At 71.8% G+C, this 110,042-nt stretch carries 117 protein-coding genes and 3 tRNA genes; 53 read left to right on the top strand and 67 right to left on the bottom strand.

Features of this window, described 5'->3' with window-relative positions; translation table 11 throughout:
- Positions 1 to 41: 41 nt before the first annotated feature.
- Both AB0I89_RS12770 and AB0I89_RS12765 read left to right on the top strand, forming a co-directional pair.
- Positions 42 to 1,106 carry a LacI family DNA-binding transcriptional regulator gene (locus tag AB0I89_RS12770; RefSeq protein ID WP_357124613.1) on the top strand — a complete coding sequence of 355 codons (1,065 nt, stop codon included), beginning with the start codon at positions 42 to 44 and terminating at the stop codon, positions 1,104 to 1,106.
- 73 nt (positions 1,107 to 1,179) lie between these two features.
- The gene (locus AB0I89_RS12765) at positions 1,180 to 2,805 is read left to right on the top strand and encodes a glycoside hydrolase family 13 protein (protein WP_357124610.1); all 1,626 of its coding nucleotides are present in this window, start codon (positions 1,180 to 1,182) and stop codon (positions 2,803 to 2,805) included.
- A gap of 180 nt (positions 2,806 to 2,985) precedes the next feature.
- Here the strand turns inward: AB0I89_RS12765 and AB0I89_RS12760 are convergent, their stop codons facing one another.
- The 6 genes from AB0I89_RS12760 to AB0I89_RS12735 all read right to left on the bottom strand — a co-directional run bounded on the left by AB0I89_RS12760 (position 2,986) and on the right by AB0I89_RS12735 (position 7,684).
- Positions 2,986 to 3,423, bottom strand: a complete 438-nt coding sequence (locus tag AB0I89_RS12760; protein ID WP_089017805.1) for a hypothetical protein — start codon at positions 3,421 to 3,423, stop codon at positions 2,986 to 2,988.
- A gap of 86 nt (positions 3,424 to 3,509) precedes the next feature.
- Positions 3,510 to 3,887 (bottom strand): GntR family transcriptional regulator, encoded by a 378-nt coding sequence (locus tag AB0I89_RS12755; protein ID WP_357124606.1) that lies wholly within the window; start codon positions 3,885 to 3,887, stop codon positions 3,510 to 3,512.
- Between the two features lie 8 nt (positions 3,888 to 3,895).
- Positions 3,896 to 4,819 carry a YhjD/YihY/BrkB family envelope integrity protein gene (locus AB0I89_RS12750; RefSeq protein WP_357124603.1) on the bottom strand — a complete coding sequence of 308 codons (924 nt, stop codon included), beginning with the start codon at positions 4,817 to 4,819 and terminating at the stop codon, positions 3,896 to 3,898.
- 79 nt (positions 4,820 to 4,898) lie between these two features.
- Positions 4,899 to 5,426, bottom strand: coding sequence for a 2'-5' RNA ligase family protein (locus tag AB0I89_RS12745; RefSeq protein WP_357124707.1), 528 nt, complete (start codon positions 5,424 to 5,426; stop codon positions 4,899 to 4,901).
- A 68-nt stretch (positions 5,427 to 5,494) separates the two neighbouring features.
- The gene (trpS, locus tag AB0I89_RS12740; protein ID WP_357124600.1) at positions 5,495 to 6,520 is read right to left on the bottom strand and encodes a tryptophan--tRNA ligase; all 1,026 of its coding nucleotides are present in this window, start codon (positions 6,518 to 6,520) and stop codon (positions 5,495 to 5,497) included.
- A gap of 33 nt (positions 6,521 to 6,553) precedes the next feature.
- Entirely contained in the window at positions 6,554 to 7,684 is a 1,131-nt protein-coding gene (locus AB0I89_RS12735) for a hemolysin family protein (protein ID WP_357124597.1), read from the bottom strand.
- 170 nt (positions 7,685 to 7,854) lie between these two features.
- Here AB0I89_RS12735 and galE point away from each other — a divergent pair, with 170 nt between their 5' ends.
- Together galE and galK are read left to right on the top strand one after the other, a co-directional pair.
- Positions 7,855 to 8,838, top strand: a complete 984-nt coding sequence (gene galE, locus AB0I89_RS12730) for a UDP-glucose 4-epimerase GalE (RefSeq protein WP_357124594.1) — start codon at positions 7,855 to 7,857, stop codon at positions 8,836 to 8,838.
- Between the two features lie 54 nt (positions 8,839 to 8,892).
- A complete protein-coding gene (galK, locus tag AB0I89_RS12725; RefSeq protein WP_357124591.1) occupies positions 8,893 to 10,062 on the top strand; it encodes a galactokinase in 1,170 nt (389 codons plus the stop codon).
- A 134-nt stretch (positions 10,063 to 10,196) separates the two neighbouring features.
- Here galK and AB0I89_RS12720 read toward each other — a convergent pair whose 3' ends face one another.
- The 9 genes from AB0I89_RS12720 to AB0I89_RS12680 all read right to left on the bottom strand — a co-directional run bounded on the left by AB0I89_RS12720 (position 10,197) and on the right by AB0I89_RS12680 (position 18,224).
- Positions 10,197 to 11,510 carry a GTP-binding protein gene (locus tag AB0I89_RS12720; protein WP_357124588.1) on the bottom strand — a complete coding sequence of 438 codons (1,314 nt, stop codon included), beginning with the start codon at positions 11,508 to 11,510 and terminating at the stop codon, positions 10,197 to 10,199.
- The gene (gene cysD / locus AB0I89_RS12715) at positions 11,510 to 12,421 is read right to left on the bottom strand and encodes a sulfate adenylyltransferase subunit CysD (protein WP_357124584.1); all 912 of its coding nucleotides are present in this window, start codon (positions 12,419 to 12,421) and stop codon (positions 11,510 to 11,512) included. The genes AB0I89_RS12720 and cysD overlap by 1 nt, the downstream gene beginning before the upstream one ends.
- A 65-nt stretch (positions 12,422 to 12,486) precedes the next feature.
- Positions 12,487 to 13,317, bottom strand: coding sequence for an inositol monophosphatase family protein (locus AB0I89_RS12710; RefSeq protein WP_357124581.1), 831 nt, complete (start codon positions 13,315 to 13,317; stop codon positions 12,487 to 12,489).
- Between the two features lie 134 nt (positions 13,318 to 13,451).
- Positions 13,452 to 14,042, bottom strand: a complete 591-nt coding sequence (gene pth, locus AB0I89_RS12705) for an aminoacyl-tRNA hydrolase (RefSeq protein WP_357124578.1) — start codon at positions 14,040 to 14,042, stop codon at positions 13,452 to 13,454.
- Positions 14,043 to 14,133: 91 nt separating this feature from the next.
- Positions 14,134 to 14,832 carry a 50S ribosomal protein L25/general stress protein Ctc gene (locus AB0I89_RS12700; protein ID WP_357124575.1) on the bottom strand — a complete coding sequence of 233 codons (699 nt, stop codon included), beginning with the start codon at positions 14,830 to 14,832 and terminating at the stop codon, positions 14,134 to 14,136.
- Between the two features lie 311 nt (positions 14,833 to 15,143).
- A complete protein-coding gene (locus AB0I89_RS12695) occupies positions 15,144 to 16,124 on the bottom strand; it encodes a ribose-phosphate diphosphokinase (RefSeq protein WP_355048964.1) in 981 nt (326 codons plus the stop codon).
- A 57-nt stretch (positions 16,125 to 16,181) separates the two neighbouring features.
- Positions 16,182 to 17,768, bottom strand: coding sequence for a bifunctional UDP-N-acetylglucosamine diphosphorylase/glucosamine-1-phosphate N-acetyltransferase GlmU (gene glmU / locus AB0I89_RS12690; protein ID WP_357124571.1), 1,587 nt, complete (start codon positions 17,766 to 17,768; stop codon positions 16,182 to 16,184).
- A gap of 110 nt (positions 17,769 to 17,878) precedes the next feature.
- Positions 17,879 to 17,950 (bottom strand) — tRNA-Gln (locus AB0I89_RS12685).
- Between the two features lie 52 nt (positions 17,951 to 18,002).
- Entirely contained in the window at positions 18,003 to 18,224 is a 222-nt protein-coding gene (locus AB0I89_RS12680; protein WP_357124568.1) for a hypothetical protein, read from the bottom strand.
- A 126-nt stretch (positions 18,225 to 18,350) separates the two neighbouring features.
- Here AB0I89_RS12680 and AB0I89_RS12675 point away from each other — a divergent pair, with 126 nt between their 5' ends.
- Both AB0I89_RS12675 and AB0I89_RS12670 read left to right on the top strand, forming a co-directional pair.
- Positions 18,351 to 19,316 carry an acyl-CoA desaturase gene (locus AB0I89_RS12675; protein WP_357124565.1) on the top strand — a complete coding sequence of 322 codons (966 nt, stop codon included), beginning with the start codon at positions 18,351 to 18,353 and terminating at the stop codon, positions 19,314 to 19,316.
- Between the two features lie 223 nt (positions 19,317 to 19,539).
- A complete protein-coding gene (locus AB0I89_RS12670; protein WP_357124562.1) occupies positions 19,540 to 20,226 on the top strand; it encodes a TetR/AcrR family transcriptional regulator in 687 nt (228 codons plus the stop codon).
- 8 nt (positions 20,227 to 20,234) lie between these two features.
- Here AB0I89_RS12670 and AB0I89_RS12665 read toward each other — a convergent pair whose 3' ends face one another.
- The 6 genes from AB0I89_RS12665 to AB0I89_RS12640 form a co-directional block, all read right to left on the bottom strand.
- Positions 20,235 to 20,711, bottom strand: coding sequence for a DUF4383 domain-containing protein (locus tag AB0I89_RS12665; protein WP_357124559.1), 477 nt, complete (start codon positions 20,709 to 20,711; stop codon positions 20,235 to 20,237).
- Between the two features lie 256 nt (positions 20,712 to 20,967).
- Positions 20,968 to 21,423: a DUF4383 domain-containing protein gene (locus tag AB0I89_RS12660; protein WP_357124556.1), complete on the bottom strand. Its 456-nt coding sequence runs from the start codon at positions 21,421 to 21,423 to the stop codon at positions 20,968 to 20,970.
- A 102-nt stretch (positions 21,424 to 21,525) separates the two neighbouring features.
- Positions 21,526 to 23,331: an ABC-F family ATP-binding cassette domain-containing protein gene (locus tag AB0I89_RS12655; RefSeq protein WP_357124553.1), complete on the bottom strand. Its 1,806-nt coding sequence runs from the start codon at positions 23,329 to 23,331 to the stop codon at positions 21,526 to 21,528.
- Positions 23,332 to 23,438: 107 nt separating this feature from the next.
- Entirely contained in the window at positions 23,439 to 24,389 is a 951-nt protein-coding gene (locus AB0I89_RS12650) for a 4-(cytidine 5'-diphospho)-2-C-methyl-D-erythritol kinase (protein WP_357124550.1), read from the bottom strand.
- A gap of 86 nt (positions 24,390 to 24,475) precedes the next feature.
- Positions 24,476 to 25,345: a 16S rRNA (adenine(1518)-N(6)/adenine(1519)-N(6))-dimethyltransferase RsmA gene (gene rsmA, locus AB0I89_RS12645; RefSeq protein ID WP_357124546.1), complete on the bottom strand. Its 870-nt coding sequence runs from the start codon at positions 25,343 to 25,345 to the stop codon at positions 24,476 to 24,478.
- The gene (locus AB0I89_RS12640) at positions 25,339 to 26,238 is read right to left on the bottom strand and encodes a TatD family hydrolase (protein ID WP_357124543.1); all 900 of its coding nucleotides are present in this window, start codon (positions 26,236 to 26,238) and stop codon (positions 25,339 to 25,341) included. The genes rsmA and AB0I89_RS12640 overlap by 7 nt, the downstream gene beginning before the upstream one ends.
- A 76-nt stretch (positions 26,239 to 26,314) precedes the next feature.
- On the opposite strand from AB0I89_RS12640, the gene AB0I89_RS12635 reads away from it, so the two are divergent.
- The gene (locus AB0I89_RS12635) at positions 26,315 to 27,562 is read left to right on the top strand and encodes a hypothetical protein (RefSeq protein ID WP_357124540.1); all 1,248 of its coding nucleotides are present in this window, start codon (positions 26,315 to 26,317) and stop codon (positions 27,560 to 27,562) included.
- Positions 27,563 to 27,605: 43 nt separating this feature from the next.
- Here the strand turns inward: AB0I89_RS12635 and metG are convergent, their stop codons facing one another.
- Positions 27,606 to 29,408 carry a methionine--tRNA ligase gene (gene metG, locus AB0I89_RS12630; RefSeq protein WP_357124537.1) on the bottom strand — a complete coding sequence of 601 codons (1,803 nt, stop codon included), beginning with the start codon at positions 29,406 to 29,408 and terminating at the stop codon, positions 27,606 to 27,608.
- 158 nt (positions 29,409 to 29,566) lie between these two features.
- Here metG and AB0I89_RS12625 point away from each other — a divergent pair, with 158 nt between their 5' ends.
- On the top strand, positions 29,567 to 30,751 hold the full coding sequence (locus AB0I89_RS12625; protein WP_357124534.1) for a hypothetical protein: 1,185 nt from the start codon (positions 29,567 to 29,569) through the stop codon (positions 30,749 to 30,751).
- Between the two features lie 13 nt (positions 30,752 to 30,764).
- Here the strand turns inward: AB0I89_RS12625 and rsmI are convergent, their stop codons facing one another.
- Positions 30,765 to 31,613: a 16S rRNA (cytidine(1402)-2'-O)-methyltransferase gene (rsmI, locus tag AB0I89_RS12620; RefSeq protein WP_357124531.1), complete on the bottom strand. Its 849-nt coding sequence runs from the start codon at positions 31,611 to 31,613 to the stop codon at positions 30,765 to 30,767.
- Between the two features lie 246 nt (positions 31,614 to 31,859).
- Between rsmI and AB0I89_RS12615 the strand changes: the two genes are divergently transcribed.
- The 3 genes from AB0I89_RS12615 (at position 31,860) to AB0I89_RS12605 (ending at position 35,875) form a co-directional block, all read left to right on the top strand.
- Entirely contained in the window at positions 31,860 to 33,413 is a 1,554-nt protein-coding gene (locus AB0I89_RS12615) for a phospholipid carrier-dependent glycosyltransferase (protein ID WP_357124704.1), read from the top strand.
- A gap of 387 nt (positions 33,414 to 33,800) precedes the next feature.
- Positions 33,801 to 35,093, top strand: a complete 1,293-nt coding sequence (locus AB0I89_RS12610; RefSeq protein WP_357124528.1) for a VWA domain-containing protein — start codon at positions 33,801 to 33,803, stop codon at positions 35,091 to 35,093.
- Positions 35,093 to 35,875, top strand: coding sequence for a peptidase (locus AB0I89_RS12605; RefSeq protein ID WP_357124525.1), 783 nt, complete (start codon positions 35,093 to 35,095; stop codon positions 35,873 to 35,875). The genes AB0I89_RS12610 and AB0I89_RS12605 overlap by 1 nt, the downstream gene beginning before the upstream one ends.
- A 53-nt stretch (positions 35,876 to 35,928) precedes the next feature.
- Here the strand turns inward: AB0I89_RS12605 and AB0I89_RS12600 are convergent, their stop codons facing one another.
- Positions 35,929 to 36,198: a hypothetical protein gene (locus AB0I89_RS12600; RefSeq protein WP_357124522.1), complete on the bottom strand. Its 270-nt coding sequence runs from the start codon at positions 36,196 to 36,198 to the stop codon at positions 35,929 to 35,931.
- A 183-nt stretch (positions 36,199 to 36,381) separates the two neighbouring features.
- Between AB0I89_RS12600 and AB0I89_RS12595 the strand changes: the two genes are divergently transcribed.
- Both AB0I89_RS12595 and AB0I89_RS12590 read left to right on the top strand, forming a co-directional pair.
- Entirely contained in the window at positions 36,382 to 37,047 is a 666-nt protein-coding gene (locus AB0I89_RS12595) for a 4'-phosphopantetheinyl transferase superfamily protein (RefSeq protein WP_357124519.1), read from the top strand.
- Between the two features lie 138 nt (positions 37,048 to 37,185).
- Complete coding sequence (locus AB0I89_RS12590) at positions 37,186 to 38,034, top strand: DUF4352 domain-containing protein (protein WP_357124516.1); 849 nt, start codon at positions 37,186 to 37,188, stop codon at positions 38,032 to 38,034.
- A 52-nt stretch (positions 38,035 to 38,086) separates the two neighbouring features.
- Here the strand turns inward: AB0I89_RS12590 and AB0I89_RS12585 are convergent, their stop codons facing one another.
- A complete protein-coding gene (locus tag AB0I89_RS12585; protein WP_357124513.1) occupies positions 38,087 to 39,088 on the bottom strand; it encodes a hypothetical protein in 1,002 nt (333 codons plus the stop codon).
- 183 nt (positions 39,089 to 39,271) lie between these two features.
- Between AB0I89_RS12585 and AB0I89_RS12580 the strand changes: the two genes are divergently transcribed.
- The 3 genes from AB0I89_RS12580 to AB0I89_RS12570 all read left to right on the top strand — a co-directional run bounded on the left by AB0I89_RS12580 (position 39,272) and on the right by AB0I89_RS12570 (position 41,693).
- Positions 39,272 to 39,970 (top strand): hypothetical protein, encoded by a 699-nt coding sequence (locus tag AB0I89_RS12580; protein ID WP_357124510.1) that lies wholly within the window; start codon positions 39,272 to 39,274, stop codon positions 39,968 to 39,970.
- Positions 39,971 to 40,286: 316 nt separating this feature from the next.
- Positions 40,287 to 40,865, top strand: coding sequence for a hypothetical protein (locus AB0I89_RS12575; RefSeq protein ID WP_357124507.1), 579 nt, complete (start codon positions 40,287 to 40,289; stop codon positions 40,863 to 40,865).
- A gap of 144 nt (positions 40,866 to 41,009) precedes the next feature.
- On the top strand, positions 41,010 to 41,693 hold the full coding sequence (locus AB0I89_RS12570) for a lytic polysaccharide monooxygenase (RefSeq protein ID WP_357124504.1): 684 nt from the start codon (positions 41,010 to 41,012) through the stop codon (positions 41,691 to 41,693).
- 80 nt (positions 41,694 to 41,773) lie between these two features.
- On the opposite strand, the gene AB0I89_RS12565 is transcribed toward AB0I89_RS12570, so the two are convergent.
- The 6 genes from AB0I89_RS12565 to AB0I89_RS12540 all read right to left on the bottom strand — a co-directional run bounded on the left by AB0I89_RS12565 (position 41,774) and on the right by AB0I89_RS12540 (position 48,410).
- Positions 41,774 to 41,850 (bottom strand) — tRNA-Ala (locus AB0I89_RS12565).
- Between the two features lie 246 nt (positions 41,851 to 42,096).
- Complete coding sequence (locus tag AB0I89_RS12560; RefSeq protein ID WP_357124501.1) at positions 42,097 to 42,876, bottom strand: hypothetical protein; 780 nt, start codon at positions 42,874 to 42,876, stop codon at positions 42,097 to 42,099.
- A gap of 179 nt (positions 42,877 to 43,055) precedes the next feature.
- Positions 43,056 to 43,664, bottom strand: coding sequence for a GNAT family protein (locus AB0I89_RS12555; RefSeq protein ID WP_357124701.1), 609 nt, complete (start codon positions 43,662 to 43,664; stop codon positions 43,056 to 43,058).
- Between the two features lie 109 nt (positions 43,665 to 43,773).
- The gene (gene glp, locus AB0I89_RS12550) at positions 43,774 to 45,087 is read right to left on the bottom strand and encodes a gephyrin-like molybdotransferase Glp (protein WP_357124498.1); all 1,314 of its coding nucleotides are present in this window, start codon (positions 45,085 to 45,087) and stop codon (positions 43,774 to 43,776) included.
- Entirely contained in the window at positions 45,084 to 46,046 is a 963-nt protein-coding gene (locus AB0I89_RS12545; RefSeq protein WP_357124495.1) for a UTP--glucose-1-phosphate uridylyltransferase, read from the bottom strand. The genes glp and AB0I89_RS12545 overlap by 4 nt, the downstream gene beginning before the upstream one ends.
- Before the next feature lie 9 nt (positions 46,047 to 46,055).
- Positions 46,056 to 48,410 carry a diguanylate cyclase gene (locus tag AB0I89_RS12540; RefSeq protein ID WP_357124492.1) on the bottom strand — a complete coding sequence of 785 codons (2,355 nt, stop codon included), beginning with the start codon at positions 48,408 to 48,410 and terminating at the stop codon, positions 46,056 to 46,058.
- Between the two features lie 85 nt (positions 48,411 to 48,495).
- On the opposite strand from AB0I89_RS12540, the gene AB0I89_RS12535 reads away from it, so the two are divergent.
- Entirely contained in the window at positions 48,496 to 49,173 is a 678-nt protein-coding gene (locus tag AB0I89_RS12535; RefSeq protein WP_357124489.1) for a 5-formyltetrahydrofolate cyclo-ligase, read from the top strand.
- Positions 49,174 to 49,236: 63 nt separating this feature from the next.
- On the top strand, positions 49,237 to 49,605 hold the full coding sequence (locus tag AB0I89_RS12530; protein ID WP_357124486.1) for an FmdB family zinc ribbon protein: 369 nt from the start codon (positions 49,237 to 49,239) through the stop codon (positions 49,603 to 49,605).
- Positions 49,606 to 49,678: 73 nt separating this feature from the next.
- Here AB0I89_RS12530 and AB0I89_RS12525 read toward each other — a convergent pair whose 3' ends face one another.
- Positions 49,679 to 49,861: a hypothetical protein gene (locus AB0I89_RS12525; protein ID WP_357124483.1), complete on the bottom strand. Its 183-nt coding sequence runs from the start codon at positions 49,859 to 49,861 to the stop codon at positions 49,679 to 49,681.
- Between the two features lie 51 nt (positions 49,862 to 49,912).
- Here AB0I89_RS12525 and AB0I89_RS12520 point away from each other — a divergent pair, with 51 nt between their 5' ends.
- Positions 49,913 to 50,239, top strand: a complete 327-nt coding sequence (locus AB0I89_RS12520; RefSeq protein ID WP_357124480.1) for a hypothetical protein — start codon at positions 49,913 to 49,915, stop codon at positions 50,237 to 50,239.
- 38 nt (positions 50,240 to 50,277) lie between these two features.
- On the opposite strand, the gene AB0I89_RS12515 is transcribed toward AB0I89_RS12520, so the two are convergent.
- Positions 50,278 to 50,760, bottom strand: a complete 483-nt coding sequence (locus AB0I89_RS12515; protein WP_357124476.1) for a DUF2231 domain-containing protein — start codon at positions 50,758 to 50,760, stop codon at positions 50,278 to 50,280.
- 199 nt (positions 50,761 to 50,959) lie between these two features.
- Here AB0I89_RS12515 and AB0I89_RS12510 point away from each other — a divergent pair, with 199 nt between their 5' ends.
- A complete protein-coding gene (locus AB0I89_RS12510) occupies positions 50,960 to 51,388 on the top strand; it encodes a Fur family transcriptional regulator (RefSeq protein ID WP_357124474.1) in 429 nt (142 codons plus the stop codon).
- 74 nt (positions 51,389 to 51,462) lie between these two features.
- A complete protein-coding gene (locus AB0I89_RS12505; RefSeq protein WP_357124471.1) occupies positions 51,463 to 52,320 on the top strand; it encodes an oxygenase MpaB family protein in 858 nt (285 codons plus the stop codon).
- A 42-nt stretch (positions 52,321 to 52,362) separates the two neighbouring features.
- Here AB0I89_RS12505 and AB0I89_RS12500 read toward each other — a convergent pair whose 3' ends face one another.
- From AB0I89_RS12500 to AB0I89_RS12450, 11 genes are all read right to left on the bottom strand, one after another.
- Positions 52,363 to 53,190: a PD-(D/E)XK nuclease family protein gene (locus AB0I89_RS12500; protein WP_357124698.1), complete on the bottom strand. Its 828-nt coding sequence runs from the start codon at positions 53,188 to 53,190 to the stop codon at positions 52,363 to 52,365.
- A 137-nt stretch (positions 53,191 to 53,327) separates the two neighbouring features.
- Positions 53,328 to 53,942: a MarC family protein gene (locus AB0I89_RS12495; protein WP_355048999.1), complete on the bottom strand. Its 615-nt coding sequence runs from the start codon at positions 53,940 to 53,942 to the stop codon at positions 53,328 to 53,330.
- 41 nt (positions 53,943 to 53,983) lie between these two features.
- Positions 53,984 to 54,856 carry a PHP domain-containing protein gene (locus tag AB0I89_RS12490; RefSeq protein WP_357124468.1) on the bottom strand — a complete coding sequence of 291 codons (873 nt, stop codon included), beginning with the start codon at positions 54,854 to 54,856 and terminating at the stop codon, positions 53,984 to 53,986.
- 94 nt (positions 54,857 to 54,950) lie between these two features.
- Positions 54,951 to 56,213: a hypothetical protein gene (locus tag AB0I89_RS12485; protein ID WP_357124464.1), complete on the bottom strand. Its 1,263-nt coding sequence runs from the start codon at positions 56,211 to 56,213 to the stop codon at positions 54,951 to 54,953.
- Entirely contained in the window at positions 56,210 to 57,007 is a 798-nt protein-coding gene (locus tag AB0I89_RS12480; RefSeq protein ID WP_357124461.1) for a SigE family RNA polymerase sigma factor, read from the bottom strand. The genes AB0I89_RS12485 and AB0I89_RS12480 overlap by 4 nt, the downstream gene beginning before the upstream one ends.
- A 103-nt stretch (positions 57,008 to 57,110) precedes the next feature.
- The gene (locus AB0I89_RS12475; RefSeq protein WP_357124458.1) at positions 57,111 to 57,986 is read right to left on the bottom strand and encodes a PH domain-containing protein; all 876 of its coding nucleotides are present in this window, start codon (positions 57,984 to 57,986) and stop codon (positions 57,111 to 57,113) included.
- Between the two features lie 6 nt (positions 57,987 to 57,992).
- Positions 57,993 to 58,151, bottom strand: a complete 159-nt coding sequence (locus AB0I89_RS12470) for a hypothetical protein (protein ID WP_007455302.1) — start codon at positions 58,149 to 58,151, stop codon at positions 57,993 to 57,995.
- 116 nt (positions 58,152 to 58,267) lie between these two features.
- Positions 58,268 to 58,978 carry a DUF6758 family protein gene (locus AB0I89_RS12465; protein WP_357124694.1) on the bottom strand — a complete coding sequence of 237 codons (711 nt, stop codon included), beginning with the start codon at positions 58,976 to 58,978 and terminating at the stop codon, positions 58,268 to 58,270.
- A gap of 62 nt (positions 58,979 to 59,040) precedes the next feature.
- A complete protein-coding gene (locus AB0I89_RS12460) occupies positions 59,041 to 59,664 on the bottom strand; it encodes an RNA methyltransferase (RefSeq protein WP_357124691.1) in 624 nt (207 codons plus the stop codon).
- Positions 59,665 to 59,703: 39 nt separating this feature from the next.
- Positions 59,704 to 60,228, bottom strand: coding sequence for a hypothetical protein (locus tag AB0I89_RS12455; RefSeq protein ID WP_357124455.1), 525 nt, complete (start codon positions 60,226 to 60,228; stop codon positions 59,704 to 59,706).
- 75 nt (positions 60,229 to 60,303) lie between these two features.
- Positions 60,304 to 60,819: a MaoC family dehydratase gene (locus tag AB0I89_RS12450; protein ID WP_355049005.1), complete on the bottom strand. Its 516-nt coding sequence runs from the start codon at positions 60,817 to 60,819 to the stop codon at positions 60,304 to 60,306.
- Positions 60,820 to 61,368: 549 nt separating this feature from the next.
- Here AB0I89_RS12450 and trxA point away from each other — a divergent pair.
- The 3 genes from trxA (at position 61,369) to AB0I89_RS12435 (ending at position 63,254) form a co-directional block, all read left to right on the top strand.
- Positions 61,369 to 61,731: a thioredoxin gene (trxA, locus tag AB0I89_RS12445; protein WP_074316526.1), complete on the top strand. Its 363-nt coding sequence runs from the start codon at positions 61,369 to 61,371 to the stop codon at positions 61,729 to 61,731.
- A 153-nt stretch (positions 61,732 to 61,884) separates the two neighbouring features.
- Complete coding sequence (locus AB0I89_RS12440; RefSeq protein ID WP_357124450.1) at positions 61,885 to 62,325, top strand: hypothetical protein; 441 nt, start codon at positions 61,885 to 61,887, stop codon at positions 62,323 to 62,325.
- A complete protein-coding gene (locus tag AB0I89_RS12435; protein WP_357124447.1) occupies positions 62,322 to 63,254 on the top strand; it encodes an HTTM domain-containing protein in 933 nt (310 codons plus the stop codon). Before AB0I89_RS12440 ends, AB0I89_RS12435 begins: the two co-directional genes overlap by 4 nt.
- Here AB0I89_RS12435 and AB0I89_RS12430 read toward each other — a convergent pair.
- Positions 63,218 to 63,637, bottom strand: coding sequence for a DUF393 domain-containing protein (locus tag AB0I89_RS12430; RefSeq protein WP_357124444.1), 420 nt, complete (start codon positions 63,635 to 63,637; stop codon positions 63,218 to 63,220). The two genes, AB0I89_RS12435 and AB0I89_RS12430, sit on opposite strands and share 37 nt — an antisense overlap.
- On the opposite strand from AB0I89_RS12430, the gene AB0I89_RS12425 reads away from it, so the two are divergent.
- The 4 genes from AB0I89_RS12425 to AB0I89_RS12410 all read left to right on the top strand — a co-directional run bounded on the left by AB0I89_RS12425 (position 63,636) and on the right by AB0I89_RS12410 (position 68,128).
- Complete coding sequence (locus tag AB0I89_RS12425; protein ID WP_357124441.1) at positions 63,636 to 65,795, top strand: intein-containing Rv2578c family radical SAM protein; 2,160 nt, start codon at positions 63,636 to 63,638, stop codon at positions 65,793 to 65,795. The two genes, AB0I89_RS12430 and AB0I89_RS12425, sit on opposite strands and share 2 nt — an antisense overlap.
- A gap of 196 nt (positions 65,796 to 65,991) precedes the next feature.
- Positions 65,992 to 66,582, top strand: coding sequence for a sigma-70 family RNA polymerase sigma factor (locus AB0I89_RS12420; RefSeq protein WP_357124439.1), 591 nt, complete (start codon positions 65,992 to 65,994; stop codon positions 66,580 to 66,582).
- The gene (locus tag AB0I89_RS12415; RefSeq protein WP_357124436.1) at positions 66,579 to 67,541 is read left to right on the top strand and encodes a DUF2092 domain-containing protein; all 963 of its coding nucleotides are present in this window, start codon (positions 66,579 to 66,581) and stop codon (positions 67,539 to 67,541) included. The genes AB0I89_RS12420 and AB0I89_RS12415 overlap by 4 nt, the downstream gene beginning before the upstream one ends.
- 179 nt (positions 67,542 to 67,720) lie before the next feature.
- Entirely contained in the window at positions 67,721 to 68,128 is a 408-nt protein-coding gene (locus tag AB0I89_RS12410; RefSeq protein ID WP_357124433.1) for a CoA-binding protein, read from the top strand.
- Between the two features lie 103 nt (positions 68,129 to 68,231).
- On the opposite strand, the gene AB0I89_RS12405 is transcribed toward AB0I89_RS12410, so the two are convergent.
- Positions 68,232 to 69,428 (bottom strand): acyl-CoA dehydrogenase family protein, encoded by a 1,197-nt coding sequence (locus AB0I89_RS12405; RefSeq protein ID WP_357124430.1) that lies wholly within the window; start codon positions 69,426 to 69,428, stop codon positions 68,232 to 68,234.
- A gap of 176 nt (positions 69,429 to 69,604) precedes the next feature.
- On the opposite strand from AB0I89_RS12405, the gene AB0I89_RS12400 reads away from it, so the two are divergent.
- On the top strand, positions 69,605 to 70,141 hold the full coding sequence (locus AB0I89_RS12400; protein ID WP_357124427.1) for a DUF4190 domain-containing protein: 537 nt from the start codon (positions 69,605 to 69,607) through the stop codon (positions 70,139 to 70,141).
- Here AB0I89_RS12400 and AB0I89_RS12395 read toward each other — a convergent pair whose 3' ends face one another.
- A complete protein-coding gene (locus tag AB0I89_RS12395) occupies positions 70,142 to 71,047 on the bottom strand; it encodes an SDR family NAD(P)-dependent oxidoreductase (RefSeq protein ID WP_357124424.1) in 906 nt (301 codons plus the stop codon). It lies immediately after the preceding gene.
- A 117-nt stretch (positions 71,048 to 71,164) separates the two neighbouring features.
- Here AB0I89_RS12395 and AB0I89_RS12390 point away from each other — a divergent pair, with 117 nt between their 5' ends.
- Entirely contained in the window at positions 71,165 to 71,707 is a 543-nt protein-coding gene (locus tag AB0I89_RS12390) for a DUF4190 domain-containing protein (protein WP_357124422.1), read from the top strand.
- 77 nt (positions 71,708 to 71,784) lie between these two features.
- Here AB0I89_RS12390 and AB0I89_RS12385 read toward each other — a convergent pair whose 3' ends face one another.
- Positions 71,785 to 72,741, bottom strand: a complete 957-nt coding sequence (locus tag AB0I89_RS12385; RefSeq protein ID WP_357124419.1) for a CoA ester lyase — start codon at positions 72,739 to 72,741, stop codon at positions 71,785 to 71,787.
- A 125-nt stretch (positions 72,742 to 72,866) separates the two neighbouring features.
- Here AB0I89_RS12385 and AB0I89_RS12380 point away from each other — a divergent pair, with 125 nt between their 5' ends.
- Both AB0I89_RS12380 and AB0I89_RS12375 read left to right on the top strand, forming a co-directional pair.
- Positions 72,867 to 73,691, top strand: coding sequence for an SDR family NAD(P)-dependent oxidoreductase (locus tag AB0I89_RS12380; protein ID WP_357124688.1), 825 nt, complete (start codon positions 72,867 to 72,869; stop codon positions 73,689 to 73,691).
- A gap of 10 nt (positions 73,692 to 73,701) precedes the next feature.
- Positions 73,702 to 73,977, top strand: coding sequence for a hypothetical protein (locus tag AB0I89_RS12375; protein ID WP_357124416.1), 276 nt, complete (start codon positions 73,702 to 73,704; stop codon positions 73,975 to 73,977).
- An 8-nt stretch (positions 73,978 to 73,985) separates the two neighbouring features.
- On the opposite strand, the gene AB0I89_RS12370 is transcribed toward AB0I89_RS12375, so the two are convergent.
- Entirely contained in the window at positions 73,986 to 74,945 is a 960-nt protein-coding gene (locus AB0I89_RS12370) for a DMT family transporter (RefSeq protein ID WP_357124413.1), read from the bottom strand.
- 112 nt (positions 74,946 to 75,057) lie between these two features.
- Between AB0I89_RS12370 and AB0I89_RS12365 the strand changes: the two genes are divergently transcribed.
- Positions 75,058 to 75,753: an HAD family hydrolase gene (locus tag AB0I89_RS12365; RefSeq protein WP_357124410.1), complete on the top strand. Its 696-nt coding sequence runs from the start codon at positions 75,058 to 75,060 to the stop codon at positions 75,751 to 75,753.
- A 5-nt stretch (positions 75,754 to 75,758) separates the two neighbouring features.
- On the opposite strand, the gene AB0I89_RS12360 is transcribed toward AB0I89_RS12365, so the two are convergent.
- Both AB0I89_RS12360 and AB0I89_RS12355 read right to left on the bottom strand, forming a co-directional pair.
- The gene (locus AB0I89_RS12360) at positions 75,759 to 76,289 is read right to left on the bottom strand and encodes a hypothetical protein (RefSeq protein ID WP_357124408.1); all 531 of its coding nucleotides are present in this window, start codon (positions 76,287 to 76,289) and stop codon (positions 75,759 to 75,761) included.
- A 12-nt stretch (positions 76,290 to 76,301) separates the two neighbouring features.
- Entirely contained in the window at positions 76,302 to 77,177 is an 876-nt protein-coding gene (locus AB0I89_RS12355; protein WP_357124405.1) for a PhzF family phenazine biosynthesis protein, read from the bottom strand.
- Positions 77,178 to 77,210: 33 nt separating this feature from the next.
- On the opposite strand from AB0I89_RS12355, the gene AB0I89_RS12350 reads away from it, so the two are divergent.
- The 3 genes from AB0I89_RS12350 to AB0I89_RS12340 all read left to right on the top strand — a co-directional run bounded on the left by AB0I89_RS12350 (position 77,211) and on the right by AB0I89_RS12340 (position 80,323).
- Positions 77,211 to 78,497: a CBS domain-containing protein gene (locus AB0I89_RS12350; RefSeq protein ID WP_357124402.1), complete on the top strand. Its 1,287-nt coding sequence runs from the start codon at positions 77,211 to 77,213 to the stop codon at positions 78,495 to 78,497.
- Positions 78,490 to 79,098, top strand: coding sequence for a DUF1003 domain-containing protein (locus tag AB0I89_RS12345; protein ID WP_357124398.1), 609 nt, complete (start codon positions 78,490 to 78,492; stop codon positions 79,096 to 79,098). Before AB0I89_RS12350 ends, AB0I89_RS12345 begins: the two co-directional genes overlap by 8 nt.
- A gap of 76 nt (positions 79,099 to 79,174) precedes the next feature.
- Complete coding sequence (locus AB0I89_RS12340; RefSeq protein WP_357124395.1) at positions 79,175 to 80,323, top strand: P-loop NTPase; 1,149 nt, start codon at positions 79,175 to 79,177, stop codon at positions 80,321 to 80,323.
- Positions 80,324 to 80,521: 198 nt separating this feature from the next.
- Here the strand turns inward: AB0I89_RS12340 and AB0I89_RS12335 are convergent, their stop codons facing one another.
- Positions 80,522 to 80,944: a preprotein translocase subunit TatB gene (locus AB0I89_RS12335; protein ID WP_357124392.1), complete on the bottom strand. Its 423-nt coding sequence runs from the start codon at positions 80,942 to 80,944 to the stop codon at positions 80,522 to 80,524.
- Between the two features lie 76 nt (positions 80,945 to 81,020).
- Positions 81,021 to 82,256: a trypsin-like peptidase domain-containing protein gene (locus AB0I89_RS12330; protein WP_357124685.1), complete on the bottom strand. Its 1,236-nt coding sequence runs from the start codon at positions 82,254 to 82,256 to the stop codon at positions 81,021 to 81,023.
- A 455-nt stretch (positions 82,257 to 82,711) separates the two neighbouring features.
- Here AB0I89_RS12330 and AB0I89_RS12325 point away from each other — a divergent pair, with 455 nt between their 5' ends.
- On the top strand, positions 82,712 to 83,299 hold the full coding sequence (locus AB0I89_RS12325) for an O-methyltransferase (protein ID WP_357124389.1): 588 nt from the start codon (positions 82,712 to 82,714) through the stop codon (positions 83,297 to 83,299).
- 3 nt (positions 83,300 to 83,302) lie between these two features.
- On the opposite strand, the gene AB0I89_RS12320 is transcribed toward AB0I89_RS12325, so the two are convergent.
- Positions 83,303 to 84,778: a leucyl aminopeptidase family protein gene (locus AB0I89_RS12320; protein WP_357124386.1), complete on the bottom strand. Its 1,476-nt coding sequence runs from the start codon at positions 84,776 to 84,778 to the stop codon at positions 83,303 to 83,305.
- Between the two features lie 146 nt (positions 84,779 to 84,924).
- Positions 84,925 to 85,092 (bottom strand): DUF3117 domain-containing protein, encoded by a 168-nt coding sequence (locus tag AB0I89_RS12315; RefSeq protein ID WP_007455245.1) that lies wholly within the window; start codon positions 85,090 to 85,092, stop codon positions 84,925 to 84,927.
- 190 nt (positions 85,093 to 85,282) lie between these two features.
- Here AB0I89_RS12315 and AB0I89_RS12310 point away from each other — a divergent pair, with 190 nt between their 5' ends.
- From AB0I89_RS12310 to AB0I89_RS12295, 4 genes are read left to right on the top strand one after another with little or no spacing between them, the layout of a single operon-like run.
- The gene (locus AB0I89_RS12310; RefSeq protein ID WP_355049029.1) at positions 85,283 to 86,101 is read left to right on the top strand and encodes a PaaX family transcriptional regulator C-terminal domain-containing protein; all 819 of its coding nucleotides are present in this window, start codon (positions 85,283 to 85,285) and stop codon (positions 86,099 to 86,101) included.
- 4 nt (positions 86,102 to 86,105) lie between these two features.
- Complete coding sequence (locus AB0I89_RS12305; protein WP_357124383.1) at positions 86,106 to 86,897, top strand: enoyl-CoA hydratase-related protein; 792 nt, start codon at positions 86,106 to 86,108, stop codon at positions 86,895 to 86,897.
- Between the two features lie 59 nt (positions 86,898 to 86,956).
- Positions 86,957 to 88,255, top strand: a complete 1,299-nt coding sequence (locus tag AB0I89_RS12300; protein ID WP_357124380.1) for a DUF1800 domain-containing protein — start codon at positions 86,957 to 86,959, stop codon at positions 88,253 to 88,255.
- Positions 88,256 to 88,273: 18 nt separating this feature from the next.
- Positions 88,274 to 89,521, top strand: a complete 1,248-nt coding sequence (locus AB0I89_RS12295) for a DUF1501 domain-containing protein (RefSeq protein ID WP_357124377.1) — start codon at positions 88,274 to 88,276, stop codon at positions 89,519 to 89,521.
- Here AB0I89_RS12295 and AB0I89_RS12290 read toward each other — a convergent pair.
- From AB0I89_RS12290 to AB0I89_RS12275, 4 genes are read right to left on the bottom strand one after another with little or no spacing between them, the layout of a single operon-like run.
- Positions 89,518 to 90,141 (bottom strand): hypothetical protein, encoded by a 624-nt coding sequence (locus AB0I89_RS12290; RefSeq protein WP_357124374.1) that lies wholly within the window; start codon positions 90,139 to 90,141, stop codon positions 89,518 to 89,520. The two genes, AB0I89_RS12295 and AB0I89_RS12290, sit on opposite strands and share 4 nt — an antisense overlap.
- Positions 90,142 to 90,154: 13 nt before the next feature.
- Entirely contained in the window at positions 90,155 to 90,736 is a 582-nt protein-coding gene (locus AB0I89_RS12285; protein WP_357124371.1) for a DNA-3-methyladenine glycosylase I, read from the bottom strand.
- Between the two features lie 57 nt (positions 90,737 to 90,793).
- Entirely contained in the window at positions 90,794 to 91,291 is a 498-nt protein-coding gene (locus AB0I89_RS12280; RefSeq protein ID WP_357124368.1) for an SRPBCC family protein, read from the bottom strand.
- Positions 91,288 to 91,980 carry a DivIVA domain-containing protein gene (locus tag AB0I89_RS12275; protein ID WP_357124364.1) on the bottom strand — a complete coding sequence of 231 codons (693 nt, stop codon included), beginning with the start codon at positions 91,978 to 91,980 and terminating at the stop codon, positions 91,288 to 91,290. Before AB0I89_RS12275 ends, AB0I89_RS12280 begins: the two co-directional genes overlap by 4 nt.
- Before the next feature lie 153 nt (positions 91,981 to 92,133).
- Here AB0I89_RS12275 and folP point away from each other — a divergent pair, with 153 nt between their 5' ends.
- Positions 92,134 to 93,003, top strand: a complete 870-nt coding sequence (gene folP / locus AB0I89_RS12270; protein ID WP_357124361.1) for a dihydropteroate synthase — start codon at positions 92,134 to 92,136, stop codon at positions 93,001 to 93,003.
- A gap of 27 nt (positions 93,004 to 93,030) precedes the next feature.
- Here the strand turns inward: folP and ndhC are convergent, their stop codons facing one another.
- Positions 93,031 to 93,408, bottom strand: a complete 378-nt coding sequence (gene ndhC / locus AB0I89_RS12265) for an NADH-quinone oxidoreductase subunit A (RefSeq protein ID WP_357124358.1) — start codon at positions 93,406 to 93,408, stop codon at positions 93,031 to 93,033.
- Between the two features lie 128 nt (positions 93,409 to 93,536).
- On the opposite strand from ndhC, the gene AB0I89_RS12260 reads away from it, so the two are divergent.
- The 3 genes from AB0I89_RS12260 to AB0I89_RS12250 all read left to right on the top strand — a co-directional run bounded on the left by AB0I89_RS12260 (position 93,537) and on the right by AB0I89_RS12250 (position 98,075).
- Complete coding sequence (locus tag AB0I89_RS12260) at positions 93,537 to 94,976, top strand: hypothetical protein (protein ID WP_357124355.1); 1,440 nt, start codon at positions 93,537 to 93,539, stop codon at positions 94,974 to 94,976.
- Between the two features lie 224 nt (positions 94,977 to 95,200).
- Complete coding sequence (locus AB0I89_RS12255) at positions 95,201 to 97,048, top strand: 2-oxoacid:acceptor oxidoreductase subunit alpha (protein WP_357124352.1); 1,848 nt, start codon at positions 95,201 to 95,203, stop codon at positions 97,046 to 97,048.
- Positions 97,041 to 98,075, top strand: a complete 1,035-nt coding sequence (locus tag AB0I89_RS12250; RefSeq protein ID WP_357124349.1) for a 2-oxoacid:ferredoxin oxidoreductase subunit beta — start codon at positions 97,041 to 97,043, stop codon at positions 98,073 to 98,075. The genes AB0I89_RS12255 and AB0I89_RS12250 overlap by 8 nt, the downstream gene beginning before the upstream one ends.
- A gap of 69 nt (positions 98,076 to 98,144) precedes the next feature.
- On the opposite strand, the gene AB0I89_RS12245 is transcribed toward AB0I89_RS12250, so the two are convergent.
- Positions 98,145 to 98,789, bottom strand: a complete 645-nt coding sequence (locus AB0I89_RS12245; protein WP_357124345.1) for an NAD(P)H-dependent oxidoreductase — start codon at positions 98,787 to 98,789, stop codon at positions 98,145 to 98,147.
- An 82-nt stretch (positions 98,790 to 98,871) separates the two neighbouring features.
- On the opposite strand from AB0I89_RS12245, the gene AB0I89_RS12240 reads away from it, so the two are divergent.
- Positions 98,872 to 99,354: a MarR family winged helix-turn-helix transcriptional regulator gene (locus AB0I89_RS12240; protein ID WP_357124342.1), complete on the top strand. Its 483-nt coding sequence runs from the start codon at positions 98,872 to 98,874 to the stop codon at positions 99,352 to 99,354.
- A gap of 12 nt (positions 99,355 to 99,366) precedes the next feature.
- On the opposite strand, the gene AB0I89_RS12235 is transcribed toward AB0I89_RS12240, so the two are convergent.
- Positions 99,367 to 100,380, bottom strand: a complete 1,014-nt coding sequence (locus tag AB0I89_RS12235) for a potassium channel family protein (protein ID WP_357124339.1) — start codon at positions 100,378 to 100,380, stop codon at positions 99,367 to 99,369.
- Positions 100,381 to 100,557: 177 nt separating this feature from the next.
- Between AB0I89_RS12235 and AB0I89_RS12230 the strand changes: the two genes are divergently transcribed.
- The 4 genes from AB0I89_RS12230 to AB0I89_RS12215 all read left to right on the top strand — a co-directional run bounded on the left by AB0I89_RS12230 (position 100,558) and on the right by AB0I89_RS12215 (position 102,949).
- Positions 100,558 to 101,145 (top strand): helix-turn-helix transcriptional regulator, encoded by a 588-nt coding sequence (locus AB0I89_RS12230; protein WP_357124336.1) that lies wholly within the window; start codon positions 100,558 to 100,560, stop codon positions 101,143 to 101,145.
- 135 nt (positions 101,146 to 101,280) lie between these two features.
- Positions 101,281 to 101,880 (top strand): ATP-dependent Clp protease proteolytic subunit, encoded by a 600-nt coding sequence (locus AB0I89_RS12225; RefSeq protein ID WP_357124333.1) that lies wholly within the window; start codon positions 101,281 to 101,283, stop codon positions 101,878 to 101,880.
- Positions 101,881 to 101,935: 55 nt separating this feature from the next.
- Entirely contained in the window at positions 101,936 to 102,703 is a 768-nt protein-coding gene (locus tag AB0I89_RS12220) for a hypothetical protein (RefSeq protein ID WP_357124330.1), read from the top strand.
- 102 nt (positions 102,704 to 102,805) lie between these two features.
- A complete protein-coding gene (locus tag AB0I89_RS12215) occupies positions 102,806 to 102,949 on the top strand; it encodes a hypothetical protein (RefSeq protein WP_357124327.1) in 144 nt (47 codons plus the stop codon).
- Positions 102,950 to 103,057: 108 nt separating this feature from the next.
- Here AB0I89_RS12215 and AB0I89_RS12210 read toward each other — a convergent pair.
- The 3 genes from AB0I89_RS12210 to AB0I89_RS12200 all read right to left on the bottom strand — a co-directional run bounded on the left by AB0I89_RS12210 (position 103,058) and on the right by AB0I89_RS12200 (position 103,936).
- Positions 103,058 to 103,130 (bottom strand) — tRNA-Arg (locus AB0I89_RS12210).
- Between the two features lie 58 nt (positions 103,131 to 103,188).
- Positions 103,189 to 103,812 carry a transposase gene (locus AB0I89_RS12205; RefSeq protein ID WP_357124324.1) on the bottom strand — a complete coding sequence of 208 codons (624 nt, stop codon included), beginning with the start codon at positions 103,810 to 103,812 and terminating at the stop codon, positions 103,189 to 103,191.
- Complete coding sequence (locus tag AB0I89_RS12200) at positions 103,790 to 103,936, bottom strand: transposase (protein WP_357124321.1); 147 nt, start codon at positions 103,934 to 103,936, stop codon at positions 103,790 to 103,792. The genes AB0I89_RS12205 and AB0I89_RS12200 overlap by 23 nt, the downstream gene beginning before the upstream one ends.
- Before the next feature lie 527 nt (positions 103,937 to 104,463).
- On the opposite strand from AB0I89_RS12200, the gene AB0I89_RS12195 reads away from it, so the two are divergent.
- Both AB0I89_RS12195 and AB0I89_RS12190 read left to right on the top strand, forming a co-directional pair.
- Positions 104,464 to 105,963: a SulP family inorganic anion transporter gene (locus AB0I89_RS12195; protein ID WP_357124318.1), complete on the top strand. Its 1,500-nt coding sequence runs from the start codon at positions 104,464 to 104,466 to the stop codon at positions 105,961 to 105,963.
- Positions 105,964 to 106,031: 68 nt separating this feature from the next.
- Positions 106,032 to 106,418, top strand: coding sequence for a MerR family transcriptional regulator (locus tag AB0I89_RS12190; RefSeq protein WP_357124682.1), 387 nt, complete (start codon positions 106,032 to 106,034; stop codon positions 106,416 to 106,418).
- A gap of 48 nt (positions 106,419 to 106,466) precedes the next feature.
- Here the strand turns inward: AB0I89_RS12190 and AB0I89_RS12185 are convergent, their stop codons facing one another.
- A complete protein-coding gene (locus tag AB0I89_RS12185) occupies positions 106,467 to 106,892 on the bottom strand; it encodes a DUF6069 family protein (protein WP_357124315.1) in 426 nt (141 codons plus the stop codon).
- On the bottom strand, positions 106,889 to 107,509 hold the full coding sequence (locus AB0I89_RS12180; RefSeq protein WP_357124312.1) for a TetR/AcrR family transcriptional regulator: 621 nt from the start codon (positions 107,507 to 107,509) through the stop codon (positions 106,889 to 106,891). The genes AB0I89_RS12185 and AB0I89_RS12180 overlap by 4 nt, the downstream gene beginning before the upstream one ends.
- Positions 107,510 to 108,594: 1,085 nt before the next feature.
- Here AB0I89_RS12180 and AB0I89_RS12175 point away from each other — a divergent pair.
- Positions 108,595 to 109,575 (top strand): TauD/TfdA family dioxygenase, encoded by a 981-nt coding sequence (locus AB0I89_RS12175; RefSeq protein ID WP_357124309.1) that lies wholly within the window; start codon positions 108,595 to 108,597, stop codon positions 109,573 to 109,575.
- Positions 109,576 to 110,042 lie beyond the last annotated feature (467 nt).

The following is a 110,042-nucleotide window of genomic DNA, read 5'->3' as shown; positions in this document are numbered from 1 at the left end:
ACAATGGAAGGGTTTGCAGAGCACCCCGCAAGAACTTGCCGATGGACTACAGTGCCGCCATGCGCGCTCGACTGTCCGACATCGCCCAGCAGGCCGAAGTCAGCGAGGCCACGGTGTCGCGGGTGCTCAACGACCGCCCCGGCGTGGCACCGGAGACCCGGCAGGCCGTTCTCACCGCCCTCGACGTACTCGGCTACGAGCGCCCGGCGCGACTGCGCAAGCGCAGCGCCGGCCTGGTCGGCCTGGTGGTGCCGGAGCTGGACAATCCGATTTTCCCGGCGTTCGCGCAGGTCATCGAGTCGACACTGGCGCAGAGTGGGTTCACCCCGGTGCTCTGCACCCAGACCGCCGGCGGCGTGACCGAGGACGAGTACGTGGAGATGCTGCTGGACCGGCAGGTCTCCGGAATCGTCTTCGTCTCCGGCCTGCACGCCGACACCGCCGCCAACCACGACCGCTACCGGGCGCTGATCGCCCGGCCGCTGCCGGTCGTAATGATCAATGGGTACGTCCCCGACGTCGCGGCGCCCTTCGTCTCCTGCGACGACCGGGAGGCCGCCGACCTGGCGGTGGCCCACCTCGTCGCGCTGGGACACCGGCGGATCGGCCTGATCACCGGCCCGGACCGGTTCGTGCCGGTGCGGCGCAGGGTGGCCGGCTGGCGGGCGGCGATGACCCGGCTGGCCGGCGTCGCCGAGGCGGATCTCGGCCCGCTGGCCGAGCTGACGCTGTTCGGTGTGGAGGGTGGCGAGGCGGCGGCCGGCCGGCTGCTCGACCGTGGTGTGACCGGGCTGGTCTGCGGCTCCGACCTCATGGCGCTCGGCGCCGTGCGGGCGGCCCGGCAACGCGGCCTGTCCGTTCCGGGAGACCTCTCGGTGGTCGGCTACGACGACTCGCCGCTGATGGCCTTCACCGACCCGCCGCTGACCACCGTGCGGCAACCGGTCACCGCGATGGCGGTGGCGGCGGTCCGGGCCCTGGTGGACGAGATCAACGGGCACGGCGCCCCGCACTCCGAATACCTGTTCCGCCCCGAGCTGGTCGTCCGCGGCTCCACGGCGGTGGCCCCGGCCGCCGTGCGGTTTCCTTACGCAAGATCTGCTTGACTCTTGCAAGGGCGGCCGGCATATTGCTCGCACAGCCGCGCCCGAGCCTGAGACAGACGGGGAAACATCACCAATGACCGTCAGCACCACCATCACCCTGCCCCGCACGGACGACGACTGGTGGCGCTCCGCGGTCGTCTACCAGGTCTACGTGCGCAGCTTCGCCGACAGCAACGGGGACGGCGTCGGCGACCTGGCGGGCATCCGGGAGCGCCTGCCGTACCTCCGCGACCTCGGGGTGGACGCGCTCTGGCTGACCCCCTTCTACACTTCGCCGATGGTCGACGGCGGGTACGACGTCGCGGACTACCGGGACGTCGACCCGATGTTCGGCACACTCGCCGACTTCGACGCGATGATCACCGACGCGCACAGCCTCGGCCTGCGGATCATCGTCGACCTGGTGCCCAACCACACGTCCAGCGCGCACCGCTGGTTCGTCGACGCCCTCGCCGCCGGTCCCGGCTCGCCCGAGCGGGCCCGCTACCTCTTCGCCGACGGCAAGGGCGCGCACGGCGAACTGCCCCCCAACGACTGGGAGAGCATCTTCGGCGGCCCCGCCTGGACCCGGATCGCCGACGGCCAGTGGTACCTGCACCTGTTCGACCCGGCCCAGCCGGACCTGAACTGGCGGCACCCGGAGGTTCGCGCCGAGTTCGAGGACGTGCTGCGGTTCTGGCTGGACCGGGGCGTGGACGGCTTCCGCGTCGACGTGGCCCACGGCATGATCAAGGCCGAAGGGCTGCCGGACGTCGGCTTCAGCACGGCGACGACCGGGCAACGCCAGGTCGAACTACTCGGCAAGGGTCGCCTGCCCTACTTCGACCAGGACGAGGTCCACGAGATCTACCGCGCGTGGCGGCCCATCCTGGACAGCTACCCGGGCGGCCGGATGGCGGTCGCCGAGGCGTGGGCCGAGACGCCGGAGCGGCTGGCCCGCTACATCGGCCCGGACGAGCTGCACCAGGCGTTCAGCTTCGACTTTCTCGACGCCACCTGGTCGGCCGACTCGTTCCGCAAGGTGATCGACACCGCCCTCGCCGAAGCGACGGTGGTCGGCGCGCCCACCACCTGGGTGCTGTCCAACCACGACAAGCAGCGGCACGTCACCCGCTACGGCGACGGCCCCGACGGGCTGCGCCGGGCCCGTGCCGCCAGCCTGCTGATGCTCGCGCTCCCCGGCTCGGCCTACCTCTACCAGGGTGAGGAGTTGGGCCTGCCCGAGGTTCTCGACCTCCCCGACGAGCTACGGCAGGATCCGGCGTTCCTGCGTACGGGTGAGAGCCGCGACGGCTGCCGGGTGCCGATTCCGTGGAGTGGAGAGCTGGCGCCGTACGGCTTCGGGCCGGCCGGCAGCGAGCTGAGCTGGCTGCCCGCCCCGGCGACCTGGCGCGCCCTGTCGGTCGCCACGCAGGCCGGCGCCCCGGGCTCGACGCTGGAGCTGTACCGGACGGCCCTGCGCATCCGCCGCGAGCACCCGGCGCTGGCCGCCGACGCCGGCGAGGTCACCTGGTCGCAGACCGAGCCGGGCGTGTTGGCGTTCTCCCGCGGCGCGGGTGACACCGTGCTGACCTGCGTCGTCAACCTCGGCGCAGCGCCCGTGGCACTCGACGGGTACGGCACGCCGGTCGTGGCGAGCGCGCCGCTCACCGACCACCTGTTGCCCGTCGACGCGGCCGCCTGGTTCGAACGGCGCTGAGCGGGTAAGCCAATCTCGACCTGGTCGTCCGTCGTGCCCCGCGCCAACGGGCGACTGGGCTGCCGACCCCTTGTGGTGGGGGGTGAGGTGCACCGGCGCCACGCGGAACGGATTCCGCGCGGCGCCGGTGCTCGTGTGACGCCCGTGGTGCGCTCCGGCCCCGGGCCCTGACCCGCCGCGTCACTTCGCGGTGAGCAGCGCCGCGATCCGGGTGAAGCCGGCGCGCACCTCGGCCTCGTCCGGTGGCTCGGCGGGCTCGCCGTGACCCGCCTCGTCGGCCGCCGCGTCCAACTCCTCGTCGATCACGTCCTCGAAGTCTCCGTACAGGTCGGCCCCCTCGACCTGCCGGGCCTCGTCCTCGGCGGCCACCTGCGCGGCGGCGATCTCACTGCGGATCTCGTCGGCCGACAGCGCCGGCAGCAGCGGTTCCACCACGGCCATCAGCTGCTCCTCGGCCACCACCGCCTCGGCCAACGCCAACGCGTGTGGCCGTTCGTACGGCCCGCAGACCACCGGCTCCCACTCGTCCAGGTCACCGAGCGGCCCGAAGGTGATGATCCACGGCAGGCCGAGCATCGGCGAGTCGGCCGGCAGGTCCAGTGTCATGAGTGCGCCCACGGGCTCATCATGGTCCGCGAACGTGAGCGCCGGTGCCGTTCTGCTCAGTTACCGCCCGTCCGGCGGTCGATGAGAGACCGGTCGGCTCAGTCGTGTCGGGTGGCGTCCAGGGCGGCCCGCACGAGAGCGACAGCACGATCCGGGGTCACGCCGAGCCGCCGCGCCTCGGCGGCGTAGTCGACGGCGAACCGGTGCAGCCGGTCGACGGCGTCGTCCCGCCCGGGAGCGACGAAGGTGCCGTTGCGTCCCCGGGTCTGCAACAGGCCAGCCGCCTCCAGCTCCCGGTAGGCCCGCGCCACCGTGTTCGCGGCCAGTCGCAGGTCGGCCGCGAGCTGCCGGACGGTGGGCAGGCGGCTGCCCACCGGCAACCGGCCGTCGCCGATCAGCTCGGCGAGCTGCACACGCACCTGCTCGTACGGCGGCACCGGCGAGTCCTGGTCGACGGTGATCAGCACGTCGGACATCTCCACCCTCACCCCGCACCGCCCGGGGCGCCGGGGTCGGTGTCCTCGTCGACATCCACCACGGGGGCGCCCGCCGCCAGGTCTACCACGCGCCCACTCCGGCTGGTCGCGAGCAGCGCCGCGCCGAACAGCACCAGTTGGTTCAGCAGGTAGAGGTAGAGCAGCAGACCGACCGCACCGGCCACCACGGTGTACGCCGGGTTCCGCTCGGTGCGCACCACGTAGTACCGCCCGAGCGTGTTGAGCAGCGTGATGCCGACCGCGACCAGCAGCACCACCGGACGCAGCCGGGACCGGCTCATCCGCAGCCGGGGCACCGCGAGCAGCAGCGCGGTGGCGAGCACCGCGTTGACCAGCACGCTGAGGACGGCGCTGACGGTGGTCAGGCCGACCGACCCGGTGCTGCGCAGCAGAAAGCGCAGCAGGGATTCCAACGCGTCCACCGCCGCCACGGAGAGACCGAGCAGCACGAAGACGCCGATCATCACCCCGAGGTCGACCAGCCGCCGGACCACGAGGTTGCCGGGCTGCTGGTTGAGCGCGTACATGAGCCGCTGCGAGGAGCGGATCGCCTCCACCCAGCCGATGCCGGTGAACACGAGGATGACCAGGCCGACCACACCGACCGTGCCGCTGGAGTTCGCGATCTGCTGCGCGTCCAGGAACGGCAGGTTCTCCTTCAGGAACCCGGTCGCCGCCTCGCTGACCTCGTCGTTGTCCTCCAGGATCGCGCCGAAGACGGAGTACGCGACCAGGGCGAGAGCGAAGACGGCGAAGAAGCCGTAGTACGCGATCGCCGCGGCGAGCCTTCCTGCCAGCACGTCGGCGTAGAGCGTCCCGGCACGCCAGACGTGGTCGAACAGGCCCGACCGGGCACGCGCGGCACCCACCCAGCGGTCGATGCCCGCCTCGATCCGGCCGATCACGTTCACGCGATCATCCTCGCCGATCTCCCGCCGCCGTCCCGGCAACCAGTACAAGACCGCTCGCCAGCCGGCGCGCCGCCGAACGTCAGTCGCCGAGGCGGAAGTCCCGGCGGGGCTGCCACCGGGCCGGCCCACTGTGCGAGAACAGGGTGAACGCGTCGACCTCGAACATCGCGGAGAAGTCGGCCAGATCCTCGTACACCTTGTCCAACGCCTCCGGAGCGACGTCATGCGCGACGGTGACGTGCGGATGGTACGGGAAGCGGGTCTGGCGGTGCAGACCCGGCGCGGCCGCGATGGCCGCGGCCAGCAACTCGCATTCGCTGATGCCGGCGGCCACCGCGACGAACACCACCTGCGTCACCGGCCGGAACGTGCCGGTCCCCCGCAGGTGCAGCGTGAACGGCAGATGCGCGGCGGCCACGGCGGCGAGGTGCCGCTCGATGCCCGGCAGCACGTCGGTCGGGATCTCGGTCGGGCCGAGCAGCGTCACGTGCGCGGGCACCGCGAGGGGATCACCCGCCTCGACCCGTCGCCGGGTGAGCTGTGCCCCCCACGGCTCCGGGATGTCCACCGCGATGCCGATCTGCACGGTGTCGCCCGGCGGGGGCATCCCGCCGCTGCGATCCACGCTCCGTGCCGCCACGTCGGCCACCGATTCGCCCACCCGTCCCCGCAGCGCTATTCGCCGCGCACCGGCGGGAAGAAACCGACCCGCTCGTACGCGGACCGCAGCGTCGCGCCGGCCACGGACCGGGCCTTCTCCGCCCCGGCGGCGAGCAGCTTGTCCAGTTGGGCGGGGTCGTCGAGGTACGTGCGCGTGCGCTCCTGGATGGGACGGACGAACTCCGCCACCTGATCGGCCAACTCCTTCTTGAGGTCGCCGTAGCCGCGACCGGCGAACGCGGACACCAGGTCGTCGATGCCACGCCCGCTGAGCGCCGAGTAGATGGTCAACAGGTTGGACACGCCCGGCTTGGTCTCGGCGTCGAAGACGATCTCCCGACCGGTGTCGGTCACCGCGGAGCGGATCTTCTTCGCCGAGCGGGCCGGGTCTTCCAGCAGGTCGATGATGCCGGCCGGCGAGGACGACGACTTGGACATCTTGGCCGTCGGGTCCTGCAGGTCGGTGATCTTCGCGGTGTCCTTGACGATGTGCGGCGCGGGGATCGTGAACGTCGCGCCGAACAGCGAGTTGAACCGCTGGGCCAGGTCGCGGGAGAGTTCCAGGTGCTGACGCTGGTCCTCGCCGACCGGCACCGCGTTGGCCTGGTAGAGCAGAATGTCGGCGGCCTGCAGGACCGGGTAGGTGAACAGCCCGACGCTGGCCCGCTCGTTGCCCTGCTTCTGCGACTTGTCCTTGAACTGCGTCATCCGGCTGGCCTCGCCGAAACCGGTGATGCAGCCGAGCACCCACGCCAGCTGCGGGTGCTCGGGCACCTGCGACTGTACGAACAGGGTGCTGCGGTCCGGATCGATACCGACCGCGAAGAGCTGGGCGGCCGCCACCCTGGTCCGCTGGCGCAGCACCGCCGGATCGTGACCGGCGGTGATCGCGTGCAGGTCCACCACGCAGTAGAACGCGTCGTGGGTGTCCTGCAGGGCCACCCAGTGCCGCACGGCTCCCAGGTAGTTGCCGAGGTGGAACGAGTCGGCCGTCGGCTGGATGCCGGAGAAGACGCGGGGTCGCTCGGGAACGTCGGGCATGGCGATAATTCTGTCAGCAAGCATGCGGAGCCGTCATGACGGGCCGGCGCGTCGGCCCCGGCCAGCCGGTGTCGGGGCGCTGACCTCGCGTGGCCCGCTCGTCCCCGGCCGTGGACCCGGCCCGACCGCGGTGCCCCGCTGCTGTCCCGCCGCGCCCCGGTCCGCCTCGCGCTGATGGCTGACGGCGGGATCGCGCCGCTGCTCCGGCATCCGGGCCGCCGTCACCGCGAGCCGGGCGACCCGGCGTCCGTCCAGGGCCAGCACGCGCAGGAGCCAACCGTCGGCCGGTGCCGCCGGATCGGGCCCGCCGCCGTCGGGCGGCTCGCCGGGCACCGGCACCTCGTCGCCGGTCAGCGGCAGGCGGCCCAGGACTGCCATCACGTACCCGCCGACGGTCTCGTACGGACCGGCGGGGAGCGCCACACCGGTCCGCTCGGCGAAGTCGGCGAGGTTGAGCCGGCCGTCGACCACGGCCGGCAGGCCGACGTGGCTCGGGTCGGGCGGCCTGCCGTACCCGTCGTGGATCTCTCCGACGAGTTCCTCGATCAGGTCCTCCAGGGTGACGATGCCGGCGGTTCCGCCGTACTCGTCGACCACCACCGCCAGGTGGTGCCCTTCCCGGCGCATCTCGGTCAGCGCGGCCAGGACCCGCTTGCTCCCCGGCACCTGCTTGACCTCGCGGGTCAGCTCGCCCACCGTGGCGCAGGGGTCGGCGTCCGGACGGAGCAGCACGTCCCGCAGGTGCACGAACCCGACCACGTCGTCCTGGGTGCCGTCGGTGACCGGGTACCGCGAGTGCGTCTCGGCCCGTACCAGCCGGGCGGCCTCGGCGATGGTCAGCCGGGCCGGCAGGAAGACCACCTCGGTACGGGGCATCATCACCTCGCGGACGAGACTCGCCCCGGCCACCAGCACCTCGTCGATGATCCGCCGCTCGTCCGGGTCGAGCACCGTGTTGACCGCCACGAGGTCCCGCAGCTCGGCCTCGGAGATGCGTTCCCGGCCGGCCGCCGGGCCGGTACCGAGCAGATCGGTGACGAGGCGGGTCGCGCCGTCGGCGGTGCGCACCAGCACCCGGGCGACGGCCCGCGCGAGCGGCCCGGGGTCACGGCGGGACCGTTTCCGCACCCGCCGCCGGAGCCCGGAACGGGCTGCTTCCCGCATGAAAGAGATGGTAGACACCGGGTGCCCGCCGCACCGGAGATGTGCGGCTCTGTTTAAACGTGAGAGATTATGATGGAATGGCGTGCGGCGCGATCCACACCGCTCCCGAGCGCCGCCGTAGGGTGATCACCAAGGGCCACGTCCCGGCGGGCCAGGCAGGAGGCAACGACGTGAAACTGCTCGTCACCGGGGGTGCCGGCTTCATCGGCAGCGTGGTGACCCGGATGCTGCTCGACGCCGGCCACCAGGTCGTCGTCCTGGACGACCTGCGCACCGGTCACCGCGAGGCGCTCGCTCCGGACGCGACGCACGTCGAGGCGTCCATTCACGACGCCGCCCAGGTCCTCACCCCCGACGCCGGCTTCGACGGGGTGCTGCACTTCGCCGCCCTCATCGCCGCCGGCGAGTCGATGGTGAAACCCGAGCTGTACTGGGAGAACAACACGGTCGGCACGCTCGCCCTGATCAACGCGGTCCGGGCCGCCCGGGTGCCCCGGATGGTCTTCTCCTCCACCGCCGCCGTCTACGGCAACCCCACCGAGCTGCCGATTCCGGAGACCGCGGTCAAGGCGCCCACCAACACGTACGGCGCCACCAAGCTCGCGGTCGACATGGCGCTCACCTCCGAGGCCGACGCGCACGGGCTGGCCGCCGTGTCCCTGCGCTACTTCAACGTGGCCGGAGCGCACCTCGCCGGCGACGTCGCACTCGGCGAGCGGCACGACCCGGAGACGCACCTCATCCCGATCGCCCTGGAGGTCGCCGCCGGCCGGCGGGAGAAGCTCCAACTCTTCGGCGACGACTACCCGACCGTGGACGGCACCTGCGTACGCGACTACATCCACGTCGCCGACCTCGCCCGCGCGCACCTGCTCGCGCTGGACGCCGCCACCGCGGGTCAGCACCGCATCTACAACCTCGGCAACGGAAACGGCTTCACCAACCGCCAGGTGGTCGACGTGGTCCGCGAGGTCACCGGCCACCAGCTCCCGGTCGAGGTCGCGCCGCGCCGCGAGGGCGACCCGGCCGAACTGGTCGCCTCCTCCGCGCTGGCCCGTGACGAGCTGGGATGGGTGCCGCGCAAGCCCACCCTGCACGACATGGTCGGCGACGCCTGGGCCTTCTACCGCGCCCACGTCCTGGAGCAGTCGTGAGCCCGCCGAGTGAGCCGGGTGTGCGAGCCCCGCAGTGCCGAACAAGGAGGCACCATGACCAGCCCCACCGGTGACGTCGCCGAGCGGGCCGCCGCCGGCTTCACCGACCAGTACGACGCCTCGGCCGCCGGCCTCTGGGCCGCGCCCGGTCGGGTCAACCTGATCGGCGAGCACACCGACTACAACGACGGGTTCGTGCTGCCGTTCGCGCTTCCCATGCGTACCGTGGTCGCCGCCGACCGGCGGGACGACGAACGCTGGACGGTCTGGTCCGAGCTCTCCGACGAGACGATCACCTTCGAGGCGGACGACGTGGCCGAGCCCGGCCGGGTGACCGGCTGGGGCGCGTACGTGGCCGGGGTGGTCTGGGCGCTGCGCGACGCCGGCCACGCGGTGCCCGGCGCCCGGCTGGCCATCGCCTCCGACGTGCCGCTGGGTTCCGGGCTCTCCTCGTCGGCCGCGCTCGAGTCCGCCGTGCTCGCCGCCCTGCTCGACCTCGCGGGGCTGGAGCTGCCCGCCGAACGACAGCCCCGGCTGGCGCAGCGGGCGGAGAACGTCTACGTGGGCGCGCCGACCGGCATCATGGACCAGTCCGCGGCGATCCGCTGCCGCGCCGGGCACGCGCTCTTCCTCGACTGCCGCGACGAGTCCGTCGAGCACATCCCGTTCGACCTGGACGCCGCCGGGCTGACCGTGCTGGTCGTCGACAGCCGCGCGCCGCACCGGCACGCCGATGGTGAGTACGCCGCCCGCCGCCGCTCCTGCGAGGCCGCCGCCAAGGCGCTCGGGGTGCCCGCGCTGCGCGACGTGACCGTCGACGAGCTCGACGCCGCCCTGGCCCGGCTCGACGACGCCGAGACCCGGCGCCGGGTCCGGCACGTGGTCACCGAGGACCAGCGCGTGCTCGACACCGTCGCGCTGTTGCGCGCCGGCCGGGTCCGGGACATCGGCCCGCTGCTCACCGCCTCGCACGTCTCGATGCGCGACGACTTCGAGATCACCGTGCCGGAGATCGACACGGCGGTCGAGGCGGCGCTGTCGGCCGGCGCGTTGGGCGCGCGCATGACGGGCGGCGGATTCGGTGGCTGCGTCCTCGCCCTGGTCGAGACCGACCGAGTCGAAGCGGTAGCCGACGCAGTCAGGCTCGCCTACGCCGAGCGCAACTACCCGGCCCCCACCACGACCCCGGTCCTGCCCTCCCCCGGCGCAACCCGCCTCCCCTAACCCCACCCACCCCACCCCACCACCCCACCCCACCACCCGCGTCCAGCCCGGTGATCAAGAGGTTCGCGTCAGAATCTGCGCGATTTCTGACGCGAACCTCTTGATCAACACGACGTGGGGTGGAGGTTTGAGGGTTAGGCGGCTTCGACGATCATGGCGGCGCCTACCGTGCGGTTGGTGGTCTCGTCGATGATGACGAAGCCGCCCGTCGTACGGTTGCGGCGGTACTCGTCGGCCAGCAGCGGCACCGTCGTGCGCAGCCGGACCCGACCGATCTCGTTGAGCCGCAGCTCGTCCGCCGACTCGTCCCGGTGCAGCGAGTTGATGTCCAACCGGTAGTGCAGCCCGCGCACGATCGCCCGTGCCGAACGGGTGGTGTGCTTGATGGCGTACCGGCCACCGACCCGCAGCGGGGCCGTCTCGTCCATCCAGCAGACCATCGCCTCGATGTCCTGGGCGACGGCGGGCGCGTTGTTCGGCCGGCAGATCATGTCGCCCCGGGAGATGTCGATCTCGTCGGCCAGCCGTACCGTCACCGACATGGGCGGGAACGCCTCCGCGACCGGCCCGTCGGCGGTCTCGACGGCGGCGATCCGGCTGGTGAAGCCGGACGGCAGCACCATCACCTCGTCGCCCGGTTTGAGCACACCCGACGCGACCTGACCGGCGTAGCCGCGGTAGTCGGTGACCGTGGTCGACTGCGGACGGATCACGTACTGCACCGGGAACCGGACGTCGACCAGGTTACGGTCACTGGCGATGTGCACCCGCTCCAGGTGGTGCAGCAGCGACGGGCCCTCGTACCACGGCATGTTCTCCGACCGGGCCACGATGTTGTCGCCCCGCAGCGCGGAGATCGGCACCACCGTCAGGTCCGGTACGTCGAGCTTCGCGGCGAACGCGGTGAACTCGTCGGCGATCCGCTCGTAGACCTCCTGCGACCAGTCGACCAGGTCCATCTTGTTGACGCACAACACCAGGTGCGGCACCCGCAGCAGCGAGCAGAGGAACGCGTGCCGGCGGGACTGCTCGACCAGGCCCTTGCGCGCGTCGACCAGGATCAGCGCCAGGTCGGCCGTGGAGGCGCCGGTGACCATGTTCCGGGTGTACTGGATGTGCCCGGGAGTGTCCGCGATGATGAACTTGCGCCGGGGCGTGGCGAAGTAGCGGTACGCCACGTCGATGGTGATGCCCTGCTCCCGCTCGGCGCGCAGGCCGTCGGTGAGCAGCGCGAGGTTGGTGTACTCGTCGCCCCGGGCCGCGCTGACCGCCTCCACGGCCTCCAACTGGTCGGTGAAGAGCGACTTGGTGTCGTACAGCAGCCGGCCGATCAGGGTCGACTTGCCGTCGTCCACGCTGCCGGCGGTCGCGAACCGCAGCAGGTCCATCGCCCGTGCCTCGGGCGCGGTCTCGGTGCCGGCGGCCGGGGCCACGATCTCGGTGCTCATCAGAAGTAGCCCTCCCGCTTACGGTCCTCCATGGCGGCCTCGCTGACCCGGTCGTCACCACGGGTCGCGCCCCGCTCGGTGATCCGGGTGGCCGCCACCTCCTCGATGACCTTCTCCACGGTGTCCGCGTCCGAGCGGACCGCCGCGGTGCAGGAGGCGTCGCCGACGGTGCGGTACCGCACCTGGGCCTTGAACCGCTCCTCGCCGGCGCGCGGCCGGAAGAACTCGTTGACCGCGTAGAGCATGCCGTCGCGCTCGATCACCTCACGCTCGTGGGCGTAGTAGATCGACGGCAGCGGGATGCGCTCGCTGGCGATGTAGTGCCAGACGTCCAGCTCGGTCCAGTTGGACAGCGGAAAGACCCGGATCGACTCGCCCGGGTGGTGCCGGCCGTTGTAGAGCGACCACAGCTCCGGGCGCTGGTTCTTCGGGTCCCACTGGCCGAACTCGTCGCGGAAGCTGAACACCCGCTCCTTGGCCCGCGCCTTCTCCTCGTCCCGGCGGGCGCCGCCGAACAGCGCGTCGAAGCGGTGCTTCTCCACCGCGTCGAGCAGCACGGGCGTCTGGATCCGGTTGCGCATGCCGTCGCCGGACTCCCGGACCATGCCGCTGGCGAGGGCCTCCGGCACGCTCGCCACCACGAGCTGCAACCCCAGCTCGGTGACCCGCTGATCGCGGTACTCCAGCACCTCGGGGAAGTTGTGGCCGGTGTCGACGTGCATGACGGGGAAGGGGATGTTGGCCGGAGCGAACGCCTTCTGCGCCAACCGCAGCATGACGATCGAGTCCTTGCCGCCGGAGAAGAGCAGCACCGGACGTTCCATCTCGGCGACAACCTCACGCATCACGAAGATGCTCTCCGCCTCGAGAGCGTCCAGGTGGGAGACGCGGTAGGCCGCGGGGGAGGTCATGACACTCGCTCGCTCATCCGATTTCCAGACCTTTCCGGTCGGACATGTCAAGAAGTGCGCTCAGGCTACCCGGAATGCCTCTGCAGCGCTGCAAGCAACCGGCTGGCGAGATCCTTGCGACAGACCAGCAGGTCCGGCAGGCGCGGATCCGCCTCGTTGTATCGAAGCGCAGAACCGTCGATCCGGGAAGCGTGCAGTCCGGTGGCCGTCGCCACAGCGACCGGCGCCGCCGAGTCCCACTCGTACTGCCCGCCGGCATGGATGTACGCGTCCACCTCGCCGGTCACCACCGCGGCGATCTTCGCCCCGGCGGAACCCATCGGCACCAGGTGCGCGCCCACATCCTCGGCCAGGTCGGTGAGGAACACCGGCGGTCGACTCCGACTCGCCGCCAGCCGGATCTTGCGCTCGCCGGCGGTCGCCGCCTCGACCGTCATCGGCGGGTACGCCGGCGGATAGTCGGTGCCCAGCACCCGGTGCTGCGCCGGCAACCCCACCGCACCGGCGACCAGCCCGTGCGGGCTCGGCGCGCTCCGCGCCCAGAGCGCCACGTGCACCGCCCAGTCCGAGCGGCCCTCCTCGGCGAACTCCCGGGTGCCGTCCAGCGGATCGATGATCCAGACCCGGTCCGCGGTCAGCCGGGACACCGCTCCCGCGTTCACCTCTGCCGCCCAGGCCAACCGCGAGCCCTCGTCCTCCTCGGAGAGCACCGCGTCCCCCGGCCGCCACCGCGCCAACTCCGTGCGGATCAGGTCGTGCGACACCTTGTCCCCGGCCGACTTCAGCGCCCCGGTGTCCGAGAAGCCCAACTCCGTACGCAGGTCCAGCAGCGCCTGACCGGCCCGGGAGGCCAACCACCGGGCGAACGCCCCGTCGATCATCGGAGGACTGCCCATCTGCCCGCTCCCGTCGCCTCGCCGCGGCCGTGCCCGCACGCACCGATCGGCCGCGACCCGCGTCGCCGGTCACGGCACGCCGAAAGGCGCAGACTACCGGCCCGGCGTTTCCAATCCGGTACGCACCGCCCGACTCAACCCCCGTGATACAGGTTCTGGGTCGGCTCCACGCCCTTGACGATCACCGACTCCACCACGTCGGCAGCCCGGTCCACCAGGAAATCGAGCTCCTTGCGCTCCGCCGCGCCGAAATCCGACAGCACGTAGTCCGCCGGATCCTGCCGCCCCGGCGGGCGACCCACCCCGAACCGCACCCGGACGTAGTCCTTGGTGCCCAACGACTTGGACATCGACCGCAGGCCGTTGTGCCCGCCCTCGCCGCCACCGAACTTGATCCGCACCTGGCCGAACTCGATGTCCAGCTCGTCGTGCACCGCGACCACCTGCGCCGGGGGCACCTTGTAGAACTGCGACAGCGCCGCCACCGGCCCACCGGAGAGGTTCATGTACGTCAGTGGCTTCACCAGCACCAGCTTCGGACCACCGAACCCCAGCCGCCCCTCGGCGACCTCGGCCACCGCCCGCTTGTGCCGACCGAACCGCGCGCCGACACGCCCCGCCAGCAGCTCGGCCACCATGAACCCGACATTGTGCCGGTTCCCGGCGTACTCCCGCCCCGGGTTGCCCAGGCCGACCACCAGCCACGGTCCCGCCTCGTCCGTCACGATCCGCCCCTCAAAACGTCTGCGCCGACTCCCGATACACCGACAGGCGCCCCCGAAGCTCGGGGACGCCTGCCAGCAGAGTACGAACCGATCAGGCCTCGGTACGCGCCTCGGTGTTCTCGTCGCCCTCGGCGGCCGGGGCGGAGTCCGCGCCCTCGGAGCCCTCGGTGGTCTCGCCGACCTCGGCCTCGGCCTCGTCGGTGGCCGTCTCGACCTCGGGCAGCGTCGCCTCGAGCTGCTCCGCCGTCGGCGCGGCGGTCACCGAGGCGACCGGCAGCTCCGAGTCGGCGGCCAGCTCCACGCCGGAGGGCAGCTCGACGTCGGCGGCGGTGATCGTGGTGCCCGCCTCGGCGCCCTCGATCGACGCCTCCAGGTGGTCCGGCACCTTGGTGGCGTCGGCGGTCACCGAGAGGGTGTCGTGGTCGTGCACGATCAGGGTGTCCTTCGCGGCCTCACCGGTCAGCTGGACCGGGACCTCGACGGTGACCTTCTCGCCGCGGCGGACCAGCAGCAGGTCCACGTGCTCGAAGGTGTCCTTGATCGGGTCACGCTGGATCGCCTTCGGCAGCGCCAGCACCTGGGTGCCGTCGGTGATGTCGATCGCGAAGAGCTGGTTGGCACCACCCTTGCGGATCGCGGCGGCGAACTCCCGCGACGGCAGCGCGATGTGCTTGGGCTTCTCGCCGTGGCCGTACAGCACGGCGGGCACCTTGCCGGCCCGGCGGGTACGACGGGCACCACCCTTGCCGAACTCGGTGCGGGGCTCGGCGCTGATCTTTACCTCGGACACGGGGAAACTCCTGATGCTTCGCTGCGGCGGCTTGTCGTCTGGCGGTGCTGGGGCGAGGGGCTCGCTGGGGCTCATGCGTCATGAACGACTGCCCGGAGCACCGCGTCGATGACGGTGCCTCCGTGCGGCGCTCTTCAGCGGCCCGCCGGGCACCCTCGCCGTGGCAACCGCACCAGTCTACCCGAGCCAATTCCCAGGTTTCCGGCAGTCCCCGGTCACGGTGCCGGACTGATCCGCCGGCGGTGTTGCCCGCTGGCGGATCAGCCCGTTTCGACCAGTTTGTCAGCTTTGCCCGCCGGACCTGGCCCGGTTCAGCTCAGACCACCGAACAGGGTGGTCACCGAGCCGTCGTCGAACACCTCGCGGATCGCCCGCGCCAGCAGCGGCGCGATCGACAGGACGGTCAACTTGTCGAGCTGCTTCTCGGGCGGCAACGGCAGCGTGTTGGTCACCACGACCTCGCTGATCGGGCTGTTCTTCAACCGCTCCGTGGCGGGGTCGGACAGGAGCGCGTGGGTGGACGCCACCACGATCTCCGCCGCCCCCGACTCCTTGAGGATGTCCGCCGCCTTCGTGATCGTCCCACCCGTGTCGATCATGTCGTCGACGATCAGGCAGACCCGACCCTCCACCTCACCGACCACCCGGTTAGCCACCACCTGGTTCGGCTTCATCGGGTCACGGGTCTTGTGGATGAACGCCAACGGGCAGCCGCCCAGCCGGTCGGTCCACCGCTCGGCCACCCGCACCCGGCCCGAATCCGGCGCCACCACGGTCATCGGCCGACCCGCGTACCTGTGCTCCACGTACTCGGCGAGCACGTCCATCGCGAAGAGGTGATCCACCGGCCCGTCGAAGAAGCCCTGGATCTGCGCGGTGTGCAGGTCGACCGTGAGGATCCGGTTCGCACCGGCGGTCTTCAGCAGGTCCGCCACCAGGCGGGCCGAGATCGGCTCCCGACCACGGTGCTTCTTGTCCTGCCGCGCGTACGGGTAGAACGGCAGCACCACGGTGATCCGCTTCGCCGAACCGCGCTTCAACGCGTCGACCATGATCAGGGTCTCCATGACCCAGGTGTTCACTCCGTGCGTCACGGACTGCACCACGAAGGCGTCCGAACCACGCACCGAATCCTTGAACCGTACGAAGATCTCGCCGTTGGCGAACTCGTACGCGTCAGCCGGCGTCGGTGCCACGCCGAGCACCTCGCCGATCTCCTTGGCCAACTCCGGGAAACCCCGTCCGGAGAAGAGCATCAGGCTCTTGCGGTTTTCGGCGACGATGCTGCCCATGGGCCCGTCTGCTCCCGTTTGTCGGCGGTTCCCGGCCCGGTGGTGGTGGGTCGGGGACTATTCGGTTGCAGTATCTCCCGCGCCGGACGCACCGCCCACCGTCTCGGCCCGCCCGTGCATTGCCTCACTGTCACTTGCGGTCCCGGTCGCCTCCGACGCACCCTTCGCGTCGCCGGATCGCTGCGCACCCTTCGCGTCGCCGGATCGCTGCGCACCCTTCGCGTCGCGGGCACGCTGCGCGGCCTCGGCCGCCGCCGTACCGGCCCGCCGCATCACCACCCAGCCCTCGATGTTGCGCTGCCGCGCTCGGGCGACACCCATCGCGCCCGGCGGCACGTCGTCCACGATCACCGAACCGGCCGCCGTGTACGCGCCGTCGCCCACCTCGACCGGCGCCACGAACATGTTGTCCGCGCCGGTCCGGGCGTGGCTGCCGATCACCGTACGGTGCTTGTTGACCCCGTCGTAGTTCACGAAGACCGACGCGGCGCCGATGTTGCTCTGCTCGCCGATCGTCGCGTCACCCACGTAGGTCAGGTGCGGCACCTTCGAGCCCGCCCCGATCTCGGAGTTCTTCACCTCGACGAACGTGCCGACCTTCGCCTTGTCGGCGAGGCGCGCGGCAGGCCGCAGGTACGCGTAGGGCCCGACGCTCGCGCCCGCGCCCACCTCGGCGCCGACCGCGTGGCTGCGCACCACCGACGCGCCCTCGCCGACGATGGTGTCGACCAGCGTGACGTCCGGCCCGACCAGCGCGCCCGCGCCGACCACCGTGGCACCGCGCAGCTGGGTGTTCTGGTCGACCACCGCGTCGCGGTCCAGAGCCACCGTCACGTCGATCCAGGTGGTCACCGGGTCGAGCAGACTCACTCCGGTACGCATCCACGCCTCGTTGACCCGATCGCGCAGCAGCCGGCGCAGCGACGCCAACTCCACCCGGTCGTTGCAGCCCAGCGTCTCGACATGGTCGACGGCCACGTGCACCGCGACCGGCTCGCCGGCCGAGCGGAGCAGGCCGAACACGTCGGTCAGGTACTCCTCGCCCTGGTCGTTGTCCGTGGAGAGCTTGCCCAGGGCGTCACGCAGCCGGACCGCGTCGAAGGCGTAGATGCCGGCGTTGATCTCGCGGATCGCACGCTGCGCCGCGTCGGCGTCGCGCTCCTCGACGATCTGCTCCAGCCGGCCGTCGGCGTCCCGGACGATCCGCCCCAGCCCGGTCGGGTCGGGCACCTCGGCGGCCAGCACGGTGGCCGCCGCGGCGGCCTCCTCGTGCGCGGTCACCAACGCGCCCACCGTCTCCGGGCGCAGCAACGGCACATCTCCGTTGATCACCACGACCGTGCCGGCGCCCTCCGGCACGGCGTCCAACGCGATCCGCACGGCGTGCCCGGTGCCGAGCTGCTCGGCCTGCAGCACGGGCGTGGCGTCGGGGGCGATCTCGGTGAGATGCGCACGAACCTGGTCGGCGCCGTGACCCACCACGACGACGGTCCGGTCGGCGGCCAGCGGCGCTGCCGCGCTCAACACGTGGCCCAGCAGGGTACGACCGAGCAGGGGGTGCAGCACCTTGGGTAGCGTCGACTTCATCCGCTTGCCCTCACCGGCGGCAAGTACGACGACGGTACGAAGGTGGGGCTGGGGCACGACGTGGCTCCCGTCGGGACGGCGGACACTCTCGCGGCCATGCTAACCACGAGGCCCGGCACGGTTCCCTCTTACCCCCAGGAGAACCCAAAGCGGACTTTCAGGGATAGCTCGGCCGCCAGGGTTCGAACCTGAAATACGGGTACCAAAGACCCGGGTGTTGCCAATTACACCACGGCCGATCGCATCGTCAAGAAGGACGACGCGGCAGGATGCGCATCCCGCCGCTACACCTTAACGCCCGACCTCGTCGACGCCAGCACTCATATCCCTCATGATCCCCTCGATCATCCACGACGTTCGGGCACCGCGCCCCCGTCCGCGGCGATGGCGGCCCCCGCTCAGAAGACGTTGGAGACGGTTGCGCCCGATGCCGCGGCGGTTGAAAATCCGCGCGACGGAAAGCTGTTCAACGGGGCGTACGCGAGGCACCTCGGCGGCGAGCAGATCGGTCATGACCAGCAGTTTGGTACGGGCGTGCGACGGTTCTTCGAAAGTTCCTCGTGCGATCTACCGGGCCGTAAGTTACGGTGACGTAGGCGTAGGTTAGTGATCTTTTCCCCGTCCCCCCTGCGAGGTGTCATGTCCACCACCGTGCTCGAACCCAACACCACCGGCCCCGGCCCGAAACCGCTCACCGACGGCACCCAGTCCTCCGGGATCCTGGCTGCCCTGTGGGCGTTCGTCGTGATCCCCTTCGTCGCGCTGCTGGTCGCCGTGCCCGTCGCCTGGGGCGGCTGGCTGGGCTGGACGGACGTGATCATCGGCCTGGTCTGGTACGTGGTCTCCGGGCTCGGCATCACGGTGGGTTTCCACCGCTACTTCACGCACGGCTCGTTCAAGGCCAAGCGGTGGCTGCGGGTGACCCTGGCGGTCGCGGGTTCGCTGGCGGTGCAGGGCGAGATCATCCAGTGGGTGGCCGACCACCGGCGGCACCACGCGTTCTCCGATCTGGAGGGTGACCCGCACTCGCCGTGGCGTTTCGGCACGAGCGTCTGGGCGCTGACCCGGGGCCTGTTCCACGCCCACGTGGGCTGGCTGTTCCGCCGCGAGCTGTCCAACCGGGAGCGTTTCGCTCCGGACCTGATCGCCGACCGGGACATCAGCCGGGTGGACCGGCTCTTCCCCGCGCTGGTGGTCATCTCGCTGCTCGGCCCGGCGCTGATCGGGGGCCTGGTGACCTGGTCGTGGCAGGGCGCGCTCACCGCGTTCTTCTGGGCCGGGCTGGTCCGGGTAGGCCTTCTGCACCACGTCACCTGGGCGATCAACTCGGTCTGCCACGTGTACGGCGAGCGTCCGTTCGCGATGCGTCAGGGCGACCGCGCGTCGAACTTCTGGCCGCTGGCGATCCTGTCGTTCGGTGAGAGCTGGCACAACCTGCACCACGCCGACCCGACCAGCGCGCGGCACGGTGTGCTGCGGGGTCAGGTGGACATCTCGGCGCGGGTGATCTGGTTCTTCGAGAAGGTCGGCGCGGCGTCGCAGGTGCGCTGGCCGAAGCCCGAACGCCTCGCGGCCAAGCTCGTGAAGCCGGTCGCACCCCAGTAAACCGGGCGGTGCCACGGCGGGTCGCCTGGCAGGATGGCCGGATGACCGAGCGACGCGGGGGGACCGGACGGCTCGGCGGACGAGGGCCGCGCCCGATCCGGGTACGGTCGCACGGCACGGCAGGGCGGTCGGGGCCGCCCGCCAGTGAGGCGACGACGTGAACGGGCACAGCGGAGACACCATTCCACGGCAGGGCGTGACGGAGCGCCAGCGAGGCGGCGACATGCCCGAGGTGACTGACGAGCCGGCCGGCCGGCGGCCGGCGCCGGCCGCGGCGGCGAAACCCAAGTCCACCTCCCGGGTACGGATGTCGGCGGCGCAGCGTAGGGAGCAGTTGATCGCGATCGGCCGGCAGCTGTTCGCCGAGCGCGGTTTCGACGCCACCTCGATCGAGGAGGTGGCGGCCCGCGCCAAGGTCTCCAAGCCGGTGGTCTACGAGCACTTCGGCGGCAAGGAAGGGCTCTACGCGGTCGTGGTCGACCGGGAGGTCCGGGCCCTGCTGGACCGGATCACCACAGCGCTGACGGCGGGGCATCCGCGGGAGTTGTTGGAGCAGGCCGCGATGGCCCTGCTGGGCTACATCGAGGAGGAGACGAGCGGGTTCCGGGTGCTGGTCCGCGAGTCGCCGCTGATGTCCGGCACGGCCACCTTCAGCAGCGTGATGAACGACGTCGCCCACCAGGTCGAGCACATCCTCGGCGCCGAGTTCAAGAGCCGGGGGTACGACCCGAAGCTGGCCGAGCTCTACTCGCAGGCGCTGGTGGGCATGGTCGCGTTGACCGGCCGCTGGTGGCTGGAGGTGCGCAAGCCGCGCAAGGAGACGGTGGCGGCGCACCTGGTCAACATGGCGTGGAACGGGTTGTCGCACCTGGAGGCGAAACCCACGCTGATCACCGCCCGCCGGCACTGACCCCGGTCTCAGCTCCGGTGCGCGTCCGCCACCGGGTGTTTGCGGCGTTCCAACTCCGCCTCGGCGTGCTCCGACGGGCCGACCTTGTCGTAGAGGCCGGTGCCGAGCAGGATCAGACCGAACAGCATCGACACGATCACGGTCGACATCGAGAAGTTGAGGAAGTTCGCGTCGGTCTGCAGCACGGACATCATCAGGATGCTGGTCACCAGGAACACCACCCCGGCGGTGAGGTTCATGTAGTGGCCGAGGTTGGTGCGCCGGGACGCCCCGATGATCAAAACGACTCCGAAGACCACCGAGGCGAGCGAGAAGGCCAGGTTGGTCCGTAGCCCGAGGGCCCAGGTGCTGCTGCGGGCGAAGAGCGGGTCACCGATCGTCTCGGCCACCCCCCAGACGCCGAAGACCAGGATGTACACGCCGATCAGCCCGGAGAGCACCCGGTAGAGCGGCCGTGCCGGATGGTTGACCGGAAAGTGCGGCATACCCGAGACCCCATCCACCTGAGTTCGACCGTTTCAGGAGGATTGTCACCCAGGGCAGACCCGGCTGTCCGAAGAACCAGGAAGCCGGAACGGTCCGCCGAATGGCTGGACCAGGTCAGGTTTTCGCCGGAGCCCGAGCTGCGCAGGGATCAAGCCTGACCGCCCGGAGCAGCTCGGGCTCCGGCGAAAACCCACGGCCGCAACCAACGCTCCGGCGAAAACCCACGGCCGCAACCACGAAAGCGAGCAGAAAGCCTCAGAGAACGAGCCGAGCCTTCTGGAACGCCTCCGCCTCCTCGTCCGTGCCGACCTTGCCGTACATGCCGGCCATGAGCAGCACCAGGGAGGCCGACAGCAGCACCATCACCGTGACGACGCTGAAGTTGAAGAGGTTGGCGTCGGTACGGATGAACGCGAGACCGCCGAGGCCGATCACCATCAGGGCGTACGCGAGCCACTGGTTGACCGCCACGTCGATGTTGCGGCCGAGCGCGGCGCCGACCAGGACGACGAGCCCGAGCAGCACGCTGAGCAGCGAGAAGCCGAGGTTGGTGCCCTGACCGAGGACTCGGGTGTCATCCTGCGCGAGGACCTCGTTGCCGGCGCTCGCGATGATGCCGAGCACACCGAAGACCACCAGGTACAGACCGGTCAGCCCGCCGATCGCCCGGTAGATCGGCCGCGCGGGGTGGTTGATGGGGGTGTGCGCCATGTCTGGGTCTCCAACGCCGTGGGGTGAGGTGTCGCCGATGATTGTCCCGCATGTGCCGGTGTGACGCCGCACACGGCCCCCGCGCCGGCGTGCCCGGGCAGGTCAGCCCTCGGGCAACTCCTCGGCCAACGTCATCCAGCTCTCCTCGATCCGTTCCCGTTCGGCGCGCAGGTCCTTGAGCTGGGTGTCCAGCTCGGCGACCCGGGCGTAGTCGGTGGCGTCGGCGGCGAGTTGGCCGAGCAGGGTCACCTCGCGCTGGTCGAGCTTGCCCAGTTGCCGTTCGAGGCGGGTGAGCTCCTTGCGGCCCTGGCGTACCTCGGCGGCGGACATGCCGCTCGTGGCCGGGCCGGTGGGCGCGGCGGTCGGGGTGCCGCCCGCCCGGGTGGAGCCGGCCCGCTCGGCGGTCCGGGCGAGGTACTCGTCGACGCCACCGGGCAGGTGCACCAGCCGGCCGTCGCCGAACATCCCGTACGCGGTGTCGGTGACGCGTTCGATCAGGTAGCGGTCGTGGCTGGCCACGATGATCGTGCCCGGCCACGAGTCGAGCAGGTCTTCGAGCGCGGCCAGGGTGTCGGTGTCCAGGTCGTTCGTCGGCTCGTCGAAGAGCAGCACGTTGGGCTCGCCGGCGAGCAGCCGCAGCATCTGCAGACGGCGACGCTCACCGCCGGAGAGGTCGCTGACGGGCGTCCAGAGCCGGCGGTCGTCGAAGCCGAAGACCTCGGCGAGCTGTGCGGCGGAGACCTCACGGTCGCCGAGCTGCACGCGCCGGGCGACCTCCTCGACGGCTTCGAGCACCCGCAGGTGGCCGGGCAGCTCGACGAGTTCCTGGGACAGGAACGCCGGGCGGACAGTGGAGCCGGTGGTGAGGCGGCCGCCGTCGGGCCGGGTGATGCCGGCGAGCATTCGCAGCAGCGTGGTCTTACCGGCGCCGTTGGCGCCGAGGATGGCGATCCGGTCACCGGGGCCGATCAACCAGGTGGCGTCACGCAGAATCTCCTTCGGGCCGGCGTGCAGCTCGACGTCCGTGAGCTCGTACACCTGCTTTCCGAGGCGGGAGACGGCCATGCGCTGCAACGACATGGTGTCGCGGGCCGGCGGCACGTCGGCGATCAGCGCGTTGGCCGCGTCGATGCGGAACTGCGGCTTGGAGGTGCGGGCGGGTGGGCCACGCCGCAGCCAGGCGATCTCCTTACGGAGCAGGTTCTGCCGGCGGGCCTCCACGGCGGCGGCGACGCGTTCCCGCTCCACGCGGGCGAGGGTCCAGGCGGCGAAGCCACCCTCGTACGCGCGGACGGTCTGGTCGGCGACCTCCCAGGTGGTGGTGCAGACTGCGTCCAGGAACCACCGGTCGTGGGTGACCACGACGAGGGCGCCCTTGCGGCCGACCAGGTGCCGGGCCAGCCAGTCGACACCGCCGACGTCGAGGTGGTTGGTGGGCTCGTCGAGGATCAGCAGGTCCGAGTCGCGCACGAGCAGCGCGGCGAGCGCCACCCGCCGCCGTTCGCCACCGGACATCGGGCCGACCGGCTGGTCGAGGCCGAGGTGCGGCATGCCGAGGCCGTCCAGGATGTTGCGGACACCGGCGTCGCCGGCCCACTCGTGCTCGGCGCCCATGCCCTCGCCCAGCCAGGCGGTGCCGAGCACCACGTCCCGGACGGTGGCCTCGGGGGCGAGGGTGAGCTGCTGCGGCAGCCAGAGCACGCGCAGGTCGCGACGGTGGGTGACCCGACCGTCGTCGGGGTCCTCCTGCTTGGTGAGGAGCCGCAGCAGGGTGGACTTGCCGGCGCCGTTGAGGCCGACCACACCGATCCGGTCGGCGTCGTCCAGGCCGAGCGAGACGTCCGTGAGCAGCCGCCCGGCGGCGCCGTACCCCTTGGACACCCGGTCCAGATTGACGATGTTGGCCACGTTCCACCCTTCAAGATCAAGGCGTCCGGGTGCCGGCGGGCACCTCGGGACGCCTGACCCAAGGGTACGCGGACGTCCCGGCCGGCCGCGCCGGCCGGGGAGCACCGTCAGACGACGCGCGCGCCCGCCACCGGGCCGTGTGCGACCCGCGCCTCCCGGCACACGCCGGCGCTGGTCAGCTCGGCGGCGATCCGTTCGGCGTCGGCGGCGTCGGTGGCGAGGAAGACGCAGGTGGGGCCCGAGCCGGAGACGATGCCGGTGAGCGCGCCGGCAGCCTCGCCGGCCTTCAGGGTGTCGGTCAGCGCGGGGCGCATCGCGAGCGCCGCGTCCTGGAGGTCGTTGCCGAGCGTACGGGCGAGAACCCGGGGGTCGCGCTGGCGCAGCGCGCCGAGCAGGGCGTCGGTGCTGCCCAGCGGCGTGCTGGCGGTGCCGGAATCGCGCAGCCGGTCCAGCTCACGGTACGCGGCCGGCGTGGACAGACCGCCGTCGGCGATCGCCACCACCCAGTGCCAGGACATCGGCCGGACCAGTACCGGGCTGACCGCCTCGCCGCGTCCGGTGCCCAGCGCGGTGCCCCCGTAGACGAGAAACGGCACGTCCGAGCCGAGGTCGGCGGCGATCCCGGCCAGCTCGTCGCGGGACAACCCGGTGCCCCAGAGCGTGTCGCAGGCCACCAGCGCGGCGGCCGCGTCGGCGCTGCCACCGGCCAGCCCACCGGCGAGGGGGATCTGCTTGCGCAGGTGCAGACGGGCGTGCGGCAGGACACCGGCGTACCCGGCCAGGGCGTGTGCCGCCCGGATCACCAGGTTGGAGTCGTCCAGGGCAAGCTCACCGGTGCCCTCGCCCTCCATCGTGAGGGCGAGGGTGTCGCCCCGACGGGCGGTCAGCTCGTCGTAGATGGAGATCGCGTGGTAGACGGTGTTCAGCTCGTGGTAACCGTCGCGGCGCAGCGGCCCCACCCCGAGGTGCAGGTTGACCTTCGCGGGCACCCGCACCCGTACCGGGCCGATGGCCCCGCGCCGCTCGTCCTCGTCGTCCGGTCGCCAGGCCTCGGTCACGGGGCGAGGTCCCGCACGCGCAGGCGGATGTCGAACGGCTTGGCCACGATCAGCTCCTCGGCGTCCTGGGCGGGCACGGCGCCAGCCTACTTCGCGGCCGGCGTACCGGCCGGAGCCGACGCGGCGATGGCCGCGAACTGCTCCACGGTCAGCGACTCGCCGCGGGCGCCCGGGTCGACGCCGGCGGCGGTGAGGGCGGCCTCGGCCCGGTCCGGGCCGCCGGCCCAGCCGGCGAGCGCCGCGCGCAGGGTCTTGCGGCGTTGCGCGAACGCCGCGTCCACCACGGCGAAGACCCGCTTCCGGGGTACGTCGGGTCGGGGCGGCTCGTGACAGGTGAAGGCGACCAGACCGGAGTCGACGTTGGGGACCGGCCAGAACACGTTCGGCGGCACCCGCCCGGCGCCGCGGGCGTCGGCGTACCAGGCGAGCTTGACCGACGGGATGCCGTACACCTTGGAGCCGGGACCGGCGACGAGCCGGTCGGCGACCTCCTTCTGCACCATCACCAGACCGTGCCGCAGGCTGGGCAGCTCGGCGAGCAGGTGCAGCACCACGGGCACGGCGACGTTGTACGGCAGGTTCGCGACCAGCGCCGTCGGCGGCGGACCGCCCAGCTCGGCGGCGGTGACGCGCAGCGCGTCGGCGCGGTGCACGGTGAGTCGGTCGGCGTCCGCTCCGGCGTGCCGCGCGGCGGTCTCCGGTAGCGCGACCGCGAGCGTGGGATCGATCTCCACGGCGTGCACATGCCCGGCGACCGGCAGCAGTCCCAGGGTGAGCGAGCCGAGGCCGGGGCCGACCTCCAGCGCCACATCGCCGGGCGTCAGGCCGGCGGCGGTGACGATCCGCCGGACGGTGTTCGGGTCGTGCACGAAGTTCTGGCCCAGCTTCTTGGTGGGCGCGACGCCGAGCCGGCTGGCGAGTTCCCGGATCTCCGCCGGGCCGAGCAGGCTCACCACGGGCCGAAGGCCCGGTCGCCGTTGGCGGAGATGGCCGTGCACAGCTCGTCCAGGTCGCTGCCGGTGGTCGCGGCGAGGGCGCGGACGGTCAGCGGGATCAGGTACGACGCGTTCGGCCGGCCCCGGTGCGGCGTCGGGGTGAGGTAGGGGGCGTCGGTCTCCACCAGGATCTGGTCCAGCGGTGTGAGCGCGGCGGCCTCGCGCAGGGCGGTGGCGCTGCCGAAGGTGACGGTGCCGGCGAAGCTGAGCAGGTAGCCCCGGCGCACACACTCGCGGGCGAACTCGGCGTCGCCGGAGAAGCAGTGCAGCACCACCGTCTCCGGTGCGCCCGCGTCGTCGAGAATTCGCAGCACGTCCGCGTGGGCGTCCCGGTCGTGGATGACGAGCGTCTTGCCGTACCGCTTGGCGATGGCGATGTGCGCCCGGAAGCTCTCCTCCTGCGCGGCCCGCCCCTCGTCGCCGGTGCGGAAGAAGTCCATCCCGGTCTCGCCGATCCCCCGGACCCGGTCGCGGGCGGCCAACGACTCGATCTCCCGCAGCGCCTCGTCGAGGTCCCCCAGCCGGGGCGCCTCGTTGGGGTGCAGCGCCACGGTGGCCAGCACGGCCCGATGCCGGTCGGCGATGTCCGCGCCCCAGCGCGAGGACGCGACGTCCACGCCCACCTGGACCAGCCGGTCCACGCCCACCTTGGCGGCCACCGTGATCGCCGTGGCGACCGGGTCGTCGGACGGCCCGCCGCCCGGTACGCCGGCCTCGCTGACGGTGATGTCCAGGTGGGTGTGGCTGTCCAGCACCGGCCGGGGCAGCGGCTCGGGGGCGGGCGGGAACTCTCCGGCCCGCCGGGCGGCACGCTCGCGGCGGGTTTCAGTCGGCTCGCTCATCAGCGACAGCATCACACACCGGCGTCGTCCATCCGCCCGCCACCCGGCGTTCACCTCGACTACGCCGCGCGACTCTACCGTCGCGGCAATGACGGTCACACCTCACGCGAGCGACGCGGCCGGCGAGCGGATCGGCCTGCGGGTGGCGTTCGGCGGGGACGTGTACCCCGCCGAGGAGATCGCCCGGGGCGCCGCGTACGAGCTGTTCAGCGCCGAGGAGGTGGCCGGCTTCGAACGGGCGCCCCGACCGGGCAGCGCCCTGCCGTGGCATCGGTTCGTGCACGTCACCGAGGTGAACGCGGTGCACGGCGCAGTCGAGGCGGCCGAGGAGCCGGAGACGCCGCTGATGCTGCCGGCGCACCGGGAGCACGGTTGGTCGCACGTACACCAGCTCAGCCAGCAGCCGTCCGCGGCGGGTGACCCGGTGGTGGCCGCGGTGCGCGCCTCGGCGGTGGTGCGGCGCGGAACCCGGATGGTGAAGATGCTCTCCGCACGGCAGCTCGCCGGGTACGTGCGGGGCTGGCTGCCGCACGGCTTCTGCTATCGGGAGCACGACGTGGCGCACCTGCGCACGCCGGCGACGACCGCCGTGCTGCGCACCGACGGGGACGTCGGGCGGGACGGATCGGACGTGGCGTACGCGCTGCGCTGGCGGGCGGCCGACCCGGGCGACTACGACGTGCCGGTGGGCGAGGCGCACCGGGGCCTGACCGCGCTCAGCTCCCGGGACCGGGTGGGCCCCTCGGTGCTGGGCACCGGTTTCGCGCCGAGCAACGGTCAGCTCATCCCGGAGTTCGTGACCCGGGACTTCGCCGACCTGCCGATGCCGGCGAACGCGACGCTGCTGGCGTACACCGCCGAGGGGATGGAGGTGGTGCTCTACAGCTACCAGGCCGAGCAGCGCGCGTGGTTGCGGATGGTCGGCCCGCAGTGGCGGCACCTGCTGGCCGCGGTCCCGGGCCTCTCCCCCGACCAGGAGTTCGTGCCGACCGGCGACGCCCCGCGCTCCACCCAGCTCGTCGGCCGCTACGGCGACACGGAGTACGAGGCGGTGGCCGACCTGCCCGGAGGTTTCCGGGTGCTGGCGATGACCCGGGCGGCCCGCTACCCGGTGGAGGCGGTGGCCCGCCGGCTCCGGTTCGCCACCTGGCGGGGCGTGCCGTGCCTGGTGCTGCGCGAGGAGGCCGGCTGGCTGCGGTTACGGCTGCGCCACCCCGACCCGGAGGCAGTGGTCAACACCGGCGCGCAGTGCCACGACCGGGGCGTCTACGAGACCTGGGCGCCGGGCGTCGAGGTCACCGAGGACCAGGTCATGGACACCCGGTACGCGCTCTGACGACACGCGGCGGCCGGACGTGCCGCCGCGTGCCGCCAAACGCTCAGCCGACCAGGCGGGCCAGTTCCTCGTCGACGATCGACGGGTCGAGCTTGCGGAACACCGGCGTCGGCGCGGTCAGCGGCCGGCCGGTCTCGATCGGCACCGACTCCCAGCGCGCGCCCACCGTGTAGTCCCCGGTGAGCACCGGGTACGACGGACCCCCGTCCAGGTCGTCGACCTGCTCGATGACGGGCATCGGCGCGTGTACGTCGGTGCCGCCGAGCAGCTCGTACACCTTCTGCGCGGAGTGCGGCAGGAACGGGGTGAGCAGCGTGTTGGCGTCGCTGACCACCTGGAGGGCGACGTGCAGGATGGTGCCCTGGCGGGGCTTGTCGGCCTCGGCCTTGAGCTTCCACGGCGCCTGCTCGGAGAGGTACTTGTTCGCCTCGGCGACCACCCGCATGGCCTCACCGATGGCCTGCTTCTGCCGGTGCCGGCCAATCAGGTCACCGACCGTGTCGAAGCCGGTCCGGGCGACGGCGAGCAGCGCCTCGTCGGCCTCCGTGAGCCCGGCCGGGTCGACCGGCGGGATGGCCCCGAAGTTCTTCGCCGCCATCGAGACGCACCGGTTGACCAGGTTGCCCCAGCCGGCGACCAGCTCGTCGTTGTTGCGGCGCAGGAACTCCGCCCAGGTGAAGTCGGTGTCGTTACTCTCCGGGCCGGCGGCGGCGATGAAGTAGCGCAGCGCGTCGGCGTCGTAGCGCTCCAGGAAGTCCCGGACGTAGATGACCACCTTGCGGGACGAGGAGAACTTGCGCCCCTCCATGGTCAGGTACTCGCTGGAGACCACCTCGGTGGGCAGGTTCAGCCGGCCCAGCTCGCCCGGCTCACCGTCGCGGGAGCCCGCACCGGAGTAGCCGGAGAGCAGCGCCGGCCAGATCACCGAGTGGAAGACGATGTTGTCCTTGCCCATGAAGTAGTAGGACTGGGAGTCCTTCCCCTGGCCGTCGGCGGACCACCACTTCCGCCACGCCTCCGGGTCGCCGGAGCGGCGGGCCCACTCGATCGAGGCCGACAGGTAGCCGATCACCGCGTCGAACCAGACGTAGATCCGCTTGTCGGGGCGGTCGCGCCAGTCGTCGAGCGGGATCGGCACACCCCACTCCAGGTCGCGGGTGATCGCCCGGGGCTGGAGGTCGTCGAGCAGGTTGCGGGAGAACCGCAGCACGTTGGGCCGCCACCCCTGGCGGGTGTCCAGCCACTGCCGCAGCACGTCGGCCAGGGCGGGCAGGTCCAGGAAGAAGTGCTCGGTCTCGACGAACTTCGGGGTCTCGCCGTTGATCCGCGACTTCGGGTCGATCAGGTCGATCGGGTCAAGCTGGTTGCCGCAGTTGTCGCACTGGTCGCCGCGGGCGCTGTCGTAGCCGCAGATCGGGCAGGTGCCCTCGATGTACCGGTCGGGCAGGGTGCGCCCGGTGGACGGCGAGATCGCGCCCATGGTCGTCTTGGGCACGATGTAGCCGTTGCGGTACATCCCCTCGAACAACTCCTGCACCACGGCGTAGTGGTTGCGGGTGGTGGTGCGGGTGAACAGGTCGTAGGAGAGGCCGAGGCCGTGCAGGTCCTCCACGATCACCCTGTTGTACCGGTCGGCCAGTTCGCGCGGGGTGACTCCGTCGGCGTCGGCCTGCACCTGGATGGGGGTGCCGTGCTCGTCGGTGCCGGAGACCATGAGCACGTCGTGGCCGGCCATCCGCATGTACCGGGCGAAGACGTCGGAGGGAACGCCGAAACCGGAGACGTGGCCGATGTGGCGGGGGCCGTTGGCGTACGGCCAGGCCACTGCCGCGAGAACGTGACTCATGAGCAGCAAGCCTAGTGACCCGTCCGGCGGGCCCGCGAACCAATAGGGGGTGACGGGTCGACGGACCGGGCTGAGCCCCTCGGCCTTTGGTCCGATTTGTCGCCGACACGCGGTCCAGCTGCCCGTTCGGCCCCCACTGCCGGTGTGCAATGAACCTCGTGACTGGCAGACGAGCGGCTCGGGACCATGACGAGCGTCCCATCGGGCCGACGGCCGACGACGAGCCCGGCAGGGCGTCCGAGGCGTCCCGGGGCGGCGCGGTCGCGCCCCAACCCCGCCCGGTGCCCGCCGCCGACCCGGCCGCCGACCACCGTCAGGACCCCGCGCCGAGCCCGGTGCCACAGCCGGGCGCCGCGCCGAGTCCCGCGCCACGCGCCGGTGCCGGGTCACGGCCGAGCCCCACCCCCCGGCCGCCGACGCCGACCCCGGCGCGCCCCAGCCCGACGGCGCCCACGCCCAGCCCGGCCCGGCCGCACCCGCCGGGCCCGGCCGCCGAGCGGCCACCGGCCGGCTCATCCGCCGAGCGGCCACCGGCCGGCTCGTCCGCCGAGACGGCGGCGGCCGGGAGCGCGACACCCGCCGCTGTCGAACCGGGTCAGGCGGCGACGGCCGAGGTGGAGCCAACCACCGGGGCGCCGGTGGACGCGGTGCCGCGCCGGGTGCCGGTCCGTCAGCAGAGCCGCGGCCGGGACGCGTACCGCTCCGACGGGACGGAGCCGCCGGACGACGGCGGCGCCTTCTGGGCGCCGATCGAGGAGGTGCACTGGGACGGCACCCCGGTCCGCGAGGACCCCGCTCCCGGGCCCCGCACCCCGGCGACGGGTCGTCGCGCCACCGCACGGACGGCGGTACCGCCCGACCCACTGGTCGGATTGACCGTGCTGGTGCTGTTGAGCCTGGTCACCGCCTTCTTCGCCTGGGTCAGCGCGGGACCGTTCTGGCTCGCCGTCGGGCACGCGCGCGACGGCACCGTGGTGATCGACTCCTGTGCCGGCGGTGGGCTCACCCAGCGTTGCCGGGGGATCTTCACGGCGGACGGGGGACGGTTCCTGGCGCACGGCGTACGCGTCAGCGGCGTACCCGCCGGGGGTGGCGCTCCCGGGACCGCGCACCGGGCCCGGATGACCGGACCGGCCGGCAGCACCGCGTACGCCGACACCGGCGCGAGCCGGCACCTGCGCTGGCTGCCCGGGTTGGTGGTGGTGCTCGGCTGCGCCGCCGGCATCGTCCGGTGGACCGGGTCGGCCCGGCTGCCCGGCCGGCGACACCGCCGGTGGGCGGTGGCCGCTGCGCTCGCCGGCCCGACGCTGATCACCCTCGGCTTCCTGGCCGCCGCCTGGTGAGCGCGGCGGCGGGTCAGCTGTGCACGATCGTGTAGACCTCGCGGCGGCGTAGGGCGTACTCGGTGGCGACATCGGTGATGGCGTCCCGGCGGGACCGTCCGGCGGCCTCCCGCTCGGCGACCGCGGCGCGCAGGGTCTCGTCGTCGGGGCGTTCCGCGGCGGTCACCGGCGCGCCGGCCACCACCAGGGTGATCTCCCCGCGCGGCTCGGTCTCCGCGGCCCAGCGGGCCAGCTCACCGAGCGGACGACGGAGGACCTCCTCGTACGTCTTGGTCAGCTCCCGGCAGAGCGCGGCCGGCCGGTCCGCGCCGAACGTGTCGGCCAGGTCGGTGAGCGCCGCGCCGATCCGGTGCGGCGCCTCGAAGAAGACGAGGGTGCGCTCCTCGGCGGCGAGCGCGCGCAGGCGGGACCGGCGGGCGCCGCCGGCCCGGGGGAGGAACCCCTCGAAGCAGAACCGGTCGCAGGGCAGCCCGGAGACGGCGAGGGCGGTGGTCACCGCGCTGGGCCCGGGGGCGACGGTGACCGGCGCGCCAGCGTCCAGCGCGGCCCGGACCAGTCGATATCCCGGGTCGGAGACGCTCGGCATGCCGCCGTCGGTCACCAGCGCCACCGCGTACCCACCGAGGATGACCTCGACGAGTTCGGGTGTACGCCGTTCCTCGTTGCCCTCGAAGTAGGAGACGATGCGGCCTCCGACGGTGATGTCGAGGTCGCGGGCCAGCCGGGTGAGGCGGCGGGTGTCCTCGGCGGCCACCACGTCGGCGCTCGCCAGCACCTCGCGGAACCGGACCGAGGCGTCGGCGGGGTTGCCGAGCGGGGCGCCGAGCAGGATCAGGCGTCCAGCTTCGGACATTTCACCCACGACATCGTCTCCTTCATTGACAGCGGATACCGGTATCAGGGACGACGGGCGCCACAGGACACCCTGGCAGCCTACGATCGCCGGGTGACGAGTGCGTCGACAGCGCAGAGCCCGAGCGTCGAGCCGGCAGGAACGGTCGAGGTTTCCGGCGAGCCCAGCCCCCATCAGGAAGCGGCGACGCCGCCTGCCGACAGCGGAGGTGCGTCCGCCGCGGTCCGTCGCCGGTTCGCCACCGTCGACAGCCGGATGGACCCGTACTCGTGGCTGGCCACCGCCGTGGTGGTGGCCATCGCGGCGATCCTGCGCTTCGTCGGCCTGTCCAGCCCCAAGGGCAAGATCTTCGACGAAACGTACTACGCCAAGGACGCGTACGGGCTGATCAGCCGGGGCGTCGAATGGAACTATAAGGACAACGTCCCGTCGTACGTGGTGCATCCGCCACTGGGCAAGTGGCTGATCGGCATCGGCGAGTGGGCCTTCGGCTATCAGGACGCGGATTCGAAGGTGTCTGTCGGCGGGCACCTGTTCACCGCCGCGCCGGAGTTCGGCTGGCGGTTCTCGGCGGCCCTGATCGGCACGCTGTCGGTGCTGCTGCTGGTCCGCATCGGCCGGCGACTGTTCCGCTCGACGGTGCTCGGCTGCGCGGCCGGCCTGCTGCTCGCGTTGGACGGTTTCCACCTGGTGCTGTCCCGCGCCGCGCTGCTCGACATCTTCCTGCTGTTCTTCGTGCTGGCGGCCTTCGGCGCGCTGGTGCTCGACCGGGACGCCCGGCGTCGGCGCTGGGCACGCGCGCTTGACGACGGCCTCGACCCCAGCCTGCCCGGCCGTGCGGGCCGACCGTCGACCGGTTGGCGGACGTGGCCGTGGTGGCGGCTGGCCGCCGGGGTGCTGATCGGCTGCGCCTGCGCGGTCAAGTGGAGCGCGCTCTACTTCGTGCCGGTGTTCGCCCTCTTCGTGGTCCTCTGGGAGGTCGGGCTCCGCCGGTCGGCCGGCGTCCGCCGGCCCTGGCGGGACACCCTGCTCGACGAGGTGCCCTGGCTGGTGCTGGCGGGGGTGCTGATGGTCGGCACCTACCTGGCGACCTGGTCGGGGTGGTTGCTGAGCGACGACGGCTACTACCGGCTGGCGACGTCGTCGGCGTACCCGACGGGGTCACTCAGCGACACGCCTGTCATCGGCCCGCTGGTCAACCTCTACGAGTACCACCGCGCCGCGTACGGTTTCCACGCCCAGCTCGACGACCCGCACAAGTACCAGTCGTGGCCGTGGCAGTGGCTGCTGCTCGGCCGCCCGGTCGCCTTCCACTGGTCGGGGGACGGCGCCTGCGGCGCACCGACCTGCGCCTCGGAGATCCTGCTGCTGGGCACTCCGCTGCTGTGGTGGTCGTTCCTGCCCGCTCTGGTGGCGCTCGTCTGGTTGGGCATCGCCCGTCGGGACTGGCGGGCCGGCGCGATCCTGCTCACCGTGGCCGCGGGTCTGCTGCCCTGGTTCTGGTTCGCCCTCGACGGCCGGACGATGTTCTCGTTCTACGCGGCCCCGGCGCTGCCCTTCCTGGTACTCGCCGTGGTGTACGTGCTGGGCGCGTTGATCGCCCCGGCCGGGGGTGACGTGGGTGAGACGAAAACCCTGGTGCCCGGCGACGCCGGCTACGAACGACGGTTGGTGGGCAGCATCGCGGCCGGGGCGTACGTGCTGCTGGTGGGGCTGTGCTTCGCCTACTTCTACCCGATCTTCGTGGGCAAACTGATCCCGTACTCGGACTGGCTGGCCCGGATGTGGCTCGACGGTCGCTGGATATAAGCACCGGCAGGCGACGCGCCGCACAGCGCGAAGGACATCGGGCCCGCACGCGTGACGCGTGCGGGCCCGATGCTTGCCTGCGAAGTTCCAGACAAAGAAGTTCCAGACAAAGACGTTCCAGACAAAGACGCGCGCCCCGATCGCCTGCCACGGGGGAAGCGGGCGATTGGGGCGCGCATGAAGAGCTTAACCACCGCGCGCCACCGGCACAACGGGTCAACTTGGGTCGGATTTCCGACCGATTCCGGCCGGGCCGAGGACTATCCTCCGGCCGTTGACCGAGGGTGACCTGACGTGGACCCAGCGCCCTCAAGGGGCGCTTTGGCCGTCCGGAACGACCAACCACCCCGACGGCCATCCAAAGTGGATCTCACTACACTGCGGGCCGTGATCAACTTCAGACGATCGGCGGCCGTCCTTCTCGGACTGTTGGCGACCACCGCGCTGACCGGGCCGGTCCCGGCGGCGGCCGACGAGGAGCAGGTGGCCGAGCCACCCCGGGTTGAGCTGGTGCTCGACGTCAGCGGCTCGATGCGGGCAGCGGACATCGACGGACGCAGCCGGATCTCGGTGGCCCAGCAGGCCTTCAACGACGTGGTGGACGCGCTGCCCGAAGAGACCCAGCTCGGCATCCGGGTGCTCGGCGCGACCTACAAGGGCAAGGACAAGAAGGTCGGCTGCCAGGACACCCAACAGATCGTGCCGGTCGGTCCGGTAGACCGGACCGCGGCCAAGGCAGCGGTGGCGACACTCCGGCCGACCGGGTTCACCCCGGTCGGGCTGGCACTGCGCTCCGCCGCACAGGACCTGGGCACCGGGGCCACCACCCGGCGGATCGTGCTGATCACCGACGGGGAGGACACCTGCGCCCCGCCGGACCCGTGCCAGGTGGCCCGGGAACTGGCCGCGCAGGGCACCAGCCTGGTCGTCGACACGCTCGGCCTCGCACCCGACGAGAAGGTACGCCGGCAGTTGCTGTGCATCGCCGGGGCGACCGGCGGCACGTACACCGCGGCGCAGAGCGCCGACGAGCTGACGGGCCGGATCAAGCAGCTCGTCGAGCGGGCCGGCGACACCCACACCCGGGCGCCGACAGTGGTCGGCGGCACCGACGCCTGCGGGTCCGCGCCGCTGCTCGCCCCCGGGGTGTACGCCGACCGGGAGTCGTTCTCCGAGCACCGCTACTACCGGGTGCCCGTACGCCCCGGTCAGGAGCTGCGCGCGTCGGTGAGCATGGCGCTGGACCGGCCGGTGAACCGGGACTACGGGGTGCTGCTGCGGGCCACCGCAGCGGACGGACGGGAACTGGTGCGGGGCGCGGACGCCGGCAGCGGCCGTGCCGACGTGCTCTCCGCCGGTCTGCGCTGGTCGGCCACGGCGGACGAGGAGGACGCCGCCGACGAGGACGCCGCCGAGGCGAGCCCGACGCCGACCGTCGAGCCCACCACCGTCTGCCTGGTGGTCAGCAACTCGTTCGCCGCACGCCCGGGGACCGCGGCCACGCCCGGCCTGCCGGTGGAGCTGACCATCGACGTGGTCGCCGCCGCCGGCGCCCCGGACGGCCCCGATCTCGGCCGTGGCTGGGTCCTGCTCGCCCTGCTCACCGTTGCGGGCCTGCTCACCGGCCTGGTCGCCGGCCTGCTCACCCGCTGGTGGGTCGCCACCTGGAGGGAGAACTGATGCGTACCGCACTGTTCCGGTCGCTGGCGGCGCTGCTCACCGTCGGCGGGGTCGCGTTACTGCCCGCGGCGGCCGTGGCCGCCCCCACCCCGTCGCCGGGCGCCACTGCCGTGACCCGGGCCGGCACCTCGTTCCTCACCGCCACGCCGATCACCGCCGGTCAGCCGGTACGCGTGAACGCCTCCGTCGGGGACCACCTGTACTGGTCGTTCACCGCGACGGCCGGGCAGGTCCACGAGATCAACGCCACCGTCACCTTCCCGAAGGCCCGCAGCGGCGCCTCCACGTGGACGATCGACGTGTTCGACGGGTTGCGTCGGCGGCAGGCGTGCACCGCCGGGGCACAGACACCGACGGTCGACGGCAAGGCGTCCAGCGTGGCGCTGGGCTGCACGCTGCGCGAGGTCCGTCCCTGGGCGGAACCGTGGTCGGCCGATCCGCTGCCCGGCACGTACGTGGTCCGGCTCTCGGTCACCGACCTGCCCGAGCCGGACCTGGGCGCACCCGTCGACGTGGACCTGCTGGTCGGCGTCGTCACCGACCGGGGCGCCTCAGCCGATGACGGCGAGCTGGCCGCACCGCTGGTGCCGAACACGAAGGCGGGCACGGTGCTCAACGCCGTACCGACGCCGGAGCCGGCGGCCGACGACGAGACCGGCTCGCTGACGGACTGGCTGCCGGATCTCGGCTCGCGCTGGATCTGGACCGGCATCGGCGGCGTGCTCGCCGCGGTGGCCGGGGTGGTCGGCTTCGCTCTGACCCGGCGGCCCCGGCGACCCTGAGTCGGCCGTGTCCGTCGGTGGCCCCGCCCGCCCCGGGCGGGGCCACCGACGGTTCAGCCTCGTCGCGTCCCCCGCGGCAGCCAACCGATGAAACGGTCCTGCAACGACATCACCGGCGCTGCCCGCAAATCCTCGGCGGCGGCGGCGAGACAGGAGCCCAGGTAGACGCTGAGCATCGCGCGGTCCCCCCCGTACTCCGCCAGCAGCCGGTCGCGCTTCGTCGTGCACGGCCACTCGTCGCCGCAGGAGCCGCAGTTCCAGCCCGGGGTCGTCGGTGCGTGGTCGTCGGCCCGACCCCCTGGCCGTTCGGCGCCATCGCTCATCGCAGCTCCTTCAGATGCTCACGGGACTTGGCAGCTCTTGATGGTGGTCCCCCCGGAGCCATCATGGAGAGCGCGACGCGTCCCTCCGGTGTTACATCTTTGCGGTACGTTCTGCGGTCGTGGGAGTCGGAAATTTGACGGTCCAGAGAACGCCTGCTCGCTACCCATCGGTAGGGCTCCGCCGTGCGTGATCTCCTACCGCCAACGGTCGCCGTGGCGGTCGCCGCGCCCGACGACTGGACCGGCGACCTCCTCGACGCGGAGCAGGCGTGTCTCGGCGACCAGGCGGTGCAGACCCGTCGACGGGACTTCACCGCCGGCCGGGTCTGTGCCCGCCGGGCCATGGCCGACCTCGGCCTGCCTGCGGTGGCCGTGCCCAGCGCCGCCAACCGGGCGCCCGTCTGGCCGGCGGGCGTGGTGGGCGCCATCACCCACACCGCCGGCTACTGCGCCGCCGCCGCGGCGCGCGCCACCGACGTGCGGTCCGTCGGTATGGACGCCGAGCAGCACCGCGAGATTGATGCGGGGGTACGCCGACTCGTGCTGCTGCCCGAGGAGGAGGAGCACTACGCGCGACTTCCCTCCGGCATCCGGTGGCCGATCGTGTTCTTCAGCGCCAAGGAGACCGTCTACAAGGTCTGGCACCCGGTCGTCGGGTCCTGGCTGGACTTCCACGACGCCCGGCTGGAGATCGACCCGGACGCCGGCACGTTCACCGCTCGGATCGCGCCGACGCGGGTGGACGCGGCGGAGGCCGCCGAGGTCGCGGACCCGCCGAGCACGATCCACGGCCGGTTCGTGGTCGCCGACGGCCTGGTCCGCACCGCTGCCGTCCTCGCACCGCGCTGACCGCCACCATCCATGGTGGTCACCGCGGCGGCCTGCGGAGGCCGTGGGACGTGGGCCGGCGTGCCGACCGGCCGCCCGGTGCCGCGAGGTAGCGTCGGCGCGTTCCCGAACCGCACGTACGAGGCGTCAAGGAGTACGGTGACCCACCCCCAACCCCCCGTCGGACCGCAGGACCTTCAGCAGCCGAGTCCGGAGCCGCTGCTCCCGGCCACACCGCGGCAGTCCGCCGCAGACCCGACGGTTCTGCCGGCGACGCCCAGCCCCTGGTCGACTGCGGGCAGCGAGCCGGTCCCGCCGCCGTACTCCGGCGCCGCGTACCCGCAGGGCGACGGGCCGGGCCATCGGCTCACGATGCCGCCACCCGTCCCGCCGACGACGACGTCGCAGCGGACCGTGGTCGCCGTCGCGGTGACGACGGCCGTGCTCGCCCTGTTGTTCTGCGCCGGCGGCATCGTGGCCGTCGTCATCGGTGCGAAGCACGCCGCCAACGAGGTGACCGAGGCGCTGCCCACCCCCGGCGTCAGCAGCGACGCCGGGCAGCCGGCGGCCGGGGCCATGCCCTCGCCCGTACCATCCGTCGCCGCCGGCAGGGCCCGGAACATGTCCGTCGGGGACACTCTCGTCATCGACGACAACGGCGGCACCGTCGAGATCACCGTGACGAAGTTCCACACCGCCACGAAGCCCTGCAAGACGTACGGCCTGAAGCCCGACGAGGGCATGTTCGTGATCGCGGACGTGACGGTGACGGTGACCAAGGGCACCGGCTCGGCGAACCCGCTCTTCTTCCAGTGGGTCGCCGCCGACGGCACCGAGACCAACGCGGTGACGGGTGCCTTCTCCGGCTGCGGCAAGCCGATCCCGGCCGGCAACGACCTGGCCGCGGGCAGCAGACGTACCGGCAGCGTGGTGTTCGACGTGCACGACACGTCGGGGGTGCTGGAGTACCAGCACCGGTTCGCGACCGCCGGCTCCTGGCGGCCCTGACGTGCTGGTGGGGCCGGCCCGATGATCGGACCGGCCCCACGCGTTCGACAGGTCAGCAGCCGGTCCACCGGACCGGGGTCACCCGGTCGGCGTTCCGGAAGCCGACGATGGCGCCGGTGTCGGCGATGGCCCTCGCGCCGACGTTGCCGCCGCCCGGCAGGACCCGGGAGGTGGCGCCACGGGTGATCAGGGCACCGCCCACCACGACGCCCTTGGCGTTCACGTCGTCGAGCCCGGCCTCCGGGTCGAGGATCACGTGCGACCCGTTGCGGAGGTCCCACCGGACCTTCGCCGGGTTGTCACCGCCGAGCCAGACCTGGCCGATCGCCCAGTGGCCCGCGGCGGCGTTGACCACCGTCGACCCACCACCGGCGACCGCGAGCGGCTTGACCTTGCCGTTCGGGCGGCGGATCCATCCGGTCCAGTCGCCGAAGGGTCCCGCCTGACCGACGACGGTTCCGTTCGGCGTGATGCCGGTCGCCTGGGCGTCGACCGGGGCGTCGAGCACCTCGACCGTCCCCGGCCGGGCGGCCGGCCAGCGCAGGGCGCTGAACTCGCCGGGCACGATGTCGGAGCCGTAGCCGACGATGTCACCCGCGGAGTTGATGGCGGTGACGAAAATGCCGGTGGACGGCGGCACCGGCAACTGCTGGAGCTTGCCGTCGCGGTACGTCCACGGCCGTCCGATGCCGCTCTCCGCCCAGCCGTTGGCGATCACGGTGCCGCTCTCGTTGACGTCGACCGGGTGGAGTCCGTTGCCCGGCGCCACGATCTCGGTGAGCCGCTGCCTGTCCCAGACCAGCAGCAGGTACTGGTTCTCGCTCTCACCGACCCGCAGGGCCGTGCCGGCGACGAAGCGGCCCGACGGGTCGATCGCGCTCGCGTCGGCGCGGTAGGTGTCCGTCGGGTAGGGCAGTGTGCTGATGGCGCAGGCGCTGGCGGTGGTCCTCGCGGGCGCGGCGGTCGCCGTCGAGGACAGGGCGACCCCGAGGGAGGCGGCCAGCAGTCCGGCGGCGGTGCCGGCGAGCATCCTGCGTCGAGCGGTGTACGTCATCTCTTCTCCCCGTGTGAAGCCCGGCGTTCCCGGGCATCGACTTATGCCAGATCCACACCGGAAGACGTCACACGGTTGCGGCCTGTCCGATGAGCGACGTGATCGCTCCTGCCGGCTTGCGGTCTGCTATGGACGGGTGGAGGGCCCTTGCCCGGTATCCGTCGTGGCCTCAGGATCGGACGCGTGATCATCGACCCACGTCCGGGCCGCGCGCTGGACTACCACCTGGTCCTGCCCGCATCGGACGGCCACGACGGGGAGAGCGTTCTCGTCGAGGAGTTCACCCGCCAGGACGACCTCTGCGCCACCGGGCTGCACAGCGCGAGTTGGACACCGAGCGATGGCTGGTGGAGTTCCGCCTCGCTGAGCCGCGGTCTGCGGGCGGACCCCGCCGTACTCGCCCGGGTCGTTCCCGTCGGACGCGCCGAGGCGGCAGACGCCTACCGACGCCTCGGCGGCGGTGAACTCCCGTCCGAGGTCGTGCTGCGGACGTACTTCCGCGACCATCAACCGATCGCGGCGGCCACGCCCCTGCGACTCGGCCCGACCCAGCCGCCGCCGGAGGGCTTTCACGAACGACGCGTGTACCGCGTCCTGTTCGCGAAGGACCTGCGGGCGGAGCAGGTGACGGCCCTGCGAAGCCGCTGGCGCACGACGGGCGGTGGCACCGCCGGATCGGTCGCCGACGGGCGTCACGACAGTGGCGGCGCCCGGTTCACCTGGGACCTGAGACGGGTCAGCCACACACTCGCCTGGGGCCTCGACGTGACGGTCCTGATGCGAGAAGGCGGGGCCCCGGCGGTGCGCGAGACCCTGATGAACCTCACGAACCTGCTGCGGCAGCAGGGGCTGATCACCGTGACGACCGAACGGTTCGCCTAACCGCCGTGCCGATTTTGCAATGATGTACGTCGATGTTGCCAGAGTGGTGCCAGACGTGTTGGAATGGCTCGTATCGCCGCAGCGCGGGGGCAACCGCGCTGGAAACGGCCAGCGCGGGAGCAGCGCAGTGCCGGCAGCGCGCCGATTGGGCAGCCGCTCGCCTGTCGCACAGCCGGGCCATCTCCGTGACGACGGACAGCTCGCCGTTCCCGTCGTCCGCACCCCCGACACATGCCCCCGATGGCCGACGCGCCCGCCGGGGCGTCCGGTCCGGTCCGTGAGGACGCCGGAACCGGCGACGAGGTGAGAGGCAATGATGAGTTCCCCAGAGAGTGCCGCCAGGTGGTACCGCAACCGCCTGGTGTGGGTGGCGGTGATCCTGCTGGCGGTGTCGGCCGGTGCGGTCGTACTGATCAGGCAGGCGAATCAGGACGCGAAGCCGGCGGACCTGCAGGCCCAGATCACCGCCCGGATGCGGACGACGCTCGAACAGGCCGACCCGGGGCAGCACAACCATGCCGGCCACGGCGCCCAGCAGGTGGCCACCGAGGGTAAGCCGCCGGTGATCTGCGGGGTCCGCGTCTACGGGTACGAGCCGACCGACGCCGCCGCGCTGGCCGACGTGCGTACGGTCTACGGCTTCCACCTGTGCGGAGTCGCCGAGAAGAAGCGCCCCTGGGACGTGGCGGTCAAGCTGGCCGGGCCCGTGATCATGGATATGTCGACAAACCCTCCGGGCATCCAGGTGGTGGAGGCGACCGCCGATGTCATGTTCGTCGACCGGCTTCGGCAGATGTTCCCGGACAAGTACGAGGAGTTGGCGCTCAAGGAGGCGTTGACCCAGTCGGAGATGGCCGACCAGCGTCGCCGGTACGACGCCGCAGCCGGCCTCTGAGCACGTTCCCCCGCTCGGTGGTGACCACTCTGACCACCTCATATCCCATTTTACATAGATCAGCATTGATATTTAGACACATGGATGTAACAGTGGGTTTGGGAGCGTTCCCACCCGATCACCCCCGAGAACGGAGGATGAACCGTGCGTTCAACCAAGTCCGATCAATCCGGCGGGCGACCCCGGTCAACCGTCCGTCGGTCCCTCCAGGCGCTGGTCCTGCTGTTCGCCATGGTGGCCGGCGCACTGCCCTCGGTCGGCGCGGCCCAGGCACACGGCACCGTCATCAACCCGGCGACTCGCGCCTACCAGTGTTGGAAGACCTGGGGCAACCAGCACACGAACCCGGCCATGCAGCAGCAGGACCCGATGTGCTACCGGGCGTTCCAGGCCAACCCCGACACCATGTGGAACTGGATGAGCCAACTGCGCGACGGTCTCGGCGGCCAGTTCCAGGCCCGCACCCCGGACGGGCAGCTCTGCAGCAACGCCCTCTCCCGGAACGACTCGCTCAACCAGCCGGGAGCCTGGAAGTCGACCCCCGTCAGCCGCAACCTGACGGTCCAGATGTACGACCAGGCCAGCCACGGCGCTGACTACTTCCAGGTCTACGTCTCGAAGCAGGGGTTCAACCCGGCCACCCAGAAACTCGGGTGGGGCAACCTGGACCTGATCGCGACGACCGGCCGCTACGCGCCGGCGCAGAACATCTCGTTCAACGTCTCGATCCCGTCCTCGCGCAGCGGGAACCACATCCTGTTCGTGATCTGGAAGGCGTCGCACATGGACCAGACGTACATGTGGTGCAGCGACATCACCGTCAGCTGACGGCAGGACTCGACAGCCACCACAGACGTCGAGGGCGGGTTCTCGGTCTCCCGAGAACCCGCCCTCGACGTGCTATCCACTGGTGGAGCTGAGGGGATTTGAACCCCTGACCCCCTCGATGCGAACGAGGTGCGCTACCAGTCTGCGCCACAGCCCCCCACCGGCGAACCGGCTTCGGTCCCACCCGGCTTGCACCGGGCGGGCCGGCAGCAAGGCTAACAGGTCGGCCGCCTCCACCGCGAATCCGCCCCCGGTGCGCCGCACCGGCCCGTTCCGAGATCCACTCGACGTCCTGGAAACCGGGGCATCCCGGACACTCAGACACCACCCCTTCCCGGAAATCGAGTCGATCAAGCGTCCGACGAGGGCCGCGAGAGCGGGCCAAGCACCCGGGCGAGCGCGGTCACGCGCCGCGGCCGGCCTCGTAGGGGCGGCCGCGCAGGCCACCCGAGCGGCGGTACGAGACCGAGCCGCCGTTGACCGCCGCCGGCAGGTCCGCAGGGCGGTCGAGGCCCATGGCCGCTCGGCGTACCACCTCGCGTTGGGCCGCCAGACGACGCTGCGCCTCCCGGCGGGCCGCCGCGCGACGGGCCTGCTCGCGGCGGACCTCGGCCTGGCGGGCGGCCAACCACGCCGCCTCCCGGGCCCGGGCGCGACGCCGGCGGCGAGCGGCGAGGGCTCGCCTGCGCAGGTGTACGACGTACACGGCCAGCAGCATGAAGGTGACCGAGAAGCCGATCCAGAAGCCAGGGCTGACGAACAGCACGCCGATCAGCTCGACGACGTTGAGCAGCAGCAGCGCGGCGAGCACGCGGCGTCGCCGGTACACGGCGGGGGTGTGCTGCCGGCGCGGCGGACGGCGGCGGGGACGCTTCGCAGCCGGCGGCACGGCGCGCAACCGGCCGGAGCGACGGGCCGCCGGGGGCGCGGAGACCGGTACGGCCAACTTCCCCGTAGTCGCATCTTCGCTGAGGGTGACGACAAGCGAGCGCGGCGGGTGGAGGGGCTGCCGTCCCGGCACAGTGCGACGCCGCCGACGGCGGTGGAGCACCCGCGCCGTCGACTGCGCCCGCTCCGCCACCAGCCGCTCGGTGGCGTCGTACCGGCGAACCAGCGCCGGGGCCAGGGCGAGCAGGCCGGCGGCGGCGAGGACGGCGAGGAGCACCGAGGTCGGCACCCTCACCCCTCCCGTCACCGAATTCGGAGCAACCGCTCCCCGACCGCAGGATCTTCCACCGATCACGCCTGAGCGCGTGGATCATCCGGGCGGTGAGCGCTTGCCGCAGCTTGCAGTTACTTGAGGTTACGGTGAACCGACCGGGATACCGCAGCGCCGCGCCGATCCCGTGCGTGGGACAGTCGTTACCGCGCGGTCGCGCGGATCCGGTGCCAGCGGGCCAGCAGGCCGCCCTCGGCGGCGACCTCCTCGCTCGTCATCGCGTATCCGATGTGGTCGCGCCACGCGCCGTCGATGTGCATGTAGCGCACGTGGTACGACTCCTCGCGGAAGCCCAGCTTCTCCACCACCCGCCGCGACGGGCGGTTCTCCGGCCGGATGTTGACCTCGATCCGGTGGAGTCCACCAGGGCCGAACGCGTGGTCGACGGCGAGCGCGAGCGCGGTCGGGATCACACCCTGACCGGCCACCCGGGCGTCCACCCAGTAGCCGACGTACCCGGAGCAGAAGGCGCGGCGCACGATGCTGCCGACGTTGAGGTGCCCGACCAGCCGATCCCGGTCGGCCTCGCGCAGGCAGACCGCGAACGGCATCCCCTCGCCCTCACGGGCCGAGCGCCGCTGGTCACGGTGCACCCACCGGAACGCGGCCGGCGAGTTCAGCTCGTCCCAACCGCCCGGCAGCGACGACTCCCAGGGGGCCAGCCAGGCCTGGTTGGCCCGGCGTACCTGCGACCACGCCGCCGCGTCGGAGCGCCGGTACGGGCGCAACAGCACCGGCCCGTCGACCAGCACCGCAGGCCAGCCGGGCGCACGGACCGGTCCGAAGAAACTCACCCGCACAGTCTCCCGCGCGGGACCGGTTCGCGCGCAAGTGGACTCCCGACATCCCGTCCGGGGGATCTCACCGACGGCGGTCCAGCAGCAGGACGTCCACGGTGGAGCCGGCGGCGGCGCTGGTCACCCGCTCGCCGAGCACCAGGAGCCCGTTCGCCTCGGCCAGGCCGGAGAGGGTGAACGGCCCTCCACGCAGCGGTTGCACGGTGTAACCGCCGCCGCGTCGCTCGGCGACGTGCGCGGGCCGGAACTCGCGCAGCCCGCCGGGTGAGGACACGGTCTCCAGCAGGTGCGCCCGGACGCTGGGACGGAACACCGGCTCCGCGCCGGCGAGCAGTTGGATCGCCGGCCGCGCCAGCACCTCGAAGCCGATCAGCGCGGCGCCCGGGTCGCCAGGCAGGCAGACCACCGGCACCTCCTCGGCGCCGACCGTGCCGAACCCGAGAGCGGTGCCGGGATAGAGCGCCACGTCGGTGAAGGCCACCGGCCCGGCCCGGCCGCCCTCGCGACGGGACAGGATCCGCCGGACCATGTCACCGGGGCCGGTGCCGGTCCCGCCGGTGGTGATGATCAGATCGGCCCGCAGGGTCTGGTCCTCCAGCAGGCCACGCAGCCCTTCCGGGTCGTCGTCGCAGATGCCCACCCGGTACGCCAGCGCGCCCACCTCGGCCGCGGCGGCGGTCAGCGCGTGCGAGTTGGCGTCCACCACCTGACCGGGCTGGCTGCCCCGGCCCACGTCGACCAGCTCGTCCCCGGTGGCCACGATGACCACCCGTGGACTCGGCCGGACCACCACGTGGCCGATGCCGGTGGCCGCGAACACGGCGACGAGGGCCGGGGAGACGTACGTGCCGGCGCGGGCGAGCAGGGTGCCGGCGGGCAGCTCCTCACCGGCGCGGCGGACGCCGTACCCCCGCTTGGGGGTGCGGAAGATCTCGACGGCGGCCATGCCCTGGTCGGTCCACTCCACCGGGACCACCACGTCCGCGGCGACCGGCAGGGGCGCCCCGGCGGCCACCGAGAAGCACGCGCCCGGGGTGAGCCGCACCGGCCGCCAGCTCGCCGCGCCCAGGTCGCCGACCACGTTGAGCCGGATGCTCCGGCCGCCGGGCGTGCCGGAGGGGGCCGGGACGTAGCTCGGGCCCCGGCCCCCTCCGGAGATGTCCTCCCAGCGGGCCGCGTACCCGTCCACGGCCGCCTGGTCGAAGGCCGGGAAGGCGTGCGGCGCGACGACGTCCTCGGCGAGGACGTTGCCGTGCGCCTGGGTGAGGTCGAGGTCGAGTGGCGGCAGCGCGCGTAACCTGCGCAGCACGCTGCCCAGGTAGTCGGCGAGCGGCGTCAACTCGTTCGCGGCCGCCTCGGCGTCGGCCGTCGCGGTCATGTACCAGATCCGCCTGCCGCGTCGGCCTTGACGAACTCGGCCAGCCAGGAGCGGAACTCGCTGCCGAGGTCCTCGCGCTCGGCGGCGATCTGCACGACCGTCTGGAGGTAGCCCAGCGGCATGCCGGTGTCGTAGCGGGTGCCCCGGTAGACGATCGCGTGCACCGGGGTGCCCTCGGTGCGGAGCAGCTCCATGGCGTCGGTCAGCTGGATCTCGCCACCACTGCCCGGCTTGGTCCGCCGGATCGCGTCGAAGATCGTGCCGGGCAGCACGTACCGGCCCAGCACGGCCAGGTTGCTCGGCGCGTCCTCCGGCTGCGGCTTCTCCACCATGCCGGTCACCTTGACGACCTCGCCGATGTCGGTCAGGTCGCCCTCGGCGGGCTCGACCGAGGCGATGCCGTACCGCTTGGTGTCGGCCGGGTCGACCTCGAAGAAGGCGAGCACCACGCCACCGGTGCGGGCCTGCAACTCCAGCATGGCCGGCAGCAGCGGCTCGGACGGCTTCACGAACTCGTCGCCGAGCAGCACCGCGAAGGGCTGGTCGCCGACGTGGGCCTCGGCGTACCCGATCGCGTGCCCGAGCCCGAGCTGCTCCGGCTGCCGGACGGTGTAGATCTCGGCCAGCTCACCGGGCCGACGCACGGCCGCCAGCCGCTCGGCGTCGCCCTTCTCCTCCAGCCTGGTCTCCAGGTCGGGGCGACGGTCGAAGTGGTCCACCATCGACGTCTTACCCCGACCGGTGATCAGCAACACGTCACCGATGCCGGCCTGGGCGGCCTCCTCGACGATGTACTGCAGCACCGGCCGGTCGACGACCGGCAGCAGCTCCTTGGGAACCGCCTTGGTGGCCGGCAGGAAGCGGGTGGCGAGTCCGGCGGCCGGGATGACGGCCTTGACCGCCAGGGGACGGCCGGTTGCGGCGACCGTCGCTGAGGGGTTCGCTGAGTGCTCCGACATGCCGCGAGACTATCGGCCACGGCTCTGCCGCGGCGGGTGTGGCCCAGAAGACGCGCCGCCGCCCGGCCCCGGCCGCGCCGCGTCCGGACCGGCTCGCGCGGCGTCCACCGGGCCGTCCGCCGGTTCCGGCCGCGCGTGCGCGGGCCCCGGACGGTTCGCTTCGGGTACGCCCGCAGCCGACTCCGACCGGGCGTGGCCGCCCGGCTCCCGCGGGACCTGCGCGGGCCGGCCGGCTCTCGGCAGCCCGTCGGGTGGGCTGACCGCGCCGGCCGGCACCGGGATCTCCCGCATCGGCACGTCCGGGCGGACCTCCGCGACGCGGTAGGTGTCCCGACCGGCGGCCTTGGCCACGTAGAGGGCGTCGTCGGCGGCCTCCAGCACCTCCCGCCCGGTGCTGCCGTGGTCCGGGTAGACGGCGATGCCGACCGACACGGTCACCACGATCGGCCCTGCGTACGCCTCGACGGCGATCGGCGTCTCGCGTACCGCCGCGCCCAGCCGTTCCGCGACGATCGCCGCGCCCCGGGCGTCGGTCTCCGGCAGGAGCAGCACGAACTCCTCCCCGCCCTGCCGGAACGCGAGGTCCACCTCGCGGATCTCGCCGCGTACCCGCCGGGCGAACTCCGCCAGCACGGTGTCCCCTGCCGCGTGCCCGTACGTGTCGTTGACGTCCTTGAAGCGGTCCAGGTCGAGGGCGAGGACGCTGAGCATCCGGCCGAACCGGCTGGCCCGCTCGACCTCCCGGCGGATCGACTCGCGCAGGTAGCGGTAGTTCCACAGACCGGTGAGCGGGTCGGTGAGGGAGAGCCGCTGGGCCTCCTCGTGCACCCGCACGTTCTCCACCGCGACGGCCGCGTGTCCGGCGAAGGTCCGCAGGGTGACCAGGTCGTCGTCGTCGAACTCGGCCGCGCCCACCCGGTCGTAGAGCGCCAGCACGCCGAGGGCCACCGCCGGAGAGACCGCATCGTCGGCGATCCGCTCGCCGCCCGGGATGGTCCGCTCGCCGCCCGGGATGGTCGTCGTGCCGCTGCCGAGCCCGGTCGTGCCCGGTGCGGCGAAGGGGACCGCCACGTAGGTGCGGCAGCGCGGCTCGCCGGTCGGCGGCTCGGTCGGTTCCACGCGTCCCCGCTGCGGCTCGCCGGTCGCGGCCACGGCGCCCACCACGCCGACGCCGACCGGCACCCGCAGGGTCTGCGGGCCGTCCGGGTCGGGGGCCGGCCAGCGCCCGTCCAGACCCTCACTGCACTGTGCCACCAGCACCCCACCGGTCTCCACCAGCAGCACCGCGCCGGCCCGCGCGCCGGTGGCCGCGATGGCGCTGTGCAGGATCACCCGCAGGATGCGTTGCAGATCGTGGGTGCTGGCCAGGGTGTCGCCGAGCACCGCGAGGTGCCCGCGGAGCTGGTCACGGCTGCTGGTGAGCGCCGCGACGTACGAACCGGTCTCGCGGGTCATCCGGTTGAACGCCTCGGCGAGCCGGCCCAGCTCGTCCCGGCCGCGCACCGGCACCCGGGCGGTCAGGTCGCCGTGCGCCACCCGGTCGACCGCGCCGGCCAGCTCCACCAGGGGCCGGGTGGTCACCCGGGCCAGCCGCCACGCGGTCAGCACGGCGAGCAGCCCGGCCAGGGCGACCACGCCGGCCAGCGTGACGTGCAGACCCGGTGGCCTGGTGCTCGGCACCGACAGCACGAGCGGCAGCGGCTGGCCCACGGACGGTCCGACCCGGCGCACGTACCGGCCCTTGGTGGTTTCGGTGACCCGCTCGCCGGTGCTGTGGCCGGCGGCGGCCAGCACCCCGTCGCGTACCTCGCGGGACTCGGTGGTGTGGGTGAACCGGGCGGCGCTCGCGCCGCCGTCGAGCAGCGTGACCGCGACTCCGCTCACCGCCGCCAGCCGGGCCACGAAGGCCGGGTCGACGAGCTGCGCGGCGGCCACACTGCCCAGCAGGGCGCCGGCCGCGTCCCGCCGGTCGACGTGGGCCGCCAGCGCGCGGACCGGGCCGGACGTCGCGGCGACCGGCTCGGAACAGTCCCGCCAGGGTGTCGACGGCGCGCCCGGCGAGACGTACGTGGCCCGCCCGCTGACGTCGCTGACCAGCACCGCCGCGGCCAACCCCCGGCCGACGAGCTGGCCGGCGACGATGGCCGGATCACCGGTGAGGGCGACCGCGTCGGCGGCGGCACGTAGCTGCTGGCAGAGCGCGTCGACCGAGGTACGCACCGCGGACGCCGCCACGGCGAGGCGTTCGGTGGACCGGGTGCGGTCGACGGCCGTGACGGTGGAGGCGACGAAGAACGCACCGAGCAGGACCGGGCCGAGCACCACCACGAGGAAGGCTGCCGTCAACCGCCCGCGTAGCGTCACTCGGTCCCCCCGGAAGTTCCGCCTCCGTTGCTTGCGATGCTGACACAGAGCAACCGTGGGAGTGGCGTTGCGTCAGGAGTGTTGCGTGTCAGATTTTTCTGATGAAGCGGAAGTGACCCGTGTGACGAAGCGGGACACCCGGATACGGCTGCTCGCCCACCGTCGGACCCTGGACGACGCGGCGCGGGCCGCAGCCGCCCGGCGCGTCCAGGCCGAGCTGGTCGCCCTGGTACGCCGGCTGCGCCCGCGCCGGCTGACGGCGTACGTGCCGGTCGGCTCCGAGCCGGGCGGGGCCGACCTCGCGGAGGTGTTGCGCGGGGCGTTACCGGCCGAGGGTGAGTTGCTGCTTCCGGTGCTTCGCGCGGATCTCGACCTGGACTGGGCGCCGTACACCGGTCCGCACGCGCTGGCCGCCGCCGGCCGGGGCCTCCGGGAGCCGGTCGGCCCCCGCCTCGGCGTGGCCGCCGTCTCCGGCGCGGAACTGGTGGTCGTGCCGGCGCTCGCCGTCGACCACCACGGCCGGCGGCTGGGCCGCGGCGGCGGCTCCTACGACCGGGCGCTGGCACGGGTGCCCACGGCGAGCCTGACCGTGGTGCCGTTGCACGACGGTGAGCTGGTCGAGGCGCTGCCCACCGAGCCGCACGACCGTCCGGTCCGCGCGGTGGTCACCCCCTCCGGCGGAATGCGTACGCTTGATGACGGCCCGGGTACGGCGCAGGGTGTCGCGCCCCACACGTCCGCTGGACGAACCCGGCCCGAATGACGCACCATTGGCACTCGAATACGTCGAGTGCCAACTGGCCGAGTCCAGATACCGGAGGAGAACGTGCCTACGTACCAGTACGCCTGCACCGCGTGCGGTCACCAGCTCGAGGCGGTGCAGTCCTTCTCTGACGAGCCGCTGACCGAGTGCCCGGCGTGTCAGGGGCGGCTGCGCAAGGTCTTCAACTCCGTCGGCGTCGTCTTCAAGGGCTCAGGCTTCTACCGCACCGACTCCCGCGCGTCCGGCTCGGAGACGTCGGCCGGCGGCGCGGCCAAGCCGGCCAAGTCCGAGTCGTCCTCGTCCTCGTCCTCGGGTGGAGACTCCGGCTCGACGTCCTCGACGTCCTCGACGTCCGGGTCGTCCTCGTCCGGGTCGTCCTCGTCGTCCGGCGGGTCGGGCGGCGGCAAGGCGGCGGCCAGTTCGGCGTCCTGATTCCGCTCGGCCTAAGACCGCCACGTCGGCGCTGCGCCGCTGAGCCCTGGACGGGGTCAACCCTGCCCGGGGCTCAGTCCCAGTGCGGAGGGCGTTGGGCGAGGAGCCAGTCGTCGTTTCCTGCGCTGCGCTCGCCCCAGCCGTGGTCGGTGTCGTCCGAGGTCTGCTCGGGCAGCACCACGAAGTCGTCGCTCAGGTCGACGGTGCGGTCGTCATCGCCGCGCGCGACCGCGGCGCCGGGATCCTCGGTGCTCACGAGCGGCAAGACTAGCGCAGGCCGCCCGCTCCGTTGGTAGCCTCGGACGGCGTGACGACCCCCAGCGGTGGCAGCACCCCCGACGACTACTGGCGTCGACCCGGGACCGACGACCGTCCCACGGCGGACCAACCGCCGCCCGCCACACCACCCACCGACGGGTACGCGGGGCCACCACCGAGCGTGCCGCCTCCGGCGGGCTGGCGTCCTCCCGTACACCTGGAGCCGGCGCCGCCACGACGCCTGCCACCGCAGAACACGGCCGCCCTGGACGCGGCGGAGCAGCGGTCGCAGCGGGTCACCTACGGTTTCGGTGCCGCCGCCGCCGTGGTGGTGGTGGCCCTCGTCTGCCTGCTCTGCTCGCGGATCCTCTTCTGACCACCGCGCCACTCGCCGCCCCCGACCGGCCGACCGCGTCAGAGGGTGGTGCCCCAGACGGCCTCGGCACCGGAGTGACCGGTCAGAGCGACGTAGACCAGGGCAGCGAGCGACAGCGCGACGGCGGCCACCGCGAGCACCGGCGTCACCAGGGCCGGCAGCCGTGGCACCCGGGGGTGTCCGCTGGTCGCCACGAGCAGCGCGATGGCCACGATCCCCAGCGGCACCACGATCCGGAAGAGGATGTCGCCGTAGCGCGAGTGCTCGAAGATCTGGTCGAGGATCTGCCCCTGGTAACCACGGGCGACCAGGGCATCGGTGAGCGCCTCACCCGACTCGACGGCCACGAAGGCGGTCACCGGCGTCACCACGGCGAGGATGCCCAGCGCCCAGTCCAGTCGGTGCCGCCAGCGCGGCAGCCCCACGTACGCGACGGCCAGCACCGCCAGCAGGGGGACGAAGACCACCATCGCGTGCACGACGAAGACGTGTGTCGGTAGACCCAGAATCTTCTCGAACATCGACACCTCCAGGCGGATCGCGGTCCCGGGGTCGTCAGCGTACGTACGAACCGCTGGTCGTCCCCGGGCTCTCCCCCGAAAGACACGCGCACGGCGCTGACGAGGTTCAGCGTCCGGATCGATCATTACGAGCTGTGTTCGTGACCACCGCCCTCGGCCGACTGTTGTCGTCGCTGGTCGCGCGTGCTGTCATTGGCGCGTGTCCAGAGGTGAGGAACTGCTGCGATCGCGGGGGCTGCGCGTCACCCGACCGCGCCTGGCGGTGCTGGATGTCCTCGCCGACGGTGGCCACCTGGAGGTCGACGAGATCACCCGGCGGGTCCGGGAACGCCTCGAATCCGTCTCCACCCAGGCGGTCTACGACGTGCTGGGGGCGCTGAGCAGGGCCGGGTTGTCCCGCCGGATCGAGCCGGCCGGCAGCCCCGCCCGGTACGAGGCACGCGTCGGCGACAACCACCACCACGTGGTCTGCCGGGGCTGCGGCGAGATCGCCGACATCGACTGCGCGGTCGGCAGCGCGCCCTGCCTGGATCCGGGCGTCGCGCACGGCTTCGAGGTGGACGAGGCGGAGGTGACCTTCTGGGGTCTCTGCCCGAGCTGTCAGTCGCGGCGCGCCGCCGACGGCTGACCCCTCCCCGTCGCCGGGACCCCGGCCGGCCGGGCTGGCCGGCACCGACGCGCCGGCCGTGGCACGCTTGGTCGGTGGACTCCGATGACCTCGGCCTCTTCGGTCCGGGTTCGGTCACGTGGAAGGTGCACGAGGAGCCGATCCTGATCGTCGCCGGCCTGCGCTCGCTCTACCTCCAGGCGTTGCACCCGCGCGCCATGGCCGGCGTCGCGCAGAACAGCGACTACCGCACGGACGCGTGGGGACGGCTGGTCCGCACGGCCACCTACGTGGAGACCACCGTCTACGGCACGACCCTGGACGCGGAGCAGGCCGGCGCGCGGCTGCGTCGACTGCACGCCCGGCTGCGGGCCACCGACCCCGCCACCGGCGAGGAGTTCCGGATCGACGACCCGGCCCTGCTGTGCTGGGTGCACGTCACCGAGGTCGAGTCGTTCCTCAGCACCGCCCGCCGGGCCGGTCTGCCGCTCACCGATGACGAGGTGGACGGCTACTACACCGAGCAACGTCGGTCAGCCGCCCTCGTCGGCCTGGACCCGGCCACGGTGCCGGGCACCGCCGCCGAGGTCCAGGATTACTACCGTGCCGTTCGGCCGGAGCTGCGGATGACCCGGGAAGCCGCCGAGACGGCGCTGTTCCTCACCGCCCCGCCGCTGCCGTGGAAGCTCGGCCTGCCGGCCCGGCTGGGCCTCAACCTCGGTCCGCCACGGTGGGCGTACCTCGGGATCGCCGGAACCGCGCTCGCGCTGCTCCCCCCGTGGGCCCGGCGGATGTACGGCGGGTTGGGGCTGCCCACCACCGAGTTGTCGGCGGATCTCAGCGTTCGCGCGCTGCGACTGGCGCTCGGCGCGGTGCCGCGTCGCTACCTGGAGGGGCCGTTGGTTCAGGCCGCCAAGCAACGGGCGGCGGACCGAGCGGCGCTGGCCGGCTGACCGACCCCACGTGCGCCGCGTCGAGCTGGCCGACGGACGCGATCAGCCCTCGACGGTTCGTTCCACGGCCGCCCACGGCTCCTTGCCCGGGGTCTGCGCCCCGGTGGGACAGTGCCGCCGGTAGTCGCACCAGCCGCAGCGCGGCCCGGGCGCGACCGGGAACGCCTCGTCGGCGTCACCGCCGTCGGCGACGACCCGCTCGGCGGCCATGATGTCGCGGGCCGTGTCCTCCGCGCGGGTCAACTGGCGGGCCAGCGACTCGACCGTGTGGTCGTGACCGGCGACCGTGCCGGTCGGCAGGTGGTGCAGCTCGACCCGGCGGCACGGCCGGCGGAACACCCGCTCGGCCGCGTACGCGTAGAGGGCCAACGCCTGCGAGCCCCGGGCGTCGTCGGCGTCCAGCCCGGTGCGGCCCGTCTTGTAGTCGACGATGACCAGCTCCGGACCCTCCGGGCCCGGCCGGGAGTCGATGCGGTCGGTGCGGCCGTTGAAGGCCAGGACGGCGGTCTTGACCGCCACCACCCGCTCGACACCGAGCGGGTCGGAGTCCGGCTCCAACGTCTCGACGTACGCCTCCAGCCAGCTCAGCGCCCGCCGGTAGGCGGCCCGCTCCTGCTCGTCGTCGCGGTAGCCCTCACGGACCCAGGTGCCCTTGAGCAGGGTGGCCAACGCTTCGGGGCGGCGTCGGTCGGCGGGCAACGCGTACCAGTTCTTCAGGGCGGTGTGCACGCTGGCGCCGAGTGAGTTGTGGGCCCAGGGCGGACCCTTCTGCGGTGCGGGACGGTCGACGTAGGAGTAGCGGTAGCGGCGGGGGCAGTCGACGTACGTACCGAGTTTGCTCGGGGTGCAGACGAACAGCCGCTCCGGCATCCCCTCGAAGCCGAGCTGCTCGGCGCCGCCGGGACGCTGCTGAGGGGTCCGACCGCCAGCGGCGGATCGTCCGGATGAAGAGGCTCGTCGCACGCCTGCGATCCTGCCATCCACCCCCGACATCCGGACTGTCCCGGTCAGGTCATGTTCACGTAGTGCGTGACGAAGGCGGCCACCGCGTCGGCGATGAGCTGGACGGCGATCGCGGCAAGGAGCAGGCCGGCGATCCGGGTCAGCACCTCGATGCCGCCGGGGCGCAGGATCTTGACGATGCCGCCGGAGAAGCGCAGCACGATCCACACGGCGACCATGACGGCGAGGATCGCCGCGGCGATCGCGGTGTAGTCGCCGAACCCGTCGGCCTGCTGGACGAAGAGCATGGTCGCCACGATGGCGCCCGGTCCGGCCAGCAGCGGGGTACCCAGTGGCACCAGCGCGATGTTCGAGGTGACCTGCTGGCTGGGGTCGTCGGCCTTGCCGGTCAGCAGCTCCAGGGCGACCAGGACGAGCAGCAGCCCACCGGCGGCCTGCAAGGCGGGCAGGTCCACGTGCAGGTAGTCGAGCAACGTCTGCCCGGCCACCGCGAAGATCACGATCACACCGAGAGCGAGCGCGACGGCCTGCCACGCCGCCCGGTTACGGTCGCGCGCGGGCAGCGGCCCGGTCAGCGCCAGGAAGATCGGCATCATGCCCGGGGGGTCGGTGATCACCAGCAGGGTCACGAAAACCTCGCCGAACAGCTTCAGATCCACGTGAGCAACCTAGCCGCGTCACGGTGGGCGAAATACGCGGATCAGACCGAAGCGACCTCGGTCACCCCGGCGGCGACGATCCGCTCGTACGCCTCGACACCGGTGGTGAACGCGCCGAGCCGGACGGTCTTGTGGGTGCCGTGGAAGTCGGAGGAGCCGGTCACCAGGAGGTCCAGCTCGGCGGCGAGCGCCCGGACGTGCGCCCGTTCGGCCGGGCTGTGGTCCTCGTGGTCGGCTTCCAGCCCGGCCAGCCCGGCGGCGGCCAGCTCGGCGATCAGCTCGTCGGGCACCACCCGGCCACGTCGGGTGGCCCGGGGATGGGCGAACACCGGTACGCCCCCGGCGGCCCGGACCAGCCGGACCGCCCGGAAGACGTCGATGTCCTCCTTCGGCAGCCGGTACCGCTCACCGAGCCAGTCCGGGCCGAACGCCGCGCGGGTGTCGGCGACCAGGCCGGCGCGGATCAGCGCCTGCGCGATGTGCGGGCGACCGACTGTCCCGCCGGCCGCGCCGGCGAGGATCTCCGGCCAACTCACGTCGATGCCGTCGGCGCGCAGCAGCGCCACGATCCGCTCACCGCGCTCCTCACGGGCGGCCCGCACCCGGGCCAGCTCGGCGACCAGCTCCGGGTGTTCCGGGTCGAACAGGTAGGCCAGCAGGTGCAGTGGGATCGCCGGATCCGCGCCCTCCCAGCGGCAGGACAGTTCGGCGCCCCGGATCAGGAGCAGGCCGGGCGGCAACGCCCGTACGGCCGGCGCCCAGCCCGCGGTGGTGTCGTGGTCGGTGATGGCCAGCACGTCCAGACCGGCGTCCGCGCCGGCACGGACGAGTTCGGCCGGCGTCAGCGTGCCGTCGCTGGCGGTCGAGTGGGCGTGCAGGTCGATCCGGGGCGCGGAGCCGGTACGCGAGGTCACTCCCCGACGCTACCGAGCGGACCCGAAGCAGACTCGCGTAGGTGGGGCGGAGATCCCCGCCGCCCGGCCCGATAACCCGGCGGATCCGGCAGGGTCAGGAGCCGCTGACCAGGATCGGTCGGTCGCCGGGCTCGAGGCCGGCCACGGGCATCGACTCGGCCTGTTCGCCGGCACGGACCCGCTTGACGTTGACCCGGACCAGCCAGCCGGAGCTGTCGACGTAGGCGACGTCCGAGTCGCTCGTCCAGGCGACCGCGCCGCTCACCGCCGGGCCGACGGGTACGGCGTCCAACGTCGTACCGAGCCGCTCCAGGTCGACCAGCAGGGAGCGGTCGGTCGACCCGACCTTCCCGTTCACCAGGAGCCATCGTCCGTCGTCGGACAGCCCGCCGACGCCGTCCGGGCTCAACCGGCTGCCGCAGGCGGTACGTGCCGCTTTCGTGGCCCGCTTCGGATCGACAAGTGTCAGGCAGGTTTCGTCCGCCGAGTTCGCCGGCACCTGGCTGACCAACCGCCCGTCCGGCAGCGAACCGTAGACGTTCAGGGTGTCCTGCTCGGGCACCTCGGTCAGCTTGTCCGCGCCGGGCCGCCACAGGACGTGACCCGGCCGGGTCGGATCAAGTCGGACCACCAGGCTGCTGCCGACGAACCGGACGGGTTGCGCGCTGTCCGGGACCGCGATACGCACCGTGCCGATGAGCTGGGTGCCGACGACTCCCGCCACGAGCAGGTCCCCGCCGTCCCGCCAGGCGACCTGCGTGGCGTCGGGCGCGAGAACGATCTGCCCCGCGCCGGCCAGCAGCACCTGCACCAGGCCGTCGTCCTGGGCGACCCAGAGGGAGCGCCCGGCGGCGGTGGGCGCTCCGACCACCAGCAGACCCGTGCCGTTGGGCAGCCGGTGCGCGAGTTCGGCGGGGCCGACACCGGGCAGCGCCAGGCGCTTGCCGTCGGCGTCGATCAAGGCGCTGGCGAAGAGTACGTCGGCGGGCGCCTTCGACGAGGGCGGAGGCGGGGCGACGCTGGCCGTGGCGAGCGGTTGGGCCGACAGGTCCGGGTCGCCGATGACGACGATGGGCGGCCCCTGCTGGTCGGAGCCGCCGGAGAGGTGTGTCATGCCGGCGCCGATCAGCACGGTGGTGACCACCCCGAGCGCGATACCGACTCCGGCACGCCGCCGTCGGATCCGGTTGGCGCGCCGGATGGCCTGACCGGCCGGGTCGGCGGTCAGTGGACGGGTAACGGCGACCTGGCGCGAGAGAGCCTCCCGCACCGCACCTTCGAGCTGGTCACGTCGCACCTGATTAGGACGCCGCAGGCCACCCGTGAGGTTGTCGGGGAGCCGCGGAAAGACGTTCACTGCTGCTCTCCGGGGCCGGTGCCGACAGGCACGGCCACCGAAGCGGTGGGCAGGTCGACCGCCGGGGCGATCGGATGGGGCGCGGACGGGCGCGGCGCGACCGGCCCGGGCTCGGCCCGACCGACGCTGGGACGCGGCGTCATCGCGGAGCGGGCTCCGGCCAGCTCTCCGACCGAACCGGACGGGACCGCCTCGACAGTCCCGCCGGGTCGGGCAACCTCTCGGGAGCGGGCGGCAGCCGCGTCGCGGCCGCGCCGCGGGGCGGTGCCGGTCCCGGTCGGCGCGGCGGCCAGATCCGGAGTGTCGACGCCCATGCGGCGGCGCAACGTGGCCAACGCCCTGGATGCCTGACTTTTCACCGTTCCAGGTGAGATGTCCAACAGTGCCGCCGTCTGCGCTTCCGACAGGTCCTCGTAGTAGCGCAGGACGAGCACCGCCCGCTGCCGGCTGGGCAGCTCCTTGAGGTGCCGCCAGAGCAGGTCACGGTCGAGCTGCCGCTCGATCTCGTCGAGGCCCGGGCGCTCGGGCAGCACCTCGGTGGGGCGCTCACCGTGCCAGCGCCGCCGCCACCAGCTCGTCGACGTGTTGACCATCACACGCCGGGCGTACGGCTCGACCGCCTCGATCCCGCCGAGCCGCTTCCACGCGAGGTACGTCTTCGTGAGCGCCGTCTGGAGCAGGTCCTCGGCCGTCGCCCAGTCGCCGGAGAGCAGATAGGCGGTACGGAGCAGGGCGGCGGAGCGAGCCGCGACGAACTCGCGAAACTCCTCCTCCAGGGGATCCCTGCTCGCCACCACACACCTCCGCACCCAAACCGTCCTGGAAGAGTGCCACGTCAGCGGCGTTTCGGTCCATGACGAAAGGTGCGCACTTGCTCCGATGTTCGGACGAAAACTTTCACGCGCCGTCGTCGGCCTTGGCCTCGTCGGCCTCCTTGCCCAACCGCGCCTCGACCGCCTGCGGCTCGTACATCTCTTCGACGACCCGTAGGTAGAGCTCGTTCGGGTTGGGCAGATTCTTGACCTCCCGCAGCGCCTGCTCCTGGCCCGCGGACTCCAGGACGAAGGTGCCGTAGTTGAGCGCCCGGCCGGTCGGGGTCTGCTCGTACTTCATGTCGGTGACCCGGACCAGCGGCATCATGGCGACCTTGCGGGTGACGATGCCGTTGACCACCATGACCCGCTTGTTGGTCAGGATGAACCGGTCGTACCACCAGTCGGCGACCTTCCACGCCACCCAGCCCATCACGGCGAACCAGAGCAGCACCGCGATGGTCGTCAACGCGCCCACGTTCCGCCCCGCGAGGAAGCCGGAGAGGTAGCCGAGCACGAAGGTCGCCGCGACGCCGATCAGGAGCGGGTTGGTGAGGTGGATCCAGTGCCGCTTCCACTCGCCCCGGTAACGCTCGGTGGGGAAGAGGTAACGGGCGACCAGCGAGCTGGGCTCGTCCTCCAGCGGGAGGACCCGACGGGGTGTCGACCCCATGGCGTCGGCGCGCAGCCCCGCCAGCTCCTCCTCGGAGATCTGCGGCGGCTGGCTGGCGGCGTCGGGATCGCGGATCCAGGCCCGACCGGACCGCCCTTCGCCGGCATAGCCGGGCCCGTCGCCGTAGCCGACGTCGTCCGAGAGGGAAGGCCCGTCGGACAGGCCGGGGCCGGCACCGTAGCCCGGGCCGTCATCGGGCCCGATCCGCGGGATCGGCTCGGTGTCGCGCTCGCGACGGTCCCGGTCGGGGTCGTCCGGGTCGAAGGGTGGACCGGAGGGGCTGCCCATCGGCGGCTAGGCGACGAGACTGGTGAAGAAGTCGCCGAACCCCTGGGCGATGTCCATGATCCCGCCGCCCAGCGACTTGAACACATCAGCCGCAGAGTTTGGCCGATAGGCGACGAAGAAGATCAAGAATGCGATTCCGGCCCAGGTGAGGACCTTCTTGACCATGGCGGGCCATCCTCTCGCGCGGCGCCGGGTCCCATTACCGCAGCGGCACCCAGAGTATCAGTGTGGTGTCGTACAGTGAATATCTGCGTCCGTTCTCCGTCAACCCGGAAGAGATGTCAAGCTCTCCCGGACAGGTACGGGGACGGTGCGCCGTACACGAGTTCGGGCGGAGTCCACTCGGTCAGGTCGTGTAACACGACATCCTCCGCGAGCAGATGACCCGCACTCGCCGGCCAGGCTATCGCATGTAGCCACATTCCCCGAGCCTCGCCGGCGTACGCGCTTCGATCCGTCGGAGAATTCACCAACCACAGTGGAGTCGGGTGCCCGCCGACCCTGATCCTGGCCTGCCCGACGTGCTCGGGATGCCCGGGACCGGGGTCGGTCAGCGCGTCGGCGAGCTCCGGTCCGGGATCGGGGCCGGCCAGGCCGGCGAGTCGCGTACCCAGGCCCACGCCCGGTTCCTCGGCCACGAAGACCAGATCCGCCGGGCCGTCGTCGAGCGGTGCGGGCCCCGCGCAGGCCACCGCGGTCGCCCGCACGCCGGTGCGGTCGTCCCCGGCGTACGCCACGCCGGTGAGGGTCCAGCCGGGCGGCAGCGGCCACGGGCACCACAGTGGTGTCCCGGGTGGACCGGGAGCCGCGGTGATCCGTTCCACCACGCTCGCGACGATCTCCGCCCCGATGTGTTCGGGCACGTGCAGCGGCGGCACGGGTCCGCAGCGCAGGCACCTCGACTCGGTGTGCATCAGATCCGGCGCCCGTACCGGGCCCCCGCATCTCGGACAACTCACCGCGACACTCACATCCCCACCGTCACCCCACATCGCCGCCACGTCAAGCCGGAACGCCGAAAGCCGGAACGCCGAGCGCGCCGATGGGACGACGGTCAGTCCGGCGGTGGACCGGCGTGCGTCCGGATCCACGCGTGCATGGCGATGCCGCTGGCCACACCCGCGTTGATGGACCTCGTGGAGCCGTACTGGGCGATGGAGTGGAGTTGGGCGCAGGCGGCCCGCGCGGGCGCGGACAGGCCCGGGCCCTCCTGGCCGAAGAGCAGCACGCAGTCACGCGGCAGCACGGCGGTCTCGATCGGCCGGGAGCCGGGCAGGTTGTCGATGCCGAGCACGGGCAGCCGCCGTCCGGCCGCCCAGGCGACGAACTCCTCGATCGTCTCGTGGTGCCGGACGTGCTGGTATCGATCGGTCACCATCGCGCCGCGTCGGTTCCACCGACGCCGACCGACGATGTGCACCTCGGCCGCGTTGAACGCGTTGGCGTTGCGCACCACCGTGCCGATGTTGAAGTCGTGCTGCCAGTTCTCGATGGCGACGTGGAAGCCGTGCCGCCGTCGGTCCAGGTCGGCGACGATCGCCTCGTGCCGCCAGTAGCGGTAGCGGTCGACGACGTTGCGCCGGTCGCCCTCGGCCAGCAGTTGCGGGTCGTAGCGCGGATCCTCGGGCAGGTCCCCGGGCCAGGGGCCCACACCCACCTCAAGCTGGTCGTCGGTCACGGTCATCAGAGAGTACGGCCACCCCGGCGCCCCGCGATCTCAGCCCAGGCCGAGCGCGTCACCGAGCCGGTCCAGGAAGCGTCGGTCCGCCGGGCTGGCCGGATGCCCGTCGAGGCCGGGCGTCGCCCGGCAGACGCGGGCCGCGACCGACTGCACCCACTGGCGGTACGCCGCCGAGTCGGCCGGATCGGCACGCCGACGCAGCACCCGGGCCGCTGCCCGACACGCGGCCAGCAGGTCCACCAGATCGGTGAGCCGCTCGGCGGGAGCCGGCGCGCCATCGTGCCGGGCGTAGATCGCGGCGACCACGGCACGGACCAGGTCACTGTCGAACCCGCGGCCGGCGGCCACCGCGTCCAGGCCAGCCAAACCAGCCATCACCCCGCGCTCCGGGCGGCCGGCGCCGGGCGCGGCGGCGGCCACGAGGACCCGAGCGGGCAGGCTGGTGAGCAGATCCCACTCGGCGGCGGAGTAGACGGCGGTGGTCAAGGGTGCGGCACGGCGGCCGGCAGAGGGCGGCTCTCCGGCGACGGAGTGGCTCATCGGAACCTCCGGCGTCAGCATAAGCCCCGAAAACGGGACCAGGGCCGCCACCGGCGGAACCTGCTGTCCGATGGTGCCCTGCTCCGGCGGGCGCGTTCAGCGCGGCGTGGGGAAGCTGGGCCGCTCCGGGTCCACCCCGTCGGGCACCGCGCTGGCCGCGTACTCCTTCTTGGGGACCATGACCCGGCGGCGGAAGACGCAGACCATGGTGCCGTCCTGGTTGTAGCCGCGGGTCTCCACCGAGACCACGCCCCGGTCGGGCTTGGAGCCGGACTCCCGCTTGTCGAGCACCGTCGTCTCGCCGTAGATGGTGTCGCCGTGGAAGGTGGGCGCCACGTGCCGCAGCGACTCCACCTCCAGGTTGGCGATGGCCTTACCGCTGACGTCGGGCACCGACATGCCGAGCAGCAGGGAGTAGATGTAGTTGCCGACCACGACGTTGCGCCTGAACTGGCTGGACGTCTCGGCGTAGTGCGCGTCCAGGTGCAGCGGATGGTGGTTCATGGTGAGCAGGCAGAAGAGGTGGTCGTCGTACTCGGTGACGGTCTTGCCCGGCCAGTGCCGGTAGACCGCGCCGACCTCGAACTCCTCGTAGTAGCGGCCGAACTGCATGCTGGTCCCCTTCGACGGGCGGCGATGGAGTTCGGCACAGCATGCCTTACCGGTGGTTAAGGCGACGGTCCGGGCGGGACCTCGGCGGAAATGTCACACCGGTCACTCACCAGGGGGGAGACGCAATGAGCGGCGGGGCCCTCCCCGGCACCCGCCGCCCACGCTCTGATGTGAGGAATTCTGCCCTACGGTGCCGTAGCTTCAACAGAGACCGCGGTCACATTTATCTTTTTGTAACACTACTCTCCGTGATGAACGCGGGGTTGATCAGCGATCTCCGCAGGCCGGATACCTCCTTGTCAGGGCTCAAGTTACCGATTCGTAGCGCTCGACCGGGTGGATCTCCCTGGAAACGCTCCCATTACCGCAGGTCACGCAAGTGCGTCATGCACTTGCGTTCCGCAGGACGAGATGAACTGACACAGTTCGATGGTCTGCGCGGCACCCGAGCAGCCCCGGCCACGTTTCGTGCGCAGCCGCCCGGGAATTCGATACGGTCAGCCCTGGTTCTACGGGACGCAGACAACCCGCAGGTGATCGGAGAGTGCAATGGCAACCGTTGAGCTGACCTCGGCGAACTTCGACGAGGTGACCGGCAACGACGGCATCGTCCTGGTCGACTTCTGGGCCGACTGGTGTGGTCCGTGCAAGCGGTTCGCCCCGGTCTACGAGCGCTCCTCGGAGAAGCACCAGAACATCGTCTTCGGCAAGGTCGACACCGAGGCCCAGCAGGAGTTGGGCGCGAAGTTCGACATCCGGTCGATCCCGACGATCATGGCGATCCGCGACGGCGTCATCGTCTTCGCCCAGCCGGGCGCCCTTCCCGAGTCCGCCTTGGAGAACCTGATCGAGCAGGTCGAGGCGCTGGACATGGACGACGTCCGCAAGCAGCTGGCCGAGCACAAGCACTGAGCCGTCCGCGCGACGGCACGCGAAGGCCGGGCCCGGTTCGGGTCCGGCCTTCGTCATATCCCGAAAGCCGCCCATGATCACCGACCTGGCCAGGCGGAACTGACCGTCGGTGGGACGCGAGACGGTCGGTACATCCCGTATCGTCACGACCCGATGGAGACCCTGACCACCCGCGGGCGCGTGACCCGGCTGGGCGCGACCGCCCTCGGTCTCGTCCTGCTGCTGCTCGGCACCTTCTGGGGCAGCGACGACGACTTCCCCTTCGGCCCGTTCCGGATGTACGCCACCTCGAACCCGCCGAACGCCCCCGCCCCGGACACCCGGGTGGAGGGCGTGAACAGCGCCGGAGCGGTGGTCGACCTCGACCAGGACGCGACCGGCATCCGCCGCGCCGAGATCGAGGGCCAGCAGGACCGGTACGCGGCCGACCCCGCGCTGCTCACCGAGGTCGCCGACGCGTACGCCGAACGTCATCCGGACGCCCCCGCGCTGGTCGAGGTCCGCATCGTCATCCGTTGGCACGGCATCCGCGCCGGCCGGCCCACGGGGCGGCACACCGACGAGACGATCGTCAGCTGGCAGGTCTCCCGATGACCGGCTGGCTGACGGAGGCGGTGCCCCGTGGACGGATCGCCGCGTTCCGGACCCTGATCTACCTCTTCGTCGCCGCCGACCTGGTGGTCTTCACCCCCTGGGTACGCACCAGAGCCAGCGTGCCCGGTGAGCTGTACCAGCCGCTGTTGATCGGCCGCCTGCTCCCGCTGCCGACCCCGACGCCGACGGTCGTGGCGCTGATCTTCTGGGGGCTCCTGCTCGCCGCCCTGCTCGCCGCGACCGGCCGGGCACCCCGGCTGCTCGGCTGGACGGTCTGCGCGCTGTACCTCGAGTGGATGATCATCGCGATGAGCTACGGGAAGGTCGACCACGACCGGTTCGGCCTGCTCGTCGCGCTGGCCGTGCTGCCCACCGCCGGCCGGGCCCGCCATGGCGACACCACCCGCACGGAGGCCGGCGGCTGGGCCCTGCGCGTCACCCAGATAGCGGTCATCTGCACGTACTTCCTGGCCGCCTGGGCCAAGCTGCGCTTCGGCGGTCTGGACTGGCTGACCGGCTCGGTACTGGCGAGGGCCATCATCCGACGCGGCACCGACCTGGCCGACCTCATCGCCCAGGTGCCGTACCTGCTGATCGTCGCGCAGTTCGGCATCGTGGCCTTCGAGCTGCTCAGCCCCGTGGTGTTCCTGTTACCGGCCCGCTGGCGAGTGGCCATGGTCGGCTTCTTCTACTCGTTCCACGTGGTGACCATCGCGACCATCACGATCTCGTTCGCGCCACACCTGGCCGCGATGACCAGCTTCCTGCCCCTGGAACGGGTACGACCGCTGGTGTGGGCACGCCGAGTCGCGGGGCGGGGCCCGGTGGACGTCGACACGACGTCGGCGCCGCCCGATCAGGCTCCGCCCGACGATCGGGCCCGGCTCGGCGATCAGGCTCCGGCGGTCGGGCGCCCGGTCGGGCCGTAGAGCCGCTCCCTGGCCTCCTGCGGCAGGGAACACGCCGCCGTACCGCCCGGGAGGCGGTGCCTGTTTCGGGCCACCCAGCGGTAAACCGGCCAGGCCACCGCGCGCACCGGCGGGAACCGCAGACCCGCGCCGGCCACCCGCCAGAGCGGGCCACTGGCGGCGAGCAGCTTCGCGATGGCGTCCGGGCCGGCGGCGCGGGTGGCGTCCGCGCCGACCCACTGCACGGCCTCCTCGCACTCGGCCACGGTGAGGCCGAGGGCGTCCAGGTCGGCGAACTGCCAGGGCACCACCCGCGCGCCCGTGGGGATCCGGCGTTCGATGAACTCCGCACAGGTCGTGCAGAACGCGCAGTCACCGTCGTAGACGAAGGTCGACCTCTCCATGGGTCCATCCTCCCCCGTTGGAGCGACGATCGCTCACGGGTGTCCGGCGGGTCACTTGCGCGGACCTCGTACACGTGTTCGAATAGTGCCCATGCGCTGGGACAACCTCACCGCTCCCCCGGTCGAGGGAGACCCCGAGAGGGCAGCGCCAGCGACGCCACCCCTGCCGCTGGCGCTGCCCGGCGCCGTCGTCCGTACCTTCGACACCCCCGAGTTCGCCGGGATGACGTTCCACGAGGTGCAGGCCAAATCGATCCTCAACCGGGTGCCCGGCGAGTCCCGCGTCCCCTTCGAGTGGACCATCAACCCGTACCGGGGATGCAGTCATGCTTGTGTCTACTGCCTGGCCGGTGACACTCCGATCCTGATGGCGGACGGTCGCACGAAGCTGATCAGTGAGCTCGAGCCCGGCGACCGCATCTACGGGACCGAGCGACGCGGTGCTTACCGCCGATACGTCGTCACCACCGTTCTTGACAAGTGGTCCACCGTGAAACCCGCCTACCGGGTCACCCTGACTGACGGCACCACGCTCATCGCCAGCGGAGACCACCGGTTCCTCTCCGATCGTGGCTGGAAGTACGTCACCGGGGCTATGCAGGGCACCGGCCAGCGCCCCTACCTGACCACCAACAATCGCCTCATCGGCACAGGCCGTTTCGCATCCGGGCCGAAGGAGTCACCTGACTACCGCCGGGGCTACCTCTGCGGGATGGTCCGGGGCGACGCTCACCTCGCCACCTACTCGTACCCACAGGGGGTCGTGCATCGGTTCCGTCTGGCGCTGATCGACGACGAGGCGTTGAGTCGGAGCGAGCGCTACCTCGCCCAGGAGGGCATCGAGACACAACGCTTCTCGTTCGCACCGGCCAGCGCCACCCGGCAAGCCCTGTCGGCGATCCGCACCTCGAAACAGCGGGACATCGAAACGATCACCGGTCTGATCCAGTGGCCGGCTGCCCCCACCGACGAATGGCGCCTCGGCTTCCTGGCCGGCATCTTCGACGCCGAGGGCAGCTGCAGTAGAGGCGCCCTGCGCATCAGCAACAGCGACGACACGATCCTCGACCAGACGACGGCGGCGCTGCGCCAGTTCGGCTTCACCTGCGTGCTTGAGGACCCCGGCAGACCCAACCGGGTGCGGCAGATCAGATTGACCGGAGGTCTTCCCGCTCGGCTCCGGTTCTTCCACCTCACGGACCCGGCCATCACCAGGAAGCGCTCGATCGAGGGCGCCGTGCTGAAGTGCAGGGCCGACCTCAGGGTGGTCGACATTCAAGCGCTCGGGCTGGAGCTGCCGCTCTGGGACATCACCACCGGCACCGGCGATTTCATCGCCAATGGGGTGGTGAGCCACAACTGTTTTGCGAGAAACACCCACACCTACCTCGATCTCGACGCTGGTACGGACTTCGACCGGCAGGTGATCGTCAAGGTCAACGCCGGTGAGTTGGTGCGACGCGAGCTGGCCGCGCCGAAGTGGCGGGGCGCGCACGTCGCGATGGGCACCAACGTCGACTGCTACCAGCGTGCCGAGGGTCGTTACCGGCTGATGCCGCAGATCATCGCGGCCCTGCGGGACTTCGCCAACCCGTTCTCCATCCTCACCAAGGGCACCCTGATCCTGCGTGACCTGCCCCTGCTGCGTCAGGCGGCCGAGGTGACCACGGTCGGCATCTCCTTCTCGGTGGGCTTCGTCGATGACCAGCTCTGGCGTGGCGTCGAGCCCGGCACGCCGCACCCGAGTCGCCGGCTCGAGGCGGTCCGCCGGCTCACCGACGCCGGCTTCTCCGTCGGGGTGCTGATGGCGCCGATCCTGCCCGGCCTCAGCGACGGCGAGGAGTCGATCGACGCCACGGTCTCGGCGATCGCCGCCGCCGGAGCGACGAGTGTGACCCCGCTGGCGCTGCACCTGCGCCCTGGCGCCCGCGAGTGGTATGCCCAGTGGCTCGCCCGGGAGCACCCGCACCTCGTCGGCCGTTACCGAGAGCTGTACCGCGCGGGCGCGTACGCCCCGCAGGCGTACCAGCGGGAGCTGACCGCCCGGGTGCGGATCGCCTCCCGTCGCCACGGGCTGCTCCGGGGCGAGGTGGGCGACAACCGCCGCCTGCCCGAGCCGCCGCCCGCTCTCGCCGTCGAGCAACTGACCCTGCTCTGACCTTCCGCGCCGGGTGGAAAGCCCCCGGAACTGCGGCGATACCCTCCCCCGTGCGCCCTGGCACGTGGCGCTGACGTCCTGCCGGCAGGACGCGGGGACGCTCGCGACGGTGTGGGACCGCGAAGACGGAACCTGGCGGCGGTGCCAGACAAGAACAGGGCATGAACGCACCGTCGAACCAGGGGGCCATCGGGACATGACTGTGACCGAGCGCTCCGACTCGCTGTTGGTAACGGGAGCGCCTGAACTGTTCGGGGAGCTGTTCGAGCGGTACGGCGGTTGGCTGTACAACTTCAGTTCCCGCCGGGTCGGGCGGCAGCTCGCCGAGGATCTGGTCGCCGAGACGTTCCTGATCGCGTTCTCGCGACGGGACCGCTACGACACCTCGATGCCCAATGCACGTCCGTGGCTGTTCGGCATCCTGAGCAACCTGCTCCGGAACTACCACCGCGCCGAGGTGCGGTGGCTGCGGGCACTGGAGAAGTCGGGCAGAGATCCACTCAGCGGTTCCGGCCAGCACAACTTCGCCGATCGGGCCGACGAACGGCTCGACGCCGAGGCCGCTACGCGGGCACTGGCCGGCGCTCTCGCCGCGATGCCACACGACCAACGTGACCTGCTCCTGCTGCACATCTGGGCCGGCCTGGACTATCCGGAGCTGGCCTCCGCGCTCGGCCTGGCACCGGGCACCGTCCGCTCCCGCCTTCACCGGGCCAAGGCACGCCTGCGCCTCGCGATGCCCGCCCACTACGCACCGCCCGCCGCTGCGAATGAGGAAAACGGATGAACGACAACGTGGAATCTGACAACGCGGGCGTCGAGCTGCTCGTCGCCTTTCGCGAGGACCTGACCGGCCCTGGAACGGACGCGACCGACCGGATGCGGCACGCGATCCTCAACGGGACCAGGTACGCGCGTCCAACGGCGAAGCGCTGGTTCCTGCGTCGTCCGGCGATCGCGACCGCGACCGCCTTCGCTCTGGCTGGTCTCGCAGCCGGCGGTGTCGCCCTCGGCACGGCCGACCGGACCGGGCAGGTGGGCGGCGTCGCCAGCTCGACGGACGGGTCCCACCCGTCGCAGCTGGGCGATGTCACCTATGTCAGCAACCAGACCCAGGCCGCGCTGGGCAAGGCGGACGACTACGTCGTGAAGGTGCACGACGCCTATCGGGGTGGCTGGATCGACTCCTGGGAGGACCGGCAGACCGGACGCCGGCGGGTCGACATCTTCGGGGGCGACGGCAGACCGGACTCCACGCTGGTGACGGTCGTCGCCGACGGCAAATACCGTGGCACCCAGATCAGCCATCTCGAGCGGACGTACTTCGAGTTCGTCGACTCACCGGACAAGGCAACCGGCACGGTCTTCGTGCCGAACGACGCGGCGAGCATCCGGACCTGGCTCGCCCGGGGCAAATTGGAGATCGTGGGGCAGGAGAAGGTGGACGGGCGCGACACCGTGCACCTGCGGTTGACGGCGGGGACGGCGGCCTACACCGCAGAACTGTGGGTGGACTCGACCTCGTTCCTGCCGTACAAGACGGTCGCCGACAAGAGCGGCAAGGTGACCGACAGGTCAGAGGTCAGCACCTTCGAATGGCTGCCCCGCTCGGAGCAGAACCTGAGCCACTTCGACCTGACGCCGCCCGCCGGCTACGACAAGGCGGGAAGCAAGGCCACCAAGGGCGACTCGCCGTTCACCCTTCCCGCTGGACCCGACCAGGCCCCCAGCCCGACGACCGACTGACCGCCGTGGGTTGCCGCGCCCTGGGTTCCGGGGAACGGCAACCCACGTCGTAACCGGTCTGCTTCGCTTCGCGCGAAGCGCCGGCCGGGCCCGACTGGCCGCTGGGGGCGGCCAGTCGGGCCTTTCGGCGCAGGTGTTGCTCGCCCGCGTGCGGTGGGCGGCGGAGCTACAGTCGGCGGGTGCGTACCGCTCAGCAGATCCTCGCCGACTCCGCCGTGATCGCCGTCGTGGGCGCGTCCCGCGACCCGATGAAGGCCGCGCACAGCGTGCCGTTGCAGATGCAGCGGTACGGCTGGCGCATCATCCCGGTCAACCCGAGCGTCGACGAACTCTTCGGCGAGCGGGCGTACGCGTCGCTGGCGGACATCCCGCACCCGGTCGACCTGGTGGACGTGTTCCGGCCGGCCGCGGACGCCGTGCAGGTGGTGCGGGACGCGGCGGCGATCGGCGCGCCGGCGGTCTGGCTGCAACTGGGCATCGTGTCGGCCGAGGCGCGCGAGATTGCCGAGGAAGCCGGCATGGACTACGTCGAGGACCGCTGCCTCATCGTCGAACGCGCCGCCGGAAACCTGACCCGCCTCCGCTGACCCGCGTTTCCCCCGCGATCTTGCAGTTTCGGTTGGCGTTCTGCCCCGTTATGCACGCCATGTCGCCGCAGTAACTGCAAGATCGCGGGATTCAGGGTGGGGGTTAGAGCTTGTATTCCTTCAGCAGGCCTCGGCTGATGATGGTCTTCTGGATCTCCGAGGTGCCCTCGCCGATCAGCAGGAACGGGGCCTCGCGCATCAGCCGCTCGATCTCGTACTCCTTGGAGTAGCCGTAGCCGCCGTGGATGCGGAACGCCTCCTGGACGACCTCGGCGCAGTACTCCGAGGCGAGCAGCTTGGCCATTCCGGCCTCGACGTCGTTGCGCTGTCCGGCGTCCTTGAGTCGGGCGGCGTTGACCATGAGGGCGTGCGCGGCCTCGATCTTCGTGCCCATCTCGGCGAGCTTGAAGGCGATGGCCTGGTGCTTGGCGAGTGGCTGGCCGAACGTCTTGCGCTGCTGGGCGTAGCCGACGGCCAGCTCGAAGGCGCGGATGGAGATGCCGCAGGCGCGGGCGGCGACGTTGACCCGGCCGACCTCGATGCCGTCCATCATCTGGTAGAAGCCGCGGCCCACCTGGTCGGCCCCGCCGAGGATCGCGGAGTCGGGCACGGTCACGCCGTCGAGCACCATCTCGGTGGTCTCGACGCCCTTGTAGCCCATCTTCTCGATCCGGCCGGGGATGGTGAGGCCGGGCGCGGTCTCGCCGAAGCCCGGCTCCTTCTCCAGCAGGAAGGTACTCATGTTGCCGTACACCGAGTCGGCGCCGGTGTCGGTCTTGACCAGGGTGGCGACCACCGATGAGTACGCCCCGTTGGTCAGCCACATCTTCTGCCCGTTGAGGACATAGGTGTCGCCCTCCCGGACGGCCCTGGACTTGATCGCCGAGACGTCGGAGCCGGTCTCCGGCTCGGACATCGAGAACGCACCGCGCACCTCGCCCGTCGCCATCTTCGGCAGCAGGCGGGCCTTCTGCTCGGCGGAGCCATGCTGGGAGATCAGGTACGCCACGATGAAGTGGGTGTTGACGATGCCGGAGATCGACATCCAGCCCCGGGAGAGCTGCTCCACCACGAGGGCGTACGTGAGCAGCGACTCGCCGAGCCCGCCGTACTCCTCGTCGATGGTGAGACCGAACAACCCCATCTCGCGCATCCCGTCGAGGATGTCGGTGGGGTACTCGTCGGCGTGTTCGAGCCGCTGGGCGTGCGGGATGATCTCCTTGTCGGCGAACTCCCGGACGGTCTCCAGGATCGACTGCTGCACGTCGGTGAGGCCGGGCGTCTGGGCGAGTCGAGCCATCTCGGCCTCCGGGAATCAGCGCACTACTCGTGGGTAACTGAACGCTCGGTAAGTATCGGTCGCCCGGCCCGCCAGGCCAAGGTGACCAGTCCACACAACCGCTGTGAAAAGGTTCACCGCTACGGGTACCGTCCGGCAAGAAGGACTTTTCCGGCACCGACAGGAGGAGGACAGCCGTGAGCTACCCGCCGCCGTCGGGCCCGCCGGGAGACGAGCCGCCGCCGTCACCCTACGAGCCATCCCGGGACCAGTCGCCGTACGCGCCACCGCCGGCCGGCCAGTCGCCGTACGCGCCACCGCCGGACCAGTCGTCCTCCGGACCGCCGGAGCGCTCGCCGTACGGGCCACCCGCCGACGAGCCGTCGCCGTACGAGCGGCAGGGGCCGCACCAGCCGGCGCACTGGGGTCAGCAGCCGCCGTACCCGCCGCAGGGCCCCTACGGCCAGTACGGCCCACCTCCCGGCGGCCCCGGTCGGGGCACCAACGTGCTGGCGATCCTGTCGCTGGTGTTCGCCTTCGTGTTCCCCCCGGCCGGCGCCGTCCTCGGTCACCTGGCCAAGCGGCAGATCCGCACCACCGGCGAGGAGGGCGACCAGCTCGCGACCTGGGGCCTGATCCTCGGGTACGTGTTCACCGCGCTGACCCTGCTGGCCTGCTGCGGCTGGCTGGCGCTGGTCATCCTCGGTAACAACGGCGACAGCCGCGGCTACTGATCAGCGGAACCGGGCCTCCCGGACGCTGTTGCCACCGTCCACCACGAGCATCTGACCGGTGATGTACGACGCGGCCGGCGAGCAGAGGAAGCTGATCGCGGCGGCGACCTCGTCCGGGGTGCCCGGTCGTCCGACCGGGGTGCCCAGACCCTGCTTGATCTCGGCCATCGTGGAGGCCGCCGTGTAGATGGTGCCCGGCGCGACCGCGTTCACGGTCACCCCGTCGGCGATCATCTCCATGGCCAGCGCGCGGGTCAGACCGACGACACCGGCCTTGGCGGCGGCGTACGCGGCTTCGGTGGGCAGGGCGTTGACCGGGCCGGCGGTGGCCGCCAGGTTGACGATCCGCCCCCAGCCCCGCTCGGCCATCCCGCCGATGAAGGCCCGGCTGCACAGGAACGCGGTGGACAGGTTGCGGTCGATCTCGCCGCGCCACTCGTCGTAGGTCAGCTGCGCGACCGGCCGCAGCACTCCCTGACTGGTCCGGCTCGCCAGGCCGGCGTTGTTGACCAGAACCTCGACGTCGCCCAACTGCTCGGCCACCGCGTCGGCCAGCGCGCCCACCTCGGACTCGTCGGTCAGGTCCGCGACGAACCCGGTCACGCCCAGTTCACTGGCCCGCTCGTGGATGCGCCGGGTGGTCGACACGATGGCGACCCGCGCCCCCAGGTCGGCGAGGCGCCGCGCGGTGGCGTACCCGATGCCGTCCGGACTGCCCGCCCCCGTCACCAGGGCGACCCGGCCGTCTAGCCGCATGGTCACCGGATCGGGCAGCGCGACCGGCTCGTCGGCGCCGGTCGCGCCGGTCGACGTGGCCGCCCGACCGCGCCGCGCCACACCCGGACGGCTCACGTCCCGTCGCGGTCGGCTGCCGGACCGGTCCGCGGCACGCGCGTCAGTTGACATGCCAGGGATCCTGCCCGTTACGACCGGCCCGGGCAACGCGGCACCCGGGAGCGGGGGCGTCGGGTTTGGTCACTGCTGGCTACTCTGGCGGCGCAGCCGAGCCGACGGAGATCACGCATGACCAATCCCCCGCCCCCCGGCGACTGGAACGACCCCACCTGGTCGGCTCAGCCGTCGAGCACACCGCCGGACCCGACCCTGGTGGCCGGTCAGCCGGTGCCCGCCCAGCCCGGTCCCGTGGACCCGTACGCGCCGGTCGACCCGTACGCGGGCGCGCAGCAGGCACCCGGTCAGCCCATGCCCGGTTACGCCCCGCCCGGATACCCCGCACCCGGGTACGCGCCGGCGGGCTACCCGCCGCAGTACCCCGGTTACGGCTACCCGGCCCCGCGCAAGACCAACGGTCTGGCCATCGCGTCACTGGTGCTGGCCCTGGTCGGTCTCACGTCCTGCGGCATCACCGCGCCGATCGGGGCGATCCTCGGTCACGTGGCGCAGAAGCAGATTCGGGCCAGCGGCGAGGACGGCGAGGGGTTGGCGAAGGCCGGCATCATCGTCGGCTGGATCGTCACCGCGCTGATGGTGCTGGGCATCGCCGCGTACGTCGCCGTGATCATCTTCGCGGTCACGACGGGCGCGAGCAGCGACAGCGGTTACTGAGGCGGGCGCGCGGGTGGGCGTACCGCCGAATGCGGGACCGGGTCGACGGCCGGCGGCGGGCGACCCGACCCGGCCACTCACTCCGCCGGCGGGGTGAACGACGAGGTACGGCTCATGCCGGCGGCGCGGCCCTTGGCGGCGATCACCAGCGCCATCTTGCGGGACGCCTCGTCGATCATCTCGTCGTCCAGCATCACCGCGCCCAGCCTGCCGCCGGCCTCCGAGGTGTAGTGCTCGTACGCGTCGAGAATCAGCTCGGCGTGGTCGTAGTCGGCCTGCGCCGGCTGGTAGACCTCGTTAGCGGCGTCGATCTGGCCCGGGTGCAGCACCCACTTGCCGTCGAAGCCCAGCGCCGCCGACCGCTTCGCCACCTCGCGGAACGCGTCGACGTCCCGGATCTGCAGGAACGGGCCGTCGATGGCCTGCTTGTCGTGCATCCGGGCGGCCATCAGGATGCGCATCAGGATGTAGTGGTACGGGTCGCCCGGATAGTCCGGGATCAGCCCGCCGACCACCAGCGACCTCATGTTGATCGAGGCCATGAAGTCGGCCGGGCCGAAGATGATGGTCTCGACCCGGGGCGAGGCGGCCGCGATGGCGTCCACGTTGACCAGACCGGCCGCGTTCTCGATCTGCGCCTCGATGCCGATCCGGCCGACCTCGAGGCCGAGCGTCTTCTCGATCTGGGTGAGCGTCAGGTCCAGCCACCGCACCTGACCGGCGTCCTGCACCTTCGGCAGCATGATGCAGTCGAGGTTCGCGCCGGCGCCCTCGACCACCTCGATGACGTCCCGGTACGTCCACGGGGTGGTCAGGTCGTTGACCCGTACCACCCGGGTCTTGCCGGCCCAGTCGCCGTCGTTGAGGGCGGCCACGATGTTCTTGCGCGCCTCCGGCTTGGCCAGCGGCGCAACCGCGTCCTCCAGGTCGAGGAAGACCTGGTCGGCGGGGAGCCCCTGCGCCTTGCCGAGCATCTTGACGCTGGAACCCGGTACGGCCAGGCACGACCGGCGGGGACGACCGACTGCGGCCATGGATGTGCTCCTTCCAGCGACCGGCGGGCACGCCGACGCCACCTGAATCCGAGGAAAACTTAACGATCCCAAAGGGCGTGGTGACGCCACGGTAACCTCGCGCCATGACCGCGGTGAATGGACCTGTGGAAGATCTCACTGGGCGTCGGCTGGTGGTGGTGACGGGTGCCAGCTCCGGCATCGGATTGGCCGCCGCGGTGGCCTTCGCCTGCCGCGGCGACCAGGTGGTGCTCGTCGGGCGGGACCCGGCCCGACTACAGGCCGCGGCGGAGCGCGTACGGGAGACAGCCGGCGAGCGCCCGGAGCTGTTCCGGGCCGACTTCGCGGTCCTCGACGACGTACGCGGACTGGCCGAGCGGCTGCGCGACGCGTACGACCGGATCGACGTGCTGGCCAACAACGCCGGGGCCATCGCGCTTCAACCGCTCACCACCGTCGACGGCTTCGAGCTGTCGATCCAGGCCAACCACCTGGCCCCGTTCCTGCTCACGAACCTGCTGGCCGACCGGGTGGGCCGGACGGTGGTGACCGCCTCGGGGGCACACCGCTTCGGCGCGCTCGATCCGGACGACCTCAACAGGCCGCTGCGCGCCTACCACCCGATGGGCGCGTACGGCACCAGCAAGCAGGCGAACATCCTGTTCGCCGCCGAGGCGTCCCGGCGCTGGCCGGGCATCTCCGCGTACAGCTTCCATCCGGGAGTGGTGCGGACCCGGTTCGCCAACGACAGTCGGCTGGTCGCCTTCGGCATGCGGTTCATGCCGTTCCGCAGCCCGGAGAAGGGGGCCGAGACGCTCCTCTGGCTCGCGAACCAGGATCCGGCCCGGCTCGCCGGCGGCGGCTACTACTACAACCGCCGGCCGCGTCGGCCGTACCGCAAGGCGGCGGACCCACAGCTCGCGTCCCGGCTCTGGGAAGCCAGCGCCACGGCCGTCGGCATCGATGGGTAGCGTGGCCGCCATGCTGACGCTTGTCGCGATCGTCGAGTACGCCACCGGGGCCGAGACCGCCGGGCAACGCTACGAGGACACCGTGTTGGCCCTGCTCGACCGGCACGACGGCCGGCTGGAACGGCGGCTGCGCGGCACCGACGGACGGAGCGAGGTGCACGTGATCACGTTCGCGGCCCGCACCGGATACGAGTCGTTCCTCGTCGACCCGGAGCGTGCCGCGCTGCGCGCCGACCTCGGCGACGCCGCCCCGACCACGCGCGTCATCGAGGCGTACGACGTCTGAAGCGATCGTCAGCTCTCCAGCGGGGCGGCGTCGGCGGGCAGCGGGGTGAGCGGCGTGGCACGGCGGGCGGCCCGGGCGCCGCCCAGCACCACCACCGCCACGCCGACGAGCAGCAACGCCATCCCCAGCAGCGCGTACGGGCGGGGAACCTGGTGCAGCCAGGCCCAACCGAGCAGGGCCGCACCGGGGGCCTCCAGCAGGATCAGCACGCTCACCGTGGTCGCCGAGATCTTGTGCAGGGCGTAGTTGAACATCGAGTGCCCGAGCAGTTGGGCGCCCGCCACCAGGGCCAGGATCGCCAGCCAGGTACGCCCCTCGAAGCCGACCGTACGGACCCCGCCCAGCAGGCAGATCACCAGCAGGACCGCCGAGCAGATGCCGTAGCAGATGGTCGTGTAGGTGGTGGTGCTGATGCTGGCCCGGGCCCGTTCACCGAAGGCGGTGTAGACGGCTGCGAACATGCCACCGGTCACCGCCAACAGATCGCCGGCGACGGCTCGGCCGGAGATGCCCACGTCCGCGCCGGTGGCGATCACCGCGCCGCCCACCGCCACCGCGATGCCGACCCACACCACCGTGGGCAGCCGCCGCCCCTGGGCGCGGGCGATCAGCCCCTGCCAGACCGGCTGGGTGGCACCCAGCGCGGTGGCCGCGGCGACCGAGGTGAGCTGGGCGCTCGGCACCCAGGTCGCGAAGTGCCCGGCGAGCGCGACCCCGGAGAGGACGCAGAACAGTCCCTCGCGCCGGCCGGTCCGCCCCGTCAACGCGCGGAACTCGGCGCGGCGGCGCGCCAGGGCGAACGGGCTCAGCACGGCCACCGCGAGCAGGTTGCGCCAGAAGGCGATGGCCAGCGCCGGAGCGGCGGCGTACGCGATCAACGGCGCGGACGTTGACACGGCAACGACGGCCAGGGCGACCGCGGCGGTGGTCAGCGGGTCCAGGGGCGGTCGAGGGGACACGGGAAGCAATCTTCACACGACCACGGACAGCACGGAACGTCAGCACTCAGTTACGATCACGCGCGTTCGCGCCGACGACCCTCGACCGCAAAGGCGCTCCCCCACGGCCGGCTACCAGGCGGTGCTGTTCGACTTCTTCGGCACGCTGACCCGTTCGGTGCAGCGCGGCGCCGCGCACCTCGGCACCGCCGAACTGCTCGGCTGTCCCAGCGAGACGTTGAGCGAGGTGCTGAACCGCACCTACTACGAGCGCGCCACCGGCCGGCTCGGCGACGCGCAGACGACCATGCGGTGGGTCTGCGCCCAGGCGGGCGTACATCCGAGTGACAGTGCCCTGCGGGCGGCGGTGGTGTCCCGGCTTCGCGCGATCCGCGCGGACACCCGGCTGCGCGCCGACGCGGTGCCCGTGCTGGCGGCGCTGCGCGAGCGCGGCGTCCGCACCGGCCTGATCAGCGACTGTACGCACGAACTGCCGGCCTTCCTGCCGCACCTCCCCGTCGCGCCCCTGCTCGACGTACGGGTCTTCTCCGTGCAGGTCGGACGCTGCAAGCCGGATTCCGCGCTCTACCTGACCGCCTGCCGTCGACTCGGGCTCAGGCCGGACGACTGCCTGTACGTGGGTGACGGCGGCAGCCACGAGTTGACCGGCGCCGAACAGGCCGGCATGACCGCGGTCCGGCTGGCCGCGCCCGATCTGGCCGAACACATGGTCTTCAACGCCGACCGTCAGTGGCGCGGCACCACGCTCAGCACCCTGCGTGAGGTGCTCGACCTCGTGGACGCCAAGGTCACTGCCGCCGCTATCGCGGCGAGTTGACCCGATCAGCGGCGACGGACCCGGTGCAGGCGGAACGGCTTGCGGGTGGCGCGGACCGCCGGGGTCTCCCGGGGCGGCTCGGTCTGCGCGTCGGACGGCAGTTCCGTGCCGGCCAGGGGCGTGCCGGCCGGAGCGAGGCGGTTCAGGGCGCAACCGTCGGCGACCCAGCGGGCCACCAGGTCGGCGGTCGGACCGGGCGCGTTCAGGCGCTTGCCCGCCACCAGCGGCGCGGCGGTGTCCCACGCCTCGGTGCCCGGTGCCAGCCGGGTCACCCGGGCCGGCCAGGTGACGATCCGCCCCCCGTGGTCACCGCGCAGGCTGACCTGCGCCTCGGTCGCATCGGCGAGGCCCGGCGCGGCCTGCTCGCCCGGCCCGCTCACCACCAGGAGCGCGCCCTCCAGCGGGGCGCACCAGAGCGCGAGCGCCGGCCCACCGGACACGCTGACCCAGGCCACGGCGGCCTTCTTCATCGCCTCGTCCACCAGCGGCGTGCCACCGGCGGCGTCCTCGTCCGTCACACCCGCATCCTCCCGCATCGACGCCGTCGCTCAGCCCACGAACGGCGGCACGGCGATCTCGCCCCGGGCCACCGGCATCACCTGGCCGGCGACGGTCGCGCCGACCGCCACGCCGTTCGCCGCGGTCACCGTGCAGCCCAGCGCGGACGGGCGGCCCATCTCCACGCCCTGGCGCACCGAATAGTGCGACAGCCCGTCCGCCGGCAGTAGCCCGCTGGCCACCAGCCAGACGCCCAACCCGAGGGCCGCCGAACCGGTCGCCGGGTCCTCCGGGACGCCGATCCCCGGCACGAAGACCCGAGCGTGCGCGGTTTGCGTGGCGACGTCCCAGGAGAAGACGCTGACGTGCGCCACCCCCAACCGTTCCGCCGCCGCCGGGTTCACCCGCGCCCGGGCCACCGCGTCCGGGTGGACCGGCAGGTAGGGGAACTCCAGCCCGCAGCCGGCCACCCGGGGAGCGGGCCCGGCCGGGTCGTGGTCGTCCGCGCCCAGACCGGCGATCTCCAGCAGCGGCTCCGGGTCCAACTCGGGGCCGAGGGTGGGAACGCCTCCGGTGAGCGTCGCCCCGGACGACGTCACCTCGATCGGCAGCACGCCGGCCCCGCACTCCTGGGTGATCTGCCCCACACCGAACATCCCCCGCCGGCTCGCGGTGACCGCCGCGCCGACGCTCGGGTGCCCGGCGAACGGCAACTCCTCGACCGGCGTGAAGATGCGGGCCCGGTAGGTGGCGCCGACCTGCGTCGGTGGCAGCACGAACACCGTCTCGGAGAGGTTGAACTCCAGCGCGAGCGCCTGCATCTGCTCGGTGGCCAGCGCCTCCGCGCCGAACACCACGGCCAGCGGATTGCCGGCGAACGGGCGGTCGGTGAAGACGTCCACGATCTCGTAGGCCAAGGTCGACATGTTGATAAACACTAGGCGCTTAGGCTGGTGCCCGTGAGTACGCCGACCCGGGTCTACATCGCCCGCCTCGCCGGAGTCGCCGTCTTCGATCCGAACGGCGACCAGGTGGGCCGGGTCCGTGACGCCGTGGGACGGCTCCGGGCGACCACGCGTCCCCCCGAGGTGGTGGGTCTGGTCGCCGAGATGCCCATGCGTCGGCGCATCTTCCTCTCCATCAACCGCATCACGTCGATCGACGCGGACGCGGTGGTGCTCGGCTCCGGCACGCTCAACCTGCGACGCTTCGAGAAGCGCCCGAACGAGCTGCTGGTGCTCCAGGAGCTGCTGGACCGGCGCGTGCAGCTCGACCCGGGCGGCCAGCCCGGCGCGGTGGTGGACGTCGCCATGGAGTGCACCAGGGGTGGCGAGTGGTCGCTGACCCGGGTCGCGGTCCGCGAGCAGACCGGCCGGCTCAGCCGCCGCGGCCACCTGCACCAGGTCGAGTGGGACCGGGTGCGCGGCCTCAGCGGCATCGCCGACAACCGGGGTACGGCGAACCTGCTCGCCGTCCTGGAGGACATGCGCCCCGCCGACCTCGCCAACGCCCTGCAGGACCTGCCGGACGCCCGACGCAACGAGGTGGCCGCCGCGTTGAACGACGAGCGGCTGGCCGACGTGCTCAGCGAGCTACCGGAGCACGACCAGGTGGAGATCCTCGCCGCGCTGGACCGGGAACGGGCCGCCGACGTGCTGGAGGAGATGGACCCGGACGACGCCGCCGACCTGCTCAACGAGCTGCCCCCACCGGAGCAGGACGTCCTGCTGGACCTCATGGAGCCGGACGAGGCGGACCCGGTACGCCAGCTCTTGAAGTACACGCCGGGCACGGCGGGCAGCGTGATGACCTCGGAGCCGGTCATCCTGCCGCCGGACGCCACCGTCGCCGAGGCGCTGGCGCGGATCCGTGAGCCGCAGCTCTCCCCCGCGGTCGCCGCGCAGGTCTTCGTGACCCGGGCCCCGCAGAACACGCCGACCGGCCGCTACCTGGGCATGGTGCACTTCCAGGCGTTGCTGCGCGAACCGCCGGCCGACCTGTTGGGCAAGGTGGTGGTCAACGACATCGACCCGTTGCGTCCCACCACCCCACTGCCGGAGATCACCCGCCGCATGGCCACCTACGACCTGGTCGCCATGCCGGTGATCGACCGGAACAGCCGGCTGGTCGGGGCCGTCACGGTCGACGACGTCCTGGACCACTCGCTGCCCCGGGACTGGCGTGACCGGGACGCCGTGAGCGCCCCGGGCACCACCGACGCGGTACCGGACGGCGACGGTGGCTGAGCAGCGGCGCACGGAGCGGCTCGACCAGCCCCGCGAGCCCCGGGGCATCACCCTCCCCCGGTTCGACGCGGAAGCGTTCGGCCGCTGGTCGGAGGGGATCGCGCGGGGCATGGGCACCGCTAACTTCATCGTCGTCATGACGGTGGTGATCGCGATCTGGTTCGGCTGGAACACCCTCGCCCCGGCCGGGTTGCGCTTCGACCCGTACACCTTCACGTTCCTCACGCTGGTGCTGTCGTTGCAGGCCAGCTACGCCGCGCCGCTGATCCTGCTGGCCCAGAACCGGCAGGCCGACCGGGACCGGCTGGCCCTGGAGGAGGACCGGCGGCGGGCCACGGCGCAGAAGGCGGACACCGAGTACCTGGCCCGGGAGATCGCCGCACTGCGGATCGCGCTCGGCGAGGTGGCCACCCGGGACTTCCTCCGCTCCGAGCTGACCCGGCTGGCCGAGGAGCTGGACGAGGCGGGGCAGCGCCGGCAACGCCTGGAGCGCCGGCAGCAGGAGAAGGGCAGCCAGCGGTCGACCGACCTTCCCGGGCTGGACGAGCCGCGCGACGAGTTGGACGGCGACTACGCCCGCGACGCCCGGCCCGAGCGCTGACGACGGCTCATCGTTTGGCTCACACCACCTTCGGCCAGCGGCCGGTCGGGATGCCCCGCGACGTAGCATTGCGGGCATGTCAGCACCCGTGAGCACCGTCGAGGACGCGATCCTGGCCGCCCTGGCCACCGTCAACGACCCGGAGATCCGCCGGCCCATCACCGAGCTGGGCATGGTCCGCTCCGCCACGATCGGCGCGGACGGCGTCGTCCGGGTCGAGCTGCTGCTCACCGTCGCCGGCTGCCCGCTCAAGGACAAGCTGCGCACCGACATCACCGCCGCCGTGGCGGCGGTGCCGGGCGTGGCCGGCGTGGAGATCGACTTTGGCGTGATGAGCCCCGAGCAGCGGCAGTCGCTACAGGCGCAGTTGCGCGGCGGCGGTGCGAGCGAGGAGCCGGTCATCCCGTTCGCCCAGCCCGGCTCGCGCACCCGCGTGTACGCGGTGGCCAGCGGCAAGGGCGGTGTCGGCAAGTCCAGCGTGACGGTCAACCTGGCGGCGGCGCTCGCCGCCCGGGGGCTCTCCGTGGGCGTGGTGGACGCCGACATCTACGGTCACTCGGTGCCCCGCATGCTCGGCGCGGACGGCCGGCCCACCCGCGTCGAAGACATGATCATGCCGCCGCAGTCGCACGGTGTGAAGGTGATCTCGATCGGCATGTTCACCTCGGGCAACGCGGCCGTGGTGTGGCGCGGCCCGATGCTGCACCGGGCGTTGCAGCAGTTCCTCGCCGACGTCTACTGGGGCGACCTGGACGTGCTCCTGCTCGACCTGCCGCCGGGCACCGGCGACGTGGCCATCTCGCTGGCCCAGCTCCTGCCCAACTCGGAGATCCTGATCGTCACCACCCCGCAGACCGCCGCCGCCGAGGTGGCGGAGCGGGCCGGGGCGATCGCCCTGCAGACCCACCAGCGGGTCGTCGGCGTGATCGAGAACATGTCCTGGCTGGAGCTGCCGGACGGATCCCGCATGGAGATCTTCGGGGCCGGTGGCGGCACGGCGGTCGCCGAGTCGCTGAGCCGGACGATCGGCGCCCAGGTGCCGCTGCTGGGCCAGATCCCGCTGGACACCCGGGTCCGCGAGGCCGGCGACGCCGGTAACCCGATCGTGCTGGCCGCGCCGGAGTCCCCGGCCGCGCAGGCGCTCGGCGGCGTCGCCGACCGGCTCGCGCTGCGCCGTGAGTCGCTGCTCGGCAAGCCGCTCGGCCTCAAGCCCGCCGGGCGCTGACCGGTTCTGCCGCGCGCCGGGCGCTGAGCGGGTTATGCCGCGCCAGCGCTCGGCCTCCGGCGGGGCGCCATGATCAACTCGGGTTTCGGGAAGTCGGGCTGTCCCGCGCCGGTTGATCGGCCGCTTTCCTTGAGACCGAGTCGATCAAGGCCGCGCTTCTGCCCGCCGCGACGGGACCCGCACCGGCGGGCACCGGGCTCAGGTCGCGTCGTCGTAGCTGACCCGGGGCGCCGGCGTCGAGGGCGTACCGGTGGTGGTGCCGGGTCGCGTGCCGTTCGAGCGCAGGTCCGCGGCGTTGGCCACGTCCTTCAGCTCGTTGTGCACACCGTCGACGTCCGCGCGCAGGTTGTCGTAGACGCCCTGTAGCGGCTTGCGGATCGCCGCCTCGTCCTCCTCGCTGAGGAGGTGCTTGCGGATGAAGGCCTTCGGGTGCAGGTCTTCGAGCTGGATGTCGGTGCCCAGCTCACGACTGAGGTCGCCGGTGGCGTTGCGGGCCATGTTCCGCAGGTTACGGACCAGCCGTAGGCCGTCGTTGATCACGGCAGGCAACCGGTCACCGAAGATCAACAGCGCCAGAAGCAGCAGCGCCCCGACTTCCCACATGTTCAGGTTCTCGAACATCCCGTGGGCCTCCTCTCGGCGTCAGCAGCAAGACTACGCACGTCGGGCGGCTTTCCGGCAGGGGGTGACCCGCTGTTCACTTGGCATCCGCGGCGAGGGTCACCGACGTGTTCCGTCGTGCGGTTCCCCGCCGGAACTCGACGGTCACCACCGACCCCGGCGCGAACTTGCGGACCAGGGCGATCAGGTCGGTCGGCTCGGTCATCGGCCGGCCGTCGAGCTTCAGGATCACGTCGCCGACCTTGAGCCCGGCCCCGGCCGCCGGCCCGGAGGGCTCCACGGCGGCCAGTCGTACGCCGCCGCCCGCACCCGCGCCCGGGCCGCCGACCTGGGCGCCGATGACCGTACGCCGGGCCTTGCCGGTGCCGATGATCTCCTGGGTGACCCGCTTGGCCTGGTTGATCGGGATGGCGAAGGCGAGACCGATGTTGCCGGCCTCCTGCCCCTCGGCCACCAGCGACTTGATGGTGGAGTTGACGCCCACCACCCGGCCGGCGCCGTCGACGAGCGGGCCCCCCGAGTTGCCGTGGTTGACGGCGGCGTCGGTCTGGATCGCCGCGTAGTAGCGCACCGGGCCGCCCGGCTCACCGGCCTGCATCGTCCGGTCCAGGGCGCTCACGATGCCGGCGGTGACCGTGTTGGCCAGCGACAGGGGTGAGCCCACGGCGAGGACCGGGTCACCGACGGCCAGCGCGTCGGAATCCCCGAACTCCACCGGTCGCAGACCCGTCCGGTTCACCTTGATCACCGCGATGTCGGACTCCGGGTCCTGACCGACCACGGTCGCCGCAGCGGAGCTGCCGTCGTTGAAGACCACCGAGGCCTTGCCGCTGCTGCCGGCCACCACGTGGTCGTTGGTGATCACGTGCCCGTCGGCGCTGGCGATGAACCCCGAGCCCTCGCTGGTCCCGCCGAGGCTGCTGACCCGGATGGTGACCACGCTGGGCAGCACACGTTCGGCGACCCCGGCCAGCGACTCCGGCTTGCGCTGGGCCAACGCCGGTGGATCCGCGGCCGCCGCACCGAGCACCGTGCCGGCCGCGCCGCCACGCACCGCGAACGCGTAGCCCAGCGCGCCGCCGAGGGTGCCGGCCAGCAGAGCGGTGATCACCGGGATGAGCAGCAGGTGTCGCAGCGTCGGTCGGCCGGGCGCGTCCGGGTCGGTGACCGGCTCCGGCTCGGTGCCGGAAGGCACCACCGAAGGCACCACGACCGCGGTGGGGGCCGCCGGGTCACGCCACGGATCGCCGAGCGCGTCGGACCACCACGGCGACGCGCCAGCGGTGGGGGGCGGCGGATTCGGGTACGACACGGTCGGGGCCCCGGCCGTGGTTGCGGTGTCGGCGGCCGAGGGCGCGGTGCCGCTCCCCGGCGTGGCCGGCGGCCCCTCCGGCGGGGCTCCTGCCCCCGGCGGGCGCGCCGGAGCCGGAGTCTCACCGTCCCGGCGCCATTCCCAGCCGTCGGTCACGTCGGTGCCTCCCAGTCCGTCCCCCGGATCCCGTGCGGCCTCGCCCGGCCACGGTTCGGCGCGGTCGAGACTGACGGAATACCGCTTCCAGGATTGCACGGATGGGCGCGGTGGAGTCAGCGGTTGCCTCCGGTGATCGCGGTGAGGACGGAGGCGCGGCTGCGCCTCGCGCCGGTCGCCTCTACGCTCACAGTGCCAACCCGCCCCCCGCACCACGCGCCGCCCGGAGGTGCCCCATCGCCACGGTCGCCGGTTCCGGCAGTTCGACGACCCAGGCTCAGCAGTTCGCCGAGTCGTACGTGACCGAGGATCTCGTGCTCCGCACCGCCCGCAGCCTGGCCCACGAGGTGGGTCTCGACGCGGTCACACCCGGAGCGGGGGCGGCGTTGCGGCTGCTGGCCGCCGCGGGCAACGCCCGCGCGGTCGTGGAGATCGGCACCGGTACGGGCGTGAGCGGCGTCTGGCTGCTGCGCGGCATGCGTGCCGACGGTGTGCTCACCACCATCGACCTGGAGGTGGAGCACCAGCGGATGGCACGACGGATCTTCACCGAGGCGGGCTTCGCCACCGGCCGTACCCGCATCATCACCGGCCGCGCGTTGGACGTGCTGCCCCGACTGGCCGACGGCGCGTACGACCTCGTCTTCGTCGATGCCGAGGCCACCGGGTTCCACGCCTTCGTGGAGGCGGCGCTACGGCTACTGCGCCCGGGCGGGGTGCTCGCGCTCAACGGGATGCTGGCCGGCGGCCGGATCGCTGACCCGGCCGCCCGGGACGCGGGGACGGTGACGGTCCGCGAGACGATCAAGGCGTTGCGGGAGTCGGAGCACTGGATCCCCGCGCTGCTCCCGGTCGGCCACGGGGTGCTCGCCGCGGTGAAGTGCTGACCGTCAGTCGACGGCGGCCAGCCAGCGCAGCAGCGAGCGGACACCCCAGCCCGTCGCGCCCCGGCTCAACTCCGCGTGGTCGCCGTCCGCCCAGGACGGGGCGGACATGTCCAGGTGCAGCCAACGGTCCCGCAGGTCGCCGGTGAACTCGCGGAGGTAGAGCGCCGCCGTGACCGATCCGGCGCCCTGGGTGGGCGCGCTGTAGAGGTCGGCGATCTCGCTGCCCAGGTACTCGACGTAGTCGCCGTGCAGCGGCATCCGCCAGGCCGCCTCGCCAGCCGCCTCGATCGCGTTCAGCACGTCGGCGGCCAGGTCGTCGTTCTCGCTGTAGAGGGCGGCGGTCCGCTTGCCCAGCGCCACGGCGTTGGCGCCGGTGAGGGTGGCGAGGTCGACGAGCAGGTCGGGCTTGAGCTGCCGCACCGCGTAGGCGAGCGCGTCGGCGAGGACCAGTCGGCCCTCGGCGTCGGAGTTGGTCGTCTCGCTGGTCGTCCCGCCGTAGTGCCGGATGACGTCGCCCGGACGGAACGCCGAGCCGCTGACCATGTTCTCGGCGAGCGGGGCCAGGGTGGTGACGCGGACCGGCAGGCGCAACGCCGCCGCGCCGAGGGTGGCGGCGACGACCGCCGCCGCGCCGGCCATGTCCTTGCGCATCAGCTTCATGGCGGGCACCGGCTTGATCGAGATGCCGCCGGTGTCGAAGGTGATGCCCTTGCCGATCAGCACCACGTGGGTACGCGCGTTCGCGGGGTGCCAGTCCATCTCCAGCAGACGCGGGCCGCTGGCCGAGCCGCCGCCCACGGCGAGGATCCCGCCGAAGCCCTCGGCGGCCAACTCGGCCGGACCACGGACCGTCAGGCGCAGGTCCGGCAGGTCGGCGGAGGCGGCGGCCGCCTGGTCGGCGAACCACTGCGGGGTCTTCACCGAGGAGGGCATGTTGGTCAGGTCGCGCGCGAGACGGGTCATCGCGGCGGTGGTCCGCGCGGTGGCGACCGTTTCCTCGTGGGCCGCCGGGTCGGTGACCAGCAGGTCGACGCCGTCGAGCGCGGGCGGCTCGTCGGCGTCGGTCAGCCGGAACCGGTACGAGGCGAGCAGCAGCCCCTCGGTCAGCCCGCGCACGGCGGCCGCAGTCACCCCGGCCGGCAGAGCGATAGTGATATGCGTCTCATCTGACGCAGAGCGGGCCAGGGCCGCGCCGGCCGTCCGCCAGGAGGATTCCCCGCCGTCGCCGATACCGAGCAGCACCAGCTGACCGGGGTCGCGCCCGGGACGCAGCTGCGTGCTGATCTCGCCGGCCCGTCCGCTCAGTCGGGCGGCCGGCACCAGCGCGGCCGCCTCGTCGGCGGTGCCGTCCGGCGGCGTCACCGCGGTCGGCGCCGGCTCCGCCGAGACGTCACCTCCCGCCGCCGGCTCGGTGGGGCGTACGGGCAGGACGAGGACGTCGAGCCGTTCGGGCTCGGCGAGCGGACGGATGGCGAGCACGCGGAACCGCACCTCCAGGAAGTTTCACAAAGTGGATCGGGCCATGCCCGCGCACAGATATGAAGACCCTGAGCCACCGGCGCTCCCGGTGGCTCAGGGTCCAAGAAACGCTCCGACCGGCGTACGCCGTCCGGGTCGTCCCTCACTCAGCCGGCGGCTGCCTTCAACGCGTCACCGAGCGCGTTGGCCTCGTCGGGAGTCATCTCGACGACGAGCCGGCCACCGCCCTCCAGCGGGACACGCATGACGATGCCCCGACCCTCCTTGGTGACTTCCAGCGGACCGTCGCCCGTCCGCGGCTTCATCGCCGCCATGTTGTCTCCCCTCAGACCTACACCAGGGTCGGTGGGTTGCCCCACAGCCACTTCGTCACGACCACCCGCAACGCTCGCGGGGGTGTCGACAGACGATTTTCCCTGATGAACACCGCCGGACCCAAACCGGAGCAGCATTGATGTAACAGCATCTAGCTTATCTTGAGAAGGCCTGTCACAATGTGCGGTCATGCAGGCACGGTCGGCACTCTTCGACCTGTACGGCGACCATCTCCGACCGAGGGGTGGCCGCGCACCGGTCGCCGCCCTGGTCAAGCTACTGGCGCCGTTGGGAATCGCGCCGCCCGCCGTTCGCACCGCCGTGTCCCGGATGGTGCGTCAAGGCTGGCTCGACCCGCTCCGGCTGGCCTCCGGACCGGGATATTCGATCACACCAAAAGCCGCCCGACGACTCGACGAGGCGGCGGCCCGGATCTACCGGACCGGCCGGGTCACCTGGGACGGCCGGTTCGATCTGCTCGTCCTCGACGCGCCGGGCTCCCGGCGGGACCGGCAACGACTCGCCGCTACCCTCAGCTTTCTCGGCTACGGCACCCTCGACGAGCAGACCTGGGTCGCGACCCGCCCCGCCGAGGACGTCGACCTGCTGCTGGCCGAGGCCGGCATCCGGTTCGAACGGTTCACCGCATCGCACTTCTCCGGCACCCCGGGCGCGATGGGCGTCGTCCGTCGCGCGTGGGACCTGGCCGAGATCGGCCGCGCGTACGAGCGGTTCGTCGCCGACCAGCGCCCGCTCCTGAGCGCGGTCACCGTGCGCAGCAGCGACGAGGAGGCGTACGCGGTCCGGTTCCGGCTCGTGCACGCGTGGCGTACCTTCCTGTTCCGGGACCCGCAGCTGCCCCCGGCGCTGCTGCCCGAGCGCTGGCCCGGCACCGCCGCGGCCAGCTTCTTCGACCGGCACGCGGCCCGCCTGCGTCCAGCCGCCGACCGGTACGTCGAGCAGTGCCTCGACGCCGGCAACCGCATCGTTCGACAGAAGGGTCGTTAGACACGTGACCGAGCCGTTGCTCGTCGACCGGACCGACGCCGTCGTCACCCTCACGCTGAACCGGCCGCAGGCGATGAACGCGTTCGACGTCGCGCTGAAGGAGGCGCTGCGGGACACCCTGGCGGAGCTGGAGACCGACCGGTCCTGCCGGGCGGTCGTGCTGGCCGGGGCGGGCGGTTCGTTCAGCGCCGGGCAGGACCTGCGCGAGCACACCTCGACGCTCGAGAACGGCTCGGCCGACCCGCTGGGCACCGTCCGGGTGCACTACAACCCGATCGCCGCCCGGCTGGCCAACCTGCCCAAGCCGGTGGTGGCCGCCGTACGCGGGATGGCCGCCGGGGCGGGCGCGTCGCTGGCCTTCCTGGCCGACATCCGCATCGGCGGGCCGAGCACCAGCTTCCTGATGGCCTTCGCCAAGGTCGGTCTGGCGGCCGACACCGGCGCGTCCTGGACGCTGCCCCGGCTGGTCGGCCACGCCAAGGCGGTGGAGCTGCTGATGCTGGCCGAACCGGTCCGCGCCGAGGAGGCCTGCCGGCTCGGGCTGCTCACCCGGCTGATGGACGACGATGAGCAGGTGCTGCCGGCCGCGCAGGAGCTGGCCGCCCGGCTCGCCGCCGGCCCCACCGTCGCGTACGGGGCGATCAAGCGGCAGCTCTCGATCGCCGACGCCGGCACCCTCGCCGACGCGCTCTCGGCCGAGGCCCAGGCCCAGGCGATCTGCGGCGCCACGGCCGACCACAAGGCGGCCACCCTCGCGTTCGTCGCCAAGCAGAAACCGGTCTTCGAGGGACACTGAACGCGATTCGCACCCCGCCCTTACCGTCCTCGTACGCGGGCCGCCTAGCGTCGGCTTCCATGAGCGATCGTGAAGCGGTGGCGCACCTGCTGCGTCGGGCCACCTTCGGGCCGACCGCCGACGAGGTGGACGCGGCCGAGCGGGCCGGGCCGGCGGCGACCCTGGACAACCTGCTCGCCCCGGGGCGAGCCGACCGGGGCGCGGCGGCCACGCCACCGCCGGCCCTGCCCGCCGACCCGTACGCGGCGCTGACCAAGGAGTCCACCCGCGAGCAGCGGCAGAAGGCCAACGCCCAGCGCAAGGAGCAACTTGCGCAGGTGACCCTGTGGTGGCTGGACCGGATGGTCGCCGCCGAGGACGGGCTCACCGAGAAACTGCTCTTCTTCTGGCACGGGCACTGGGCGACCAGCGCCCAGAAGGTCAAGTCGGCGCGGATGATGCAGGGCCAGTTGGAGACGCTGCGCCGGCACGGGCGCGGGCCGTTGGCCCCCCTGGTCGCCGCGATGGTGCGCGACCCGGCGCTGATCATCTGGCTGGACGGGCAGAAGAACACCCGTAAGGCGCCGAACGAGAACCTGGCGCGCGAACTGATGGAGCTTTTCACCCTCGGCATCGGCGGCTACACCGAGGCCGACGTGAAGGCCGGCGCGCGGGCGTTGACCGGCTGGACGGTCGACCGCCGTACCGGGGTGGCCCGCTTCGAGGCCAAACGACACGACCCCGGGGAGAAGACGATCCTCGGACAGAACGGCCGCTTCGACGCCGAGGCGTACGCCGGGCTGCTGGCCGCCCAGCCGGCGGCGGCGACGTTCGTGGCCCGGCGGCTCTGGTTCCGCTACGCCGGCACCGACGTCCCGACGCCGGACGGCCTGGCGGGCGCGGACACCGTCGCCACCCTGCGGGCGCTGTTCTCGTCACCGGCCTTCGCCCAGACCCGCGGCACGCTGGTGAAGCAGCCCGTGGAGTGGACGGTCGGCGCGCTGCGACAGCTCGGCATCCGCCCCAAGGAACTGCCCGAGCAGCAGCGCAAGCAACTGCTGAGCGGGTTGAGCGCCCTGGACCAGGTGCCGCTGCGACCGCCCAGCGTGGGTGGCTGGCCGGCCGGCCCCGCCTGGCTGACCACCTCGTCGCTACAGGGCCGACTCCGACTGGCCGGCATGCTCGCCGCCGCGGCCCGTCCCGCGCTGCTGGACCGGCTGACCGCCGCGCCCACCGCCGGACGGGCGGACGCCCTGGCCCGGCTACTCGTCGTCGACGGATGGAGCGCCCGTACCCGGGCCGCCCTGACCCCGCTGGCCGGCGAACCTCGAAAACTACTGGCTGCCGGCCTGGTCAGCCCCGAGTACACCGTCAGCTGAGCGGAAGGAGTCGAGAAGATGGACACCCTGACCCGACGCAGGTTCCTGCTCACCAGCGGGGTGGTCGGCGCGGGCGCGTTGGCCGCCGGCGCGGGCGCGTACAGCCTGCGGGACCTGCTGGACACCGCCGGAGACCGCGACCCGCAGTCACAGACACTGGTGCTGGTGACCCTCTACGGCGGCAACGACGGCCTGAACACCGTCATCCCGTACGGCGACCCGGCCTACCGGGCAGCCCGCCCCGAGCTGGCGTACCCCGACAACGAGGTGCGTCGCCTCGACGACGACTTCGCCCTCAACCCGGCGCTGGAGGGCCTGCACAAACGCTGGTCCACCGGTGGACTCGCGATCGTGCGCGGAATCGGCTACCCGAAGCCGGACCGCAGCCACTTCCGGTCGATGGACATCTGGCACACCGCGCAACCGGACCGGCCCGGCACCACCGGCTGGCTCGGCCGCTGGCTCGACCGGGCGGGCGGCGACCCCCGACTGGCGGTCTCCTTCGAGCCGGCGCTGCCGCCGCTGCTCGCCGGGGAGCGCAGCGCGGGCGCAGCCGTCCCGGTGACCGACCGCAAGGCCGCCAAGGGGCTGTCGGCGGACACGCTGAAGGCGTTCGCCGCCGCCGAGGCGGGCGAGTCGCCGGCCCGCGCCCGGGCCGCCGCCTGCTTCGCCGACATGCGCTCGGTGGACGAGATGATCCGCGAGGTCCGCGACTCCGCCGACCCGGACACGACGGACCCGGACGGCGACCAGGCGCCGGCCACCGCCACCGGAGGGGCCGGTACGCCCCTGGACGCGCAACTCGACCTGGTCGCGCAGTGTGTGGAGGCCGGGGTGTCCACCCGGGCATTCTCGGTCTCGCTCGGCGGCTTCGACACGCACGCCGACGAGAAGCAGTTGCAGGCCGTGCTGCTGGGTCAGCTCGACCGGGCGTTGACCAGGTTCGCCGACCGGATGAGCCGCACCGAGGCGGGCCGCAAGGTGGTGGTGGCCGTCTACTCCGAGTTCGGCCGCCGGGTCCGGGCCAACGCCTCGGACGGCACCGACCACGGCACCGCGTCCGACATGCTGCTGCTCGGCGCGGGAGTGCGCGGCGGCTGGCACGGGGACGCGCCCAGCCTCACCGACCTCGACGACGGGGACCTGAAGTACACCACCGACTTCCGGGACGTCTACGCCACGCTGCTGGAACGGGTGCTGGACACCGACCCGGGCCCGGTGCTCGCCGACTGGCGTGGACGCCTCGACAAGTTGTTCCAGGCCTAATCGTCCTCTTCCGGGTCCTGGTTGGCCTCCGCGCCGAGCACGAACGCCTGCATGGCCAGCTCGTCGCCGGACGGTGCGACGAAGGCGGGCAGCTCACGCGGCCCCAACTCCTGCACGTACGACCAGAACAGGCGTACCGCCTCGGCGGGCGTGCCGGCCTCGATCGGCAGGTCCAGGCTGACCAGCCAGGTACGCCGCGCCGGGGGCGGGCCGAGCTGGTCGGCCAGCGCCCGGAAGGTCGCCGGATCCAGTGCGGTGACCGGCCCGTCGAGGGTGAGCAGGTCGGCCGGCACCGGCTCGTCGAAGGCCCGCCGGGTGTACGTCACGACGAGCGTCTCCGGCTCGACCGGGGACTGCGGGTCGTCCGGGTCCTCACGGTGCCGCTGCGTCGGCGCGGCGACCCGACCCAGGGCCACCAGGCGCGGCGGCGCGTCGGCCAGCACCGCCACCCGGTCGCCGGGGCCCGGCCGCCCCGCGTCGGTCAGGCCGGTCAGCTTCAGCGAGTCGTGGTGCACGAGCCGCTCGGCCTCGTAACGCTCGGCGGGCAGCAGCACGGCCCAGGTGCCCGGCCCGTCGGCGTGGCCGGCCCCGTCGGCCCGGTACGCGGTCTCGGTCGTCATGCCTGTCATCCCATCACGGGCGGGTGTCGAGGGTGACGTGACAGCCGACGATGTGATCGTCGACCATCCCGGTGGCCTGCATGAGGGCGTACGCGGTGGTGGGGCCGACGAACCGGAAGCCGCGCTTCTTGAGTGCCTTGGCCATCGCCGTCGACTCGGCGGTGATCGGCGCCAGCTCGGCGAACGAGGCGGGACGGGCCGGCCGGCGCTCCGGCGCGAACGACCAGAGCAGCGCGGACAGCCCGTCGGGCAGGTCGAGGGCGGCGCGGGCGTTGGCGATCGCCGCCTCGATCTTGGCCCGGTTGCGGACGATGCCGGCGTCGGCGAGCAGCCGGGTCACGTCCGTGTCGTCGTAGCCGGCGACGGTGGGAATGTGGAACTCGTCGAAGGCCAGCCGGAAATTGGGCCGCTTGCGCAGGATGGTCAGCCACGACAGGCCGGACTGGAACGCCTCCAGGGTCATCCGCTCGTAGAGCGCGTCGTCGCCGTGCAGCGGCCGACCCCACTCGGTGTCGTGGTAGACGGCATAGTCCGGGGTGCTCGCCCCCCAGGCGCAGCGGGCCAGCCCGTCGGCGCCGATCACCAGGTCACTCACGTCGCACACGCTAGGCCATCGCACCGACAGCCCGTGCTCAACCGGTCGATGACGCCGTCAGGGCAGGCGGCCCTGCTCGACCAGCCGCGCGAACCTCTTGAGCGCCTGGGTGAGGCCCAGCTTGGAACCGGGCCAGAGCACCGGCCACGCGAGCCGACCGGCCGCGCCGCCGGGCAGGTGGAACCACTCGTGCCAGACGACCTGAGTACGGGCCTGCCCGAGTTCGGTGCAGCGCAGGACACCCGGGCCGCGCAGCACCTGGCCGTGGTGCACCACGCCGATCTCGTACGGCTCGTCCACCCGGACCACCAGCATCTCGTCGCGCAGTGTCGCCCGGCCGAGCGCGGTCACCGCCTCGATCCGGCTGCCCTCGCGCCCGTCGCCCTCGACGACCCGGACCCGGGTGAACGGGATCCAGTCGGACTGCCGTTCCCAGGCGAGCAGCGCGGCGAAGACGCGGGATGCCGGCGCGTTGACGATGACCGTGGCGGTCACCTCACCGGCGCCCGGTTGGGCCGCCTCCCGGAGAGCATCGGCGCCCTCCGGGCCGGTCACGCCGACTCCGACCGGACCACCGCGCCCTGCTGTCCGGCGCCCCGGGCGGCCCCGGGCGCGGCGTCGTCGGCGGGCGTGCGGATGCTCGCCTCGTCGGTCGCCGGGGCGACACCGTCGGCATCCGCAGCCGAAGAGGTGGCCGGGGCGACACCGTCGGCGTCCGCAGCCGAAGAGGTGGCCGGGGCGACACCGTCGGCGTCCACAGCCGAAGACGTGGCCGGGGCGACACCGTCGGCATCCACCGCCGAATCGGTCGCCGGTGCCACGCCGTCCGCGTCGGCCGCTGAGGAGGTGGCCGCGGGCTCCGCTGCCGTGGCGTCGGGCGCCGCACCGGCGGACTGCTCCCGCGCCCGGCGCAGCACGTCCGCGTCGTCGGTCCGGCCCTCGCGCAACGCGATGACCTCCGCCTCCAACACGCCGATCAGTTCGGACTTGTAGCCGATGTCGTAGGCGGCGCGGCGCATCGCCTGGTCGACCTGTGCCATCCGGTAGCCACGCAGACCGGTGTCGAAACGGACCGCGCCGACGTCGGATTCGCGCAGCGGCCGGGTGCCCGGCAGCGGTACGGCCTGCGAATCCGGTTCCGTCGGAGCGAGACCGGGATCGCGCCCGCCGACCAGCACCGTCACGCCGAAAACCACCGCCGCGACGGTCAACGCCACGACCAGGAGGAGCAGAAGCTGACCCATGCACTGATCGTGGCACGACAGCCCGCCGGTAGCGACCCCACCACCCCGATCACCCATCGACGCCCACGCCCGCCCCACGCGTGCCCGCACGCACCGGCTAGCGTCGGTGGCGGCCGGAGCAGCGGCGACGGCGCGCAGGAGGCGGGAGGCGGCATGGCCGGGGCACTTCGGCTTGGTTCGCGGACGTTCGCGCCGGGTGAGCTGGTGGTGATGGCCATCGTCAACCGCACACCGGACTCGTTCTTCGACCGGGGCGCCACCTTCGCCGCGGACAGCGCGCTCCGGGCGGTCGAACGGGCGGTCGACGAGGGCGCCGAGATCATCGACATCGGCGGGGTCAAGGCCGGTCCGGGTACCGAGGTGGACGTGACCGAGGAGATCCGACGCACGGTGGACACCATCGCCGCCGTACGGTCCGCGTTCCCGGAGGTGGTGATCTCCATCGACACCTGGCGCGCCGAGGTGGCGACGGAGGCCGTGGCGGCCGGCGCGGACCTGCTCAACGACACCTGGTCGGGCGTCGACCCGGCGCTCGCCCGGGTCGCGGCGAGCACGGGCGCCGGGCTGGTCTGCTCGCACGCCGGCGGCCTGACCCCCCGGACCAGGCCGCACCGCGCCGCCTTCGACGACGTGGTCACCGACGTGGTCGCGACGGTGACCGGGCTCGCCGAGCGCGCGGTGGCGGAGGGGGTACGCCCCGACGGGATCCTCATCGACCCGGCGCACGACTTCGGCAAGAACACCCGCCACTCGTTGGAGATCACCCGTCGGCTGGGCGAGCTGACCGTCACCGGCTGGCCGGTGCTCGTGGCGCTCTCCAACAAGGACTTCATCGGCGAGACGCTCGACCTTCCGGTGGGCGAGCGCCTGGAGGGCACGCTCGCCGCGACGGCGGTCTCCGCCTGGCTGGGCGCCCGCGTGTTCCGGGCCCACCAGGTCGGGCCGACGCGCCGAGTGCTGGACATGGTGGCCTCGATCCGCGGCGACCGCCCACCCACGGCCACCAGAAGAGCCCTGGCCTAACCCCCCCACCCGGGATGGGGTGGGGGGTTAGGTCCAGCGGAGGATGTTTCTGCGCCAGGCGTAGAGGAGGCCGAGGGCGAGCACCGCCACGAAGAGCGCCATCTCCACCACCGTGACCACGCCGAAGCCGGGTCGGTCGAAGACCACCGCCCACGGGAACAGGAACACCGCCTCGACCGCGAACAGCACGTAGAGGTACGCGTAGACGTAGTAGCGGATCTGCATCTGCGCCCAGTCCCCGCCGACCGGGTCGAGCCCACACTCGTAGCTGGCCCGCTTGCCGAACGGGTCGGCCGGGCGGGCGGGACGTAACACCCGGTTGGCCGAGAACGCCGTCACAAAGAACAGGACGCTGACGAGCAGCAAGAGCCCGAGCGTCGCGTACGAGCCCAGGTAACCGGTCACGCCCGGAGCCTACCGCCCGCCCCGGAGGGACCGTCCCCAACACGTTACGGATTTGTTTCCAGGTGGGACTAGTGCACCGGGGCAACTATTAAGAGTATTGGATTCCCACCCCCGCAACCGGAGGACAGATGGCCCGCGTGAAGGTTTCGCCCGATCGCTGGGCCGCAGGGCGGCATCCCACCCCCCTGCTGGCAACGTCGCTCGCGCTCGGGCTGCTCGCGGCGCTGGCCGTCGCACCGGCCCTCGCCAGCGCGGCGGCGCCGCGCGCCCATCCGGTCACCGCCGTGACGGAGTCGGCACCCGATCCCGACCCGGACCCGGAGACCACTGGGCCGCAGGAACCCATTCCGACCGAAGATCCGGGCGGCGATCCCGCGCCGACCGACCCGGCCCCGCCGACCACCGCAGCACCACCGGAGACCACACCGCCGGCGCCCCCGCCGACCACCGCTCCTGGGCCACCGGTCACCAGCGCTCCCGCCCCGGGCGGCGCCACCCATCCGCCGACGGCCGGGCCGCCCGCACCCCCGGTCCCACCGGTCAACCCGCCGGCGCCGGGCGGCACGCAGGCACCGCCGCCGAGCCCTCTCGGCGTACAGGTGACCACCGAGGACGTCTCCCTCTCGGAGTCGTACTGGAACGCGCCCAGTACGACCACCACGCTGCGCGTCACCGTGGCCAACACCGGCACGGCCACGCAGCGGGTCCGGCTGTCGTACACCCTGCCGGCCGGGCTGAGTGACGCCGGCACGAACGGGTGCGTCGACGAGGGTGGCGGCGCGTACCGCTGCGGGGCGTGGACGACCGAGGCGGGCACCCGGTTCAGCAGCCTGATCCGGCTGCGGGTCGCCGGCGACGCCTGGGAGCGGATGCCACTCAGCGGCTCGGTACGGGTCGTCGCGGACGTGCCGGGGACACCCGGCGAGGTGGCCGACGACCAGGGCTTCGCGGTGCTGTTCCCGCCCGGTCCGCCGGTGCCCGGGATCTCGCTGGCCGCCGACGAGGTCGCGTTCGACATCAGTGGCGCGCAGAGCACCCTCGCGGTGCGGCTGGGCAACACCGGCACGGTGGACGCCACCGGGCTGGTGGAGGTGGTCCTGCCGTCCGGGGTGAGCGCGCCCGCCCCACCGCCGGGTTGCGTGGCTCTCGACGCGTCCCGTACCCGGTGCGACTCGGGTCTGCTGTCCGCCGGCGAGACCCGTGAGCTGCGGCTACCGGTGGAGGCGACTCCGCAGGCCCAGCGGGAGGCGCCGTTGTCCGGGGCCGTGGTCGGTCAACTCGACCCGCGCAACGGCGCGACCCGGCGGTTGCAGATGAGTTTCCGGATCACCGCGGCGGCGGCGCTGGCCACGCCGGTCGTCTCGCCGCCCGCGCCGACCGGCTCCCAGGGCGTACTGCCGGCAGGCGCCACCACCGACGACAGCATGTCCTCGGTCCAGCGCACCGCGGTCATCCTGGTCGCGGTCTCCGCGCTGCTGGTGGTGCTGGCTCTCACGCTGGCCACCACCTCGTTGCGGCGCCGGCTCGGCGGACAGGCGAGCGAGTCCCCGGCCCCGCCCACCGACTGATCGATCGACGACCCTGGCCGCCACCGGCCGGGGTCGTCCCGGGCCGGCGGACGGTGATCTGAATTACGGCGGGCGGGGCGAAACCCCACATTCCACGGCAATTTCGGCGTTGATCCGGTCTCAGTCGGCGGACCTCCGGGCAGGCCCGGGGGTCCCTTCGACGTAGGCTCTGGGTGGGGAACGACAGCGCTTGCGAGCCCGCAGTCGCGAACGAAGGTGGCACAGTGACCAAGCAGATCCGTCAACTCGACCGGGTGGTCATCCGGTTCGCCGGCGACTCCGGCGACGGCATGCAGTTGACCGGCGACCGGTTCACCTCGGAGACGGCGCAGCTCGGCAACGACATCTCCACGCTGCCGAACTTCCCCGCCGAGATCCGGGCTCCCGCCGGCACCCTGCCGGGCGTGTCGAGCTTCCAGGTGCACTTCGCCGACTACGACATCCTCACGCCGGGCGACGCGCCCAACGTGCTGGTGGCGATGAACCCGGCGGCGCTCAAGGCCAACCTGGCCGATCTGCCGCGCGGCGCGGACATCATCGTCAACACCGACGAGTTCACCAAGCGCAACCTGGCCAAGGTCGGTTACCAGAGCAGCCCACTCGACGACGACTCGCTGGCCGGCTACGTCGTCCACCCGGTGGCGCTGACGTCGATGACGGTCGGCGCGCTGGCCGAACACCAGGTGTCCAAGAAGGACGCCGAACGGTCCAAGAACATGTTCGCCCTCGGCCTGCTCTCGTGGATGTACTCCCGGCCGTACGAGTCGACCCTGCGCTTCCTGGAGCGCAAGTTCGCGTCCCGCCCCGAGCTGGTCGCCGCGAACGTCGCCGCCTTCAAGGCCGGCTGGAACTTCGGCGAGACCACCGAGGACTTCGCGGTCCGCTACGAGGTCAAGCCGGCGAAGATGCATCCGGGCACCTACCGCAACATCACCGGCAACGCGGCGCTGTCGCTGGGGCTGGTCGCCGCCGGGGTCCGCTCGGGCCTGCCGGTCTTCCTCGGCGCGTACCCGATCACGCCGGCGTCGGACATCCTGCACGAACTGAGCAAGCACAAGCGCTTCGGCGTGCTGACCATGCAGGCCGAGGACGAGATCGCTGCGGTCGGCGCGGCGCTGGGCGCCTCCTACGGCGGGTCGCTCGGTGTGACCACCACGAGCGGCCCGGGTGTGGCGCTCAAGAGCGAGACGATCTCCCTCGCGGTGGCGCTGGAGCTGCCGTTGGTGATCGTGGACGTGCAGCGGGCCGGCCCGTCGACCGGCATGCCGACCAAGACCGAGCAGGCCGACCTGAACATGGCGCTGTACGGCCGGCACGGCGAGGCGCCCGTCGCGGTGATCGCGCCGAAGTCGCCGTCGGACTGTTTCTTCGCGGCGTTGGAGGCGGCCCGGATCGCGCTGACGTACCGCACGCCGGTGATCCTGCTGTCGGACAACTACGTGGCGAACGGCTCCGAGCCGTGGCTGCTGCCCGACGTCGAGTCGCTGCCCGACCTGCGGGTCGACTTCGCCACCGCGCCCAACGGTGACGACGGCACCACCTTCCTGCCGTACCTACGCGATCCGGAGACCCTGGCCCGCCCGTGGGCCATCCCCGGCACGCCGGGCCTGGAGCACCGGATCGGTGGGCTGGAGAAGGCCGACAAGACCGGCGACATCTCGTACGACCCGGCGAACCACGACTTCATGGTCCGCACCCGGGCCGCCCGCATCGAGACGATCCCGGTGCCGGACATCGAGGTGGAGGACCCGGACGGCGACGCCCGCGTGCTGGTGCTCGGCTGGGGTTCGACGTACGGGCCGATCGGGGCGGCCTGCCGCGGCGTCCGCCAGCGCGGCCTGTCCATCGCCCAGGCGCACCTGCGGCACCTGGCCCCGATGCCGGCGAACCTCGGCGAGGTGCTTCGCTCCTACGACAAGGTGGTCATCCCGGAGATGAACCTGGGCCAGCTCGCCCACGTCATCCGGGCCCGCTACCTGGTCGACGCGATCAGCTACAACCAGGTCCGCGGCCTGCCGTTCACGGCCGCCGAGCTGGAGACGACGCTGGAAGAGGTCCTGAAGAATGTCTGAGCCCGTCGCCCTCAAGCTCACCGCCAAGGACTTCAAGTCCGACCAGGAGGTGCGTTGGTGCCCCGGCTGCGGTGACTACGCCATCCTGGCGGCCATCCAGCAGTTCATGCCGGAGCTGAACATCCCCCGCGAGCGGACCGTGTTCGTCTCCGGGATCGGCTGTTCGTCGCGCTTCCCGTACTACATGAACACGTACGGGATGCACTCGATCCACGGCCGCGCGCCGGCGATCGCGACCGGCCTGTCGGTGTCCCGTCCGGACCTGTCGGTCTGGGTGGTCACCGGCGACGGCGACGCGCTGTCGATCGGCGGCAACCACCTGATCCACGCGCTGCGGCGCAACGTCAACCTCAAGATCCTGCTGTTCAACAACCGGATCTACGGGTTGACCAAGGGGCAGTACTCGCCCACGTCCGAGGTCGGCAAGATCACCAAATCGACGCCGGCCGGGTCGGCGGACGCGCCGTTCAACCCGCTCTCGCTCGCTCTGGGTGCGGAGGCCAGCTTCGTCGGCCGCACGATCGACTCCGACCGCAAGCACCTCCAGTCGGTGCTGCGGGCCGCCGCCGAGCACCAGGGCTCGGCGTTCGTGGAGATCTACCAGAACTGCAACATCTTCAACGACGGGGCGTTCGAGCAGCTCAAGGACCCGTCCACCCGGGACGACTACCTGATCCGCCTGGAGCACGGCCAGCCGATCACCTTCGGGGCGGACGGTCGGTTCTGCGTGGTGCACCCGCCGGGCGCGTTCGGGCTGGAGGTCCGGGAGACCAACTCCGTACGCCCCGAGGAGATCGTCGTACACGACGCGACGGTGGCCGACCCGGCGTACGCGTTCGCGCTGTCCCGGCTGCCCGGTCTGGACCTGCGCAACACGCCGATCGGCGTGTTCCGCTCGGTGGACCGGCCGTCCTACGACAGCGTGGTGCAGGAGCAGTTGGCGACGGCGAGGGCGAAGGTCACCGAGACGCCTGAGCAGCAGCTCGCGGGCCTGCTGAGCGGTGGCGACACCTGGACGATCCTCTGACCCGTCGGACCTGAACGAGAGCGGCCGCCCCGATCCGGGGCGGCCGCTCTCGTTGTGCCGGGTGCCGTCTCAGCGCTGGGCCGAGGCCGGCGTCCACAGGTTGTCGATCTCCTTCTCGGCCGCGGTGCGGCTGGCCTCGTGCAGGGGGATCAGCTCGGCCATCGCCGGCACCGTGGGCGCCAGGGTCAGTTCCGTGCTGATGAAGCGCGGCTCCAGGCCGGTCATCGACAGACCGTGCGGGAGCCACTGCTCCGCATGGTCCCAGCCGTGCCGCGGGGTGCCCTCGCCGTAGCCGCCGCCGCGCGTGGCCACCACCACGAACTCGCGACCGCTGAGCAGGCCCTCCTGCGTGTCCGGGTCGTACGTGAGGCCGGCGACGATCAGGTGGTCGACCCAGGACTTGACGCTGCTGGGCGCGCCGTAGTTGTAGAGCGGCAGCCCGAGCAGGACCACGTCGGCCTGCTTCACCTCGTCGACGAGGCGCTGGCTGAGCTCCCACGACGCGCGCTGGGCGGGGGTGTGCTGGTCCGGCGGCGTCATTCGCGCCAGCCCGCCGTCGGAGTCCAGGTGCGGCAGCGGCTCTGCGCCCAGGTCGCGGTAGGTCACGGTGCCGTCGGGGTGCGCCGCGCGCCAGGCCGTGGCGGCTCGGGCCGTGAGCTGCCGGCTGACCGACCAGTCGCCCCGGATGCTCGAATCGATATGCAGCAGGTTCATGATTCCTCCTCCAAGGATCGTCTGTGTTGCACCAACTATTTATAGCAGGCAGATGTTCCGTGGCGTCGGTAGACTGGGTCACATGTCCGCCCTGCCGCTGGAGCCCTCGGAGCACCGCTCGGGCGCCCTGCTGGACCACCTGGCGCGGCGGATGCGCCTGCGGGCCGAGTCGGTGCTCGCGCCACTGGGCCTGCGACCGCGGCACCTGGTCGCGCTCACGGTGTTGCGGGCGGGTGGCGGCATCAGCCAGCAGTCGCTCGCGGGCACCCTGGAAATGGACAGCACCAACATCGTTGGGCTGCTCAACGACCTCGAAGCGAAGGATCTCGTCGAGCGGCGACGCTCACCCCAGGACCGCCGGCGACACGTCGTCGAACTGACCGAAGATGGGATGAAACGCCTCAAAGAGGCAGAGTGCGCCCTCGCGGGTGTCGAGGACGAGGTGTTGGGCGCGCTGGAGCCGGCCGAGCGGGAGACGCTCTACTCGTTGCTGCGGCGGGCGGTCACCACGACACCGATCACCTGCACCGAAGCCTTGAGCGTCGGCGAACCGGACGCCTGCTGACGCCCGGAAATGTCAGACCGAGGCCGCGGACTGCGGGCGGTCGTCGCGGACGTGCACAAGCATGTCGCCGGTCTCGATCACCGCGCCGGCCTTGTCGGCCAGGGTGACCACCTTGCCCCGTCGCACCAGGGCGATCACCAGTGAGTCCAGCTCACGCGGCGAACGGCCCACCTCGTCCCGCTCCGCCGAGCGCATCGCCAACGCCATCCCCTGCCCCGGAGTCAGCAGATCCTCCACGACGTCGATCAGCGGCGGCGCCGAGGTCGAGAGACCGAGCAGGCGGCCCGCGGTCGCCGAGGAGACGATCACGTGGTGCGCGCCGCTCTGCTTGAGCAGCGGGGCGTTCTCCGCCTCCCGCGCCGCCGCGATGATCCGGACCTGCCCGGCCGTGAGCTGCCGGACGGTCAGCGCCACCAGCACCGACGCGTCGTCGCTGTCGGTCGCGATGATCACTGCCTTCGCGTTCTTGACGTGCGCCTCGTTCAGCACCGACGACCGGGTCGCCGACCCCTCGATCGCCACCAACCCGGCCGACGTGGCCTGCCGCAGTGCGACGCCGTTGCGCTCCACCACCACGATCCGCGACCGGTCCAGGCCGTTCTCCAACAGAGCGTTGACCGCGCTGCGCCCCTTGGTGCCGTAGCCGCAGATGATGACGTGGTCCTTCACGACTCTCCTCCACCGCGACAGGCGACGGCCGGTCCGGTACTGCTCGGTCAGGACTTCCAGGGTGGTGCCGACCAGGATGATCAGGAAGAGCACCCGGGCCGGCGTGATGAACAGGACGTTGACCAGCCGGGCCGACGGCGCGGCCGGGGTGATGTCCCCGTAGCCGGTAGTGGAGAGCGAGACGACCGCGTAGTAGAAGCAGTCGAGCAGGGTGAGGCCGTCCTCGTTGACGTCGCGGTAGCCGTCCCGGTCCAGGTAGACCGCCGCCACCACGGCGAAGACCAGCCCCAGGGCGGCCGCGAGCCGCAGGCTCAGCGCGCTCAGCGGGCCCCGGCGCTGCGCGGGAAAATGGATCACCGTCGAACCTGCCCCGCCGCCGTCGCCTGCACGCCCACAACATAGCGGGTACGCGGCGCTTCGCACGCCCGGGCTACGACGACGGTCGGCGCGACATGCACGGGTCGGCCCCGACCGTCGGCAACCGGCATGATGATGGGAGGTGTCCCCGACGACGACCGCGAGAGTGAGGTCCGCATGTCGTTGCTACGACGAGTGATCGGCGGGGTGCTGCGCCGGCTACGCCAGGGCCAGGGCCGCACCCTGCGCGAGGTGGCCGAGGCGGCCGGGGTCTCCGTGCCCTACCTCTCGGAGGTCGAACGCGGGCGGAAGGAGGCCTCGTCGGAGATCCTGGCGGCGATCTGCCGAGCCCTCGGCATCCAACTCTCCGACCTGCTCGAGGCGGCCCGCGACGATCTGCGCCGAGTCGAGCGTCGCATCCCCGCCGCACCCCGGGCCGCTCTGGCCCGGCTGGAACAGGTGCCCGCGCCACGCAACGAGACCGGCCGCGCATTCCGAATCGGCTTTCAGCCCGGTGGGGCGACGCCACCCGTGGCCGCCGCTCCGGCCCCCGCACGGCAGCCGGCCGGGCCGGTGCTGCGGCTGGGCGGGCCGATCCTGCACGTCGGCGGTCCAGCCTCGCCCGTCGGGTCGACTGTCGGAGGGGCGGGGCTGCGAGTTCGACTGATCGCCTCCGCACCGGCCGGGCGCCCCGGTCCGCGTACCTCCAAGATGCTGGCCTGCCGCCGGGCCCGGACGGGCCGGCGGCGGTTGACCCGGGTGTAGGCCGGCTGGGTTCTGCCCTGGGCCGATCTGCCGGCGGCAGAATCCCTGGGCCGCGACCGCCGCCGCGCGCACGCTGGAGGAGCCGGTTCCCCAGGCGGTTCCGCCGCCCGCCGGCAGCGCGGAAGGCGGCGACACATGATCGGGTACGACGTGCGGATGCTGGACAGCGGTCAGCCGACCTTCGGTGACCAGGTGTTCGAGCGGCTGCTACGGGAGCGGATCATCTTCCTCGGCACCGAGGTGACCGACGAGTCGGCCAACCAGATCTGCGCGCAGATCCTGCTGCTCGCGGCCGAGGACGCCGACCGCGACATCTACCTCTACATCAACTCGCCGGGCGGCTCGGTGACCGCAGGGATGGCGGTCTACGACACGATGCGCTACGTCCGCAACGACGTCGCCACGCTGGCGCTCGGCCTCGCCGGCTCGATGGGACAGTTTCTGCTCTGCGCCGGAGCGGCCGGCAAGCGGTACGCGCTGCCGCACTCACGGGTCATGATGCACCAGCCGTCCGGCGGGATGGGCGGCACCGCCTCGGACATCACCATCCAGGCGGAGAACATGCTGCACGTCAAGCGCACCATGCAGGAGTTGATCGCCCAGCACAGTGGACGCACCCTCGACGAGATCCAGCGCGACTGGGACCGGGACCGTTGGTTCACCGCCGAGCAGGCCCGGGAGTACGGCCTCGTCGACCGGGTGCTCACCCACGCCGAACAACTGCCGGCGGATTGACCCACCGTGTTGGCCGGGCCCCCCGGAGTGGACCTTCTTGGTTAGGGTCACGTCTATGCGTCGACTGATCCCTGTCCTCTCGATTGCCCTCGCCGCCGCCCTCGTGGCCGGCTGCGACACCACCTCCGGTGACACCGGAGGGTCCGGACCGTCCTCGGCTCCCACCACGCCCAAGCTCGAACCGGCCGCCGCCGTCCGGCAGGCCATGGAACGCAGCGTCGCCGGCACGGTCACCATGGACGCCTCGGTCAAGGCCGGCGGCCAGTCGGTCAGCCTCAAGGGCAAGGTCGACCCCGCCGCCAAGGCGATCCACATCACCGGCACCGCGCCGGAGCCGATCGAGGCCCGGCTGATCGGCGACGTCGCCTACATCAAGTCGGACTCGCTCGACGGCGAGAAGCCCTGGATGAAAATCGATCTGAACAAGCTCCGGCCGACCAGCTCGCTGCGCCAGTCGTTCGACCTGAAGGCACAGACCGGCCTCATCGGCGGCGTCGTGGTCGCCCAGGAGGTCAGCCCCGGCCACTACAGCGGCACCGCCGACCTCAACAAGGCCGCCGCGACCGCCAGCACCGACGGCGGCATGCGCGAGGGCCTCGAGTCGACCGCCAAGCTGGCGAAGGAGCCCCAGGCGATCCCCTTCGAGGCGACCGTCGACGCCGACGGCCGGCTCACCGCCCTGTCCTACACGATCGCCACGAAGAGTCTCGGTGACCTCGTCACCGACATGAAGATGAGCGGCTTCGGCGAGAAGGTCACCGTGGCCGCTCCGCCGGCCGCCGACACCGAGGCCGCCTCCGCCGAGATGTACAAGTTCCTCTGACCTCTGTGGATGACGAGGTGCCCTCCGGGACGGCCCGGAGGGCACCTCGACCTCTCGCGGCACGGTTCGGTCCGCACGGCGACGACCACCGCGAGGGGCTTTGTGACAGTCACCATCATCGCCTCGGTGTTCACCGCCATCGCCGCAGTCACCTACCTGATCGACCACGACCACCCCAAGGCCCAGGCAGACATGAAGCGGGTCCCACACACCCGGCTGCCCGTGAACGTGTCCTACCGCTGGTGACCGTCGAAGGTCAGTTTCCTGACAGCGGTCGAACCGAGGCGGAGTCCGCGGGGCGAACCGCAGTCCGGGCCCGCCGCAGACCAGCCAGCTCTTGAAACAGACCCTGGGTGCCCCCGGCAGGATTCGAACCTGCGACACACGGTTTAGGAAACCGATGCTCTATCCCCTGAGCTACGGGGGCGCGAGCGCCTAGTCTAGCGACCTTGAGTTCACCTGGGGTGGCAGGGAGTGGCCCGCGTTCAGCCACGTTCCCCGGACCGCCGTTCTCCCAGCCCAGGGCCACAGATCGAGTCTCCATGTGACTTCGGATGATCTTGGTGGGCAGGGTGGAGCGGCCGGCGCGATGGGCCGCGTCGGTGGATAACGTGCTGGTTCAGGCTGCGGTGCGGATCGCTGATCCCGGTCGGGTGAAGGTCTTGCCGTCGCGGATGAGCGCCCAGAGGACGTCGACGCGGCGTCGGGCGAGGGCGAGTATGGCTTGCCGGTGGTTCTTTCCTTCGGCGCGTTTCTTCTCGTAGTAGGCGCGGAATATGGGGCGTTCTCTGGCGGCGTTGAACGCGGCCATCCACGAGGTCTGAGCGGTAGCCGGTCAGCACGGTCAGCTCGGCCAGGAGCCGGTCAGACGGTTCCAGGACGGGGATGTCGGGGCGCATGCGGATGGTCTGGGCGATGACGACCGCGTCGCGGGCGTCGGTCTTGTTCTCGCCGGCGAACGCGGCGGCCATGCGGAACGCGACGGTGCCGGAGACGTAGCGGACCTGCACCTGGCGCCACCACAGCAGGGTCAGCAGCAGCGCCGACAGGCCGGTGGTGACATCCACCGCCCAGCACACCGGCCGGCTATACGTCGACACCTCGGCCATGACGGTGAGGAGGGGTCTCGTCGTTGGCGACCCGGCGGGAGTAGACCAGCCGGCCGTCGCCATCGACGGTGGCGACGTGGTGGTGGGTTTTGCCGATGTCCACGCCGATCCACAGCCTTGCCACCCTCGCGCTCCCCTTCGTTGATGAGTTCTCTCTGTCGGGCCGTCGTCTGTGGGGTCGGGTTTGCCGGCACCTTCTCACGAGGCGAACGCACGTCGCGGGTCTCCATCAGTGGTCTACCGAATCTCGCAGACGACGAAGCGGTGGGTGGCATCTCCTACCGTGAGCCAAGCGATCTCGACGAAACACACGCAGCCATCCCCACTCCCGGCCCCGCGGGCACGGCGACCCCAGCCTCCCCCTGTCGCGGGCCAGCGCCCCGGACACGATGTGCGAGGCCTGGGCGGCATCTGGTTCACGCGACATCGTGACGACCACCACGTTCGGACAACTCTCCTCTGACGGAAGAGTAGGGTCGGTGCCGGTCGTCCCGGTGGTGGCCGGGTGGCTGCTGCGGCAGCCCAGACCGAGTCCAAGTGATGAGGTCTTCAGCAGGCAGGACCGCTGTTGCTGGTCGTGGTAGCCGCGCCCCGTTGGTGTGGGGCTGGACCTGTGCGCGTCCGCGTGACGCCCCGAGTGGAAATGGCTGTATGTCTTCTGTGCTGTCCGCGGTCTCCCGGCCGCGTCTGTCCCGTCCGTCCTGGCTGTCGCCGAGGGTGTTCCGCACCGAGGTCCTGGCTGGCCTGGTCGTCGCCCTGGCGTTGATCCCGGAAGCGATCTCCTTCTCGATCCTGGCGGGAGTCGACCCGCGGGTGGGGCTGTTCGCCTCGTTCACCATGGCCGTCACGATCGCGATCTGCGGTGGCCGGCCGGCGATGATCTCCGCCGCGACCGGGGCCATTGCCCTGGTGGTGGCGCCGCTGACCAAGGAGCACGGACTGGACTACCTGATCGCGGCGGTGATCCTCGGCGGCGCGATCCAGGTCCTGCTGGCGGTGCTCGGGGTGGCGAAGCTGATGCGGTTCATCCCGCGCAGCGTCATGGTCGGCTTCGTCAACGCCCTGGCAATCCTGATCTTCGCCGCCCAGGTTCCGCACCTGCTCGGCGTGCCGTGGCTGGTCTACCCGCTGGTCGCCGTCGCTCTGGCGATCATGGTGGGTCTTCCTCGGCTTACCCGCGCGGTTCCGGCGCCGCTGGTCGCAATCGTGGTGCTGACCGTGGTCACCGTCTTCGCCAGCGTGGCGGTGCCGACCGTCGGCGACGAGGGTGCCCTGCCGGACAGCCTGCCCACCATGGGCCTGCCGCAGATTCCGTGGACCCTGGACACCCTCACCCTGATCGCCCCCTACGCCCTGGGGATCGCGCTGGTCGGGCTGATGGAGTCGCTGATGACCGCAAAGCTGGTCGACGACATCACCGACACGCCCTCCAGCAAAACCCGCGAGTCCTGGGGGCAGGGTGTCGCCAACATCGTCACCGGGTTCTTCGGCGGCATGGGCGGCTGCGCGATGATCGGCCAGACGATGATCAACGTGAAGGCGTCTGGCGCCCGCACCCGGCTGTCGACGTTCCTCGCGGGTGTGTTCCTGCTGGTCCTGGTCGTGGCGCTCGGCGGCGTGGTCGCGGTGATCCCGATGGCCGCGCTGGTCGCCGTGATGATCATCGTGGCGGTGTCCACGTTCGACTGGCACTCCGTCGCCCCGGCCACCCTCAAGCGGATGCCGTACGGCGAGACGATCGTCATGCTTGCCACCGTCGCCACCACCCTGGCCACCCACAACCTGGCCATCGGCGTCGTCGCCGGCGTACTCACCGCCATGGTGATCTTCGCCCGGCGGGTCGCCCACCTGGTCGAGGTCACCAGCGTCCTCGACCCTGACGGCGGCACCCGCATCTACTCCGTACACGGGGAGCTCTTCTTCGCCTCCAGCAACGACCTCGTCGGGCAGTTCGACTACGCGAACGACCCGAAGAACGTGGTCATCGACATGACCCACGCCCACGTCTGGGACGCCTCCTCCGTCGCCGCCCTCGACGCCATCACCACCAAGTACGCCAGCCGGGGCAAAACCGTCGAGATCATCGAACTCAACCCGCCCAGCGCCCGCATCCACGACACCCTCGCCGGGCAACTCGGCGTCGGCCACTGATGGCCGCCGCCACCAGCCGGGACACCGGGCCGGAGCAGCACGCCTGCGGCGCGGTCACCGGCCGCCTCATGCAGATCGGCGAAGCCGCCGAACGGGTCGGACTCAGCATCCGCACGATCCGCCACTACGAAGAAGCCGGCCTGATCGTCCCCTCCGCCCGCAGCGAGGGCGGCTTCCGCCTCTACACCGAACCCGACCTCGACCGCCTCGCCGTCGTCAAACGCATGAAACCCCTCGGATTCACCCTCGACGAGATGCGCGACCTGCTCGCCGTCCTCGACGCCCTCGACACCGCCACCGGCACCGACCGCGCTGAACTGCTCGACCGGCTCGCCATGTTCCACACCGCCGCCACCACCCGCGTCACCGCACTGCGCGACCAACTCGCCATGGCCGAGGGCTTCGCTGACACCCTCTGCAGCAAACTCGACCACCACGGCGGCCCGGCGGGCTGACCACCGCCCCGGCCGACCACTCCTGAGCCGCGGTCCCGCGGTGCGGGGTCATCGGTCGGCGTCGGCGACCGTGCTGAGGCCGGGGTGGGCGGCGGTACGTGTCATGACCGCAATCAGCACGGTCGCCACCGCTACGTGCAGGGCACCGAGGATGACCCGGGTCGCGACGTCCATACCGGGAGTCGCGAGCGGCGCGAAGGACACCAGCAGGACCCCGAGCGCGGTGATTGTCCAGACGAGCCGGGCGGACCGGGGCAGCACCCGCTCCAGGAGTGCGAGCAGCGCCCAGCCGGCCAGGGCGGCGGCAAGAGCGACGATCACGACGGGAGCGAGACCGATCTCCAGCCTTTCCCGCCCGGGTGGCCCACCGGTGACGGTGAGGCGGTGCCCCAGCAGCGGGACGGCGACTGTCCAGAGGGCGGCAGCCACGCCAACGGCCCCGGCAACACCCCAGATCCGGCGGCTGCGGTTCATGTGGCAGCCGACGCCGGACCGACCACGCCATGCAGGAACACGTCAACCAGCGTCTCGACCGGAATCTCCGCACTGCCGTGCCCTCCTCGACGGGCCATGAGAATGCCGAGGAAAATGACGGCGAGCTGTTCGATCGGCAGTCGCAGCGCGGCCCGGTCGGGTTCGAGCAGCCGGATCACCGCTTGGTGAGTGCGCTCGGCCGCCGCTGCCCGACCGCCAGTCGCACTGCTGCCAGCCGACCCACGCCGCCCTCCTCGGCGGCCACTGGTTTGCAGCGCCCCAATCACCGCGCCCATCCGATCCAGGTAGGCATGCAGGGTCGCTGCCGCCTCGGTCAACCTGGCGGCCAAGGGCTGATCCAACGGCACCGCGTCGAGTTCGGCCAGAACGTGTTTGTTACGCAGGGCAGCCGACACACACGCGTCCAACAGCTCGTCTTTGTCGGCGAAGGCCCGAAAGACGGTCGCCTCACCGATCCCGGCCGCTTTCGCTATCTGCAGGGTGGTCACCGCCGAGCCGTGCTCGACCAGCAGCGGCAGCGCCGCAGCCACGATCATCTCGCGTCGATCTTCCGCACTCATCCCCGGCGCTCTGCGCCGGCTGGGCGTCTCAGTCATGCTAATCAACCTACGGAGTGAGTACTCACTCCGTCAACGGGGTTATTGCAAGAGATCGAGCGCGAGGCCACCGACTACTGGCACCCTCCTCGCCGGATCGGCCGCTCAGGCCCGCCAAGCCGCCTCGACGAAGTCCCCCGCCCAACTGGCGAGCCAGATGACGGCGCGCCAGGGACCGAGCGAGGTGTCCATACGTCCGCTACCGCACCTTGGACTCAGGCCGAGCCTCATGACTGAGAGATCCGATCAGACACACCTCTGCCGCACCGCCCCCTGGCACCTGCCTGCGGTCGGCACCAAAGGCCCACTCGGGCAGTCTCGACTCGTCGCCCGAGTAGGCACGATGCCGCACCTGCTGATCTTCAACAAGCGATCACACCGACAGCGCGGTGCGACCAGGACGCGAAGATATAAAATGGAGAACCGCAGGTCGTCGGCCTTTGGATACGGGCGGAGCGTCCGGTTAGGAAGCCGGTGCTCTATCCCCTGAGCTACGAGGGCGCGAGGGGACAGTCTCGCGACCTTGGGGTTCACCTGGGGTGGCAGGGAGTGGCCCACGTGCACCCGCGTTCCTGGGACCACCGTTCTCCCAGCCCAGAACCACAGCGCGAGCACACGGACCCCGGTTTGCGACCGGCGGTCGGCCACGCGACCCCGCATTGGCATGGGTTGGCCTGGGCTGGCACCCACCGGGAGAGCGCACCGCGCACACCATCGAAGATCACGGTGTCGCGTCCCCGGGTCCAGCACCCACCGGCCGGCGGTAGCGCGGTTCGACGGCATCCCGATCATCAGCCGGTTTAATGACGTTCATTTTCGACTCGAACCCACGACACGAGGGGGGTCAACATTCGGCTGGAAATGTGGCGAAGTTGACCGGCGTTGATATTGGCGTCACCGCCGGATATAATCTGCTTCGGGCATGAAATTACTAAGGTAAGCCTCCCCTTACTTCGAAGTTCCTCTTTCGTCCGGCGGCTCGTCTGTCTATGATGGTGCCAGCCGACGGGGGATCAGGTCGGTTGATATGGACGCCGCCAGCCACGGCGGCAAGGATGCCATAGGAGACCTGAATGCTAAGCGGGGTGACCTATCCGCGATCGCGCGTATGGGATCAGCAAAGTATCGAAGAAGACGACTGGCTTGTGTCCGTACCCTCTGCAATTGTCGATGATCTGCTCGACATTCAGAAAGAGGTCGAAGCTCACGGCGTCGACGCGGCGCGTGTTCCGGAAGACAAGTTGCAGCGCGTTGGAAGCTTCCTACGCGGGGTCGCAGACGAACGGGTGCTCTCGGGACGTGGTTTTGCCGTTCTCCGAGGATGGCCGATTTCCGGAATCGAGGACATCGACGCGGGCGTCATCAAAACGGTCAGTCCATTGTTGGGCCCGGTTTTCGAACAGCCGACGGCCCGGGACGGGGCCATTGGCACGATCTCGCAAGCGATGACCGCGAAAGTCTTGGCCACCGTTCGTAGTGGCGCTGAGCCCGCACCCGAGCCAAGCCTCTCTGTCGAAGCGCAGCCCATGCACACGGACAATGCCAGCGCGCAGGAAGGCGAGGTGCCCGGCGGTCGGCCGGACATCGGCATCCTCGGGCTGCTCTGCATGAAGCAGGCGCCAGACGGCGGCAGGTCGGTACTTGCCAGCGCACCCGCCGTCTACGAATGGCTGGCAGCTAACCGCCCCGATTATCTCCGCATTCTGTGCGAGAAGAGGTGGTGGGGCGGCCGGCCGACGGCAGCCCTGAAAGACGGCCCGTTCGTCGAAGACTCCGTCTTCAGAAGCTATTCCGGCAAACTGGTGGCTCGCTTCAGCATCGGGGCGCTCGACCGTGGGCGAGACTTCCACCCCGGGTCCGTGACGGCGGGGGATCAGGAACTGATCCGCGGCCTCCCCAAGGTGATCGAGGACGCCGGGCTCGCGACGGAACTGAGACTTCAGGCAGGGGACCTGTTCCTCCTCGACAACACGTCGATCTTCCACGGCCGGACAGGCTTCGTCGACAGCCCCAACCCCGAAGAGCGGCGCCATCTCCTGCGGTTGTGGATCAAGCACCAGGAGTGACGCACGGTCGGTGCGCTGTCCAATGTCGCCGCACCCTCCGGGGATGGCTTCACCCACCGACGCCCTCGGGCTGAGGCTGCCGGGCCCGTCAACGCAAGGGCCCGGTCTCATCTCAGGTTGATCCAAGGGCCGTCGAGCCGCTCACGCGAAGTCGCCGACAAGATCGCGCAGGAAGTGGCATCGGCCAACTCGCCTTGGCGGGTCAGCGCGAATTGGACGTGCCACCCACCTGGTGGGGCCGAGCCTGCCTTATCAGCGGCCGGTGATCCGGCGCCTACGTCTGCCCAGACGTTTTCATAGCGTTCCTGCCGAAGATTGGCAGGAGGTGTACCACCGTACAGTCCGGCCAGTGCGACGACGACGTCGCCGCAATTCCCGAAACCACCGAAGGATGGAGATTTTGGTGACCTTCGAGAATATGACCAAGGTGCTTGCAATCTGCAAGCCCCAGCTTCCGCAGGGGCTCC

This window comes from Micromonospora sp. NPDC049801, assembly GCF_040656575.1.
Classification (GTDB): Bacteria; Actinomycetota; Actinomycetes; order Mycobacteriales; family Micromonosporaceae; genus Micromonospora.
This window is presented reverse-complemented; position numbering and strand designations above follow the sequence as displayed.

What these genes read in the sequence shown, in the direction of transcription:
- AB0I89_RS12770 (WP_357124613.1), top strand. Translation starts at nt 42, where the DNA reads ATGGACTACAGTGCCGCCATGCGCGCTCGACTGTCCGACATCGCCCAG.
- AB0I89_RS12765 (WP_357124610.1), top strand. Translation starts at nt 1,180, where the DNA reads ATGACCGTCAGCACCACCATCACCCTGCCCCGCACGGACGACGACTGG.
- AB0I89_RS12755 (WP_357124606.1), bottom strand. Translation starts at nt 3,887, where the DNA reads ATGTCCGACGTGCTGATCACCGTCGACCAGGACTCGCCGGTGCCGCCG.
- AB0I89_RS12745 (WP_357124707.1), bottom strand. Translation starts at nt 5,426, where the DNA reads ATGCCCCCGCCGGGCGACACCGTGCAGATCGGCATCGCGGTGGACATC.
- trpS (WP_357124600.1), bottom strand. Translation starts at nt 6,520, where the DNA reads ATGCCCGACGTTCCCGAGCGACCCCGCGTCTTCTCCGGCATCCAGCCG.
- AB0I89_RS12735 (WP_357124597.1), bottom strand. Translation starts at nt 7,684, where the DNA reads ATGCGGGAAGCAGCCCGTTCCGGGCTCCGGCGGCGGGTGCGGAAACGG.
- galK (WP_357124591.1), top strand. Translation starts at nt 8,893, where the DNA reads ATGACCAGCCCCACCGGTGACGTCGCCGAGCGGGCCGCCGCCGGCTTC.
- AB0I89_RS12720 (WP_357124588.1), bottom strand. Translation starts at nt 11,510, where the DNA reads ATGAGCACCGAGATCGTGGCCCCGGCCGCCGGCACCGAGACCGCGCCC.
- cysD (WP_357124584.1), bottom strand. Translation starts at nt 12,421, where the DNA reads ATGACCTCCCCCGCGGCCTACCGCGTCTCCCACCTGGACGCTCTCGAG.
- AB0I89_RS12710 (WP_357124581.1), bottom strand. Translation starts at nt 13,317, where the DNA reads ATGGGCAGTCCTCCGATGATCGACGGGGCGTTCGCCCGGTGGTTGGCC.
- AB0I89_RS12695 (WP_355048964.1), bottom strand. Translation starts at nt 16,124, where the DNA reads ATGGGCAGCATCGTCGCCGAAAACCGCAAGAGCCTGATGCTCTTCTCC.
- AB0I89_RS12680 (WP_357124568.1), bottom strand. Translation starts at nt 18,224, where the DNA reads ATGACCGATCTGCTCGCCGCCGAGGTGCCTCGCGTACGCCCCGTTGAA.
- AB0I89_RS12675 (WP_357124565.1), top strand. Translation starts at nt 18,351, where the DNA reads ATGTCCACCACCGTGCTCGAACCCAACACCACCGGCCCCGGCCCGAAA.
- AB0I89_RS12670 (WP_357124562.1), top strand. Translation starts at nt 19,540, where the DNA reads ATGCCCGAGGTGACTGACGAGCCGGCCGGCCGGCGGCCGGCGCCGGCC.
- AB0I89_RS12665 (WP_357124559.1), bottom strand. Translation starts at nt 20,711, where the DNA reads ATGCCGCACTTTCCGGTCAACCATCCGGCACGGCCGCTCTACCGGGTG.
- AB0I89_RS12660 (WP_357124556.1), bottom strand. Translation starts at nt 21,423, where the DNA reads ATGGCGCACACCCCCATCAACCACCCCGCGCGGCCGATCTACCGGGCG.
- AB0I89_RS12640 (WP_357124543.1), bottom strand. Translation starts at nt 26,238, where the DNA reads ATGCTGTCGCTGATGAGCGAGCCGACTGAAACCCGCCGCGAGCGTGCC.
- AB0I89_RS12635 (WP_357124540.1), top strand. Translation starts at nt 26,315, where the DNA reads ATGACGGTCACACCTCACGCGAGCGACGCGGCCGGCGAGCGGATCGGC.
- metG (WP_357124537.1), bottom strand. Translation starts at nt 29,408, where the DNA reads ATGAGTCACGTTCTCGCGGCAGTGGCCTGGCCGTACGCCAACGGCCCC.
- AB0I89_RS12615 (WP_357124704.1), top strand. Translation starts at nt 31,860, where the DNA reads ATGGACCCGTACTCGTGGCTGGCCACCGCCGTGGTGGTGGCCATCGCG.
- AB0I89_RS12605 (WP_357124525.1), top strand. Translation starts at nt 35,093, where the DNA reads ATGCGTACCGCACTGTTCCGGTCGCTGGCGGCGCTGCTCACCGTCGGC.
- AB0I89_RS12600 (WP_357124522.1), bottom strand. Translation starts at nt 36,198, where the DNA reads ATGAGCGATGGCGCCGAACGGCCAGGGGGTCGGGCCGACGACCACGCA.
- AB0I89_RS12585 (WP_357124513.1), bottom strand. Translation starts at nt 39,088, where the DNA reads ATGACGTACACCGCTCGACGCAGGATGCTCGCCGGCACCGCCGCCGGA.
- AB0I89_RS12575 (WP_357124507.1), top strand. Translation starts at nt 40,287, where the DNA reads ATGAGTTCCCCAGAGAGTGCCGCCAGGTGGTACCGCAACCGCCTGGTG.
- glp (WP_357124498.1), bottom strand. Translation starts at nt 45,087, where the DNA reads ATGACCGCGACGGCCGACGCCGAGGCGGCCGCGAACGAGTTGACGCCG.
- AB0I89_RS12545 (WP_357124495.1), bottom strand. Translation starts at nt 46,046, where the DNA reads ATGTCGGAGCACTCAGCGAACCCCTCAGCGACGGTCGCCGCAACCGGC.
- AB0I89_RS12515 (WP_357124476.1), bottom strand. Translation starts at nt 50,760, where the DNA reads ATGTTCGAGAAGATTCTGGGTCTACCGACACACGTCTTCGTCGTGCAC.
- AB0I89_RS12500 (WP_357124698.1), bottom strand. Translation starts at nt 53,190, where the DNA reads ATGCCGGAGCGGCTGTTCGTCTGCACCCCGAGCAAACTCGGTACGTAC.
- AB0I89_RS12475 (WP_357124458.1), bottom strand. Translation starts at nt 57,986, where the DNA reads ATGGGCAGCCCCTCCGGTCCACCCTTCGACCCGGACGACCCCGACCGG.
- AB0I89_RS12470 (WP_007455302.1), bottom strand. Translation starts at nt 58,151, where the DNA reads ATGGTCAAGAAGGTCCTCACCTGGGCCGGAATCGCATTCTTGATCTTC.
- AB0I89_RS12465 (WP_357124694.1), bottom strand. Translation starts at nt 58,978, where the DNA reads ATGTGGGGTGACGGTGGGGATGTGAGTGTCGCGGTGAGTTGTCCGAGA.
- AB0I89_RS12455 (WP_357124455.1), bottom strand. Translation starts at nt 60,228, where the DNA reads ATGCTGACGCCGGAGGTTCCGATGAGCCACTCCGTCGCCGGAGAGCCG.
- AB0I89_RS12450 (WP_355049005.1), bottom strand. Translation starts at nt 60,819, where the DNA reads ATGCAGTTCGGCCGCTACTACGAGGAGTTCGAGGTCGGCGCGGTCTAC.
- trxA (WP_074316526.1), top strand. Translation starts at nt 61,369, where the DNA reads ATGGCAACCGTTGAGCTGACCTCGGCGAACTTCGACGAGGTGACCGGC.
- AB0I89_RS12440 (WP_357124450.1), top strand. Translation starts at nt 61,885, where the DNA reads ATGGAGACCCTGACCACCCGCGGGCGCGTGACCCGGCTGGGCGCGACC.
- AB0I89_RS12435 (WP_357124447.1), top strand. Translation starts at nt 62,322, where the DNA reads ATGACCGGCTGGCTGACGGAGGCGGTGCCCCGTGGACGGATCGCCGCG.
- AB0I89_RS12425 (WP_357124441.1), top strand. Translation starts at nt 63,636, where the DNA reads ATGGGTCCATCCTCCCCCGTTGGAGCGACGATCGCTCACGGGTGTCCG.
- AB0I89_RS12430 (WP_357124444.1), bottom strand. Translation starts at nt 63,637, where the DNA reads ATGGAGAGGTCGACCTTCGTCTACGACGGTGACTGCGCGTTCTGCACG.
- AB0I89_RS12420 (WP_357124439.1), top strand. Translation starts at nt 65,992, where the DNA reads ATGACTGTGACCGAGCGCTCCGACTCGCTGTTGGTAACGGGAGCGCCT.
- AB0I89_RS12415 (WP_357124436.1), top strand. Translation starts at nt 66,579, where the DNA reads ATGAACGACAACGTGGAATCTGACAACGCGGGCGTCGAGCTGCTCGTC.
- AB0I89_RS12405 (WP_357124430.1), bottom strand. Translation starts at nt 69,428, where the DNA reads ATGGCTCGACTCGCCCAGACGCCCGGCCTCACCGACGTGCAGCAGTCG.
- AB0I89_RS12395 (WP_357124424.1), bottom strand. Translation starts at nt 71,047, where the DNA reads ATGTCAACTGACGCGCGTGCCGCGGACCGGTCCGGCAGCCGACCGCGA.
- AB0I89_RS12390 (WP_357124422.1), top strand. Translation starts at nt 71,165, where the DNA reads ATGACCAATCCCCCGCCCCCCGGCGACTGGAACGACCCCACCTGGTCG.
- AB0I89_RS12385 (WP_357124419.1), bottom strand. Translation starts at nt 72,741, where the DNA reads ATGGCCGCAGTCGGTCGTCCCCGCCGGTCGTGCCTGGCCGTACCGGGT.
- AB0I89_RS12375 (WP_357124416.1), top strand. Translation starts at nt 73,702, where the DNA reads ATGCTGACGCTTGTCGCGATCGTCGAGTACGCCACCGGGGCCGAGACC.
- AB0I89_RS12360 (WP_357124408.1), bottom strand. Translation starts at nt 76,289, where the DNA reads ATGCGGGAGGATGCGGGTGTGACGGACGAGGACGCCGCCGGTGGCACG.
- AB0I89_RS12355 (WP_357124405.1), bottom strand. Translation starts at nt 77,177, where the DNA reads ATGTCGACCTTGGCCTACGAGATCGTGGACGTCTTCACCGACCGCCCG.
- AB0I89_RS12340 (WP_357124395.1), top strand. Translation starts at nt 79,175, where the DNA reads ATGTCAGCACCCGTGAGCACCGTCGAGGACGCGATCCTGGCCGCCCTG.
- AB0I89_RS12335 (WP_357124392.1), bottom strand. Translation starts at nt 80,944, where the DNA reads ATGTTCGAGAACCTGAACATGTGGGAAGTCGGGGCGCTGCTGCTTCTG.
- AB0I89_RS12315 (WP_007455245.1), bottom strand. Translation starts at nt 85,092, where the DNA reads ATGGCGGCGATGAAGCCGCGGACGGGCGACGGTCCGCTGGAAGTCACC.
- AB0I89_RS12310 (WP_355049029.1), top strand. Translation starts at nt 85,283, where the DNA reads ATGCAGGCACGGTCGGCACTCTTCGACCTGTACGGCGACCATCTCCGA.
- AB0I89_RS12300 (WP_357124380.1), top strand. Translation starts at nt 86,957, where the DNA reads ATGAGCGATCGTGAAGCGGTGGCGCACCTGCTGCGTCGGGCCACCTTC.
- AB0I89_RS12295 (WP_357124377.1), top strand. Translation starts at nt 88,274, where the DNA reads ATGGACACCCTGACCCGACGCAGGTTCCTGCTCACCAGCGGGGTGGTC.
- AB0I89_RS12290 (WP_357124374.1), bottom strand. Translation starts at nt 90,141, where the DNA reads ATGACGACCGAGACCGCGTACCGGGCCGACGGGGCCGGCCACGCCGAC.
- AB0I89_RS12275 (WP_357124364.1), bottom strand. Translation starts at nt 91,980, where the DNA reads ATGGGTCAGCTTCTGCTCCTCCTGGTCGTGGCGTTGACCGTCGCGGCG.
- folP (WP_357124361.1), top strand. Translation starts at nt 92,134, where the DNA reads ATGGCCGGGGCACTTCGGCTTGGTTCGCGGACGTTCGCGCCGGGTGAG.
- AB0I89_RS12260 (WP_357124355.1), top strand. Translation starts at nt 93,537, where the DNA reads ATGGCCCGCGTGAAGGTTTCGCCCGATCGCTGGGCCGCAGGGCGGCAT.
- AB0I89_RS12250 (WP_357124349.1), top strand. Translation starts at nt 97,041, where the DNA reads ATGTCTGAGCCCGTCGCCCTCAAGCTCACCGCCAAGGACTTCAAGTCC.
- AB0I89_RS12245 (WP_357124345.1), bottom strand. Translation starts at nt 98,789, where the DNA reads ATGAACCTGCTGCATATCGATTCGAGCATCCGGGGCGACTGGTCGGTC.
- AB0I89_RS12240 (WP_357124342.1), top strand. Translation starts at nt 98,872, where the DNA reads ATGTCCGCCCTGCCGCTGGAGCCCTCGGAGCACCGCTCGGGCGCCCTG.
- AB0I89_RS12230 (WP_357124336.1), top strand. Translation starts at nt 100,558, where the DNA reads ATGTCGTTGCTACGACGAGTGATCGGCGGGGTGCTGCGCCGGCTACGC.
- AB0I89_RS12225 (WP_357124333.1), top strand. Translation starts at nt 101,281, where the DNA reads ATGATCGGGTACGACGTGCGGATGCTGGACAGCGGTCAGCCGACCTTC.
- AB0I89_RS12220 (WP_357124330.1), top strand. Translation starts at nt 101,936, where the DNA reads ATGCGTCGACTGATCCCTGTCCTCTCGATTGCCCTCGCCGCCGCCCTC.
- AB0I89_RS12205 (WP_357124324.1), bottom strand. Translation starts at nt 103,812, where the DNA reads ATGGCCGAGGTGTCGACGTATAGCCGGCCGGTGTGCTGGGCGGTGGAT.
- AB0I89_RS12195 (WP_357124318.1), top strand. Translation starts at nt 104,464, where the DNA reads ATGTCTTCTGTGCTGTCCGCGGTCTCCCGGCCGCGTCTGTCCCGTCCG.
- AB0I89_RS12190 (WP_357124682.1), top strand. Translation starts at nt 106,032, where the DNA reads ATGCAGATCGGCGAAGCCGCCGAACGGGTCGGACTCAGCATCCGCACG.
- AB0I89_RS12185 (WP_357124315.1), bottom strand. Translation starts at nt 106,892, where the DNA reads ATGAACCGCAGCCGCCGGATCTGGGGTGTTGCCGGGGCCGTTGGCGTG.
- AB0I89_RS12180 (WP_357124312.1), bottom strand. Translation starts at nt 107,509, where the DNA reads ATGACTGAGACGCCCAGCCGGCGCAGAGCGCCGGGGATGAGTGCGGAA.